Source organism: Myxococcus sp. CA033 (genome assembly GCF_013336625.1).
In the GTDB taxonomy this organism is placed as follows: Bacteria; Myxococcota; Myxococcia; order Myxococcales; family Myxococcaceae; genus Myxococcus; species Myxococcus llanfairpwllgwyngyllgogerychwyrndrobwllllantysiliogogogochensis.
Genome location: NZ_JABUMU010000013.1, coordinates 113,084 through 227,217, shown reverse-complemented (window position 1 = coordinate 227,217; position 114,134 = coordinate 113,084). Strand labels below are relative to the sequence as shown.

The window sequence follows — 114,134 nt, the reverse complement described above, 5'->3', positions numbered from 1 at the left end:
CGGCCTCACGTGAGGCCCTTACCGCCAGCCCCAGCATCTCGTTGAAGAGGTGGTGAAGCGCGTGATGCGTTCCACGTGGAACACGGATGCTCACCAGAACACCTGCACGCGAAGGCGTCACACGCGTCGCCAGGCCGAGCATCACGGCTCACCTCCTTCACGCATCGATGCCGGTGCCCGGGCACGTGGAGCGGTGCTCATGCCCGCATCGGTTCCACGTGGAACACCGCACACGAACCATCAGGCGTCGTCACCACGAAGCGGCTTCTCAGCCACCTCATCAGCAAGGTGAGGAAGACAACGCGGCGCTCATCCGGACCCCTTCTTCGTTCCACGTGGAACACGGCGCACGGCATCGCGGGATGGCAGCGGCTTCATGCGAGTTCGCCAGCACCAACACCGTGAAGAAGCTTCGCGGCGGTCTCTTCAACCAGGTGAGGCCAGCACGCGACGGCCATCTGGACCTCTTCTTCGTTCCACGTGGAACACGGCATCGCCGGTTGGTGGAGGCATCACGCAAGTCGCCGCGCATGGCATCGCGAAGCACCTCCTTCAACCGGGCGCGACCTCAACGAGGCCCTCATCCCGGACCTCATCAGGGTTCCACGTGGAACACGGCATCGCTGATTGGCGGGGCTTCGCACGAGTCGCCGTGCACGGCATCACGAAGCCTCTGCTTCAACCAGGCGCGGCCTCAACGAGGAACTCACCCAAGGCCCCGTCACCGTTCCACGTGGAACACGGCATCGATGGTTGGCGGGGCTTCGCACGAGTCGCCGTTCACGGCATCACGAAGCCACTGGTTCAACCAGGCGCGGCCTCAACGAGCAACTCACCCAAGGCCCCGTCACCGTTCCACGTGGAACACGGCATCGCTGGTTGGCGGGGGCTTCGCACGAGTCGCCGTGCACGGCATCGCGAAGCGACTGCCTGAACCAGTTCAGGACCCGTGCCCCACCCTGGTCCCTTCACCGTTCCACGCGGAGCACGGCATCGCTGGTTGGCAGAGACTTCAGGCGAGTCCGCCGGCACGGCATCGCGAAGCGACTCCTTGAGCTGCTGAGGACGAACTCACCCAAGGCCCCTCCACCGTTCCACGTGGAACACGACATCGCCGGTTGGTGGAGGCACCACGCGCGTCGCCGTACCCGGCATCCCGAAGCACCTGCTCCAACCGGGCGCGGACTCGACGAGGAACTCACCCAAGGCTCCGTCACCGTTCCACGTGGAACGCGGCGCGTGGCAACGCTGGATGACCGGGACCTCACGCACGCCGGTGCGCACGCCTTCGCGAAGCGGCTGCTTCAACCGGGTGAAGAAACCCAGAGGACTCACCCTCGACCCCGTCACCGCTCCACATGGGGCGCGGCGCGTGGAAACCGCTGGCTGGCCGAGCCCTGCCTCACGTGATTCGGCGCGCGGCATCGAGAAGCCACGACTTCAACCGGGTGAAGCCACCAAGAGAACTCGCCCTGCCCCCCGCCACCTTCTGGGTGGAGCACGGCGCATGGCAACCGCTGGCTGACTGAGGCCCGCCTCACGTGATTCGGCGCACCATCGAGAAGCACCGCCATCAACCAGGTGAAGCCCCACCAAGAGAACTCGCCCTGGCTCCCGCCACGTTCCACGATGGAACACGGTGCGCGGCAACGCTGGCAGCGGCTTCACCGCGTCGGCATGCACGACCTCCAGAAGCGGCCCCTTCAACCAGGTGCAGCCAGCACGCGGCGCCCATCCCTCTTCGCCGTTCCACGTGGAACCTGACGCGCGGCAAGGCGTGATGGTTCGGACTTCACGCGAGTCGATAGCCACCGAAACCCTGAAGGGACTTCTCGGCGTCCTCACTAGAAAGAGGACGACCGCGGCACCCAAGCCGTGAACCACGGGGACCCGCACCACGACGCCTCGATGGCTGAGCGACCTCGCCAGCGAGAAGCAACCCGAGCGGGACTGCATGACGTCGCGCACCGATGAACGGGGCACCACGGGTGCGCGACCTCTCAAGAAAGCCAGGGTCTCCCTCACCGCATGGACTCGTCTCCGTTCCCGGGGTGCGCGGCTGAACGAGACCTCTCACGCGTCCTCATGGTCGGGCACCACCGAGACACGGCTTCTCGGGGTGACGGTGCAGGCGGCTCCGCACTCCGCCAACAACTGGCGCCCCCTCCCCCACCCACCAGGCAGCCTCTTCCCTTCACTCGAATCACGCCGTCCGCTGCACGCCGTTGCAGCGAAAGCGGCGCGAGTCGACTCCTCGCTTCGGGTTCCACATGGAACCTCACCGCGCTCCCCTTCTCGTTGAAGCAGGCTCAGCACGGGCCAGTCGCGTGGGTCTTCACTTCACGCCACCAGCAGGACCCTGTGCTCGGCATCCCTCACGGGGCAGCAACTCCGGAGAACGGTCCGACAGCCGAGAGCACTCGCTGACTCCAGAGTTCGCGCCATGTGGTGCAGGGCAGAAGTGACGGACGGCATCCCCTCCCCTCTCCCATCCGCGCCCCGTCTCGAAGGTCCACGAACGAGCACCTCGAAGAACCCTCACTCGTACGGACACCCGATGCGCCCCCACCTGGCTCGCTCGCATCCTCACTGCCGTGCGAGTTCCCTTGTCGCGCCCGTCCTGTCAGAGCCAGCAGTCGCCGCGAAGGGTCGGTCCCACTGCCGCGACGCAAGCACCCCGCCGCCATCACACGCGACACCTCGCCGTGCAGAGGTTCGCGCTTCACAACCAGACCACCACCAACCTGCCCTCACCGATTCGGCTCAAGTGGGTCTGGGGTTCGCGAAGAATCCGGAGGCCCCACCGAAAAGAGTCTGCGTACGGCCCATCACCTGCGCCGGTGCGCATGGCGTCCGAACCGTGGGCACGAACCTCCAGGGATACACACGTCGAACGGCCCTCATGTCCACGCGTCACGAACGATGGAGCTCACCGACGTGTGGTTCGAAGGGCTGGCCTGCATCACCACGGGCTGCAGGAACTTCAGCCACGAGCGGCAAACTCACGCGAGGTCCGTTCGAAGCCATCGCTTCACGATGACGCCTCCGTCCTCACGGTCGGAGCCCGCGCTGACTTGGACCCGACTCACCCTGTTCCACGTGGAACGAGCAGTAGCCGCGGGCTCAGAACCCGCGCAACAGGGCCTGCGGGCACCTGCTTGGACGCTCGCATCAAGTCATGACAACCGTGCAGGGCTGAGCACGCAGGAATGCTCCTCCTCCAACCTCGTGACGCGACTCCATCCGCGGCACCTCGCCTGAGTACGCCATGGGCTCGAACGGAGTCACTCGCGAACAGTCCTGGCGTCACGCGTCCGCTTCGAGAGCAGTCGCCCCGATGCCACACGCGCCGAAAGACTCCCGCGCGATGAGTGGCAGCACAGCCGCGTGCAACGGAGTTCGCGCCGTGGTCCAAAGCTCGCTCACCTCTCGCCTCGCGAGCAGACAAGCCCACCACTAGACCTCTCGCTGGTCGAGTGAACGGCCCATCGAGCGTGTGCTCTCGCACTCAGCTTCACGCCAGACCAGGCAGGCGTGTTCCCCGACTGAAGGAACCGTCCGCTCGCACTCCCCTCCCCTGCCCCGAGCCAGCATCCGCGCGAGTGCCTGGTCACATCCTGAGCTGGCAACCACAGCGCTCGAACCCTTGCGATACTCCGCGAGACACAGGACCCATCGCGGGCATCGTCCGCGGCGACACGCCGACACCTCCACTCGCAAGGCTCACTCCGTGCTCCCGCTTCAACGCTGGTTGTCTCCCGAGGAAGCCGCCGAGGTGCTCCGTCCCTACGCGGCCTTCAAGCAACGAAGCGCCGGCAACGGCATGGACGTGGACGCCCTCGTCCTCTCCGACGGCTTCTTCAGCGGCGCCGGGCTGTTCACAGGCGGGCGCGTCTCATCACTCAGGCTGGAGAACACCCGAGGCTCGACGTTCATCGACGGCGACCTGGTCGTCGATGGCTGGCTCGAAAACCCAGGCGGACTCGTCTTCGTGCGCGGCAACCTCATCGCGCACACCGTCTACACCTCCGAGTACCTCGTCATCCTCGGGGACCTTCGAGTCCGCCGCCTGTTCGGCGAAGACGAACCCCTGGGCACCTGCGTCTTCGGCGATGCCCATGTCGAGAGCGCCATCTTCTCCCACAACCATCAATTCAACGTCTGGGGCACCGCCCACCTGGGCGAAGAAGTCCATGACGAGGTCCACGGACGCGAGGCCTTGCGGAAACGACTCGTCGACTGGGGCCTTCTCTCCGACCCGCGACAGGAAGCACCGCTCGACGTGGTCCGACTCGGGCTGCGCGGACTCGCCGAATCATGGGGTCCGCTCTCCGATGAACTGGCCTCGCTTCGATACACGCCGAAGCCCTCGGACCTCATCGCGGAGCCTCCGGTTCGACCACCCCGTCCCGACATCATCCTCGAGCTGGAGCAATGGTTCGCATCGACACCCCTCCCCCAGCGACAACAACTCGAAGCACTGCGCACGCAGTGGCTCGCTCGACTCAGTGACTCAACGGTCCGCGCGGAGGCGGAGCGCGTGATTCGCAAACACCTCAATTCGAAGAAGCTCATCACGGACCGCGACGCGCTCCTGCGCGACCTGGGGTAACAACGCCCAACGCAAACCCAGGGTTCGCGAGACCTCGCGCCTCGACACAACTCAGCGCGTCCACTCTCCCTGGTAGAGCACGACGCGATATCCATCCGGGTCCTCGAAGGTCTTCCCGTACACGTCCCAGTAAGGGTTGTGTGAGCGCACCGGATGGAAGCCCGCTTGCACCATGCGCCGCACCCGCGCGTCCCACTCCTCGCGCCGCGACACATAGAGAACCAGCAGATGGTCCGGCGAAGGAGCGCGAGGCGCCTCGTGTCCGCGTTCCACCGTGAACTCCAAGTGGTACGGCGTCCCGACCTGGCCGAGCATCACCCCATCGAAGCCCGCATGGTCCTCGAAGCCTCCCACGAGCTCGAAGCCAAGCCCCTCTCGATAGAACCGCACCACCGTCGCCAGGCTCCGCGTCGGTCGAGCGACTCGCAGCTTGCACATCTCCATCCCAGGTCCGTCCTCACCACGAACGAACCCGGTGAAGGTTCGCGCGTCTCACGGTCGTGACGCGTGCGCACTCAATGACGAGCAGTGCGCGGTGCACGATGAAGTCGCGGAAGCATCGCGCCATCTCCGGCGCGCGTGTCCGCACACGGCAAGGCAATGGCAGAAGGCCAACGCGTCAGCGCCGTGGGCCGACGCCTCACGGATTCGGAGGAGACACGGGCTCCACGAAGTACGCCTGTTTGTGCCGAGGCTCGGAGTCGTACGCGGCGGCCAGCTCCCGCGCGCGCCGCTCGGTCCGAAACACGGCCACCTCCGCCCGGTTGCCGTGCTCATCCTGCCGAATCACAGCCCAACCCTGACGCGGACGGGACTGCCTCACGGGCGGTGTTCCACGCTGCTCCACGGCGTACCACTGCTTGTGCGCCCGAGCCTCCATCCGACGCGCCAGGCACTCCGCATGTCCTCGGCTCGTCATCACACAGACATCATGGCGATGACCCGTGTCGTCCTGCCGGTACACCGCCCAGCCATCCGTCAGCGGCGGCGCTCCAGGGTTGGCCCGCCACACCACTTCATCGCGCCACCAGTCGAGATGCGCGAGCGCATGGCTCAGCTCCTCCTCCGAGGTCATGACATGGAAATCGTCCGTGGCCTGCAGATAGAAGACGAAGAACTGGAAGCCGCAGTCCGCGCGCCAACCCCAGTAGTCAGTGGGTCCGAGTCCATCACCTTCCACGTCTCGGAAGTGCGGAGGTCCCCAGCGTTGCTCGAAGTCGGCGCGGGACGCTCGGGCCACCGCGACTTCAGACTCATGGGGCTCGTCGTCACCCCAGACCACCGGTCGGTCCGTCGGAATCGGCTGCATGCGAGGTACCTCCGCTTTGAAGCTAACGCGGCCCCTCCTCGCATGCCTGCCCCCTCACTCCCACGCCACGTCCACAACTGACAATGGATAGCAGTTGTCCGCATGGCGCCACGCGCGCACCTCCACCGTGCACGCGCGGGCCCGCCCTCCCCTGCCCTACTCCTTCGCGAACACCGCGACCTGACGCTCCGCGCCGGAGAACGGCAGCCGGTACGCCCTCGCGGAGACCACTCGCAGGTGTCGCTCCGCGGCGCGCGACGCCAGCTCCGCGTCCGTCTGCGACTTGCCGAGCATCGCCACCACGCGCCCGCCCGGCTCCACATACGCCGGCGCCAACGCCAGCCAGTCCGGCAGGTCCATGAACGCGCGCGCAATCAACAACTCCGCGCGCGGAATCCCTTCCGTCTCCGGCTGTCCCTCGGCGCGCGCGTGCAACCCGCGCACGCCCTGCAACCCGAGGCTCGCCGACGCGGCCTTGATGAACGCGACCTTCTTGCCCACCGTGTCCACCAGCGTCACGCCGAGCGCTGGCAACGCAATCTTCAACGGCAGTCCCGGGAAGCCCGCACCCGCGCCCAAATCCAACAACGACGCCGCGCCCGTCACCTCCGGCAGCACCGCGAGCGAGTCCAGGAAGTGCTTCTCCAGCACCTCCTCCGGCGCCGTAATCGCCGTGAGATTCACCTTCGCGTTCCACTTCAGCAGCTCCGCCATCAGCCGCTGCAACCGGGGGCCCACGTCCTCCCCCACCGACACGCCCAGCGCCTGGCAGCCGGATGCCAGCAGATCTACGAACCTCGTGTTATCCACAGCACCTCCACAGCGCGGAGGGGCATAACCCTCCGGAATCATTCAGGGGATTTCTATCCCCAAAGTTGTCCACACGTTGTCCACACCCCCTGTTCTGATCACTCCAGGGGTGTTTCGCCGCCGCCCGAGGGGCCCGAGACGCGCTTGAGCGCGACCAGGAGCAGCGACACCGCCGTGGGCGTCAGGCCTGGAATCCTCCGCGCCTGTCCCACCGTCGAAGGCCGGTGCGCGCCGAGCTTCTCCGCCGCCTCCTTGCTCAGCCCCCGCACCTCCGTGAAGCGAAAGCCTTCCGGAATCCGCCACCGGTCCGTCGCCTCCGACTCGCGCGCCGCCGCTCGCGCCGCCTGGGCGATGTAGCCCTCGTACTTCACCTCCACCTCCACCTCCTCGGCCACATCCTCCGCCACCACGGGCCAGTCCACCCTCCCCTCCCCCAGCTGCCCGTACGTGACTTCGGGCCGCTTCAGCCGCGCCGCCAGACCCGTGCGCTTGAGCCGCGTCACTTCGTCCGTCACCGCGCGCTGCCGCGCCTCCGCCCGCTCCAACGCCTCGCGCGGCAACAGCCCCACCCGGTGCCCGTGACGCGCCAGCCGCAGGTCCGCGTTGCCCTCGCGCAGCCGGAGCCGGTGCTCGGAGCGACTGGTGAACATGCGGAACGGCTCGTCCACGCCCTTGGTCACCAGGTCATCCACCAGCACCGCGCCATGGGCTTCGTCGCGGCCGAGCAGCAGCGGCGGCTCGCCCTTCACCATGAGGCCCGCGTTGAGCCCGGCCCACAGGCCCTGGAAGGCGGCCTCCTCGTAGCCCGAGGTGCCGTTGAGCTGGCCCGCGAAGAACAGGCCCGCGACGGCCTTCGTCTCCAGCGTGGGCTTGAGCTGCGTGGGCGGCGCGTAGTCGTACTCCACCGCGTAGCCGTAGCGGATGACCTCCACCCGCTCCAGTCCGGGGATGGTGCGCAGGAAGTCGAGCTGCACGTCCGCGGGCAGGCTGGTGGACAGGCCCGCCGGATACACCAGCGGCGAGTCGGGGCCCTCGGGCTCCAGGAACACCTGGTGCCGCTCGCGCTCCGCGAAGCGCACGACCTTGTCCTCCAGCGACGGGCAGTAGCGCGGCCCCCGGCCGACAATCTCCCCCTGGTACAGCGGCGAGCGGTGGAGGTTGTCGCGCAGCACGCGGTGCGTCTGGAGCGTGGTGGCCGTGATGCCGCACGTCACCGAGGGCTGCCGCGGAAACGGCACTCCCGAGGCCGACTCCGCGCGCGTGCGCCAGGAGAGCGGACGCGGCGGGAAGTCGCCGTGCTGCGGCTGCACCGCGTCCCAGTCGATGCTCGCGCGCGCGAGCCGCGCCGGAGTGCCCGTCTTGAAGCGGCCCAGCGTGAAGCCAAGCGCGCGCAGCGAATCGGACAGGCCTCGCGCCGCGTCGTCACCCAATCGTCCGCCGACTTCCTTCTTCTCGCCCACGTGCATCAGCGCCTGGAGGAAGGTGCCCGTGGTGAGCAGCACCGCCGACGCGGACACCTGTGTGCCGTCGCCGAGCAGCACGCCCGTCACCCTCCCCTCCTCGACCACCAGCGTGGAGACCTCGCCCTCGCGCACGGTGAGGTTCGGCTCGTTGAAGAGGACCGACTGCATCAGGGCGGAGTACTGCTCGCGGTCGCACAACACGCGAGTCGCCTGGACGGCGGGGCCCTTGGAGGCGTTGAGCGTCTTGAAGTGCGTGCCGGCGAGGTCCGCCACGCGCCCCATCTGTCCCCCGAGCGCGTCCAGCTCCCGCACCAGGTGTCCCTTGGCGGTGCCACCCACGGCGGGGTTGCAGCTCATCACCGCGGAGCGCTCGCGCTTGAGCGTGATTCCCAGCGTGGCCAGGCCCAGGCGCGCGCAGGCCAGCGCCGCCTCACAGCCCGCATGGCCCAGGCCCACCACGATGACGTCGTACCGGAGTCCCATTGCTCACGAGGGTCGCCGGAGGGTTTCGGGACCTGACGTGGCGCCCGCTCCGTCATGGCACCGAGCACCCTCGCTCCGCGCGCCGCGACCTGTGAGGTCCCCTATGTCTCCGGTGCGCCCCCTTGGCAAGCAAAGGGAAGGTTTACGGGAGCGCGCGAGGCGGGCAGTGGGAGGGGTTGAGGAGCTGCCTGCCTCGCGCGCACCGGCCATCCTCCGGAAGGACAAGTCCCGTGCGACGGGCTTGCCCTCCGGCGTGGATGGCGATTCAAGAATGTCGGGCGAGCCCGAAGGCGTCGCCGGTACCTCATGGGGCCCGCGCTTCCCGAGCGCGGCGCCCCATCCCCCTGCGCGCGAGAGATGGCCCCTGCCTCCTCGCGTGCTTCGTCTTCATGGTGTCGCACACACGGAGGGCGAACCTGGGACCGTGGCGGTGAGGGCGCGACGGTAAACTCGAGCTCGAGACTCCGAAGGGTCCTGCACCCCCGTGTGCGCGACGGGGAAAGGAATAACCGGAGGGTCTGACATGCCGGCCTTCGCCCGGCCGGCCCCTCCGAGGGTGAGTTGGCGTGGAGGTGGGACCCGGCCACTCCCCTCCCCCGCATGCGGCTGCTTCATCCTGAAGACGCGCGGAGGCAGGACTTGTGACGCCCGCCGGGGACAGGCGTGGGGATTGTTCCGTGCGTGGAACACTGCGTGGAACCTCGTGTCGCTGGTCAGCCAGGGTCCGCGCCGCTAATCCAGCGTCGACGATGATGATGAAGCTCCGGAGAACCTCCCAGGGAGTCGCCACCGCGTTGCTCGCGAGCGGCCCGCCGAGAGGTCGCCTGCTCGGCATCCAGAGCCCTGCACGAACTCGCGCGCGCGGCGGTGCGCGCCTCACGCCTGGGATGGCATGAACACCCTCACGAAGAAGTCGCCCCCATCGGGCACCCTGTCGCTGGAGCTGCTGCTGGGAGCGCTCACCGCGTTCGCGCCGCTGTCCATCGACATGTACCTGCCCGCGCTGCCACGCATCGCGCAGGACTTGCAGTCGACCCAGTCCGTCATCCAGCTCACGCTCGCGTCGTGCTTCGCGGGGCTGGCGTTGGGGCAGCTCTTCACCGGGCCACTCATTGACCGGTTCGGACGGACGCGGCCGTTGTACGCGGGGCTGGCGGTGTATGTGCTGGGCTCGCTCGGCTGTGCGCTCGCGCCCACGGCGACGGCGCTGGTGGCGATGCGCTTCTTCCAGGCGCTGGGCGGCGCGGTGGCGTTGGTGGCACCGCGCGCGGTGGTGCGGGACTTGTGGTCCGGCGCGGACGCGGCGAGGACGATGTCGCGCTTGATGCTCGTGGTGGGCGTGGCGCCCGTGCTCGCGCCGTTGCTGGGCGGCTTCGTGCTCCAGCACATGAGCTGGCGGGTCATCTTCGTGTTGCTCGCGGGCATTGGCGCGGTGGCGCTGGTCGCCACGTGGAGGGTGTTGCCGGAGACCGCGCCCGAGCACTCGAAGACGAAGAGCATGCGCGCGCGCTTGGGGGAGCTGCTGCGGGACGCGGACTTCGTCGGCCCGGCGCTCGCGGGTGGCTTCGCGTACGCGGGAATGTTCGCGTACATCGCGGGCGCGCCGTTCGTGTTCATCACGCTGCATGGCGTGAAGGAGCAGGACTTCGGCTGGTTCTTCGGTGCGAACGCGGTGGGGCTGGTGGCGCTGGCTCAGCTCAATCGCAAGCTGCTGCGCCACATCCCGTTGCACCGGCTGCTGCGTCTGGCATTGGCGCTGTATGTGGTGACGGCGGCGGGGGTGATGGCAGTCACGTGGAGTGGGGTAGGGGGCTTCTGGGGGATTGCCGCCGCGCTGTTCCTGTTCGTGCCGACGCTGGGATTGGTGGGACCCAACTCCGCGGCCATCGCGCTGGAGCGACACGCCGCGCACGCGGGGCTCGCGTCCGCGGTGCTGGGCGCGCTCCAGTTCACCGCCGCGGCCTCCGCGTCCTGGGCGGTGAGCGTGCTCAATGACAACACCGCGAAGCCGATGGGCGGCGTGGTGTTGGCGGCGGCCGTGCTGGCGTGGCTGTCTGGCTTCCTGGGCCACCGGGCGCGCTCGCGAACCGCGAGCACGGAGCCCACGATGACCGGGGCGTCACGTGTTGGCGAAACGTGATGTGTGAAATGTGACGTCGAGCCTGTCGCCCGCGGGTGCCCCCCGAGAGAATGCCTCTCATGAAAAGGCTATCTTCTCGTGTGGACCATCGGGTTCCCGCACCGACGTGGGTCTTCTCCTCCATCCGCCTCGCGGGAAGAGGTGCCACCGCATGGACAAGAAGGAACGGTTCGACCGCTCGTGGTTGCCAGAGGGCGTCTCATTCGACCGGAAGGAGGGGCTCTACGCGGAGCTCGGTCCAGACGGACTGGTGGTGCATCTGGGTGTCTACGAGGACGGTGAGCGCAAGCCTGACAGTTGGGCCCTGAATGTGGCGCCGGATGGGAGCTGGGCCCGCCTTGAAAAAACCATGGTCCTCGAATGGCGGGCCGACCTGGTCCGCTCCGAGGACGCGGAGAGAGCACTGGCGTATTGGAGTTCTCTGTGGTTCGACAAGATCGCCGACGCCACGCGGAAATTCGACCCCGGCATCAACGTCCAATGCTCATTCTGCGAGAAGTACCAGCGCGAGGTGAGAAAGCTCATCGCGGGCCCGAACGTCTTCATCTGCGACGAATGCGTCGGCCTGTGCAACGACGTCATCAATGAGGAACGTTCCTCGACCTAGGGCATCGGCGAGGTCCGCTCCCACATCTCTCACGCCCCCGCGCGGGCATGAAAAAGCCCCGAGGCGCCACGCGGGCACCTCGGGGCTGAGCGCTCAACCCCGTGAAGGGTGAGCAGTCACCGCGTCACGGCGCGGCCTGAGCCGGTACGGGGGCCTTCGCCTTCTTCTCCGCGGTGGCGAAGTCACCCGCCTTCACCTGGGTGACCTTCGTCCAGTCCAGGTGTCGCGACATGGCCTGACGCACGTCCGTCGGCTTGAGCTTGGAGAGCTGCTGTTCCACGCCCGCGTCGAAGGTGAGGGTGCGGCCCAGGTACAGGTAGCCGGCGAGCTTGCGCGCCAGGTTGCCGTCCTGCGCACGAGCCGCCTGCCGGTACTCCAGCAGACCCGCGCGAGCCTTCTCCAGCTCCTCCGCCGAGTAGTCCTTCTGCAAGACGTTCGTCACTTCCTCGCGCATCGCCGTTTCGAGCCGGCTCGCGTTCTCCGGCGCGTAGATGGCGTAGGTGATGAACGTGCCCACCGCGTCCAAATCGCCCGGGTCGATGTTGCTCGCGACGCCGTAGGACAGGCCATCCTTCTGGCGGATGCGCGTGGCCAGCCGCGAGTTGAGGAAGCCGCCGCCGAGCACGAAGTTGCCGAGCATCAGCGCCGGCCAGTCCTTGTCGTCCTCGCGCAGCTTGAGCGTCTGCCCCGCGTAGAAGTACGCGTTCGCCTTGTCCGGCGTCTCCAGGGCCACGGCCTTGGGGCCCACGTCGTTGAAGACCTCCGGCACGCGCGCGTAGGGCGCCGGGCTCTTCCAGTCGCCGAACAGCTTGCCAGTCTCGGCCACGAGTTCCTTCGGGTCGAAGTCACCCACCACGGCCAGCTCCGCGTTGGCGCCGCCGTAGAACGCCTTGTGGAAGGCGCGGGCCTGCTCCAGCGTGGTGTCCTTCGCGCCGGCGATGCGCTCGTCGAGCGTGGGCACGTAGTAGGGGTGGCCCTTCGTGTAGTGGCTCGACAGCGTCCGCCAGAAGGCGATGCTGCCCTGCGTCTCCGGCTCGCTGCGCTGCGACTCCAGGTCCGCCAGCCGCGACTGCTTGAGCAGGGTGAACTCCTTCTCGTCGAAGGAGGGCTCGCGAAGAATCTCGGCCACCAGCGCCAGCACCTTGGGCAGGCTCGCGCGCGGGCACTCGATGGACACCGACGCTCCGGCAAGGCCCCCGTCCACGCCAACGCGCGCCTTCAGCTTGTCGAACTCGTCCTGGATTTGCTGCCGCGTGTGCTTCTTGGTGCCGCGCATCAGCATGCGGCCCGCGTACGACGCCGCGTCGGCCTTGCCGCGCAGCGCCGCCTCCGTGCCCCAGTGGAAGGACAGGGACGCGTTCACCATCTCACCGCGCGTCTTCTTGGACAGCACCGCGTACTTCATGCCGCCCGGCAGCTCGCCGCGCTGCACGCGCGCCTCGATGTTGGCGGGGGAGGGGTCGAACGCCTCGCCCTGCGCCACCGCGGCGCGGCCCTTGTAGCCGTCCATCATCTTTGCCATCTCCACCGGCGGCGGCAGCTCCGAGCGCTCCGGCTTCGCCGTGGGGATGAACGCGCCCAGCGTGCGGTTGGAGGCCTTGAGGTAGGTGGCCGCCACGCGCGTGACGTCCACGGGCTTCACCGCCTCGATGCGGTCGCGGTGCAGGAACATCAAGCGCCAGTCGCCGGTGGCGGCCCACTCGGACAGGCCGATGGCGGCGCGCTCGGAGTTGTTCAGCGTCAGCTCCATCATCTTCAAGAGCGTCGTCTTCGCGCGGGAGACCTCCTCCTCGGTGAAGGGCGTGCGCGCCGAGTCCTCCACCGTCTTCAGCAGCGCCTCGCGTGCGGCGGCCAGGGGCTGGTCCTCGCGCATGTCCGCGCTGAACCCGATGATGCCCGGGTCGCGGAACTGGTAGTTGTACGCGGACACGTTCGACGCCTTCTTCGTCTCCACCATGCTCTTGTAGAGACGGCCCGACGGGTGGTCGCCCAGCGCGAGCGTCAGCACGTCGATGGCGGCGAAGTCGGGGTGGGCGCCCTCGGGCACGTGATACACGCTGGCGAGCAGGGTGTTGTCGCCCACGCGGCGCAGCGTCACCTCGCGCTCACCGTCCTGGGTGGGCTCGGCGGTGTACGTGACGGGCAGGGGCGCGGCGGGCTTCTTCAACTTGCCGAAGGAGGACTGGATGAAGCCCAGCGTTTTCGCCTCGTCGAAGCGGCCGGCCACCACCAGCAGCGCGTTATCCGGGCGGTAGTACTTCCGGTAGAAGGCCTGGAGCCGGTCGATGGGCACGTTCTCCAAATCGGAGCGTGCGCCGATGGTCGACTTGCCGTAGCTGTGCCAGATGTACGCGGCGCTGAGGACGCGCTCCTGGAGGATGCTGCCCGGGTCGTTCTCGCCGGACTCGAACTCGTTGCGGACGACGGTCATCTCGCTGTCGAGGTCCTTCTTGGCGATGAAGCTGTTGACCATGCGGTCGGCTTCGAAGGACAGCGCCCAGCGCAGGTTCTCGTCCGAGGCGGGCAGCGTCTCGAAGTAGTTGGTGCGGTCCAGCCACGTCGTGCCATTGGGGCGGGCGCCCCGCTCGGTGAGCGCCTGGGGCACGTTCTTGGTGGTGGGCGTGCCCTTGAACATCAGGTGCTCGAGCAGGTGGGCCATGCCCGTCTCGCCATAGCCCTCGTGCTTGCTGCCCACGAAGTACGTCACGTTCACGGTGACGTTGGGCTTGGTCGGGTCGGGGAAGAGGAGCACGCGCATGCCATTGGCGAGGCGGTACTCGGTGATGCCCTCCACGCTCGTCACCGGAGTGAGCGCGGAGCCCTTGGCCTTCGCGGGAGCGGCCTTCGCGGCGGGGGTAGGGGAGGGGGCAGGGGCCTGGGCCCATACCGGAGTGGTGGCCACCAGCATCAGGGGGGCCAACAGGGAAAGCGGGGTACGACGCCTCATGCGGTCCTCGCGGGTCTTCATAAAGTGCACGGCGCTTCTAACCCGGTACGGGTCATCCGCCATCCCGGAAGCCAGCACTTCCTCCTGACGGGCGTCCACCGTGAGACAGGGGAGGGAGCGCGCGGACCCGCCCCTTGGCCCCTCGACACGCGGGTTCGTCTGGATTTCCCATGACAACCTCATGGGTTGTTTGTCTGATTGCCACCGTGTCAGATTGGTTTGGTAGGGTGTCTTCAACCTTGGAAGCGGCATGGGGCCGCTCGGAGGGAGGCAGGCGGGATGGCGAGATACGACGGTGGGGGAGTGGACGCGGCGCTCAAGGACCTCTCGAAGGTCATGGAGCGCACTCGAGTGCGTCTGGATGCGCTCGACCGGAGCCACATGGAGCTCAAGGAGGCCATCCGGGACGGACGGAGGGCGTCCCAAGAGGCCACGGTTGCAGTCGGGGAGCTGCGACGAGAGGTCACGGAGTTCAGGCAGGACGTCACGGAGGTCAGGCAGGACGTCCGTGAGTTGAAACATGAGGTGAGTGCGCTCAAGCAGAAGGTGGAGGTCCTGGACAGCAAGGTGGATGCCCTGGACAGCAAGGTGGATGCCCTGGACAGCAAGGTGCATACCTTGGACAACAGGGTCCACACGCTGGAAGACAAGTCGAAGGCCTCGGACCATCGGCTCCTGGTCGTCGAGGAGAAGGTCGACGTGTTCTCCCGTGACCTCCAGGTGGTCCGAGCGGGCTTCGAGCAAGCCGTCGAGTCCCTCGCGAAGTTGAGCGACCACGTGGGTGCCTCGACCTCGGAGCTGCGTCGGGGACTGTTCCACGTCAACGGGAAGGTCGCCCGGCTCACCGTCGACCGGGAAGACACCGAGCGGCGGCTGCAAGCCCACGAGAGCATCTTGAACAAGCTGCTCAAGAACTGAGTCACTGACTCCCGAGCGAAGTGCCGCGAGGAAGGCCCTCGTGCCGGTGTAGCGTCCCCTCCAGCCTCGGACTTCCACGCCCGAAGCGAAGGGATTCGTATGAGGCTGGTGCTCATCTCCGACACCCATCGACGGCACGAGGAGCTGGAGGTCCCCGCGTGTGACGTGCTCATCCACGCGGGTGACTTCTCTCGCCGCGGAAAGCAGCCAGAGCTGGAGTCCTTCCTCGCCTGGTTCGCCAGCCGCCCGGCCCGCGAGAAGGTGTTCGTCGCGGGCAATCACGACTTCATCTGCGAGACGCAGCCCGAGCTGACCCGGACCCTGGCGCGAGAAGCGGGCGTGCACTACCTCGAAGACGAGGAGGTGCTCGTTGGAGGACTGCGCCTCTGGGGCTCCCCGGTGACGCCACGCTTCGGAGGCATGGCCTTCAACCGCGAGCGGGGCGCCGACATCCTCACCCACTGGAACCGCATCCCCGAGGGCCTGGATGTGCTCATCACCCACGGTCCCCCCAAGGGCCTCGGGGACCGCACGTTCCTCGGCGCGCACGTGGGCTGCGCGGATTTGCTCGCGCGCGTGCGGCAGGTCCTCCCGCGCCTCCACGTCTTCGGCCACATCCACGAGTCACCGGGCGAGCACGCGCTTCCCGACGTGCCCACCCGCTTCCTCAACGTGGCCAACTGTCACCTCCACCCGTTCGGGATGCGGCCTCCCGTGGTGGTGGAGCTGGACGCGCGCTGAGCCGGGTGGCTCCACCCGCGCCAGGGGGGAACGAGCGCCCCGTCCCCCGGCGAGGGGCCAGGAAGACCCGTGCGTCCAGTCTTCATCCTCCGGAATGTCGCTCGGGCGGCGGGGAGGCGTGGGGAGACGTGCAAGCATCGGCACCCTGGCCCGTTAAGTAGTAAGGACCGCGTGCCGGATTCGTGGCCCGTCTCCCAGGTACCAGGAGCTTCTTCGGATGAAACGATTTCTCATCGGCGCGCTCGCCTTCATTGGCGCGATGTCCGTCCTCTTCATGCTGGGCCTCATCGCCCTCATCGTGATGGCCTCCACGAGCCGCCCGAGCGTGCCGTCCAACCTCGTGCTGGAAATGGACCTGTCGCAGCCGCTGCCGGAGCACGTGTCGGGCGACTCGCTGGCCGGGGCCTTCGGTGAGGACCCGCTCACGGTGCGCGACGTGGTGGATGCGCTGGAGAAGGCCGGAGAGGACTCGCGGGTGAAGTCGCTGGTGGTGCGCGTGGGCACCAGCCCCGGCACTCCCGCGACGACGCAGGAGCTGCGCGACGCGGTGAAGGCGTTCCGGGCCAAGGGCAAGAAGGCCATCGCCTTCACCGACTCCTTCGGCGAGGAGGCCAACGGCACCAGCGCGTACTACTTCGCGTCGGCCTTCGATGAAATCTACATGCAGCCGTCCGGCGCGGTGAACATCATCGGCCTCGCGTTCGAGACGCCGTTCGCTCGGGATGCGCTGGCGAAGCTGGGCGTGAAGCCCCAGTTCGACAAGCGCTACGAGTTCAAGAACGCGGTCAACAGCTACACCGAGCAGGGCTACACCGGGCCGCACCTGGAGGCCACCGAGCGCTTCGCGGGCAGCCTCTTCGGGCAGATGGTGCGTGGCATCGCCGAAGGGCGCGGGCTGACGGAGGACGCGGTGCGCGCGCTCATCGACCGGGCGCCGCTGCTCGCGCCGGAGGCGGTGGACGGCAAGCTGCTGAACGGCCTGCGCTACCGCGACGAGGTCTACGCCGAGCAGAAGAAGGCGGCGGGCGACGGCGCGGAGCTGCTGTACGTGAAGAAGTACCTGGAGCGCGCGGGCCGGCCGCACACCACGGGGGAGACCATTGCCCTCGTGTACGGGGTGGGCGAGGTGGCGCGCGGCAAGAGCGGAGGCAGCCCATTCGGCGAGGGGGCCATGGGCGGTGACACCGTGGCGGCGGCGCTGCGCAAGGCCTCCGACGACTCGCGCGTGAAGGCCATCATCTTCCGCGTGGACAGCCCCGGCGGCAGCTACGTGGCCAGCGACACGGTGCGCCGCGAGGTGCAGCGCGCTCGCGAGGCGGGCAAGCCCGTCATCGCCACCATGGGTTCGTACGCCGCCAGCGGCGGGTACTACTTCGCCATGGAGGCGGACAAGATTGTCGCCCAGCCCGGCACGCTGACGGGCAGCATCGGCGTGTACACCGGCAAGTTCGTCACCAACGGCTTCTGGGAGAAGCTGGGCGTCAACTTCGACACCGTGGCGCTGGGGCGCAACGCCACGCTCGCCAGCTCGGACGCGGACTACACGCCGGAGCAGCAGGCGCGGGTGGACGCGGAGCTGGACCGCATCTACACGGACTTCACCACGCGCGCCGCGAGCAGCCGGAAGATGCCGCTGGAGAAGCTGCAGGGCCTGGCCAAGGGCCGCGTCTGGACGGGTGAGGACGCGCTGGAGAACGGACTGGTGGACGCGCTGGGCGGCTATGCCAAGGCGCTCGAGTTGGCGAAGGAAGCGGCGAAGCTCCCCGCGGATGCCCGGGTGCGCATCGAGGAGTATCCGCGCAAGAAGAGCCCCGCCGAGGTGCTCTCCTCCGTGCTGGGCGAGACCGGGGACAACAGCGAGGACACTTCCGCCACGACGGCGGTCGTCACGCCCTGGGCGCCGCTGGTGGAGGCCACGCGTGTGGTGCATGGCCTGGGGGTGCGGCTGGGTGTCTTCGCACCCGAGCGCGGCTCGCTGTACGCACCCATGCCCCAGACGCGCTGGTAGCGGGGCTTCCGTTTTACGCGGCCCCGCGTGCCTTCCGGACGCAGGGGCGTGATGTCGGAACGCCGTGGATCCAAGGGCTTCGGGGCTCGCTGCACGCCTCGAAGCCCTTTTCGCGCCGTCACAACCCTGGACGCGCTCCGTCTCCCAGAGGAGACGTGACGACGCGGCACGGTGGGTGGGCGCCCCTGGGCCCCTGCCTTGCAGATGTCGTGGACGCGGAACCGTCTGTCGTCGGCGAGGAAGCCGAAACGGCCGGTGCGAGCGTAGAACTGTTTCAATTTTCCGGGACGAGTGCGTTCCCAGGGGTAGTGGCCGCCGTGGGGGGCCGGAGGAGCCGGGTATGAAGAAGCGACTGGGGGACATCTTGCTGGCGCGCGGCGTGATTGATGCGCTGCAGCTCCACTCCGCGCTGGCGTATCAGCGCAAGTGGGGGGTGCCGTTGGGGCAGGTGGTCGTGGATCAACGCTTCTGCTCGGCGGATCAGGTGCTGGAGGCACTGGCGGAGCAGGTGGGAATGCAGACGGTGGACCTGTCGGCGCAGGCGCCCGAGCCCGGCCTGGCGCGGCTGATTCCGGAGCGGGTGGCGGAGGCGCACCGGGTGGTGCCCCTGCGGCTGGAAGGACACGCGCCCAAGGACACGCTCGTGGTGGCCATGGCCGCTCCGGCGAGCCTCGCGTCGCTGGACGCGGTGAAGAGCGTGACGGGGCGGACGCGGGTGGTGGCGAAGCTGGCCACGGATGCGTCCATCCGCCGAGCCATTGGCCGGATGTACCGGGGCGAGACGGACGTCGTCGCCCGGCGGCCCGGCATGGAGGGGTTCTCCCTGCCCGAGGCGGACGAGCAGATGACCATGGTGCTCGGCGCCAGCATGGTGGAGCTGACGAACATGGAGGCGCCGCCCGAGGAGGCGCTGCCGCTCCTGTCCTCGCTGGAGGAAGAGGCGGCGCGGCCCCAGCCCGCGGTGAAGGTGCCCGCGCCGAGGGCGCCCTTGCGCTCGAAGCTGCCCACGCTGACGGCGGCCCGTCCGGAGCCCATGGCCCAGGTGCTGGTGTACGGCTGGGGCGTGGACGCGGCTGCGGGGCTGGTGAAGGTGCTGGCGGGCGCGGGACTCACCTCCCGCGTGGCGAGCACCGAGGAGCTGCTGGCTTCGAGCGAGATGCAGGTGGTGGTGACGCCGCTGCCGTCGCTGGAGGCCCTGGGGTGCAAGGTGCCCGCGCAGGTGGTGGTTGCGGGCAAGACGCCCGAGGTGGACCTGCCTCGCGCGCAGGCGGTGGGGGCCCGAGGCTTCCTGGCCGCCCCGGTGGATCCGGACCTCTTGCTGCGTGCGGTGCGCAGGATGGTGCATCCCGCGGGTGATGCCACGTTTCTCCGCCGCGCCAGCTGAAGGGCGCGACGGGAGTCAGGGCACGGCGGAGAGCAGTGAGGTCTCCCCGCACAGCGAGGACTCGGGGAGCCACAGCGTCTCGAGTTCCACCGGTGCGGAGGTGAAGGGCTCGGCGCGCACCAGCGCGTCGGACTCGTAGCAGCCGGTGAGGAGCCAGCCTCGCTTGACGCGCTGGTACGTCTCCAGCGTGCGCGCGAGGGGGTCCACCAGCCAGACATGGGAGACGCCCTGGCGCGCGTAGACGGGCAGCTTGCGCGTGCGGTCCAGCGCGGCGGTGGAGGGCGCAAGCACTTCGCACACCCAATCCGGGGCCAGCGTGAGGAAGGGCACGTCCGGGTCGATGGGGGAGGCGACGCGGTCTCGACGCCAGCCGGCCACGTCCGGGACGAGCACGTCGTGACCGAGCCGAAGCTCGGGGGCGCGCAGGAAGCACCAGCGGCCACTGCCACCCCGGCGTCGGTCGAGCTGTTCGCCCAGTTCCACCCCCAGCATGAAGGCGGCGCGAGTCTGCGCGGGAGTCAGCCTGGGTGAAGCGACGAACTCCTCGTCGAGGACTTCTCCCACCCAGCCCGAGGGCAGGGCCGAGAGCATCGAGTGGTTCGCCAGGTGGATGATGCCTTCCGTCACAGCGCCTCCGAAGGTGCGGCGGTTGAGGGCGGCATTCTAGGAGGGGGTCTGACACGTCCCCGACTGCTCGGAACGCGTCACTTTCCGATGCAGAATCGCTGGAAGATTGCGTCGATGAGTGCCTCGGAAGCGGAGGTTCCGGACAGTTCGCCGAGCGCCTCCAGGGCGAGGGCCAGCTCACCGGAGACGACTTCCAGGGTGGACAGGCGCGACGCGGACTCCGCGCGAGAAAGTGCCTCGGCGGCGCGACGCAGGGCATCGGCGTGGCGCTCGGACACGAGGGCTACCGCGGAGGGCGTACCGCCACCCCACAGCCGGGAGAGGAGGGACTCGCGCAGGGCGTCAACGCCTTCGCCCGTGAGCCCGCTGACACGCGGGCGGGGTGGGGAAGCCGACGAGGGTGCTTCGACGCCGAGCCTGCTATCGCCCTCGCCGGTCAGCCCGCTGACACGCGGGCGCGGTGGGGAATCCAACGAGGGTGCTTCGACGCCGAGCCCTCCATCGCCTTCACCGGTCAGCCCGCTGATGCGGCGACGCGGCGGGAGTGTCCCTCCCGCCGTCGTCTCAGCATCGGATGCTGCCTCGGCTTCGCTGACACGGGGGAGCGGCGCACCGAGGGTCTCCGGCCCCACGTCGCACTTGCCGTCGATGACCAGCACGTCCGTCGCGCCCGCCTCGGCCCGCCAGCGCTCCGCGTCAGACTCGGAAGTCCCTGGAGGCAGCACGAGCACCGTCAGGTCCACGCCCGCCAGCAGCTCGCGCGTCCGGGCGATACCCAGCGCCTCCACGCGGCCCGGCGTCTCGCGCAGGCCCGCCGTGTCGAACAGCGTGACGCCCAGACCGTTCCACTCGACACGGGCCTCCAGTGCATCGCGCGTCGTCCCAGGCTCGTCGTCCACCAGCGCGCGCGCCTCGCCCACCAGTCGGTTGAACAGCGTGGACTTGCCCGCGTTGACCGGGCCAAACAACGCCACGCGCGCGCCCCGGCGCACCAGTCGACCCTGTCCCGCCTCGGAGAGCAGCACCTCCGCCCGAGCCCGCAGCGCCTGGACTCGCGCCTCCGAATCCTCGTCCGCGCCCTCCGCCTCGTCGGGGAAGTTGAGCACTCCCTCCAGGTCCGCATGCAGCGAGCGCAGCGGCTCCTCCAGCGCACGCACCCGCTCCGTGAGCGCACCCGAGAGCCCCGCCGCGGCGGCACGCACCGCGGACTCCGAGTCGGCCGCCACCAGGTCCGCCACCGCCTCCGCGCGCGTCAGGTCGATGCGGCCATTCAGGAAGGCGCGCCGGGTGAACTCACCGGGCGCCGCGGGACGCGCGAGCCCGTCCTCCAGCGCACGCGCCAGCAACAACTGAAGCAATCGCGGACTGCCGTGCGCCTGGAGCTCCACCACGTCCTCGCCCGTGAAGGAGGAGGGCGCGCGGAAGTAGAGGAAGAGGCCCTCGTCCAGCGCGCGGCCCTGAGCGTCCACGAAGCCCGCGAGGTACGCGTGGCGAGGCGTGGGCTCCACGGGAATGCTCGGCGCCAGGCGGCGACCCACCTCCAGCGCGGCGGGGCCCGACAGCCGGAGGATGCCCACGGCCCCAGCGGTGGGTGCCGTGGCCAGCGCGACGATGGTGGAAGTGGCTGAAGTCATCTCGGCTGGGGAGCGATGCTCCCCTCCGCGCGGGAGAGACTACCGGGGCCCCATGGGGGGCGTGGAACCACGGGCGGCCTTTTCGACGGCCTCGCGATTCTCCTCGATGTACTTCTCGACCGCTCCGTCTTCGATTTCCAGGTCCCGGAGCACTCCCGGGTAGACGAAGCGGAAGGCGGGAGACTCCTCATCCCCGCGCAGGCGGAAGCTCATCTTCAGCACCGCCGCGCCGTACAGCTTGTCCTTGAGACCCTTCGCCTTGCCCATGCACCGCCCTCTCACTCGTCGAAATCGTCCTCGTCATCATCCGGGAGCAAGCTCCGCTTGGGCAGCGGCGCCGGCTTCTCCGGAGTGAACACGACACGGCGGTTGCGACCCTCGCCCTCGGCCGTCACCTTCAACCCCGCCACACCTTCTACCGCCTTCAAGACGCGCGCGCGGTCATCCTGTTTCATCGCGGCGAGCGCGTAGAAGCGCCCCAGGCTGGCGGACTTCTCCGCGAGCCGGCGGACCGCCTCTCGCAGCGCCGCATCCTCTTCCACGGCCACCGAGCGCTCATCCGACTCGCCGCCCGCCCGCGCGGGCGCCGCCGCACTCCGAGGCGCCGCGGCCTGAGCCGCCCCTCGCTGCGCCTGCTTCCCGGGAGCCTGCGACTGAGCCACGGGAGCAGGCGCACGGGGCGCCGCCGCGGGAGCAGGAGCCGGGGCCGCCGCCGCGCCAGCCACGGGGGCGGGCGCCTGCGCGGGGGCCTGCTGCTGCGGCTCGCGACGCTGACGAGGCTCCGGGTGCGCGCCACAGCCCAGCACCACCCAGCGCCGCTCGACGCCGGGACGGTGCAGCATCTTGTTGAGCAGGAACTGGAGCGAATCCAGCACCTGACTGCGGCGACCCTGCTCCACGCCGGGAGGAGGACCCGCCTCGAAGTGCAGCGCGACGGACAGGCTGCCATCCGCCGCGTCCTGCATGTCCAGGCGCGCGGGGAAGCCCATCAGCCCGAGGATGTCCCCGAGGAGCTTCTCCACGCGCGGCCGGAAGTCCGGGGCCGGAGTCCCGCCCGAGGCGGGAGCGCCGCCCACGGGGGCCTGCTGAGGAACCTGCTGCTCGCTCACTTGCGTTTTCCTCCCGCTGTCGCCACCGCGGGCGTTCCGCCCCCTGCCTGGGGCTTGTTCTTCCGGTCCAGCCACTTCCGGAGCCCGTACTGCTGCGCGATGGAGAGGATGTTGTTGGTGAAGATGTAGAGCGACAGGCCCGCCGGGTACTGAAGCAGCGTCAGCGTGAAGATGCCGGGCACGAACCAGGTCATGATCTTCGCCTGGGTCGCATCCATCATCTGCGGCTGCATCTTCTGGGTGATGATCATCGAAATGCCCAGCGCCAGGGGCAGCAGGTACGTGGGGTCCTTGTAGGTCAGGTCCCTCCAGATGGGACCGAAGAAGGGCTCACCGTACAGGTCGAAGCTGTTGCGCAGCGCCGTGAAGAGGGCAATCCAGACCGGCATCTGGATGAGCAGCGGGAGGCAGCCGCCGAGCGGATTGACCTTCGCCTCCTGGTACAGCTTCATGATTTCCACGTTCTGCTGCTCGCGGTTGTCCGCGAACTTCTTGCGAATCTCCTCCATGCGCGGCTGGAGCTTCTTCACCTCTTCCATGCTGACCATGGAGCGGTAGGTGAGTGGCAGCAGCACCAGCTTCACCACAACGGTGAGCAGGATGATGGCCACGCCCCAGTTGCCGGTGAGGCCGTGGAAGAACTTCATGATGCCCAGGAGAATCTTGCAGATGACCGCCCAGATGCCGAAGTCGACGGTGTCCTCGAGCTTCGGGTGGAACACGGCCTCGCCCAGGCCCGCGGCCTGACGCAGCTCCGGACCGGGCACCACGGCCATCAGGTCCGGGTCCTTGGGGCCCAGGTAGCCACCGAGCCGCAGCGTCACCGTCTCGCCCGCGCCCACGCTCAGCGGGAAGGCCGCCGTCACCTGCCGCGCGGTGGGCGTGGCGGTGAGGATGCAGTGACCGGGACGCGGCCCGTCCAGCGGGTAGAGCGCGGACAGGAAGTACTGCTGGTTGATGCCGAAGAAGTGGATCTGCCCCTTGGTGTCCTCGGGCTTGTCGTCGCCCGGGTTCATGTTGTGGAGCTTCTCGTCCACCCAGCACGCGGAGCGGCTCAGGTTGCCCACGCCGCCGAAGAAGGACGGGGCGTGCTCGAAGTTCGGGTCGATGGCGCGGCCGTAGTGCACCTGGAGCTCGCCGTTCTGCGGCTGGCCGGAGGTGTTCTTCACCTGGATGGTGTACGTGAGCTCGAAGCCCTCGTGCGGCCACTGGAGCACCTTCACGACTTCCCACGGGCCCTGGCGGCCGGTGAAGGTGACGGACTCGGCGCCGCCGCCCTTCTTCTCCTCCACCGTGTAGGGCACGTTCTTCGGCAGGGGGCTTGAGCCCTCGATGGTGACGGACAGGGGCAACGGCTCGTTGGGCACCGGCTGCGCCAGGTTCATCTGCGGCGCGGGAGGCACCTCCTTGCCCACCAGCAACTGCCAGCCCTGGGCCAACGTGAGCGAGTGCTGCTCACGCAGCTTCACACCCTGCAACTGGGCCTCCGTCAGGCCCGCCCCCAGCGAGGAGAAGCGGTAGACGGAGTCCTTGCGCATCATCTCCACCTGCCGCGCGGGCGGGGGAGGAGTGGCGTCCGAGGGAGTTCCGGTGGGCGGCGGCGTGCCCTCACCGGACGGAGGAAGGGCGGCCTGGGCCGTGGTGCCCGCGTCCTGCGTCGTGCCGGTGGTCGTCACACCCGCGTCGTCGGCGCCGGGGGCGGCCGGCGGGGGCGGGAAGAGGAACATCCATCCGGCGGTGACGGCGAAGGAGAGCAGCAGGGCGACCAGCAGCCGCTTCTGGGAGTCGTTCGACTGGGGCGAAAGCGGATCGTTCATAGAGGTCCCTCCCCTCGGGGGAGGGTGCGGCAAGGGGTGGAAGCCCCGTCACGGCACCGGGTCGATGCCACCGGGGTGGAAAGGCTGGCAGCGCATCAAGCGCCACAGGGTGAGCCAGGAGCCCTTGAGGCCTCCGTGCTTTTCCAGCGCCTCCATGGCGTAGGTGGAGCAGGAGGGGTGGAAGCGGCACACCTTCGGCAAGAGCGGCCCGAGGAACTTCCGGTAGAACCGGATGGGCAGCGAGATGGCGAAGGCGAGCGGGCTCATCTGGGAGGCTCCTTCGGCTTCGGCTCGGCGGCCGGCGGGAGCCGCTGCAGCTTACGGGTGACACCGTCGAAGGCGCGGGACAGAGCCACGAAGGAGGCTTCCTTCGCGGACGAGCGCGCCACCAACACAACGTCCAGGCCCGGGGGCCATTGCATGCGGCGCTTGCGGAACAACTCCCGCAGCACCCGCCTCAGGCGCGCCCGTACCACCGCGTTTCCCACCTTGCTCGACACGGTGAGGCCAACACGGGAGTACGTCCGGCCATTGCGCTTGTAGAGAGCGAGGAGACAGTCGGAGGGGAGCTTCTGCCCACCGTCCTGCACCTCGAGGAACTCACGCCTGCTGAGCAGGCGAAGGGCCTTGGGGAAGCGCTGGTCTGCCGGGCCCTGCTGCCCCGGCGTCGCACCCTCGGCCCTCACACGCGGACTCGCTTACTTCTTCGCAGCCGACACGACCAGCCGCTTGCGGCCCTTCGCGCGGCGGCGCTTGAGGACATCCCGGCCGGACTTGGTGGCGTTGCGCTTGCGGAACCCGTGGGTGCGGTTGCGGCGCAGCTTCGACGGCTGGTACGTGCGCTTGGACACGGCTCGAACTCCTTGATGATGAAGGCGGCGCCTCCTGCTGCTCCGGCGCGACCTGAACTAGGGAAAGGGCCGGGGGCATACCCCATTTCCAGGGTAAGTCAACGGAGGATCACCTCCACCCGCCCCATTTTCCCGATCCTGGGAACGAAACCGTCGCCCCCTGCCCACAGAGGGGGCGCCTGCCTGCCTACATGGGTCCGGAAACGGAAGTCCAGGCCGCCCGGCCGATCACCCCGGGGCTCGGAACTTCCGCCAGGCCCTGCAATGCGCTCAAACGACCTTTCGCGCCGCGTTAGAGTCGGGTGATGCCCCAGGTGCATGTCGCCCAGGAACATGAGTGCTTGAATGACATCGCGGCTCGCTACGGCCTGCTCCCCGAGGCCATCTGGAATGACCCGGGTAACGCTGAACTCCGTGAGCTGCGCCAGGACCCCAATGTGCTCCTGGCCGGCGATGTCCTGACGATTCCCGCCCTCCAGCAGGTCCGCCACGCCGCCCAGACGGGCAGGCGCTACCGCTTCCGCCGCAAGGGCGTGCCCGTGCAGGTCCAGGTGCGGCTCCTGAGCGGCTCGGAGCCCCGAAAGGACGCCCGGTACCTCCTGGAGGTCGACGGTGAGGCCCTCTCCGGCACCACCGGGCCCGACGGGGACGTCACGTTCTGGGTCATGCCGGGCAGCCAGCAGGCCACGCTCGAGCTGGAAGGGGAGGAGCGCTACGAGTTGAAGCTGAGCCGGTTGGACCCGGCCACGGAGGCCAGCGGCGTGCGCCAGCGGCTCATCAACCTGGGCTACCTGGACGTCGAAGGGGACGAGGACGAGCTCGCCGTCGCCGTCATCGCCTTCAAGCGCGAGCACTGCGGCCTGGAGCTGACACCGGAGGACCTGCTCGCGTGTGACGACGACGCGTACGAGCGCGTCACCACCGTCGACGACCGCACGCGCACCCAGCTCATCGCCATCCACGGCTCCTGACCTTCACCGTCCAACATCGCGCCCGCGAAAGCCCTCATGGCCCACGAGTGGATTCTCTACATCGACAGTGACGCAACCGTTCTGCGCGCCACGCGGAACCTCCTGAGCCGCTACGACCTCTTCCAGCTGCGTGAAGACACCGGATGGATGACGGACACCCTCATCGACCACGGCGTCACCGGCTACGACGACGGGCTGGGGGCGCTGAACGCCCACCAGGTGATGTGGATTTCCCCCTCCGTGGTCAAGGCGGGCAAGGACGGGGATGACGAGGCCTTCGGCAACTCCCTGGGCGCGGAGCTGGGTGCCGCGCGGCACCTGGACCTGGCGACCACCCAGCTGCCGAAGGACGCGCCGGTGCTCCTCTTTCCCGTCAACACCGAGGAGACCCACTGGAGCCTGCTCGTCTTCTCCGCGGCGACCCGCGCCTTCGTGCACTACGACTCCCTGGGGGAGAGCAACGCGGGCGCGGCCCGGGCCCTCATCCAGAAGCTCCACGCGAAGGGCTATCTCTCCCGGGCGCTCGACTTCACGACCTCCGCGGACGTCGAGCGGCAGGAGGATGGCTACAACTGCGGCCTCTACGTCATCCAGTTCGCCCGGGCCCTGATGCGCGCGGGGCAGACGCTCTCCGCGAACCAGCTCGGCCTCATCACCAGCGCGAGCTGCGACCTGCTGCGAGGACAGATGTTGAGGGCGCTCGAGCCCCTCTTTCCGCCCGCGCCCCTGGCCCAGCCACCGCCTCCGCTCGGGGGCGAGTCGTCTGCCCGGAAGGAGCGCAAGCCTCCCGAGCCCACGAAGAAGAGCGACTCGGACGTCATCCTCAAGAAGTCGCTGATGAGCACGAAGAGCAGCCGGAAGAAGAAGCTCAAGACGGCCCTGCTGCTCGCGACGAACAACGACCGGGACTTCACCAAGTGCTTCATCCACACCAGCCCGAGCGCGCTGACGGTCATCAACGGCGAGCGCGCCGAGAGCCTGATGACCCTGGTGGACGAAGGACGGACCCTCTGGGAGGTGCTCGGTGAGTCGTCGAGCGTTCCCTCACCCCGGAAGCCCAAGGGGGGCGGGTTCGTCTCCAAGTACTCCACCTATGTGGAGAAGGGCGGCTTCACGCTGGAGCCCCGACTCCATCCGGACACCTCCGAGGCCATCCAGACGGACCGGACGCAGAGCCTCCTCAAGCGCGTGCCCGCGGAGGGCTTCCAGCCCACCTTCTTCCAGTTCCAGCGCCAGGACATGAACACGCTCCTGGCGCACTACGAGCAGAACGTTCCCGACTTCCACCACAACCACCAGCACATCGCGCGCAGCCTGATACTCGGCATGGCCATGGCGAACTTCTACCTGCGCCATGGCCAGCCGCGCTTCCTGCCCGGGGACACGCGACCGGAGAGCTTGCGCACCAAACCAGCCAATGACGACGGGCAACGCGACGAAGCCCTCGCGCGGATGCCCGAGCCCGAGCTGGATGAGGTGGACATCTCCGCCATCGCCTACGGCATCGGCATGCATGACTGCGCCCGCGCCAGCTCAGGCAAGGACGTCTGGGAGCACGAGAGCGCGCGCAACTGCTTCTACTACCTGCGCGAGTCCGGCTACGGGAACGAGTACGCCGCCTACGTCGCGAGGATGATCGTCAAGAACGAGCAGAACGACGACGAGCGAAAGGAGAAGCCGAAGCCCCCGGAGGAGAAGGGCGTCTCCGTCGCGAAGGTCCTCACCGTGAGCAAGGTGGACAGCCGCTCCGCGAAGAAGGGCGACGCGAAGAACACCGCGCGCACGGATGAGCCCAAGCCTCCGAGGCTGGGGGACCTCAACGAGCAGATTGTCCACGACGCGGACACGCTCGAAATCCACCGCGTCCTCAACAACAAGAAGTTCCTGCCAGAGCGACTGCTGTTCCTGACCGATGAGCGGCTGGACAGGGTGAAGCTGGCGGAGGGACGCAAGCAGGAGTTCCGCGAGCAGCTCATCGCGGACGCGGCCTGGTTCGTCCACATCACCGAGAAGATCGCCGTGCCGCCCGAAGACGGAGACGACGGCAAGCCCGGAGGGCCAGGGAGGGTCCACTTCGAGGAAGGGCTCAAGTCCTTCCGGGGCGTGACGAAGCAGTTCTGCGGCTACTTCGAGGCCCACGAGTCGGTGCTCATCGAGGCCATCGTCCAGAAGCCTCGGTCCTTCCCCTTCTTCTACCAGTACTACTTCCACGCCTGCTTCGACCCGAAGGACGCCCAGTTCCTGAAGCTCACGCCCGAGGAGCGCCTGGTGCTGGTCCGCGCGCGCATCAACACCATCGAGCGCGTGACGCGCGACCACGCCCTCGCCACCGAGGCCCTGACGGCCTTCAACACCACGGGCTCCACGGACTACACCGTCGAGAACTTCGGCCGGGATTTGGTGCAGTTCCAGCTCACGGCGAACCTCAACTGCGATGACCTGGAGAAGGTCATCGACGCGGTGGACCGGGGCACGAAGCTGCCGGCACACCTGGCCCAGTACTGGGAGATCTTCTTCAAGACGGGCAAGCAGCGCGTGGGCGCGAGCACGGACTCGGTGCCTCGCGACAACGCCGAGCGCTTCAAGGTCCAGTACCAGACCCCCTGCGAGTCCCCTGGCTTCGACCGCGCGCGCCGGCCCAAGTACGCCGCCATCAACCTGGCGCAGACGACGTCCGGCGCGTGCCCCAAGTACGGCGACGCGGCCTACATCCTCAAGCCCCACCTCTGGCGGCGCATCACCCTCACGCACAACGACACCTTCAGCGTGGGCGTGTTCCCCGACGACCTCTGCACGCCCACCCACCCGTTCACCCTCTTGAAGCAGATCAGCGGCCTGCGCTTCCAGGAGGACCACCTGAAGCTCTACGCCGCCGGGCGGGGACAGAACGACGGCCTGCGCAGGGCGGCCCAGAAGAAGGCCGCCATCCCCTACATCGAGGCCCACATCCACGGGCTCGTCGAGTGGGCCCACGACGTGGAGGAGATTCGCATCAGCGTGAACCCAGCGAGCCGCGACGCGTACAAGAGCGAGGAGAAGGTCTGGGACTGGGGCGCCTTCGACGCGAAGCTGCTCGCCTTCGCTCAACTGTGGGCCACCGACGAGCGCCCCGGCGGCATCCCCGTGCGCTACGTGAGCGACGACAGCTTCGAGGTCTTCTCCACCCGGGAGGACGCGATGAAACAGCAGAACCCCCTCGGCGCGCGGACCGTCACCGGAAAGCTCTCCGGCGCGCAGCACCACAAGGCGCCTCCAAAGCCGAAGCTCCCCGTGTCCGACTCGAAGCCTCCCGACTCGAAGTTCCCCAGCTCCGAAGCGGAGTCCACGCTCTAACGGATGCCCTCGCCCATGCTGACCATTCGAGAGAACCAGCTGAGCGCGCTCGGCGCCGTCTCGGAGCAGCGCTTCGAAGCGGACTTGCGCGAGCACTTGCGGCGCCACTTCCCCGAGGAACTGCGAGCCTTGGACGACGCGGCGCTCGCGGCGCACGTGAGAGAGGGCATGAGTCAGGCGAAGGCGCGCTCGCTCACGTCCAGGCAGGGCCTCACCTGGTACCTGGAGGTGACGGCGCTGCACGGGCTCGACTTCGAGTCACGTCCCGAGCTGCGCTGGGCCCGGCAGATGCTCGATGACGCGGACGTCACCGAGCCGCACGAGCGGATGCGCCGCCTGCACCTGGAGGCGACACGCAGGAAGCAGCGCGAAGCACGCAACGCCCAGACACGACAGCGCTTCAGGAACGGAGGGACCTAGGACATGGGCCTCGAAGACAACAGTGCCGCGGTGCAGGCGTGCCCCCTGGAAGAGGGCTGGGTGGAGCTCGAACTGGTGGGGGAGAACGACATGCCCATCGCCAACGAGCGCTTCATCGTCATCCTCGCGGACGGCACCCAGCGAAAGGGACGCACGGATGCGCGGGGCTTCGCGCGCGTCGGCGGACTGCCCCAGGGGCCGTGTCACCTCTGCTTCCCGGAGCTGGATGCCCAGAGCCACGAAGCGCTGGGCGTGGTGCCCTCCAGCGGATCCACCGGGAGCCCCTGAGGGCGCGCACGCGCGAAACCGCGCCCTTTTGCATTCCGTACCCACAGTCAAGTCGGGACAGGGGAACCCCAGCGGTTGGGGGGCGTCGGGCGGATCTCCACAATCGCGCCGGGGCGGCATGGCCGTTGCCGATCATCCGGACCCGGAAAAGATCCTTCAACGGCGCCGCTTTGGGTCGGTAGCTTGATCCACCCGGAAGCGTCTGTTAGCACCGCCAGACGCTCGCAACTCCCTCCGCTTTGCACGGTTGAGACACACTTGAACGCCCTCGCTCAGGCCGCACCCTCCATTCCAAGTGCTGGAATTCTCTGGAACAAGATGCTGGAGGCCATCCGTCAGGAAGGCCGTCAGTACGCGCTCCAGTGGTTGGACCGGGTTCGCGCGCTGGAGGTCCGTGACGGGGCGCTCGTCCTCGGTGTTCCGGATCGCTTCTTCCGCGACTGGGTGGATGACCACTACCGCGGATTGCTCGAAGGACACCTGGCCCGGTTGGGTGACGGACTCGTCTCCGTCGCCTACGAAGTGGTGGAGGGACTTGTCCCGGAGGGCTTCTTCCCGCCCACACCCACCGTGAAGGTGAGCATTGGCCGTCCTTCGAGGCTGAACAGCCGCTTCACGTTCAACACCTTCGTGGTGGCGGACAGCAACCAGCTCCCCGCCGCGGCGGCGCAGGCCGTGTCCGACAAGCCGGGCCACCACTACAACCCGCTCTACATCTACGGCGGCACCGGCCTGGGGAAGACGCACCTGCTGCAGGCGGTGGGCAATCACATCTGGGAGAAGGACCCCACGCAGCGGGTGGTGTTCCTGTCGAGCGAGCAGTTCACCAACGAGTACGTGGAGAGCGTTCGCGAGCACCGCATGACGGACTTCCGGCGGAAGTTCCGGGAAGAGTGCGACGTGCTGCTCATCGACGACATCCAGTTCCTGGGCAAGCGCGAGGAGACGCAGAAGGAGTTCTTCTACACCTTCAACACGCTCTACGAGCTGGGCAAGGCCATCATCCTCACCAGCGACACGGTGCCCGCGGAGATTCCGGGCCTGGAGGAGCGGCTGCGCAGTCGCTTCACCATGGGGTTGATGACAGACATCCGCGAGCCCACGTACGAGACGCGGGTGGCCATCCTCCAGAAGAAGGCCCTGACGGAGAACCTGGACCTGCCGGACTCGGTGGCGCACTTCATCGCCAAGCACATCCAGAAGAACGTGCGTGAGCTCGAAGGCGCGCTGGTGAAGCTGTCCGCGGTGCACAGTCTGACGCGCCAGCCGGTGACGGAGGAGTTCGCCGCGGAGGTGCTGCGCGACATCCTCCCCGCGCAGAACGTGGTGGACGTGGAAGCCATCCAGCGCGAGGTGGCTCGCTTCTACAAAGTCACGGTGGAGTCGTTGAAGGAAGACCGCCGTCACAAGGCCCTGGCGCATGCGCGGCAGGTGGCCATGTACCTGAGCCGCAAGCTGACCAAGAGCTCCTACCCGGAGATTGCGTCCCGCTTCAGCAAGGACCACTCCACCGTCATCTCCGCCGTGCGCAAGGTGGAGGGGCTGCGGGAGTCGGACCCCACCGTGAAGCGGGAGCTGGCGGAGCTGGAGCTGCGGCTCGGCGGTCAGTGAGCGTTCGGTCTTCCTCCTCCCCGGGTTGAGGCACCGCGTCACGCCGGGCCGACGACCAGGAATGGGGGGTGGCTCCGTATCCCAGGTGCCGTGTCCCCTCGCCTGAAGAGCCTGGTGCCCCTCATCGTCTTGCTGGCGGTGATGGCCCTGTGGAGCTTCGAGGCGCAGCGAGGCTGGAAGCCGTCCGCGCCCACCCAGGTCATCTCGGTGAGCCACCCCGCACCGCGCTCCGACGAGCCCCTTCCCACCGCTGTCCCAAAGACAGTCCCACCCGGGAAGCGAGGCCGACAACGCGTGCTGACGCCCGGCCTGGAACACCGATACTCGTTCGACCTGGATGCGCGTTCGGCCGAGCAGCTCCCCGGCGCGGAGACGGGACGCACCTGGCGGCACACCGGCTGGAGCGGAGTGCTGGAGCTGACGTATCTGGGCGAGGAGGGAGGGCAGCACTTCTTCTCCGCTCGGGTGGAGCCCTCGCGGGTGGAGGTGGAGGAGCCACTCGGCGAAGACGAACTGCGCGCCTTTCGTTCGCGCTTCGAGCGGCCCGTGTACGTGGCCCAGGACCCCCGTGGACGCGTGCTCTCGGTGCACTTCGACGGAGAGCTGGCCGAGAGGGAGAGGCGGTTCGTGCGCTTGCTGCTGGCGGCCACCCAGTTCGTGGCGGAGGACGGGCGGAGCTGGAGCACGGAGGAGACGGACACCACCGGGGACTACGAGTCGGAGTACCGCGCGGGGGGCAGCGCGAACACGTACGTGAAGACGAAGCGGCGCTACCTGCGGACGGCGCTGCCGTTGTGGGCGCCGACGGGGCCTCGGGGTCCGGGCCTGGTGGTGCCTCGGCTGCGGGGGCACCTGGACTTCATGCTCGACGAGGACGGGCTCTTGCGAGAGGTGACGGGCTCGGACGTGGTGGAGCTGGGAGGCGGCGCGACGGGACTGCCCCAGACGCGCGCGGAGACCCGGGTGGCGCTGACTCGACTGGAGACGCCGCGTCGGACATCGCTGTCGATGCGAGTGTTTCGAGAGTCCCGGAGCCGGCTGCACGCGGAACCCCTGTCGGCGATGGAGTCCGCGCGCATGGGGGCGGCGACGGTGGAGGGGGACCGTCGGCTGGTGGGGGATGCGACGCTGGAGGTCCTGCTCGGCGTGCTGGAGACGGAGACGCGGGAGCAGGAGTTGCTTCAGGCCCGGGAGCGACTGGCGGCGCTGTTCCGACTGCTGCCCACGAAGGCGGTGTTGGCGGCGCGGCGCGTGCGGCGGGTGGCGGCGGCGCAAGACGGCGGGGTGGCTCAGGTGTTGGACGCGCTGGGGAGCGCGGGGACTCCGGAGGCACAGCGGGAGCTGGCCCGGCTGCTGGGGGAATCACGGCTGAGGGTGACGACACGGGCGTTGGTGGCCACGGCGGCGGGGAAGGTGGCGCGGCCGTCGGCGGAGTTGACGCAAGCGTTGGCTCGGGCCGTGGGAGCGACGAAGGAAGGCGAGCTGAAGCGCGCGGTGGTGCTCGCGCTCGGTTCGGTGGCGAAGGGGTTGGAGCGCTCGGAGCCCGGACGTGCGCTCGGGGTGCTCGATGGGTTGATGGGGCGCTGCGAGGCGAAGCGGCTGGATGTGGAGACGTGCTTGCGGGCGCTGGCGCGGACGGGCTCGGCGCGGGGGTTGGAGTATGCGCGCGCGGCGCTGGCTCACCGCTCGGCGGAGGTGCGCGTGGTGGCCACGGAGGCGCTGGGGGCGATGGCGGGCGCGGATGTGGATGTGTTGTTGGACACGGTGCTGCTGGAGGACCCGGAGGCACGGGTGCGCGTGCAGGCGGCGGTGATGATTTCGCGGCGCGTGGCCGGTCCGCACCTGCGCGCGGTGGCGCAGGTGTTGCGTGCGGAGCCCGAGCCCCAGGTCCGCGCCGAGGTGGTGCGGATGCTGGGGACACTGCTCACCGTGGAGCACCTGGCCGGTGAGCTCTTGCGCGACGTGGTCGCCCGCGATGACTCCGAGGACGTGAGACGTCTGGCTTCATCACTCCTCGCGGAGTAGGGCGTCCCTCGAGGAAGTGACGTGAAAGGTTGTTTGTGATATGAGGACCTGGCGCATCAGTAGTGTCGCAACCTGGTCGGACTTTCACTCACCCGTTCACGGCACGGCAACCGCCCGCTCACGGGAGGACCCGGCCTAGACTGGCTTCATGATTCGGTCCATCACGCTCCAGAACTTCAAGAGCTTCGGCACTCTGCAGAGGGTTCCCCTGGAGCCCATCACCGTGCTGGTCGGTCCCAACAACTCGGGCAAGTCGAGCTTCATGACCGTGGGCCGGTTCGTGTCCAATCTGGTCGTCGGTCAGGGACAAGATGCCGTGATGCAGGAAGGAGACTCTCACTTCCTCTTCCATCGCCCATACATCCACGCTCCCAAGCACGGCGAAAACCTTGCCCTGGGCTGGGAGACGGATCTCGGGAGCACTTACATCCTTGAGCTATCACGATCATCCCGCGTCGGAGCCATTCCCTCCTTTGAGGAAATCAGCGCATCGGAAGCTGACCTGAACATTCGGTTCCGGTACCCCAACGACTTCATCGTCCGAGGAGTCCAGACCCAAAACTCCACTGGGGACCTCGCACCGGCTCTCAGATTCGTTGTCGCTGGCGAAGACAGAAGGATGCTGGGTTTCTGGCAGCCCCTCGCTCACTCACGCATGGTCAAGCTGTCGCTCCGGTCTCTGCGCGCGGACTCCGAGGTAGTCCCCGAGCCAAAACTCACTCCCGAGGGAGCAGGACTCGCGGCGGTGCTCGGACTGTGGCGTGGCTCCCGCCCAGAGAAGGTCGAGGAGCTGGAGTCCTTTCTCCAGAAGTGCCTCCCTGAAGTCCGCAATGCGCTCGTGCGCCCAGCGCCTACGCCCGGACACCAGCGCCTCTGGCTGCGTCAACGCGACGGAGAGGAGTTCGACGCCGAGCACCTCTCCGACGGTGTGCTCTGCTTCACCGCGCTCACCATGCACGCCATCGAGGCAGGCCCCGGACAAATCATCTTCATCGAGGAACCCGAGCACTCCATCCACCCACGTCGCCTGCGCGAGCTGGTGGACCTGCTCAAGGAACTCACCCTCGCGAAAAAGTGCCAGTTCGTCATCGCGACCCACTCCCCCGTGCTGCTCAATGCCTTCCGTGACGAGCCAGAGGCCATCGTCCTCTTCCGCCGCTCGGAAACAGGGACACGTGTGAACCGCCTTCAGGACATCCCCCTCCTGCGTGAAGCCCTGACAAGTGCGCCTCCAGGCGAACTGCTGGAGAGCGGTTTCTTCAACCAGGACTTCTAGGCCACCACGACATGCTCACTGTCGCCATCGCTAGCGAGAACGATGAGATGGACGCGGAGGTCTATCGCGTCCTTCTCGCCCGAATGCTCAGTGTCGAAGTCCAGCGCTGGTCCACCCAGATCAGCTTCCACGGCGGCGGATTCCGGCGGGTCCGCAAACTCTCGGAGGCATTCCTGGAAACCGCTGCCTCGAACGGTGTCAATCGCGCACTCGTGGCCGTCGACAACGACGGTGGGAGCAAAAAGTGCCCGGAGCATGAGCACTCCCACACGCCCGAACAGCACGGTGCCAAGGAGGACGACTGTCGGGTCTGCTGGCTCTCCCAGGCCGTCCCGGCATCCTGGAAGGGAACGTCTCACCGAGCGTGCATCGTGGTGCCCATCCAGACGCTCGAAACCTGGTTGCTCCAGCTCCGAGGTGACGATTTCGGGGGACGACCTCCCGAGACGCGCTACCACCGGTCTCAGCTCAAGAAGCAGTTCTACGGACATCCTCTCCCGCCCAATGCCCGCTGCACCCAACTGGCACTGGAGCAACTGGCGCGTCCCGACGCACTCGACCGCCTCCGCGAGCGCAAGAGCTTCCAGCACTTCGCCGCACAGCTTCAGGGCTGGTGAGACGAGGGCACGCTTACGAAGCGCTCCAGCACCGCGTCAAGGGTCCCCGCAACCTGCGCCTCGTCGTACTTGAGCCCGGTACCCAGATCCTTCACGAGCGTGGTGATGACCCCTTCCACCGTGCGCATCGCCTGAAGGCGAGCCCGCCCCTCGGACAGGCTGTGTACCTGACGACCGGAGAGGCTCGCTTGAGCCTTCGGTGGTCCCAGCTCCCGCACAACCTCGACGAGCACTCCCTGAAGAGAGCTCCGTCCCAGCTCCGCCTCCACCACCTGGAGCCGCTCTCGCAACAGCAGGGTGAACCGAGCCACCTCGTCCTCGAGCGTGGCCATGCGCACCCCGGCCTCCAGTGACCAGCGGGTGAAGCTCTCGGAATGAGGAACCCGCAGCTCCGAGAGCTGCCGGTCCAGGGACAACACGACCCGATAGCTGGGACCTGGTCCCGAGTCCTCGAAGTGAACCCGGACGACCTGTCCCCCCGAGCGCAGCCGCTCGCGGAGCATCCGCACGTGCGGGTCGTCGGCCACACCCTCCAGCGCTTGATGGATGAAGTGCCGCCAGCCCTGTCTCACGGAGCCACCCTGCCGCGCGTTCAGTTCCAGGTCAACGATGCCACCCCTGAATCCTCGGACACCCGAGCCTCAGCGTCGAGTGTCCGACCGGGTCCCTGTTCCATCACCGACGGTAGCTCCCACCCCTCACGCCTCCGGAACCCACAGCGCGCGCAGGTCCGCGGGGAGCTGGCCAATCACATCCTCGGCCTCTCCCTCGGAAATATGCGCTCGCACCGTGGCGAACACTGCGCGCGTGAGGCGCTCCGCTTCGTTCGGCGTCGTGTCCAGGTCGTCGGAGACCATCTGGAGGAACTCCAGCATCTTGAACTTGCGGGGAGGCAGGCCCTCGTGTCGCGGGCAGCGCTGCAACAAGTCCCTCACCTTCTGCGGCAACTGCGCCTCCAGGTGCTCCACCTCCTGGCCCATCAACCGCTGCTCCAGCGTGCAGAGCACCGACTCCGCGGCCCGCTCCGCGAGCGGACGGTCGACTCCCGCCTTCGCCTCCAGGTCCCTCAAGAAGAGCGTGTACGTCCGCGACGTCCTCGACTCGCGCCGCTTCGCTCGCAGCTCCTCCGTCGACGTGCTCGGGCGCTCGCCTGCCTCTGGTCGTCCCTCGTTTTCATTCGCCATGTCGTGGCCCTCCCCCTGTCCGGGTGTGGTGGCTGACTCCCACCCACTCACCGTGGACACCTCCCTCCCGGAAGGCACCACGCCCCCGCCGCGCGCCGGGGCGGCGGGCCGGCACTCAGGCGGGAAGCCGCTCCAGGAAGCCCTTCATGAGCGGCCCGAAGAGCAGCAACCACAGCACCGTGCCCCCGACCCCCAGCAGGATGCCCGCCACCGCCTGCCACCCCTTACCGATGGGAGGCCGCGCTCGCGAATCCACCTTCCGCAAGGCGATGAGGCCGAAGACCACCGCCACGGGCCCCAGCACCGGAAAGATGAACGTCGTGAACCCCAACGACAGCGCATGTCTCGCCATCGGGTTGTTGACTCGCAAATCCCACAAACGTCGCAGCTCCTTCTCCGACACGTCCACGCGGAAGAAGAGCCGGTTCCTCGTGTCGAGGAAGATTTGCAACGCGGTGACGAAAAGCAGGAACCCGCCCACGAGCAGCGCGGGGCCGAACATCGCCGCGCCCGCCACGCCCGCGACCACCGGCGTGAAGACCAGGGCCGTCCTCGCCCAGTGCTGTCCCAGGTAGAACGCCCCACCCACGACCGCGGCGCCGAGCAGCACCAGCGCCATGGGCCAGACGCCTTGCAACAAGGCCGTCAGCACGCCCGCGAGCACCGCCAGCGTCCCGACTCCCACCAGCCACGCATTCGTGTCGCGCCGCCCCCAGAGCTTCAGCCGGAAGGTCTCCAGGTAGTTCACTTCCGGGCGGAGGGAGCAGGCCGCGCAATACAGCACGCCCATCACCCACGTGGAGCACTCCTCACAGACGAAGCCGCCGCAGCGCTGACACGTCCCCCCCGCCTCCACCTCCGGGTGGAGAGCGCAGCGAGGCGTGACACCGACCAAGGAAACCATGCGCTCCAGTGTCTCATGGAGCGCCGCGCGCTTGGGACGCGAGTCAACGGACACCTCATCCCGCTCGGAGCCGGCCCTCAACAGTTGCCACCCGCCGCCCATTCCGCTTGTCATTCCTTGCCCACCCGGCGAGGGACGCGTGCTAAGCGCGAGAGGTGAGTCCCTGGCACGGAAGCCCCGGAGGAACCTTGTCCCGAATGAAGGCCCTCGTCGCCGCAGCCCTCGTCGTCTTCGGGCTCCCGGCACTCGCCCTCTCAGCACAAGAGGCGAAGCCGCTGGAGCCCGGTCGCGAAGCGGTCGCCATCCCCTACGAGAAGTACACGCTGCCCAACGGCTTGGAGGTCATCCTCTCCGTCGACCGCAAGCTGCCCGTCGTCTCCGTCAACGTCTGGTACCACGTCGGCGCCTACCACGAGCAGCCCGGCCGCACCGGCTTCGCCCACCTCTTCGAGCACATGATGTTCCAGGGCTCGCGCAACGTGGCCGATGACGTGCACATCTCCATGCTCGAACAGTTGGGCGCCACCGACCTCAACGGCACCACCAGCTTCGACCGCACCAACTACTTCGAGACGGTGCCCACCCACCACCTGGAGACCGCCCTCTGGCTGGAGAGCGACCGCATGGGCTTCCTGCTCGACGCGCTCTCCCCGGAGAAGCTCGCCACCCAGCGCGAGGTGGTGAAGAACGAGCGCCGCCAGGGCACCGAGACGGCCCCCTATGGCCTCGCCCGCGAGGCGTCCTGGCACGCGCTGTTCCCCCTGCCGCACCCGTACCACGGTGACGTCATCGGCTCGATGAAGGACCTGGACGCGGCCACGCCGGAGGACGTGAAGGACTTCTTCCGCAAGTGGTACGCGCCGTCCAACGCCACGCTCGCCGTCGTCGGTGACTTCGACGTGGCGAAGACGAAGGCCCTCATCGAGAAGTACTTCGGCTCGCTGCCCAGCCACCCCAAGCCGACGAAGCCCGAGGTCGCCTCGGTGAAGCTCGCGCAGCCCGTGGTCATCCGCCACGAGGAGCGCGTGGCCACGCTGCCCCTATTGTCCATCCAGTGGCTGTCGCCCGGGTACTTCGAGGACGGGGACGCCACCGCGGACGTGCTGGCCACGGCGCTCGGGACCGGCAAGGCCAGCCGCCTCTACCGCCGGCTGGTGTTGGACAAGCAGCTTGCCCAGAGCGTCAACGTCACCCAGCAGAGCCAGGGCGCGCAGTCGGTCTTCACGCTCGACGTGGTGGCCCGGCCCGGCGTCTCCACGGACGCGCTGCTCAAGGAAGTGGACGCGGTGCTGGAAGACATCCGTCGCAACGGCATCACCCCGGAGGAAATCCAGCGCGCCCGCACCCGCTATGACACGCGCACGCTGGCGGGCCTCCAGTCCATCGGCGGCTTCGGTGGCAAGGCGGACGTGCTGCAGAACTACAACCACTTCGTCGGTGAGCCCAGCTACGTGGCGCAGGACCTGGCGCGCTACGAGACGGTGACGCCCGAGTCCGTGAAGCTGTTCGCTCGCGACACGCTGCGCCCCGATGCCCGCGTCATCCTCCACGCCGTGCCTCCCGCCCGGAAGCAGGCACCCGTCGAACCGAAGGAGCGCCACTGATGCGCCGCCTCATCACCGCCCTCGTCGCCGTCTCGCTCGCGGGCTGCGCCAGCCAGCAGAAGCCCGCCTCCAGCGAGCCCCAGGGCACCACCGCCCCCCAGTCCCCGAACCCCGCGGCGCCCGCCGACGCGGAGGCCTTCCGCGCGACGCCGCCCCAGCCCGGCAAGCCTCCGGAGTTGGTGCTGCCCACCTTCCAGAAGGCGATGCTCGACAACGGACTGACCGTGCTGGTGAGCACCCGGCGTGAGCTGCCGCTCGTCTTCGCGGGCGTCACCTTCGCCGCGGGCAGCGCGCAGGACCCGGTGGGCAAGAAGGGCCTCGCCGACCTGACGTACCGCATGCTGCTGGAGGGCGCGGGCACCCGCGACACGGTGGCGTTGGACAATGCCTTCTCGGACCTGGGCGTGTCCGCCTTCCAGGAGGTGTCTCCGGATGGCGCGCAGGTGGGCGTGCGCGTGCTGACGCGCAACGTGGATGCCGCGCTGGCCCTGCTGGCGGACGTCACCCTGCGGCCCACCTTCGCTCCCAAGGCCTTCGAGCGGCGCAAGAAGCAGCAGCTCGCGGACCTGGTGCGCCGGCTGGGTCAGCCCAGCGCGCTGGGGCAGATTGTCTTCCTGTCCTCCGTCTTCGGGAGCACGCACCCGTACGGGCACACGTCCGCGGGCATGCCCGACACCGTGCAGGCGCTTTCGCTGGAGGACATCCAGGGCTTCTACAAGAAGCACGTGGGTCCGGCCGCCGCGGCGCTCGTGCTGACGGGTGACATCTCGCTGGACGAGGCCGTGGCCTTCGCGAAGCAGCACTTCGGTGCATGGAAGGCGCCCGCGACCCCGCCCGCCGCGCCGCCCGCGCCGTCTACTCCCGCGCGCCAGATGGTGTACGTGGTGCCCAAGCCCGGCCTGGACCAGACGGTGATGATGCTGGGCCGTCCCGCCATCGCCGCGGGCAATCCGGACGAGTACTCGCTGGAGCTGGCCACCACCGTGTTCGGCGGCTTCTTCGGCAGCCGGCTCAACATGAACCTGCGCGAGGCCAAGGGCTACAGCTACGGCGCGGGGGCGAGCACGGATGCGCGCCTGGGCGTCGGTCCGCTCACGGCCTATACGTCGGTGCGCGCGGACGTGACGGGCCCCGCGCTCAACGAGACGATGGGCGAGTTGAATGGCCTGAAGTCGAAGCCCATCACCGAGAAGGAGCTGGCGGCCGCGCGCGAGGGCCTCATCCGCGCCTTCCCCGGCGCCTTCGAGTCGGTGGAGGGCCTGGGCTCCAGCGCGTCGCAGCTGTATCGCAAGCGCCGGCCGTTGGATGAGTTCAACCGCACCGTGGAGGGGCTGCGCACCGCCACGGCGGCCGACGTGCAGCGCGCGGCCGAGAAGTACCTGGACCCGGCCACGCTGCAAATCATCCTCGTGGGAGACCCGCTGCTCATCCAGGAGCAGGTGTCTCCGCTCAACCTGGGCAAGCTGATGGCGGTGGAGCCGGACACGCAGCCGGGCAGCGCGAGCGCGCGCCCGTAGTCGTCAGTCCAGCAACGAGCCCGGCGCGTCGACGAAGGACGCGTCGGGCCTCTTCAGCGAGGGCGTCAGTCCTCCTCCTCGACCTGACGCTCCAGGGCCCGTTCGCGTCCCTGCCGCTCGCGCTCCAACTCGTCCGCCTCATCGATGGGGCTGCGGATGTCAGGCACGTCGCCGCCGACGGGGCCGTCGCTGTCGAGCGCGAACTTCTGCTCCCGCGTGCTGCGGATGGAGTCCGCGGCGTAGAGGGGCAGGGTGTCATCCGCCTCCAGACCTCGCTCCACGCGGTCCTTCGCGAAGGTCGGCTTGTGGTGGCCCCCGGCCCCGCCACCCTTCGAGGGGTCGTTCTTCTTGTTGCCCGTGCCCATGTCGCGCTCCTCGTCGAAGGGCGCGGAGTGCATCCCCACGCCGACTCCACACAGGGCTCAATGTCGGAGCGACGACAGCGGGCACCAAGCTCCGTGCGACGACAGCGGGGCCCGCCCGCCTGGGTGGTGGGCGAGGTGCCCCGGGTCGCTAGGTCTGCGTCGAGACGAGCGGCGGCGGCTCCACCACCACCTGCATGGAGAGCGAGGTGTGCTCGGCCTCCCAGCGCAGCCACAGCTTCGGACGCGAGACTTTCGAGCGCGCGGGCTCCACCTTCAATGACAACCAATTGCGCTCGCGCAGATAGCGGCTCTTGCCCACCGGGAGCATCTCCGTCTGCATGTACGACGGCAGGTCATCCACCGACTCCTCCGACAACAGCCGCATGCCCATGAACTGGAGAATGTTGGGCGGCGGGTGGACGATGCCCGAGGACGTCACCTGCTCAATCGCGGCCTCCGCGAGCCCCGCCGGGATGTGCTCCGGATTGCGCGAGCGGATGAGCCCCCGCGCCCCCACGTGCACATCCCCGGACACCACCGTCACCGCGCAGTGCGACACCTTCGCCAGTTGGAGCAGGTCCACCATCAACCGGATGCGCTCGCCTCGATGCGCGACGGACTCCCACTGGTCCAGCATGTCGTCGTGCAGCGCCGTATCGCCGCCCAGCGTCTCCACCGAGGGACCGAAGCGCAGGTGCACCAACGGAATGGAAGACAGCACGATGACGTGCCTCGACTTCTTCCGCGCGTCCCTCCCGTGCTCCTGTCGCCATGCATCCAGCGTGTCCCATTGCCCGGCGCTCATCACCTCGTGCGCCATCTTCCCGTTGACCTGCTTGCGGTACGTGCGCCCGCTGCGCAGGTCCAACGCCACCACATCCACGTCGCACTCCTCGCCCACGAAATGCAGTGTCTGGAGGTAGTGCGCGTCACAGGGCCTGCGCTTCGCGGGCTTCTTCTCCGCCGTCTTCAGCTCGCCCAGTTGGAAGGCCTCGAAGGCGACCGCGGCGGCGCTGTAGATGGACTCGAACCACTCGCAGGACTGCAGCGACTCGTGCGAGCCCCAGCCGTCGAAGATGTCGTGGTCATCCCAGGTGAACAGGCCCGGCACCCGCGCGAGCATGGGCGCGATTCCCGCCGAGCCGCTCCACCGCTCGCAGTACAACTCCACGTAGCGCGCCACCATCTCCTCGTGGAACCCCGGAGGCGGACCGAAGTCCCGGTTGAGCTTCTGCTCCAGCTCCCGCTTGCGGAACTCCACCAGCGGCTCATGGTCCAGGAGCGAGTCCGCGTACACCTGGTCTCCACCGCCGAGCAGCAGCTCGAAGCCGCCCTCACTAGGCTCCTCGTGCTGGGCCAGCATGTCCGCCCAGCAGCCGAAGGGACGCTTCATCCGCATCACCGAGCCCCACGTCTTCGCGTCGCTCGCGCCGTTGCAGGAGAAGAAGGCCGCGCGAGGCAGGGCGCCCTTCGCGGGCACCACCACCGTCTTCACGTCCTCCTCCCCCCAGGGCTTCACCGCATGCCCCCGCGAGGAGAAGTCCACCTGCTCCAGCGCGGCACAGCCTTCCCCGGGCTCGAAGCGGTACGTCACCCGCCGGGGCGTGGCCTCGCGAGTGAGCGTCACCTCCCACCGCCACAACACACCGGCGGCCGGGCTGTTCAACGAGGAGAAGTCCGCGACCGACGTCGGCGGAGTGGAGACAGCACCCGCCACCTCCACGCCGTCGAGACCCTGGAAGCGAAGCCGCAACGGAGGCGGCCTCGCCGGGTCCGAGTCAGAGAGGTACAGGTTCACGAAGAACGACCACGTGTCCTCGGATGGCTGATTCCTCGCGTACAGCATCGGCCCGAGCAGCTTCTTCATGTGCTCCCCCCGGTCTGCACCAGGGCCGTAAGCCCCGGATTCACGGACTCTAGTCCGGAACCCGGTAGCCGGGAGCCCATGCGGGGAGTGTGTCCTGCGTCCCCAAGTTGCCCACAGGCTCGGAGGAGGGGCGAGGCGGGCCTACTTCGCGAGGAAGTCGAGCACGGCGGCGTGGAACTTCTCGGGGGCCTCGAAGTGGGGGATGTGGCCCACGGCGGGCAGCTCCACCAGGGTGGCCTGGGGAATGGCCTGGGCGGTCTTCTTCCCCAACTGGGGAAACTGGCCGAGCGTCGCGGCGACGTCGGCGGGCACCTTGCCCCGGCCAATGAAGGTGCGGTCCTCCTGGCCGATGACGACGAGCGTGCGCGGCTTCACGAGCGGGAACTCGTGGGACACGGGCTGCTCGTAAATCATCTGCGACGTCTCGGCGGCCACTCGGGCCAGGCGGGGATAGTCGCCGCTGAGCGTCTGGCGATAGAGCACCTGGACCCAGACGTCATACTCGGGCTTCCACTTCACGTAGTACGTCTGGTGGTACTTGCGCGTGGACGCCTCCGTCACGGCGAGCTGCTCGCGGTAGTACGCCTCCGTCGGCTGCCAGGGGACCTTCTCGCGGTAGTCCTCCAGGCCGATGGGGTTCTCGAGGATGAGCCGCTCGGTGGTCTCCGGGTACATGAGGGCGAAGCGCGTGGCCAGCATGCCGCCCATGGAGTGGCCCAGGATGACGGCCTGCTTCACGCCCAACGTGTCGAGCAACTGCTTCGTCAGCGAGGCGAGCGTGTGGAAGCTGTAGTGGATGTCCGGCTTGGACGAGCGGCCGAAGCCGAGCTGGTCCGGCGCGACGACGCGATAGCCCGCGGCGGTGAGGGCGCGGATGGTGGCCTCCCAGTACGCGCCGAAGAAGTTCTTGCCGTGCAGCAGCACCACGGTGCGCCCGTTGGCGCGCGCGGTGGGCTTCACGTCGAGGTAGGCCATGCGCACGTCCTGGCCCTCCACCGTCAGGGGCAGCTGCTGCACGGGGAAGGCGGAGGGCAGGCCCTCCAGCGCGGTGCCGAGCGGCTCGACGGCGCCCTTCGTCTGGGCGAGGGCGGGCGGAGCCGACAGCAGCAGGGCGGTCAGGGCCAGGAGGGAGGGACGGACGGACATGAAGCGGGCTCCTCGCAAGGGGTCGGTGTCTCGCGGCGACAGCGTCCGTGTGTAGCGCGTGGGGCGCGAGGACGCAGGGCCTTCGACACCTGAACCGGCCTTCATGTCCGGAGGTGGACCGGGGCACGCCCTCATCGTGGAGGGCGTGGGCACCCCGGGTGCGGGAGGTCAGTTGGGGGAGCGCTCGAAGCTGCGCGGGCTGAGCAGCCGCAGCGTCAGCACCATGGCGAAGAACAGGACGCTGGCGCTGATGGTGACGAAGCGCACGCCCACGCGGTCCGCGAGCGCGCCCAGGGCCCAGACACCCACCGCGTACCCGCCGCCGAGCACCATGCTGTACAGGCTGCTCACGCGCGCCTGGAGTTCACGGGGGACGCGCGAGGTGGCGAAGGCGTGCAGGCCGCTCATCAGCGTGAGGTAGTTGGCGCCGAGCACGAAGATGGCCGCGGCGGCCACCGTCAGCGTGGGCGACATCCAGTAGAGCGCGGACACCACGCCAATGGACATGGCGGCGAAGCCCAGGAGCTTGCGATGACCGAGCGCGTCCGCGAGCGTGCCCACGACGACGGCGGCCACCACCGCGCCCGCGCCCTGACAGGCGACGAGCAGCGACGTGGCGGCGGCGCCCTGACCGAAGACGTTGATGGCGAAGACGGGCACCAGGCCGATGAAGGGCGCCACCAGCGCGGCGACGAACAGCGTGCCCCACAGCACCAGGGAGATGTCCTCGTCCCCGCGCGCCACGGAGACGCCTCGGGTGATGCCGGCCCAGAGGCTCTCCTTCGTGCGAGCGGCTTCCCGCGTGGGCATGCGCACGCGCGACAGCGCCACGAGCACCGCGACGAAGGACAGCGTGTTGACGAACAGCGCCCACGGCGCGCCGCCCATCTGGAGCACCAGCGCCGCGAGCAGCGGGCCCATGATGCGACCCAGGTTGAACTGCGCCGAGTTGAGGCTCATGGCGCTGTGCAAGTCACGGGGCGGAACGAGCTCCGCGAGCATCGCGGAGAAGGCCGGGTTGGTGAGCGTGCTCGCGCAGCCGTTGAGCAGCGTGACGACACCGACGATGGGCACGCTGAGGTGGCCGGTGAAGGCGAGCACCGTGAGCACCGCGGCCAGCGCGAGCTGCACGCCGGTGCCCAGCGCCACGTAGGCGCGGCGGTCGAAGCGGTCCGCGAGCGCGCCGCCCAGGGGCGACAGCACGACGGAGGGAAGGAAGGCGAGGGCGACGATGCCGCCGGTCCACTCGGCGCGGCCCGTCTCCTGCGTGACGTACACGCCCATCGCCACCGTCTCCATCCAGGTGCCGATGTTGGAGATGAGTGCGCCCAGCCAGACAGCGAGATAGCCAGGGTGTTCGAAAGCGCGAAGCGAGGAGAGATGGGGCAGTCGAAGTGCGCGCACGGCGAAATCCTTGTACCGCACGCGTCTGCGATGCGCTTCCACGAGACGCGTCATGCTTGGTGCCGCAATCACGAGAGGCGCAGTGGGCCCAGCAGTCAGCCTTCAGCGTGCGATGGATGACGACGACACGGACGATTCGCTCGACAGGGCTGTGACACAGCTCACGCGCGCGGCGTACGGCACAGTCGCTCAGGCATGTCCTGATACGACGCATTTCATGAAAGCCCTGCGAGGAATTGCGTGGGCGCGGGTGTGTGATTGTCGGGGCATCGGTGCGCGCGTGCGGATTCCAGCGCGCGCCCGGGTGACGTCAGCGTGAGGAGACGGGGCCCTTGCCGGCGGGGCGGAGGGTGCCGTCGTCGGAGATGCGGGCGCCGGAGTCGGGGAAGTCCACGGCGGTGAGGTCCTTCAGCAGTTGGATGACGGCGCCCTTCTCGTCGGGGACGGCGATGCCCTTGTCCACCTGCTTCGTGGCGAGGACGCGGCCGGAGGTGAAGTCACCTGTGTTGTTCAGCTCCACCTCCAGCACCATGCCGAGCCCCTGCGGACCCTTGAGGTTGAAGCGGCCGTAGGTGGCGAAGTTGCCCAGCGAGTACGCGATGAGGCGGCCCTTGTAGAACTCCAGGCCGCGCACGACGTGGGGCCCATGGCCGATGACGACGTGGGCGCCGGCGTCCACCACCGCGTGGGTGAAGGCGCGCAAGTCACCGCGGTCCTCGCCGAAGAACATCTCCCGGCCGTTGGGGACGTGGAGCGCCTTGCCGCCCTCGGCGCCGCCGTGGAAGGAGACGAGGACGATGTCGTGTTCGGCCGCCGCCGCGCGCACCAGCGCCGTGGCCGTGGCCAGGTTGTTGAGGTGGTTGCACGAGGGGGACGTGTGGAAGGCCACCATGCCGATGCGCAGGCCGTTGCGGTCCACGGTCGCCACGGAGCCCGGAGGTCCGCTCCAGGCGATGCCGAGCGCATCGAGCGTGGCCTCCGTCTCGCGACGGCACAGCTCACCGAAGTCACCCGAGTGGTTGTTGGCGGTGGAAGCCAGGTCCACGCCCGCGTCCTTGAAGAACTGGCCGTAGGCGGTGGGCGAGCGGAACGCGTAGCAGTTGCCGGACGAGCGGCACTTGGTGGTCTTCCCGTTGTCGCAGAGGGGGCCCTCGACGTTCGCGAAGGTGATGTCCGCGTCCTGCATCAAGGGGAGCACACCCGCAATCACGCTACCGCCGCCATCGGGTGGCAGGTTGTCTTCGGGGATGGTGGTGCCGAGCATCATGTCGCCCACGGCGCGGATGCGCACCTTGGCGTCGGCGGGCGGGGGCGGGCGGGTGCTGGCCAGGGGGGACTGGGAGAGCCGGGCCTGGAGGGCGGCCTGGCCTCGGGCCTGGGCGAGCGCGGTTTCCAGGTCGGGGTGCTCGGGCGCGAGCTTCTGGACCTCGGTCCACTGCGTGAGCGAGTCCGCCCAGCGGCCTTCGACGGAGTAGGCCCAGCCCAGTTCCCAGCGGCAGTCCACGCGGGAGGGAAGGCCCTTCACGCAGGAGGAGAGTTCGGTGATGGCGGTGGCGGTGTCCTTCGACTTGAGGGCTTCGAGGCCTCGGGCGTAGTGGGCCTCGGCTTCGGCGGGGGAGGGGATGGCCGAGGAGCCCGAGCCCAGGGCGAAGGCCGCGGCACGGAGGGCGCCAGCGCCGGCTCGGGCCGCCGCGCTGCCCAGGTCGGTGACGGTGCCCTGCGCGGGAGCGGGTTGCACGGTGGGCGGGGTGTCCGACGAAGAAGCCAGGGCTGGCTGCACCGTGGCTACGGGAGTGTTCCGGACCAGCGCGGTGCTGACGGCCTGAGTCCCCGTGCGGAGCGCGGCGGAGGCCACGCTGGATGGGGACTGGCTCGCGACGGCGCTCACGGACCCCGAGCCCGTGCTCAGCATGGCGGTGGCCACGCTCGACGGAGACTGGCTCGCGACGGAGCGCACGGAACCCAAGCCCGCGCTCAGCATGGCGGTGGCCACGCTCGAGTGGGCCGTGCCCATCACGGCTTGCACGGAACCCACTCCAGCGCTCATCGCGGCGGAGGCCACGCCCGAGGCGGCCTGGTTCGTCGCCGGCCTCGTGGAGCCCTCGCCTGTGCTCACCGCAGGGGAGGCCATGCCCGAATGGGCGACCACCACCACGCTCGCCGCGCCATCTTCCGTGTTCATGGCGAAGGCCACGCTCGGATGATCCGCGCTCATCACCGCTCGCGCGGATCCATCTCCCACGCGTTTCGCGACCGCATCCACGGATGCCTCCGCACCCAGCGCGGCGCGCACGGACCGTGAGCCCGCCGAGGACAGCAGCTCGGCGCTCTCGGTGACGGACGCTGTGGAGAACTTGTGGGCGGGGGCGGGCTCGTGCGCCGGGGAGGTACCCGGTGAGGTGGCGAGCGCCAGCAGGACGAAGGCGGACGGAAGCATGGGCCCGCGCATCTTACGAGGCTCCGGGCCCTCCAGGGACAGCCCACATGTGCCCGGCCCATCAGCAGCCGGACAGGCGACACACGCCCCCCACCCCCGGCGCTGGCATGTGCGTCACCGGGCACCCTCACTCCCCCCACGGGCCCCCTAGCCGAGCAGGTCCAGGAGCCAGGACCGACGGCGCTGGCGAGGCAGCAGCCTCAGCCGACGCAGCTCCTTGCGCTTCACCCGCCCCTCCACGGCGCTGTGCACCGACAGTTGCCCCGGTCCACGCAGCAACAACCCGAGGGCGATGGCACACAGCGCGACGTTGAACTCGTACCCGCCCTTGGTGTTGTCGAAGCCCTTGGAGCCATGCACCTTGGCAATGGCGAAAGCCTGGGTGACGAGCACGGCCAACGCGGCGGGCCGGGTGGCGAAGCCCAGGATGGCGCTCACACCCGCGAGCACCTCCGTCACACCGGTGGCCAGCACCAGGGGCCGGGCGGGAGTGAGCCCGAGCTGCTCGAAGAAGCCCGCGTGCTGCTCGGTGCCTTCCTTGCGCAGCTTGGCCAGCCCATGGACCACCATCGTCGAGCCAAGTGACAGGCGCGGAGGCAGCAAGGCCGCCGCCTTGAGGATGTCGGGTTGCTCGGTCAGCATCACCGCGTTCATGCCCTGTTCTCCTTGCTGGAGGGCCATGCATGGGCCCATCCGGGAAACCTGGGTACGTTGGGAACGAACCGCGCGCGTCGCACGGGTGGCCACCTTCCCCTCCCTCGGAGGGCAGGCGGACCCACGGCCGCTCCGCTCCGCCCTTCACGGCCACCAATCAAGGCGGCTCGACCCGGAGCACGGCCGGCGCCAGACTGGCGAGTCCATGGCCCCCCGCGACGTGTTCCTGTCCCTGGCGTTGTCGCTGTCCGCTCCGGCCCTCGCGCAAGAAGGCGTCACCGTGAGCGTGCGCTGCACGGAGACGTGCACGGTGGTCTTCGACGGGAAGCGAGGGCGTCGAGTGAACGAGGCCCTCTGGGAGTTCCAGGGCATCGCCCCGGGAGCACGGCGCGTGGAGGCCACGGGTGTGCTGGGCCGGCCCCTGGCGAGCGGCTTCGCGGACATCCCCGACACGGCCCTGGCGACCGTCTATCTCGTCAGCAACCAGCGCATCGTCGTGCGGAAGGAGAGCACCTCCTCACCCGGCACGCCTGAGTGGGTAGAGGGGAGCTCGCGAGTCTCACCTGTCTCCGAACACACCCCGAGCCCGCCACCGCCTCCACCTTCCACAGCGAAGAGCGTGGCCATCGTGCGCTGTCTGGAAGACTGCGCGGTGATGCTCGACGGGCGCAGGGGAACGCGCCGAGACGAACGGACCTGGGAGTTCCGGAACGTGGAGCCCGGCAAGCGCCGCGTGGAGGGCACGGCCGAGTTGCTCCAGCGGAAGCTCTTCGCCAGCTACATCGACGTGCCCGCGGGCACGGAGGCCAGGTATCAGGGTGACTCCAAGGGCCGGGTCATCCTCACGGAGCACAGGGCGCTCGCGGATGTCGAAGAGGCCCGTGAGAAGGCGGGACTCGCGGACGCCTCGCGTCTCCATGTCCGCTGTCTCAAGTCCTGTGAGGTGTCGCTCGACGGCGCTCGCAAGGGTGACGAAGGAGGCTCGGGTGGAGTCATCCAGGACGTGAAACCAGGGCGGCGCGAATTGAAGGTGACGTTCACCCTGGGCAAGCAGCAGCGCCGCCTGACACTCGACGTGCCGGCGAGGAGCGAGGTGTTCATCACCGCGTCGGAGGGTGGCGGCCTCCAGGTGACGAACACGAAGCCCCTGGGTGCCGAATAGCCAAGTCACCTGTCCGAGCACCCAGGCACGCCTCCCCCGCCTGACACGGGAGTTTCGATTGCCGACATGACGATATTCGAATATTATCATGTCATCATGCCAGTCACAGCCTCGACTCTCGAAGTCCGTCCACTGAGTCGGACCCTCAAGGCGCTGGGGGACGAGACGCGCCTGCGCATCATCGCGCTCCTGTCGCATTCGGAGCTGTGCGTCTGTCACCTCGAGCGCGCGCTCGACCTCCCGCAGTCCAACACCTCTCGGCAGCTCGCCGTCCTCAAGGCCGCGGGCCTCGTCGAGTCACGACGGGAAGGAAGCTGGGTGTACTACCGGCTCTCGCCTCAACTGGATGCGCTGTGCGACTCCCAGGTGAAGGCGCTCGTCGCGGCCTTCGCTTCCCGGGATGCGATTCGCCGTGAAGTGGCGCGACTCCTGAAAGCGTGTGGCCCCGATGCATGCACCTGAGGCTCCCATGAGTTCGCCGTCAGTCCCCGTGGGTATCGCCAGGAAGCTCTCCCTCCTCGACCGGCTGCTGCCCGTGTGGATTGTCGCGGCCATGGTCCTGGGCATCGGCCTGGGCCGAGCATTCCCGGACCTGGGCACGCGGCTCGACACGGTGAAGCTGGACACCGTCTCACTGCCCATCGCCCTGGGGCTGCTGTGGATGATGTACCCGGTGCTGGCGAAGGTGCGCTACGGCGAGCTCGGGCAACTGAAGACGCGGGGCAAGCTCTTCGCCACCTCGCTGGTGCTCAACTGGGTCGTGGGCCCGGTGCTGATGTTCGCCCTGGCGTGGTTGTTCCTCCCGGACCTGCCCCACTATCGCAACGGCCTCATCCTCATCGGACTGGCTCGCTGCATCGCCATGGTCCTCATCTGGAACATGCTCGCCTGTGGAAGCAACGAGGTGGCCGCCGTCCTGGTGGCGCTCAACTCGGTGTTCCAGATTCTCTTCTACTCGGTGCTCGGCTGGCTCTTCCTCACCGTCATCCCGGGGTGGTTCGGCCAGACGGGAGCGGTGTTCGACGTGTCGATGTGGAGCATCGCCCGGAGCGTGCTCATCTTCCTCGGGGTGCCACTCATGGCGGGCGCGCTGACTCGCGGGGTGCTCACGAAGTGGAAGGGCGAGGCGTGGTACGAGCAGCGCTTCCTCCCGCGACTGGGGCCCACGGCGCTGCTGGGGCTGCTGTACACCATCGTCCTCATGTTCGCGATGCAGGGTGAGAAGATGACGCGCCTTCCCCTGGACGTCGTTCGCATCTCCCTGCCGCTGCTCGTCTACTTCGCCGTCATGTTCACGAGCGCCTTCTTCGTCTCGCGAAAGCTGGGCTTCAACTACGAGGAGACGACCTCGCTCTCCTTCACCGCGGCGGGCAACAACTTCGAGCTGGCCATCGCCGTCGCGGTGGGTGTCTTCGGCATGGCCTCGGGCGAAGCGCTCGCGGGCGTGGTGGGGCCCTTGATTGAAGTGCCCGCGCTCATCTCCCTCGTCTATCTGTCGCTGTGGCTCCGGCGCGAATTCTTTCCAGAGGCCTCGACATGAACCTCGTCATCTTCGCCTGTGTCCACAACGCGGGGCGCTCGCAGATGGCGGCGGCCTTCTTCAACGCGATGGCGGACCCCACCAAGGCACGGGCCCTCTCGGCGGGAACGAACCCGGGAACGCAGGTCCATCCCGAGGTGCTCGCCGCCATGGCGGAGGTGGGCATTGACTTGTCGACGGCTCGGCCCCAGCTCCTCACGGACGCGCTGGCGCAAGACGCCCAGTGGCTCGTCACCATGGGGTGTGGCGATGCGTGTCCTGTCGTCCCGGGGTTGAAGCGAGGCGACTGGCCGCTGGAAGACCCCAAGGGCAAGCCCGTCGAGCGGGTGCGCGAGATTCGAGACGAAGTCCGTGCCCGTGTGGTCGACTTCCTGTCCCGAGAGGAGTGGTCACGATGACTGTCACGCTGCGGCCTGCCCGACCCGAGGACCTGGGCCCTGTCGAAGCCCTGTTGACCTCGGCGGGACTTCCGCTCCAGGGAGTCGCACGCCACCTGCCCGCGTTCCTTGTCGCCGAACACGAGGGAGCCATCGTCGGGGCCGCCGGTCTCGAGGTGTACGCCACCGGCGCCTTGCTCCGCTCCGTCGTCATCGCCCCCGCGCGGAAGGGACAGGGGCTGGGCGCAAAGCTGATTCACCGGCTGGTCCAGAAGGCGGAGGCAGAGGGAATCGGCACGGTGTTCCTGCTCACCACGACGGCGGAGGACTACTTCCCGCGCTTCGGGTTCACTCGCATCGAGCGAGCCAACCTCCCTCCCGAGTTCCAGGCCTCCGAAGAGCTTCGAGGCGCGTGTCCCGCCAGCGCCGTGGTGATGCGCCGCACCGCACCTCCGGTCGGGTAGCCGCTCAGTCGCTCTCGTTCGGAGGCGGTGCCTGCTCCGCGAGGGGCGGGTCCATCAGCGCGGCGACCTCGGGGGCGTAGCCTCCGGGTCCTTCACCGTGGACGACGAGCGGTGGGCGCACGGTGAGGCCCCTGTCCCTGTCACGCACGGCCTGCACGAGAAACCGCGTCGCGGGGGCATCCACGCGCGAGTGGACGAAGCGCAGGACGCGAGGATGCAGCTTCGCCTGGGCCAGCCACCCCAGGACCTCTGCCGCGCGCGCCGCGGGATACACCAGGCTCACCAGTCCCCCGGGAGTGAGCGCGAAACGCGCCGCCGTGATGACGGCCTGGGCATCACAGGCCACCTCGGACTTGGAGATGGCGCGCTCGTCATCCGGGCTGCGGACTCCCGCGTCGGCGACTCGGAAGGGAGGGTTCGACACGACATGGCCGTAGGCGCCGCTGGTGACGAACTCCCGGATGCGACACAGGTCCCCGAGCACCGGCCGCACCCGGGCCTCACAGGCATTGAGCGCCACCGCGCGCGTGAGCCGAGCGAACACGGCGGGCTGGAGTTCAAGGGCATCCACGGGCCCCAGGCCGAATTGTTTCACCAGGAGCAATGACACCACGCCGCTGCCCGCGCCCAGTTCGAGGACAGGACTCGCGGGGCTCGGGGTAGACTCGGTGGCCGCGAAGTGCGCGAGCAACACGGCATCCAGCGTGAAGCGGTAGCCATTGCGTCGTTGAAACACGCGCACGCCCGCCGTACCGATGGAGTCGAGCGTCTCGTCCGGGCCGGGCTGAAGGTGGGAGGGTGTCACGGGGTGAGTCCCGCAAGCTTGCATCCGCGTCGCACACGCGTCCACTGGGGTGGCACGGGTGTCCTGTCACGGGCTCACGAGGACTGATAGAGATGAAACATGGGGCACCCGTCCACCGAGAATCGCACCCCCTTCATCTTCGAGCCCCTGTTCCTCACCGATGAGGTGTTGCGGCCCCTGTTCGTGCCCGTGGTGAAGGCCACGTTCGACTTGAAGCCTCGCGGTGCGCCGGTGCTCGCGGAGGAGCAGGCGCCCTTGATGGTCGCGGGTGAGCGCTGGGACGGAGCAGAGACCTCCAGCCCGCGCCTGGAGCCCGAGAGCGCGTTCACCAAGGTCGGCACGGACGTGGTGCTGCTGGGACACGCGCATGCGCCCAAGGTGGGGACGCGCGAGTTGCTCGCGGAGTTGCATGTCGGGCCCATCCACAAGCAGGTGCGCGTGGTGGGAGACAGGACGTGGTTCAAGAGCCTGGGTGGCATCGGCATCACCCAGCCGCTGGCGTTCGAGCGCATCCCCCTGCGCTACGAGCGGTCCTTCGGGGGTTGGGACAAGAGCGCGCAGGACGCCGCGAAACACACGTTCGAGCCTCGCAATCCCCTGGGCACGGGCTTTCGAGCCAAGGGGAGTCGGTTCGAGGAAGGGCTCCGGCTTCCGAATCTGGAGTCGCCCACGGAGGTGTTGAAGATGTGGGGCCAGTGCCCGACGCCCACGGGGTTCGGCTTCATCGAGCCGCACTGGCAACCGCGCGCGTCCTATGCGGGGACGTATGACGATGCATGGCGCAAGTCGCGCAGCCCGCTGTTGCCGAAGGACTTCGACCGGCGATTCTTGAATGGGGCGCCCAAGGACCAGCTCGTCACGGAGTACCTGCGGGGCGGTGAGTCCGTGTTGCTCGCGCACGTAGCGCCCGGAGGGGTGATGGGCTTCAAGCTGCCCGCGCTGTCACCGCCACGGGTGCTGGCACCGCGAGCGCGGGGACTGGATGACGCGGACCTGGAGTTGAAGTTGGACACGGTCGTCATCGACACGGATGCGATGAAGCTGTTCCTCGTGTGGCGAGGGACGTTCACCTTGCAGCGCGAGCCGACAGAGCTGCGTTCCATCCAGGTGACGTGTGACGGCGCGGAGGGGCTCGTCCCCGGGAAAACCGTCGGGACGGGGTGACGTCCAGCGGCGCGGAGGAGCTCGTTTCCGGGCAATCCGTCGGGACGGGGTGACGTCCAGCGGCGCGGAGGGGTCGTTCCCGGGCAACCCGTCGGACTGGGTGACGCGCGACGGCGCGGCAGAGATCCCTTGCAGGCAATCTGTTGGGCTGGGGTGACGTGCGACGGCGCGGCGGGGTTCGTTCCCGCCATCACGCCTGCCCGGGTGACAACCGAGGGCGGGGCGTCGCCGGGCAGCCCATCGCCCGAGGTGACGCGGGCTACTCCGTCGGAGTCGTCTGAAGGGCCCAATCGCCTGTGTAGGTCACCGTCATGGGGACGCGGGCGAGGGGAGGGCAATAGCGGAAGCTGGTGTCCACGGGAGCGATGCCAGCGCGCTCGGCCAGTCTCAGCAGGGCGAGTCCTTCCAGCCAGATGAACCGATGTGGCGCGAAGGACGTCACGGGCGTCGACAGTGAGCGGGCACGCTTCTCGGTGGAGAGGCCGTACTCGAGACACGCGGTGGCGAAGGCCTCGGCGAAGGCGGTCCGGTCCGTGGAGGCCAGGGCCCGAGCGACGGCGACGCGGCTGACGTAGGGCTCCTTGCCCACCTTCTCCAGGGGAACGAGCACGCGCTCCAAGGCGACGGGCGAGGCGGGTGGGGTGCGCGCGAGGAGTTGGAGGGTGGAGGCCCAGAGAAACTCGTCCTCGTACTCGGCGCCCTGTTGCCACTGGGTGCTGGAGGTGGCGGCGACGGCCTCCGCGAGGGGGAAGTGGCCGGCGGCGAGGGCACCCAGGAGGGGGGTATTGCGCCGGGCGGGGGGAGGAGGGAGTCCGCGAGCCTCGAGGAGGAGGTGGAGGCGGCGAGCGTTCTCGGCCATTCGGCAGAGGTTGAGGAAGAACCCCTGGGGGTTGCCGTCGACGAGCAGGGTGGCGACGGCGATGAGGTGCAGGTCGAGGGAGATACCGTCAAGCCGGGTGAGGAGACTGGGGCGGTCGGCACCGGGGTCGAACCGGCTCAGTTTTTCACCCAGTGAGTCAGCCGCGTCAGCGCGAAGGGAAATCAGGCGAGCCATGGGAGAAGTGCGGGTGAGCGTAGCCTGGAAACGAGCCTTCGGGCAGCATTGACGACAAGAGGTGGCGACCTTGCGCCATCCTCGCTCCAGGTGGGTGTGCGCATGAGCAACCTCAGTGCGAACGAGATGAACACGGCGCTGTCGCAGCGACTCTTGTCCATCTTCGAGCGAAGCCGGGACCGGAAGTACGCGGCGGCCAAGGAAGCGAAGAAGAAGAAGCCGAAGCCAGCGGAGGAGTCCGCGGACGACGCCGACCACGTGGACAGCAACGCGCAGCCGCGTGGGGTGCTCGGCAAGGATGGTTACTATGCGCAGAACGGCTCGGACTACATCGCGTCACTGGACGGGCGCGGCGTGTACCGGGTCTTCGACCATTCGTACCTGGATGAAATCCGGGACCTGGTGCGCCAGACAGCGGAGTTCCCGGGAGGACCTCCGGAGAACTTCAATCCGAGGGCGAAAGACAAGGAGAAGAAGCCCGCGCTCCAGAAGTACCCGTACGCATGGGAGGCCCACCACATCCTCCCAGGCTCGGCGTTCTATTACGAGCTGAAGGACGGGCCCGCCTTTACGTACAAGCAGCTCCGGCTGATTCTTCAGTCCGAGTACAATCTGAATCACGGCCACAACATCATCATGCTGCCGGACCAGGCCTGGGCGGTGCCGGTCCACGCGCTCCTGCAACACCCGGGCGACCATCCCATCTATACGCAGCAGGTGATTCGGGACATGAAGGTCATCGCCAAGGATATCCAGGAGAAGATCAATTCAAATCAAGACCACAAGGCGCTCGTGATGGACATCTTCACCCAATTGAAGGACTTGGAGGAAGATTACTGGGACCTTCTCGTGGACTTGAGTCGGGCTGTCGTTGCATCGGTTACCGCTGGCAAAGAGTACAAGCACGACCTTGTGCGGTATACCCCCAAAGGCAAGCAAGCCAAGAGTCGCTACGAATGGGGCTCTCTCTACTGAAGGAAGGCAGAATCTCATGAAATATTTCGTTCTTAAAGTCAGAGGCGCCGACGCGGGATTCGTCGACGCATACCCACGTGGCAGCCCGGAAGACTGGAGATTCGACAAAGGCATCAGCCTCTCCAAAGAGTTTCCCATGGGCGGCGAAGTCTCTTTCTCCGACAACTACCCAGACGCTCGTGACGCGCAGGATTTCCAGCCCAATCTGATGAGCGACCTCCTGGTCTCAGGACGGGCTCGTAAGCTCATCGAGTCGCTGGAGGTCACTAACGCCGAGTGGCTCCCCGTCGTCCTCAAAGACCACAAAGGCAACGTTGTTGGTCCTGACTACGCATTCCTCAACCTGCAAGGGGCCGAGGATGCCATCGATCTGGAGCGGTCGGTCTTCCGAATGAACGCCATTGCCAAGGACCAGATCAGTCGCGTCAAGAAGCTGGTACTCAAGCATGACGCCATCAGCCCCCAGGCCAAGATGTTCCGCTGCACCATGCACCGACGCCTCATCCTCATCCGAGAGGATGTGCATGTGGCCTTCGAACAGGCGGGGCTGACTGGTTTCAAGGTCTACAACGCAGAAGGATGGAACGGCCTGGAACTCTGAGCTTTGAAGACAATAGGCCATCCCTCATGACCTACTTCGTCTTCAAGATCACGGCAGAAGAAGCGGGCTATATCGAAGAGCATCCCAAAGGGAGCCCCACCGATTGGAAGTTCGATGAAGGCATCAGCCTTGCCAAGGTTTACCCCATGGGTGGAGAGGTCTCCTTCTCCGACAACTACCCCGACAACCGGAATCTGTATGATTTTCAGCCCAATATGATGAGAAACCTGCTCGTCTCGGGGCGGGCACGAAAGGTCATCGAGTCGTTGGAAGTCGGCAATGCCGAGTGGCTCACCGTCGTGGTCAAGGACCACAAAGGCAACGTCGTAGGTCCCGACTATGCCTTTCTCAATCTGCTCGGAGCAGAAGATGCCATCGATATGGAGCGCTCGACCTACGAGATGGACTCTTTTGAGAAGACCCAAATCGGCTTCATTGAAGAACTGGCAATAAAGCCCAATTCCATTCGTCCAGAAGCCAAGATGTTCCGCTGCGCCAAGGATCGACGCCTCATCCTCATTCGAGAGGACGTACATGCCGCTTTCGTTCAGGCGGGCCTGACTGGATTCAAGGTCTATGAGGCTGAAGGCTGGAACGGCATGGACCTCTGAGACTGCCAAGCCAGCTACATCTCTATGAAATACTTCGTCTTCAAAGTCATGGCGGTAGAAGCGGGGTTCATCGACGAGTATCCCAAAGGGAGCCCCACCGACTGGAAGTTCGATGAGGGCATCAGCCTCGCCAAGGAGTTTCCCGTGGGTGGCGAGGTGTCCTTCTCCAAGAACTACCCCGATGACCGGAACCTCTACGACTTCCAGCCCAACCTGATGAGCGACCTCCTGGTTTCAGGGCGAGGACGCAAACTCATCGAGTCGCTGGAAATCACCAATGCCGAGTGGCTGCCCGTTGTCGTCAAGGACCACAAGGGCAATGTCGTTGGCCCCGACTACGCTTTCCTCAATTTGCAGGGCGCCGAGCCTGCTATCGACATGGAGCGCTCGGTCTACAGAATGGATTCCCTGGAGAAAGACCAAATCGGCCGCGTCAAAAATCTAGTGCTCCAGTACGACGCCATCAGCCCTCAGGCCAAGATGTTCCGCTGCACCATGGAGCGCCGCCTCATCCTCATCCGCGAGGACGTCCACACCGCCTTCGTCGAGGCGGGACTGACTGGTTTCAAGGTCTACAACGCTGAAGGCTGGAACGGCCTGGAGCTCTGAATCTCTATGTTCGAAGCCAACTGCATCGAAGAACAGCCCGCTGACATCGTCGCTCGGGTCCTCGAGGAACAGGTGCCGTGCTTCGTCACTGCGCGCGAGGGAGTCCGTGGGGTTCTGCTTCCTCTGGACGAGGTCTACACCGAGGTCCTGGAACTGCATTCTCGCGTCATCGACGCGAGAATGAAGGACCTGGTCCGACCCGGCAAGGACATGGCCATGTACTGCATCCAGGTCAGCCTGTCGGACGAACAGGACGCCATCCGCTTCAGTGATGAAGAGGGGGAACCCGTCCTCGCACTGGTGGGCGCCATGCGCTTCTTGCGCTGGATGGAAGAGTCCGAAGAGGAATCATGAAGCGCGCTCGAGCACAGGACCGGCTGTGAAATACTTCGTCTTCAAGGTCATGGCCGTGGAAGCGGGATTCGTCGACGAGTACCCTCGTGGCAGCCCGACGGATTGGAAGTTCGACAAGGGCATCAGCCTCGCCAGGGAGTTCCCAATGGGTGGCGAGGTTTCCTTCTCACGAAACTACCCCGACGACCGGAACCTCTATGACTTCCAGCCCAATCTAATGAGCGATCTGCTCGTCTCCGGACGGGCGCGCAAGGTCATCGAGTCGATGGAACTCACCAATGCTGAGTGGCTGACCGTCGTGGTCAAGGACCAGCAGGGCAGTGTAGTCGGTCCGGACTATGCCTTCCTCAACTTGCAGGGCGCCGAAGACGTCATCGACACGGAGCGCTCTGACTACAGGATGGATGCCATTGCGAAGGACCAGATTGATCGCATCAACAATTTCGTCCTCAAGTACGACGCCATCAGCTCCCAGGCCAAGATGTTCCGCTGCAAAGGGTTTCTCCGCCTCATCCTCATTCGCGAAGACGTCCTCGCCGCTTTCGAACAGGCGGGCCTGACGGGCTTCAGGACTTATGAGGCCGAAGGCTGGGACGGAATGGACCTCTGAGCCCTGGCCCTGCTGCGCGGCCTACGTGCCCCGCTTGCGCCCCGCCGTCAGGTGGATGACGGCTCGCTCCCCCGCATCCGCCGAGGAGAGCACCAGCACCACGGGCGCCTGCGCGTAGCCCCGCTCCAGTGCCCGAAACGTCAGCGCCGTCGCCACGGCCCCTGATGCCACTCCCGTGTGTCCGAAGCTCTTGGCCGGCATCCACACCGCGCTTCGCTCGAAGCGGGCATCCGTGTCCCTCAGGCGCACCTGGAGCATCCCCCACTCGAACGCCCTCGCGTATTGGCCATCATGGTCCGACACGAGCAACGGCGCGGACACCTCCGCCCCCCATGGCCCCAGCGCCGCGAGCACCTGCCGCGTCAGCTCCTGACCGTCCGGCGGCTGCTCCCCATCCAGCGTCGCCGCATCACGCCCCTGCGCCACCCTCACGACGGCCAGGCTCGGCTCCACCGGCGCCTCACGCACCAGCAACAGCGCCACCGCGGCCTCTCCCGCCATCAGCCCCGTGGCCATCCCCGGCGTCTTGAGCCGCTCCCGCTGGTGCAACAACGTCAGCGTCTCCGGCGAGACGAAGCTGTCCACCGCGCACAAGAGCGCACGCTCCACCTTCGAACCTCGCAGGTCCTCTCCCGCCGCCGCCAACGCCTGCGCGAAGGCCACGTTCCCCGCGTGGAACGCCTTCACGGAGCCCCTCCACGCCGGCAGGCCCAACGCCTGCCATGTCCCCTTCACCAGCCGGTCCACCAGCAACGCGATGCGCTCCGATGCCTCGTCCGGGTCCTCCTCGAACGGGTCCTTCTGGGTCGTGAAACCCCGAGCCTCCGGATCCGGCAACACCAGGTAGAGCCCCACGTGCGGCCCCAGCGCCCGGAGGTCCTCCCGCGCTCCCAGGTCCACCAGCGCCTCCGCCAGCAACGCCACCAGTCGCCCCACTCCGGAGAAACCCAGGGTGGCATCTCCCGCCGCGTGCACCGTGACGGGGCTCGGCTCCTCGTCACCCTTCAGGAAGACCTCGAAGTCGGGCGCCGCCGATGGCCAGGCCATCCCCGCTCGAAACGCCGCCGAGGCGGGCACCAGCCCCCCCAACGACGACGACATTCCCATCACCTGGACCCATCCCACCATGCGCGCCTCGGCCTCCGTCGCCTGAAAACAGAGTCTTCCACGAGGCGTCACCACGAACCACCACCCCCGCTCGTACCAGCGCTCCGGGAGCGATACACTCGGCTTGAGACACACGAGGCCCCGGCCTCGTCAGGAGTCACCCGTCATGAGCGCGACCGTCGGTGTCAACAAGCTGTCCGTCGTCCACAAGGATACCAACGGGAACACCATCGCCTTCCCGGACGTGTGCAAGACGCCCAGCCCCGCCGGCCCCGTCCCCATCCCGTACCCCAACATCGCCATGTCCTCCGACACCGCGAAGGGCACGAAGAAGGTCTCCGTGGACGGCAAGCCCGTCTGCGTCGAGGACTCCAACTTCAGCACCAGCAGCGGTGACGAGGCTGGCTCCGCAGGCGGCGGCGTCGCCTCCAGCAAGACCAAGGGCAAGGCCGAGTTCGTCAACTACTCCTTCGACGTGAAGTTCGAAGGCAAGAGCGTGGCCCGGACCTTCGACCTCATGCTCCACAACGACAAGAACACCCCGCCCGCGCCGCTGCTCCAGGGGCCTGTCGTCGCGCTCGGCCAGGACGAGATGAAGGCCAAGTGCCTGGTCTGCGAAAAGGAGCTGTGAAGATTCGCCGGCCCACCGTTCGCTGGGAGCTGCTCGAACATCACCTCGAAGAGGCCGAGTTCCTCTGGACGCAGTGGGAACAGGCCCTTTGGAGTCCGGAGTTCACCCTCTCGGAAGTCTCGGACGGAGACGAGGGGCGCCTGCTCGCCCATCTGGATGCGCTCGTCCTGGGCGGTCCTCCCGCGGCCCGACGCTTCCTCGTGCCCGCCCTCGCCTCCGAGGAGCCCGCTCGCCTCGCCGTGGCCACCTGGGTGCTGCTCTCCTCCGAAGACCCGAGCGGGCACGGCGCTGTCTTCAAGTCCCTCGAAGCCACTCCCGATGAAGCGGGTCCAGGCATCCTTCGCGCGCTGGAGCTGCTCGCGCGTGATGACCTCCACGCGGCCTTCCTGAAGCGACTGCCGGGACTTCCCCCCGAGGTCCAGGCGGGAATCGTCCGAGCGAGACGACTCCAGCGGCTCGCCTTGCCCGACACGTTGAACGGGGATGACGCCCTTCAGGCCGAGGTCCTCCGCGCCCTGCCTTACGTGCCTCGGACCGCCCTGGGCGACACCCAGGTGAAGCGCGCGCTAGGCCACGACAGCGCCCTGGTGCGAGACGCCGCGCTGGAGGTGGGCCTGCTGTTCGGTTCACGTGACGCCTGGACCGTGGCTCGTGAGCGGGCCGCGTCCCAGGAGCCCACTCCGCGCGCGGGGCTGCTCTCGCTGGCCGTGGCGGGAGACTCGAAGGACCTCGCGGACCTCGTGGGTCGGCTCGCGGATGAGCAGGTCCGCGAGGAGGTCATCTGGGCACTGGGCTTCAGCGGCAAGCCCGCCGCGGCGGAGGCCTTGCTCCCCCTGCTTCATGACGAAGACTGGGGACTGCTCGCCGCCTCGTCGTTCGCGGCCATCACCGGCCTTCCGCTCGCACCGCCCTTCATCCTGGAAGAACTCTCCGAGGAAGACGCGTCCGAGGAGGAAGAGGACGCCGAGGCTCCCGCGCCAGATGACCTGCGCGAGACGCTGCCCGGGCCCCGAGTCCTCCCTGGGCGCGTGGATGCGCACGCCGTGGAGCACTGGTGGGCGGGGCGACGTGCGAGCCTGATTCAGACGGAGCGCTACCTGCGGGGTACTCGTCTCACGGCGGAGGGACTGGCCACGGCCCTGGAGACAGAGCCGATGCGACGCCGTCCCGCGCTCGCCTGGGAGGTCGCCCTGCGCAGCGGCGGTGCGCTGTTCATCGAGCCCCGACTGTGGAGCCTCTCGCAGCGACAGCAGGCGCGGACGCTGGTGGCACAGCTCACACGCGGCTGGAACCGGCTGCAGAGCCGCTGAATCCACGGCGGAAGAGGGGACAGTGGGCACACCACCGTCCCCTCCGTTTCACGCTACGGCGTGTACACGACGGTGAGCACGGCGTTCGTCGAGTCCTTCACGAACAGGTACTGCGTCGCCGTCTGCTCCAGGCTGAAGCGCAGCCGAAGCTGCGTCCTCCCCGTCCGGTTGATGGAGGCCAGGCCCGCGCCGCTGAAGTCCGCCGAGGCCTTCGCCCCACTCGCGAACTTGTCGATGCTCGCCACTGCGGTCGCATCGGCCGCCGCCGCCCAGTCCGTGACTTCCGTGGACGCGGCGTTGAACGTCCCCGCCTTCACGTCGATGACCACCGTGTTCCCCGCCGGCGTCGACCACGCGTCGCCCGAGCCCGACGAGTAGCTCACCGTGAGATACGCCCGCGTCACCGTCGCCCCATCCGGCAGGCTCGACGTGTCGAATGAGACGAAGGAGCGGTTGTACTTCCCATCCGTCCCACGCCCCAGCGCCAGGTTCGTCAGCGTCCCCAGCACCGCCGCGCTGCCGTCCGCGTTCGCCTTCAGGTAGCCATCCTCCGCCGCGATGCTCGTGAAGCTCGCCGTCGTGGGCGTCGGCGTCCCCGTGTTGTTCACCGTGACGCTGGTATCGCTGTCCGTCGCCTGGTTCCCCGCGGCGTCATACGCCCGAGCCCCCAGCGTGTGCGCCCCGTTCCCCACGCCCTGGCTGTTCCATGTGAATTCGTACGGCGCCGCCGAGGCCGTCGCCACCGGGCTGCCATCCACCAGCAGCTCCACCCGCGCGACACCCACCGCGTCCGAGGCACTCACCACCACCTTCACCGCGCCGCTCACCGTCGTCCCACTCGCCGGAGACGTCACGTTCACCGTGGGCGGCGTGGTGTCACCGCTCGGCTCGCCACCGCCTCCGGTGAGGCCGAAGAACTTCGCCTGGTGATACACGGCGCAGATGTTCGCGTCCGTCACGTACGCGCCCGTGGAGCCACACGCCGTGGTGCTCCCGGGGAAGTTGTACTGCGCGTCGAACGCCACCGCGTGACCCATGCCGGTGATTTCCCACGTCTCGACGAGCGCCCGGCCCGCGCCGTCGCGGTAGACCTTGTGCGGGAAGCCAGACACCGTCTCCGTCGTGTCCGGCGTCTGGTCGATGCCGTGAACGTTGGTCCACTGCTCCATCGCCTCCGTGCCGTTCATCGGCCGGACGGTGAAGTCGCTCGTCCCGTACCAGATGGACACCGGCGGACGCGGCCCCGTGTAGCCCGCGTAGCCACTCCGCGCCAAATCCCCCCACGCCGCGGGCGTCTTGTCCGTGCCCGGGCTCATGCACGAGAACGCCGCGTTCATCGACGTGGCGCACTTGTACGGCCCTCCCGCGTTGATGGCCCCCGCGGAGAAGACGTCCGGATACACGGAGAGCAGCGCCGGAGCCATGTACCCACCGGCCGAGAAGCCGACGACGTACACCCGCGACGCGTCGATGGAGTACGCCGCCTTCATCGCGTCCACCATCTGCTTGATGGACAGCGCCTCGCCCGAGCCACGCGCGATGTCACCCGGCTCGAACCAGTTGAAACAACTGGTCGCGTTGTTGCCGCTCGCCTGCTGCGGATACACCACGTAGAACTTGTAGACGTTGGCCGCCGCCGTCCAACCACTCAGCTCCATGCCCGTCGCGTTCTGCGTGCAGCCGTGGAGCACCACCACCAGCGGCGCGTTCGCCGCCACACCCGTCGGCACGTGGCGATACATCGCCAGGTTGCCCGGGTTGCTGCCAAAGCCCGTCACCTGCGTCAGCCCCAGCTCGGACTGTCCCAGCTCCGGCTCGGCCAGCACGGAGGGCTCGGCGTCGAGCCCACCACAGCCCACGGCTCCCGCGAACAACCACGCGGCGAGGGTGAATCGAGAACACGTCGAAGTGAATCGGGGACGCTGCGAGGACATGGTGCCTCCCGGGCCGCCGGGGGGAAAAGACGGCCACGGGCCGCAACGTGACTCCCCCGCATCTCCCGGGTTCAAGGCGCGCCGCGTCGCCTCGACGGTGAAATATGAACCAGGATTCATTTTATGCACTGCGTCGAATTTCCATGAAACATGAACCATTCTTCAGTTCACGTTCCGCTCGGGAATCCGACCCTGGCTGCCGTCACCCGCGAAACACCGAGACAACGTCCTCCGTCAGGCTCACGGCAGCCGACCTCCACCAGGACGACTCCGGGGCCTCTCGGCGCGCCACCCGGTGACAGGACCGCCTTTCCCCAGCCGAGCGCGGACCTCTGGGGTCCACGGACCGGCGGGGCAGGGCACCTCATGCCCTGTGCTCTTCGTCAGAGCACCAGGCGCCGAGCACCGAGCTCGGACTCAGGACGCGGGGCGCTCGGCGGCGAGGCGTTCGGCCACGTCGATGACTCGGGCCTCCACGCACACGCCATCCAGGTGGTTGGCTTCCACCAGGCCCGTGGGGCTCGTCACGTTCACCTCGGTGAGGTAGTCGCCGAGCACGTCGATGCCCACGAGCAGGAGGCCGCGCTTGCGCAGCTCGGGCTTGAGCCGCTCGCAGATTTCCAAGTCGCGCGCCGTGAGCACCGCCTTGTGAGGCGTCCCACCGGCGGCCATGTTCCCGCGGTGGTCATCTCCGGACGGCACTCGCAAGACGCCGCCCACCGGCTCGCCATCCACCAGGAGGATGCGCTTGTCGCCCAGGCGGCTCTCCGGGATGTACGCCTGCGCGACGACGGCCTCGCGGCCTCCCTGGGTGAGCAGCTCCACGGCCGAACGCGCGTTCCTGTCACCCCGCGACAGGAAGAGGATGCCCTTGCCGCCAAAGCCGTCGATGGGCTTGAGGATGGTGCCCGTCTCGTTGCGCGCGATGAAGTCCAGCAGCACCGGCAGCTCGCGGGTGATGCGGGTGTCCGGCATCAGGTCCGGATAGCGCAGGGCGAAGAGCTTCTCATTCGCATCCCGGATGCCCGCCGGGTCGTTGATGTAGACGGGCTTGCGGCCCTGACATAGCTCCACCAGCTGTGTCGCATGGAGAAATTCAGAGTCGACGGGCGGGTCCTTGCGCAGGAAGAGCACGTCCAGGTTCGACAGCGGATGCGTCGCCTCGTCGAGCACGTCGAAGTGCCGGCCCAGCTCCCGGCGCACGGTGACATGGCGCATGCGCGCCTCCGCGCAGCGCCCGTTGAACCGCAGCCAGCCCTGCTCGAAGTAGAGCACCCGGTGGCCGCGCTTCTGGGCCTCCAGCATCAGCGCGAAGGTGGAGTCATGGTCCACTCGCACGGTCTCGAGCGGGTCCATCAGGAAGCCAATGGTGAGCGCGGCCATAGTCTCGTCGAAGGTGATTGAAAGGGTGCGCGAAGATAACAGGACCGCGTGTCACATCCCCAGCTTCATGGGGGGCGCGAGCGAGCCCGCGTCGCCCTACGGCAAATCCTGCCAGCTATCGAATCTGCGGGTCGTCGCTTCTCCCGCGACGATGTCCACCCTGAGGGTGCGCCACTTCCCCTGAGGGTCGCGAACCTTCAGGGTGCGCGTGCCCGCCGGCAGGGACAGACCCAACACGGGGATTTCTCCCGCATCCTTGCCGTCCACCTTGAGGGGCGCCTTGTCGCCATGCACGCTGAACGTCAGCTTGCCCATCCCCCGCGAGGACTTCACGACGGCGGGCTCCGGCTTCCTGTCCTCGTCTTCGTCCTCACGCGATGAGGTCGTCCGGACCTTCTCCGGCTTCTTCACCGGCTCCGGCTTCTTCACCGGCTCCGGCGCCTTCGCCAGCGCGCCCCCGTCTCCCGGCTCCGGAAAGATGGGCAGCCCCGAGTTGTACGGCTTCAGCTCCACGACGGGCTCCATCGTCGCGTCCAGCGCGCTGCTCAAGCGCAGGGCGCCGTAGCCACCGCCCCCGAGGATGCCGAGCAGCACCAGGCCCCACAGGATGTTCGAGCCCCGGCGCTGCCCAGGCGTGAGGTCCGTGTCCGCCGGGGGCTGACCTGCCCGGGGCTTCACCGTCGACACCTTGCGAGAGACCTTCTTGGCACCCGGCACGGAGGGGTTGCCCGTCTTCGGCGTGGCCTGGTTCTCGCGCACCGGCAGGTACGGCCCGTCGTCCCCACGCAGGGCGCGCTTGGCGGCCTCCAGCATGAGGCTGTTGGCGGTACCGTCCGCGCTCTCCAGCAGGGCGCGCGTGGCCGCCATCCGCTCCGTGAACAGCTCCTTCATCAGCGAGCCGCGGTGGTCCGCGTCCTGAATCAGCGAGCCCGCCGCCGCTTCAATCGCCCGCGCCATGTCCCGGCCGTTGGCGAAGCGCTTCTCACGGCTGCGCTCCAGGGACTGCATCACCACCTTGGAGACCTGCTCGGACACGTGCGGCGTGACGTGCGAGGGCCAGGGGATGGGCGCCTCGAGAATCTTCATCATCTCGTCGCGCTCCGTCTTGCCCGCGAACAGGCGCGCGCCGGTGAGCATCTCGTGCATCATCACGCCCACCGAGAACAGGTCGCTGCGGCCATCCAGCTTGTCGCCGCGCACCTGCTCCGGGGACATGTACCCGGTGGTGCCCTTCACCGTGCCCGCGTGCGTGCGCTCCAGGCTGCCCTTCGCCTTGGCGATGCCGAAGTCGAGCAGCTTCACCATGCCGTCGTACGTCACCATGATGTTCTTCTGGGCGACGTCGCGGTGGATGACGGGGCTGGGCTCGCCCGAGGGCGCGGTGAAGGTGTGCGCGTAGTGCAGCGCCATGCAGACGTCGCGCGCCACCGACAGCGTGAAGCCCAGCGGCACCGGCTGCTGGCTGCGCAGACACGCGCTCGTAATCTGGTTCAGGTTCTGCCCGGCGATGAACTCCATCGCCAGGTAGAGGCCGTCCTCCTCCTGCCCCAGGTCGAACACCTGCGCGATGTTCGGGTGGTTGAAGGCCGCGGTGATGCGCGCCTCGTCCAGGAACATCCGCTCGAACTGCTCGTTGTCCCGAGCGTCCGGCAGGATGCGCTTGACGACGACGTATTTACGGAAGCCACCCGGACCCGAGGTGAAGCCGAGGAACAGCTCGGCCATGCCACCCACGGACAGTTGTGTGACGACCTCGTACTTCCCGATGCGCTCGCCCCGATAGAAATCGATGGGTGCAACCTCCACGACAGCGCCCCGACACCGGAGCAGCACCGCAACGGAGGATAACAGGCTTGTAGGGCGCGGACGTGCGGTGAGAATGCACCGTCACGCACGGTCGCCCCCTCATCCACCAGCGACCTGTGGATGGCCTGTGGATAGCGGGGGGTGGGTTGTGGAGAAACGGTGGCGTGGATCAGCGCCTGTGGGAAGCCGGGGGAAACCGTCAGTTTACCCACATGTAGCATCGGCCGAATTCGTCAGTCATCCCGCGAGCTTGCTGACTTATCCCCAAATCCGAGCCCTCTACTGCTTCCACTATTTGATCAATACCTACATAAAGCTTTTCTAGAAGCAGCAGGCCGCTGGGGACAACACCTGTGGACGGGTGCAACACGGTTGTAGACTGATGGGCCGTGCGCGCGTGGACCTTCATGTTCTGGCTGTTCGCCTCCCAGGCCTGGGGCGCGGAGCCGCCGCTGGTGCGCGCCGAACAACAATTCGACGCCCTGGAGTTCGATGCCGCGGCCACGTCCTTCCTGGAGGCCCTGGAGGGCCCTGGGACGCGCGTGGAGCGTCTGCGGGCATGGCGGGGGCTGGCCATGGCTCGCGCCTTCATGGGACAGCGCCAGGAGGCTCAGGCGGCCTTCGAGTCCTTGCTCGTCCTGGAGCCCTCCGCCCAGGTGAAGGACTCGCTGGGGCCCAAGGTCCAGGTGCCGTTCCTCGCGGCGCGGGCGGCGGTGGAGGGCCAGCGGCCCACACTCACGGTGACGCGGCTGGCGGATGGCCGGGTGGTGGCCGTGCTGGAGCAGCCCCGGAAGGTGGCCACGGAGGTGATGGTGGCGGTGCGCCTGCCGGGCGCGGCGGGCTTCTCCGCGGCGGTGGGCCCGCCTTCGGGGCCCGTGGCGGTGAAGGCGCCCGCGGCGCGGGCCGTGGAGGCCTATGCGCTGGCTCGGGATGCCGGAGGCTTCGTCCTCTTCGAGCAGGGCAGTCCGCGCGCGCCGCTGCGGCTGGAGGCCACCGAGCACCTGCCACCGGCGGTGGCCTCGGCGCGTGACGCGGCGACGTCCCCCGCGGCCGAGCCGTCGCTGGAGGAGGCTCCCCGGCGCGCGTTCTGGCCCTATGTCGTGGGGGGCGTGGGGCTGGCGGCGGCCGGGGTGGTGCTGGGCGTGGTGCTGACGCGGCCGGAGTCCCTGGCGCTGCCGGCGGCGGACCGCACGGAGCGTTTGCCATGAGCCTGGGGACGTCGCGGTGGGGGCTTCTCCTCGTGGCGCTGGGCGCGCTCGTCATGCCAAGCGGCTGCGAGCAGAGCACCCCACTGGTGCCGCCCGAGTTGTGCGCGAGCGTGGTGTGCCCGGACAGCCAGGCCTGCGTGGAGGGCCGGTGTCTGGCCACCACATGTCAGGGCGTGGCCTGTGGCGCGGGGCGCGTGTGCGAGCGCGGCGCGTGCGTGGATCCGTCGTGTCTGGGGACGAGCTGCGCGGCGGGCGAGGTGTGTCGCGAGGGCACGTGCCGGCGCGTGAGCTGCGGTGGCACCGCGACGTGTTTCCCCACGGAGCGCTGTGTGGGCTCGGAGTGCGTGAGGGACGGATGTCTCGGCGTCGCCTGTCCCCAGGGCACGGTGTGCCGGTCCGGAGGACAGTGCCGGAGTGTCACGTGCTCGGCGGACTTCGCCTGCGCGTCCGATGAGCGCTGTGGCGCGGAAGGCCGCTGTGTGTCGAGCGCGGGTTGCGCCGCGGTGAGTTGCCCCGCGCAGCGCGTGTGTCGCGAGGGTGCGTGCCTGGCGCTGTCCTGCACCACCGGGGAGCAGTGCGGCCCGGGCGAGGTGTGCCGCGCCGGTGGATGCCTGTCCGCCACGGAGGCCTGCGCGGCGGTGGGCCCGTGTGCCTCCGGACAGGTGTGCCGCGCGGGCGTGTGTCAGGCGGTGGTGTGTGGCGCGGGCAAGCCGTGTCAGGGGCTGGAGGGTTGTCGCGCGGGGGTCTGCGAGGGACCGGTGCGCGCCGAGCTGGGAAACCTGGTGCCCGCGGGAGGCGTGCTTCCTCCCGGGCCTGGCTCGGTGGGCATGGGCCTGGGGGGCACTCCCGCGCGGGGGCCCACGCACACGCTCTATCCAGGGGCCACGCCGTAGGGCGGACGGCTCAGGCGTGCGCTTCACGCAGGCGTTCGAGGAGTGCTGGCAGTCCCGCGAGCAGCTCGCGGTCCGTGCGCTCCAGCGCGTTGCGGAGGATTTCGAGGTCCTCCGCGTCACGATCCGCGTTCACCATGCGCTGAAGTCCCCGCAGACGCTGGTTGCGCAGGACGAGCCGGGCCAGGGTGTCCTCCAGCTCCTCCGCGAGCGCCTCATCCAGTTGGAGGTCGCGACTGATGAGCTCGCGCAACTGCTCCACCAGGTAGGTGAGGTCCCAGGATTCTTCGTAGCCGGCCCGTCGAGACATCGCTTTTCACGTATCGCCGGGCTCAGCCCAGCGCTCGAGCGCGCGTGAGCCCCGAGAGGGTCAGCCGCGAGCGGGATGGATCCATCTCCACGACGACGTGGCATCCATCCAGGTCCAGGTTCAACGCATAGGGCTCCGACATGGGCAGCAGGCCGCGCTCCTGATGCGCCAGCGAGGCCATGCGAAACAGCTCCGAGAGCAGGGCCTGCCGTGTCTCCGGAGACAGTCCATCCACGCTGCCCTGCAGGCTGCGTGGGATGAGCACGGTGAAGGCCTGTGACGATGGTGAGCCCGCGGTGGAGACGGAGGTCATGCCGTTTCCGACTGCTAGAACCGTACCCTTCTCGGATCCAACCATTCCGCGCGGTTGCAGTGGGTCCGAAGAGACCATCTGAAAAAAACACAGGGTTTTGCCACCCGACGCCTGAAGTGTCTGCGGAGAAGCGAGAGCTTCCTGTGCTCGCTCGGCTCCAATCCCGAGCGGATGGGGATTCCGTTCGACGTTCAGCTCTCTGACGAGACTGCGATTTCGCGCGGGTGGATGAGGTCAAACGCGCCGTCGTGTTCGACGTGCTGACGCTCGGCTTGTCATCAGGGGATGCGACAGCAGATGGCGTAGGCGGTGGGGGCGGTGCTGCTGGTGAGGTGGCCTCGGCAGCGATAGCCGGGCACGCCCGGGGTCTGCGTGAGGCCGTTCTCGAAAGTGACGCCCGCGGGCTGGAAGGCGACGCTCACGGGCGCGGGTCCGTCCTCGAGTCCACTGCAGCCGCCGCCCATCAGCGTCTCCCCCATGCCGCACCACGCGGTGGCGGCGCGAGGGTCGAGCGTATCGTTGCCCGTGGCACTCTTGTAACTACATGTCAGCGGGGGCCTGGCGTGGGTGTGGTCGGAGCGGGCCGCGATGCGCGCCGAGCCATTGGTGCCGCCCGCCGTCGGGAAGCTGACGCGCACGGCGAGGGGGGTTCCGGAGGCGATGAGCCCGTCTCCATACGTGGGCGCGGGCGCGTCCAGCTTCACCTTGTCGGCCGCGGACATGAAGCCGGGGGCCGTGGTGGTGGCGCTCGTATGAGTGTGGCTCGTGGGCGCGAAGGTGGAGGCGGCGCGGCCCTCCAGTCGGATGCTGTCGCTGGCGCGCAGGGCGAAGGGCACCGAGGCCAGGCGGAAGCGCGGCGTCAGCTCCGACTGGCTGGCGAGCGCGACGCCCAGGTGCATCTCCGAGCGTCGCACCAGGTCGTCCCCCAGCGGCGCCGAGGAGCCCAGCACCACCGCGTAGTACCCATTCGTCACCGGCACGGCCAGGTGGTTCTCCTGCCACAGCGGGGAGCCGCCGGTGGGCGTGGCGTAGAGGGCGAAGGCGAGGTCCTGGGGAGAGTTCTCGGGCGTGCCGTCCGCGCGCACCAGGCGCCCCTGGAAGGTCATCGTGCGCGGCACGTCCTGCGCGGCGGCGGGAAGGGCCCACTGCGCGAGCACGGCCAGGACGAGCACGAAGGTGGGACGCGGGGACATGGAGGACTCCAGTGGAGAACGGACGCCGGGAGTCTACAGGCGCGAGCGTTCAGCAGCCGAAACGCAAGCATTCCCGGAGGGTCTTGGGAGGGAGGGTGGCCGACAGCGCGGCGAGGCGCACCCCTCGCATCCTCCGGGCGCGAGGACTATACGCCAGGGCTGGAGCACGGGAGGCACCCATGGCACGCGCGACGAGAGCAGGCGGGGTGGGGTGGGCATTCATCCTGTGGGCGACGGTGCTCGGCGCCTGTCTGACGGCGTGCCGCGAGGACCCTCCCCTGGTGGGTGCCGAGGGCCGACTGAGGTTGTCGCTGTCGCGGCTGGATTTCCCCCCGGCCTTCCCGGGCGGTGTCCGCGAGGCGGAGGTGCGGGTGCTCAACGCGGGGCGCGCTCCGCTGGATGTCACCTGGACCTCGGTGGAAGCGCCCTTCTCGCTGGTGGATGCGTTGCCCTCGCGCGTGGGCGCGGGCGAGGTGCCGGTGCGGCTGCGCTTCAGCCCCCAGGCCATGGGTACGTACGAGGCCCGCCTCGTCGGCACCGCGTCGGATGGAGGTCGCGCGGAGCTGGTGCTCGCGGGCGAGGCGCGACAGACGCCGGAGTGTCAGGCGGTGACGTGCTCCACCGCGGTGTTCGACCCCGTGTCCGAGCGCTGTGTGGAGACGGTGCTCCCGGATGGCACCGGGTGTGACCCAGGCAATGCCTGTCTCACCACGGCCATGTGTCAGCAGGGACGGTGCAAGGGACTGGAGCGTCCCTGTGACGACGCCAACGCCTGCACCACGGACGTGTGCCATGCGCTGGACGGCTGTCGCGCCGTGCCCGCGCCGCCGTGTCCCGGAGCGGGCGCCTGTCAGGTGGGCACGTGCGACGCGAAGCTCGGCTGCGGCCTGGCGGATGCGCCTGATGGCACCTTCTGTGGAACGGAGCGCGGCTGTGATGCCGCCGACGTGTGCGTGGAAGGCGCGTGCGCGCGGCGCAACCTGCCGGATGGCTTCGTCTGCGCGGCGGCCAGCCCGTGTCAGGCGGAGGGACGCTGCAAGGGGCCCGTGTGCGAGCGGCCCGATGCGGTGTCGCTCGCGCCGGACTGGGTGCTGGACGCGCGGGTGCGGAGCATGAACCTGCATGACCTGCTGGTGGGGCCGGAAGGTGACGTGACGCTGGCGGGCTTCTACGAGTCAGCGCTGCTGGACGCCGCGGCGCCCGTGCCCATGCTCAGCGGTGACGCGGCCCGGCGGTGCATGCTGTGGAACGACAGGCTGCTGTGCATGGACCTGCCGGATGACGGCACGGTGTCCCTGGTGGAGCGCTACACGGGCGCGCCCCGGTGGACCTTCACCCTGGCGAGCGCGCGGCCGGATATCGCGCAGCGCACGTCCAGCCTCTTCCTAGCGCGGCTGGCGGTGATGGCTCCGGACCGACTGGCGGCCCTCTTCGAGGCCTACCCCGTGGCGCTGAACCGCGAGACGTTGTGTCGCATGTATTTCCTGGTGGTGCTGGATGCGTATGGACAGATGGTGTCCGCGCAGGAGCTCACGGACCCCCTGCTGTCCGAGTGCAACCACCCGCACCCCTTCGGAGTCGTCTCCGACGCGGTGGGGGATTTGTATGTCTCCTTCTCGCAGACGTTGAACGTGGGGGCTCCACTCCAGGCGGGGGCCCCTTCGCTGCTGATGGCCTTCTCGTCGGACGGCGTGCCGCGCTGGCGCAAGTCACAGGCGCAGCGCGCCGGTGAGCTGGCGGTGGTGAACGGGCTTTTGTTCCCGGAGCGGGGCACGCAGGCGCTGAGCACGGCGGACGGCTCGGTGGCTGGGACTCTTTCCCAGCAGTTCGGCCGCGCGGTGGCCACGCGCGAGCGGCTGGTGCCCAGCGCACCGGGGACCACGGTGAACGTGAACGAGGGCGGAGTGCTGCCCGTGGCCACGGAGCTGAAGGGCTACGGCCTGCCCGCGCTGAGTCCCGCGTGGACGTACTCCCTGCGCTCGGGACAGCTCCTCACCTCGAAGGAGCTGCGGCTCGCGTCCTGGCCGGATGCGCCCGGGTTTCCTCCCCGGACGCTGGTGCTCACGACGGCCACGGACGGCGACGACAGGCAGTTGCTGGTGGGCGTGCGCATGACCGACGGCGGCGAGGCGTTCCAGTGCGAGCTCGACTACGCGCCCCGCTCGATTCCGCAGTTGCTGGAGCTGGCACCCGGGGCCCTGCTGCTGATGGACGGGGCCACCACCTGTGGCGAGTGTGACCCACCGTTTGCCTACAGCCAGTCGCGCTTCCAGCGCTTCCCCATGCCGGGCCTGTTGCCCGCGAAGGAGCCGTGGCCGGGGACTTTCGGCGGGCCGGGCCATGACCACCACGAGGGGGCCGACCACTGAGGTTGGGACGGGGAGCGCCCTTTTCTTGAAGAAAACACGGGGGGCGTGTCGAAGTGCCGGGCGCGGTTCCGACGTAGGGCAAGGCCGGCGCCATCCAGGTGTCGCACCCACCAAGGACTTCCCCATGCAGAAAATCACCCCGTTCCTGATGTTCAACAACCAGGCGGAAGAGGCGGCGAAGCTCTACACGTCGGTGTTCAAGAACTCGAAAATCACCTCGGTTGCGCGGGGCCCTGACGGCGCGGCCATGTCCGTCACCTTCGAACTGGAAGGTCAGCCGTTCATGGCGTTCAACGGCGGGCCGCGGTTCAAGTTCACCGAGGCGATTTCGCTGTTCGTCAGTTGTGAGACGCAGCCGGAGGTGGACTCGCTCTGGGAACAGCTCACGGCGGGGGGCGGAAAGGACAGCAAGTGCGGCTGGCTGGAGGACCGGTTCGGGGTGTCCTGGCAGATCATCCCCACCACGTTGATGCGACTGATGGGAGACAAGGACCCGGCGAAGGCGGGACGCGTGGTGCAGGCGATGCTCGGGATGCAGAAGATTGACATCGCCGCCCTGGAGCGCGCCTACCAGGGAAGCTGAGCGGTCCTCAATCCGTCGTCACCGGAGGCACGGCGTCGCTGTGCCTCCAGGCCTCGTAGTGGATGCGGCCCAGGGGGGCTCCAGCCGTGGGTCCTCCGCCAAACGTGCCGATGATGTCCACGCGCTCGGTGGCATCCGAGACGGGATGGATGCGGAACTCCACGCCTCGGCCGAACGGTGGCAGCACCAGGCCGTGCCAGCGCAGCGTCCCACCTCGCAAGCGGATGCCGCCGTCCTCGAGGACGGACACGTCCAGCTCCAGGTCCAGGCCGTGCTCGACGAAGACCTCGTGGAGTCGGCCGTCGCGCAGGATGAAGTCCGAGTCGAACCTGCGCAGCACGCCGTCGCAGTACAGCTCCCGGACGAAGTGCATGGAGCCATCCGCGCGGCGGAAGGTGAGGAAGCGTCCGGGGAAGGTGCGTGCCCCGTGCTCGGAGAGGCCCTGGCCGGACAGGCACGTGGCCATCCAGGCCAGCAGCCGGGCCGTGCGCGAGGCGAAGGTGACGGAGGCTCGGGCGCTCCATGCACCGGGGTTCGCGTAGAAGCGCATGACGCGCGGGTCCACGCGGGACATGTCCGGGCCCAGCACGGTGGCGAGCAGGGGCCAGACATCCGAGGGCCTCGCGCGCTGGCCCCGGTGCACGGCCTTCACACCGCGACGGTAGACACTGGCCGCCGTCCACGCGGTGATGAAGCTCGTGAGCAGCAGCCACGCCGTGCGCCGCTCATCGACGAGGCCGGTGTCGTGGCGCCAGCGCGGCAGGCACAGCGCGCGCACGGTGGCGAAGGCGTAGTGGCGCAGCAGGCTCCAACTGGCGCTCAGCATGCGTGACAGGGACAGCGCCAGGCCGTGGGCGATGGCCGTCTCACCCGGCACGGCGCCCGCGAGGGCGGGCTGGTCGAAGAGGCGCGCGCCGAGCGTCATCTCCACGTGCTGCACCAGCAGGCGCCACAGCGGCTCGTTCCCGTGGACGCGGGCCTCTTCGAGAAAGGCGGCCTCGTACCCGACGTCACGGGCCCGGGCCACGTCTCGCATGTGGGCTTCAATCCAGCGCTCGTCGCGGACTTCGAGCGGGAGCTGGTCCTCGCAGGCGCGCGCGTAGGACGCCCACTCCCGGGTGCGGGGAAATCCACGCTCATCCACGGGCATCACCGCGGCGCCCAGTCGCGCGAAGGGCTCCGACACCCCCCAGAAGCGGCCGAGTGTCACCGCGCTCGCGGCCAGCAGGTGCACCTTCGCCATGCGGCACGGATGCGCGCGGTAGAAGTCCGCGAGCAGGCCCAGGGAGAGTCGGCAGGCGCGGTGACGGATGGCGAAGTCCCGCAGTTCCCCGAGCGGCGCATCAGGCAGGGCCGTCCGCGCTTCGTCGAGCTCCTCCGGGTGGAGCCGGGCCTCCCGCTTCGCGTCCCTCGGGAGCAGGGCCTCCAATTGGGAGTCTCCCGGGTGCAGCTCTCCCGACCGCAGCAGGGCCTCCAACTGCGCGTCCGCCAGCGGGGAGCCTTCCGAACGGAGCAAGGCCTCCAGTCGCGCATCCTGGTGCGGTGATGCCATCGAGTTCAGTTGGGACACGGTGTTCTCCACTCGCGTCTCGAAGCGGGTCCGCGGCGGCTTCCGTCGCGGATGCGTCTCCACGGCTTCGGCGCTCATGAAGAGACCTCCACAAGTTCTCCACAGGGATACGCCGTGGTGGACTCGCGGTCCTCGACGCCTCGGCCAAGCCAGCTCCTCGCCGCACCCGGCGCCGGCGTCCGTCCGAGCACCCGCGCGAGGATGAACAGCCCGAAGCGCCACCGTGAGCGCCCTCGCGTCGGAGCGTGTTCATCCCCGGCGCACCACTGGCGCAGCGTCTCGAAGCCCCACTCCGTGCCCAACCGCATGACGGGACGGAACAGCACCGCGTCGAGCACCTCCCCCACCACTCCGTACCGCGCGCGGTAGTCGAACACCGTCTTGAAGAACGTCCCTCCGGGCCGCTGCTCGTAGAGCCATACGCCGCGACCGCGCAGGATGATGCTCCGCCAGTCCTCCGAGCCGAACTCGAACGTCGAGCGCAGGTGCGGCGTGTTCGCCAGGTAGCGACCCCAGCCGATGATTTCGAGCCCGAAGCCCAGGTGCGTCCGGTAGTCCATCAGGTGGAACCCCCGGGCATCGGCCTCCGGCAGGTAGCGGATGGACGTGAAGCGCACGTCCCACGCCGTGTGCAGCGCTGGGTCCTGCGTGCGCTCCCACACCACCTCGACGGGCGCGGGGATGAACACCTCCGCGACAATCCTTTGGAGCCGGGGTTGTCGGAATGGAGTGGCCACCGGCCGCCGCCGGAACGCGAACCACCGCGCCAGGTCCTTCGCGAAGACGATGAGCGCCGTCACGCCCATCACCGTCATCAGCGCGCGCAAGGCCACGGGCACCAAGGGCGGGTCCACGCGAAGCCCCGTGGGCAGCAGCCTGTCCGCCCACACCGCGTGGAAGGTCGCCATGAGGTAGAGCCCCACCAGCACGCTCAGCACCACATGCATGAAGTACTCACCCCGGGGAACACCGCCCTGGGACGCTCGGCTGTCGCGCTCCTCCCAGACATCCGCGAGGGCGACGAAGACATCCGCGGCGTACAACACCCCGAGCAACCCCAGCGCCCACCCCTGGAAGCGCACGTGCGGCACCCAGAGGAACTGGAGCGCGTAGATGAGGTGGCGCGCGGTGTGCCAGAGCACCTCGCGCTGACACTCGGGGCGCTCGTGGAGCCGGCCGCGCCAGAGGTGGAAGTAGAGGACGTCGAAGGCCCCCAGGAGGCCGATGGCGAGCAACAGGTAGAAGGCGACGTGCATGGCCGGGCCTCAGTGCAACGGCACGGCCAGCGCCTCCCGGGGATGCAAGCCTTTGGAACGCCAGGGATTCAGCGGATTCGACGCGAGCCTCCCGTCAACTCCGTGGACAGCGCCGACAACCCGGGTTGTCGTCCCCAACTTCTCCACAGGGCTTCTGCGTGCGGGTGGGTTTCACCGGGCCTCTGAGTCGGCGGCCTCGGTGCGTCATGAATCACGCGTCAGGTGTCATGACGGGTGTCGCGCACGGGCCGAAAACGGCGCTCGGGCGCGCTGTCAATCGGTCGTCCTCGAATTTTCCTGAAAGATTTCCAGGACGGGTGGTGAACGGGACCCGCCCTGGAACCTGGAGAAACCCGGCCTGACACGGCACACCCCGCGTCACCGACCCTGCGGGTGGACATGCCCCGCGTACCCGATATTCTTCGGCCATCGTTGCGTTGAAAGACGTAGACGTGTTCCACATTGCCCACGCGAGGCCTGCCCGGGATGCACCCCTTGGTCCCGGCGCTTGTGTGGAAGGAGTGCGGTTGCCCGGACGACCTTGGAGGTCCGGCGTGCGGCGGCTCCGTTGCATCGTGGGGGGCCCGCTCGGGCCCCGGGGAGATGCGCGTTCCCTGGGGCCCGAGTCACCTCGTCACTGACTAGGGCCCCATCCGGGCCGCGCCCGCGGGCGCCTTCGCCCCGAAGGATTGCAGGTAGCGCAGCTCGTCCCGGGTGCTCTCCTCCAGCAGCTCCTCCGTGAGCGAGTTCAGCGGCCACCGCTCCATCGCCGTCTGCTGGAACACGGCGATGGCCTGCTCCAGCTCCTTGATTTGATTCATCGCCAGCGTCCGGCCCGCGTCGTCCTCCAGGTCCTGCGAGCCGCCACGCACCAACTGCAGGCCCGTCATCAGCTCCACCACGGTGGTCTGCTGGACCAGGCTGGCGCCGATGTCCCGGGTGATGCGACCCAGGCGCTGACGTCCCTCCGGAGAGAGCGCGCCGCGCGTGGCCACGTTGCGCGTGCGCAGAATCCACGTCCCCCGCTCGTTGATGCCTCGCAGGGACACCGCCATCGCCAGCGCGCTGGCGTCCGGCACGCCTGCTTCCTTCAAGAGCCGGCGAGTCTCCCGGTAGCCATCGTGAAACGAGGTCTCTCGCCACGCGGGCAACGTGGCCACGCGCTCCAGCGCGTCGATTTCCGCGGCCGTCAGCTCCGTACCGGACTCGGTGTCACCCAGTAGCAGGAGCAACTGGAGCTGCATCGAGCGCGGGTGCGCCGCGGCCAGCGACTCCAGCTTCTGGCGGAACGTCTTGCGCGCCCGCTCGTGCTCGGACTCCGGCAGGGACTCGCCCCTCAGCGCGTCCCGCACCGCGAGGTAGAGGTCCGGGTTCTCCAGTCGGGGCACCTGCGCCAGCAGGAAGAGGGACTTGTCCGCGTCCAGCTTGCGAGAGGCGAGCGCGAGCCTCAGCTTGACGTCGTCCGAGGGCGCCCGCTCCCACGCGAGCTTCTCCCAGTCGGAGGCGGTGGGGTCCGGCGGCAGGGGCGTGGCGCCTGGAAGCAGCTCGCTCTTGCCGAGGTTGGGGCGGCCCAGCGTCACCCACGCGTCTCGGAAGGCCTGCTGCCAGGAGACACCCGGCGCGCGCCGCAGCTCGCGCAGCGTCTCCAGCAACTTCAGCTCCGGACTCCCCGGCGCCACGGCCTCGAGCTGGCCCAGCACGGTGGCGGCCTCCGCGTCGTTGCCTTCCTCGAGCGCCAGACAGGCGTGCACGAGCAGGGCGGGCGCGTGCCTGGGCGCCAGCATCAGCGCCTCGCCGAGCGACTCGCGGGCCTTCTTCAAATCCCCCGTGGCGGCGGCGCGCGCGGCGCGGTCCGTGTGGCGCAGCACCTCCGGGGACACGGTGGGCTTCGCGGCGCCCTGTTTCTTGGGGGAGTGCTCGCCGTGGTCATGCGCGTCATGGCCTGGAGGCGACTGCCTGCCCCGGAAGAACAGGGCACCTCCGGCGACCAGGGCCACCACCAGTCCCACGCCACTCCACAGTGCTGCCTTGCGTCCCGATGAGCCCTGCGTGGAAGGAGGAGGAATCGGGTCCGTCATGGTGTGGCGTCTCCGGCGGGTGGGGGAGCCGCATTCCAATCGTCCGCGACGACTGGAGCAAGGTGGCCCGCGCCCTGGGGGACAGTGTCCGTCCCTACCCAGGGGGGCCCCCACCCGCGTCCGGGACGTGCCCGGACGCCTGGAGCGCCGCGCTCAGTCCTTCAGGTAGACGACGCGGGTGCCACCGCGCGCCTTCACCTCGGTGCGGGGAGGACGGGAGACGCACTGGACGGTGGTGCCGCCCGTCGCGTTGACGGAGAGGCTCTCCGAGGGGTCCGCTTCCACGTGGACTCCGCCGCTGGCTTCGACCTCCAGGGACTTCACGCCCTTGAGGTCCATGGCCTTGATGACGGCGCCGCCGCTGGCCTCGATGTCCAGCTCCTGGGCCCGCCCCGCCAGGTTGACGGCGGCCCCGCCGCTGGCCTCGACCTCCACCTTCTTCGTGTCCACGCCCCGGACCGTGAGGGCCGCGCCGCCGCTGGCCTCGGCGGAGAATTCGTCTCCGGAGGGGGAGACCTCCGCCTCGACATTCCCGCCTCCGCTGACGTCCACGCCGTCCAGGTGGGGGTTGGAGACGTACAGGCGCACCTTGCCGCCCTGGAATTGGCTGAAGAGGCCGTCGCGCTCCACCTGGGTGGTGAGCTGTCCGTCCTTCACCACGAGTCGCAGGCGGGACAGCAGCTCCGAGGGCCCCTCGACGCGGACCGACTTGGGGCCCACCTTCACCTGGGCCTTGATGCCGTGGCCCACCGCGAGGCTCTCGAAGTCGGGGACATCTCGCGCCTCACCCTTCTGGGCGCCCTCCGCGAAGGAGGTTCCCGCGAACATCAACAGCGGGACGAGCAGGGACATCCGGGCGGTCTTCATGGCGCGCTCCCAAGGCATGGGACCCGGCAGGGGCCCCGTCATGGCGGCTACGCGCGGCGCTCCGAGCGATTGCCACCCCTGGGGCAACTACTGGCGGGAGAGCATCTCCAGCGGGACTCGCACGGCGGTGGTGTCGCCGGGCTTGATGTCGACCGACAGCTTGAGTGCCTTCCCGTCGCCGTCCACGAGCTTCAGCGTGTGCTTGCCGGAGGGCAGGCTCACCTTGAAGAGCGGGGTATCACCCAGGGACTGTCCGCCCAGATACACCTTGGCGTAGGGCTCGGTGACCAGGGTGAGGAAGCCCGGCTCTCCGGTGGGAGTGGCCGCACTGTCCTCACCCGAGTCGAACGTCGCGCGCTTGCCGTTCCGGGTCGTCGACTCCTTGGTGGTCCGCTTGCCCGTGGAGCGACCCGGCTTGCGCGCGGGCTTGTCCTCCACCTCGTCCAGGGTGGGAGGGGCGTTGGAGGGCTCCGGGTCGGGGTCGACGGTCTCCGCCAGCACTTCGGGTGGGGGCGGGACCTTCTCCACGACGACGGGTGGGACGATGACGGGTGGGGCCTTCGTCTGCTCCCGAGGGAGCGGGACGCGTTGCCTGTCCGTGTCTCCGAGAGGCGCCGGCGGCGGCGGCTTCTGCTCGAGCCCCAGCAGGGGAGCGGCCCAGGCGGACACCACGCCTCCATCGAGCCCCAGTCCCACCACCGCGGCGGCCACCGCGACGAGGACGAGCACGCCGGCGAGGACCTTGCGCCCGCCTCGGGATTCGGAGCCCACGGCGGGGACTCCGCGCAGGGTGTGGACGTGGGAGTCCTCGTCGTCGGGGACCTCGTCGTCGGGTTTGCGGCGGTTCTCCTGGAAGCCGCGCGAGGGTCGGGTGGTGACCTCGGCGTCGGGGAAGGCGGCGGGAAGCTGGGGCTGGGGCCGGCGACGGGCGGCTCCGGCGGCGCGTCGGGAGGGAACACCCGCGTGGCTGCCGGGCTCCGCGGAGAGCGAGGGCACGCGGACCATCGCCGTCTCCTCGTTGCGCTCGGGAGGCTGCGGGGGAGGGGCCACGGCGCGCAGCGTGTCCACGGTGCGGCCGGTGCGAGGGCGTGCCTCGCTCCGGGGCACGGGCTCCTCCGGCACGGGCACGGCGCGCGGGGCCGGCGCGGGAGCGCGGACGGTGTGCCCCGAAGGAGGAAGCGCGGGCCGCCCCGGCAGGGTGCGGGCCAGGTGCGGCGCTTCCTGCGGCGGCGGCGGGGGCAGGGCGTCCGGTGGGGGCGGCGGTGGTGGACGCGCGGACTCCGAGGGGGCGCCGCGTCCCGCCAGTCGCTTGTGGGGCGGCGCCTGGAGCACGGCCTTGCGCGGCTGCGGGTCGGGGGGCGGCGGCGGCGTCGTCGCCGGTTGCATGCTGGTGGCGCGCCGAGGCGTCGCCGCCGGAGCGGGCTGCTTCGCCGCCGTCGCCACGGCGGAGCGACGGGATGGCGGGGAGTCCGGGGGGCCGGAGTTGGTGTTGACGGTGGGCGGCTCGGGGGCCTCGGGGACGCTGTTGGAGCCGCCCATGGCCAGCATCGCCGCCACGCTCGTCTCGCCCGTGGTGTCACCCGTGGGGCCCGCGATGAGCAGCTGGCGCGTCTGCTCGCGCCGGTCGGCGAAGAGGCGGCGCATCACCTCGCTGCTCTGCTCGGGGTGCCAGATGAGCGGGCCCACCGCGCGCTCCAGGGCGCGGGCGAACTCCAGCGTGGAGGCGTAGCGGTCCTCACGGCGCTTCGACAGCGCGCGCAGGACGATGGCGTCCAGCTCCGGCGGTATCTGCTTGTTGGCGCGTGAAGGCGGCGTCACCTCGCACTTCAGCACCGCGTTCATCATCGCCTCGGCCTGCTTCGCGTAGAACAACCGCATGCCGGTGAGCAGCTCGTGCAGCACCACGCCCAGGCTGAACAAGTCGCTGCGGGCATCCAGGGGCTCGCCCATGATCTGCTCGGGCGACATGTAGCCGCTGGTGCCCTTCACCATGCCCACCGCGGTGCGGCTGGCGCGCGCCAGGCTCTTGGCGATGCCGAAGTCCAACAGCTTGGTGACGCCCTCGTACGTCACCATGATGTTCTTCTCGGCCACGTCCCGGTGGATGACGGGCGAGGGGTGGCCGAGCGGGTCCGTGAAGGTGTGCGCGTAGTGCAGCGCCACGGCCGTGTCCCGCACCGCCATCAGGCTGAAGCCCACGGGGATGGGGTGGCTGGCCTGCCGACACGCGCGCGCCACCTCCACCAACGTGGCTCCCGGCACGAACTCCATGGCCAGGAACAGCTCGCCCTCGGCGATGTCCAGGTCGAACACCTGGGCGATGTGCGGGTGGTTGAACGCGGCCGTCACCTTGGCCTCGTCCAGGAACATCCGGATGAACTCTTCCTCGCCTCGGATGTCCGGCAGAATCTGCTTGAGCACCACCAACTTGCGGAAGCCGGCGAGTCCCCGCTGCGACGCTAGGAAGATCTCCGCCATCCCGCCCGTGGATAGGCGGCTGAGAACCTCATACTTACCCAGCGACCGGCCCTTGGAGGCATCCGGCGCGAGCGGCAGCGTCGTCCCACTCATCGGAAGGTGCCCAATCTACACTGGCACCCGGACGGACGCGAAAGTCAGGGTCGAAGAAAAGTCCACGAATATCGACATCTCTGACTTTTCTGTGAATTCGCGATGTCACTCCTCGGGTGGGGAGCGGCGGCGTGCGGGGGAGGCGGGGAGGGTGACGGCGAGGGCGTTGAGGAGGCGCAAGTCGGAGCGGGACAGGCCGCGGAGGTTCTTGCGGAGGTCGACCAGGGCGGTGGGCTCGGTGCGGGCGGGTTGGGGTGGGCGCTTGCGGCCGGGGGGCGTTTCGATGGTGGCGTCCAGGGCGAGCAGCGCGTGGGGTGGGACGTGGAGCACGGTGCACAGGCCGCGCAGGGTGTGGATGCTCGGGAGCATGTGGCCGCGCTCCAGGCGGGCGTACACCTCACGGGCCACACCGAGGCGCTCGGCGACGGCGGCCTGGGTCAGTCCCAGGTTCCTTCGGGCCATCCGCGCGGACAGGCCCAGGTGGACTCCAAGCTCGGTCTTCATTCGTCGCCCGTCGGGAAGGACGCGGGGCTCGCTCGCCACCGCAAAAGGGCACCCTACTCCGCGCTCCTCGCGGGACGCACCCTCCGTGAAGACTCTGTCGCGGCGCCATGTGTGACGGAGGTGTACCCGTGAGGCCGTGGACGAGGGCCGGGGCTCGTGGTCCGAGGCCTGGGTGGCACCTCGGAGAACACCTGTGTGAGAACGGACCGACGGCCGCTGGAGGGAGTGGCCCGGGAAGAGGGCTCGGCGATGGGTGTGAAGACGGTGCGGTTCGACTTCGAGAACACGCGGGACACGTCGGTCGACGTCTGGTTCGAGCCCTCGGGGATGCCGTTCAAAATCCCGCCGGGAGGCCGCCTCGACGTCATCTGCGAGGGACCGGAGGAGGGAGAGCTCGAGGTGGAGCGTCACCCCGAGGGCCACGTCACCCTGTACGCCTGGTGGGGCGCGTGGTTCCGGGTCGTCGAGGAGGGACGCGTGGTCTACACGGAGGAGGGGATGCGCGCCCCGCCCCTTCCTCGGGGTGTCTCCATGAAGCAGATGGTGGAGACGCTGTTCGGCCCGCTCGAGAATCGACAGGCGATGCTCGACAAGCCCAAGGAGTAGGGGCGTCAGGAGAGACGGTGGCCGCGCGTCCTGGCCGGCGTTCATCTCAGGTTTCCGCGCTCCGGCGAGCACAGGCTCCTTACGAGAGTCGGCCCCGGAGCTGCCCCCCCTTTCACTTCACACTCCGCGCGTCCCTCCTGCCCGTCCCTCGGTGGACCTGGGCTAAGACGCGCTCCCAAGGTTCCATGGATACTTCTGTTTCTCCCCGCGCTGTCACCGGCCGTATCGACGTTCACCCCCGGGGCTTCGGCTTCCTCACCGTGCAGGCGCCCGGCACGCAAGAGGTGCTGTCCGCCTTCATTCCTCCCCCCGACCTCAACCCGCTGCTGGCCGGCGACATCGTCACCGGCACCGTGACGGCGGGCGCGGACGGGCGCTGGACGGCGAGCGGGCTGACGCTGGTGGAGCGGCCTCGCACCCGCGTCTACGGTGAAGTCGTCGCCCGCAAGGGAGCGTTCTTCCTGCGCATCGACCGCGAGGTGGGCAACGCGGACTGGGTGCTCGACCCGGGCACCACCCGCGTCCAGCACGGCGACGCGGTGGTGGCGAGCATCACCGACGGCAAGCTCTCGCTGCTCTACCGCATCGAGCCCGGAGAGGACCGCTCGCTGGAGCGCATCATCGCCCGGCACGCGCTGAGCAAGGACTTCTCCCCCGAGTCGCTGGAGGACGCGCGAGTCGCCCGCGAGGTGCCGCACGAGGTGGGCGCGCGCCGTGACTTGCGCGACGTGCCGACGGTGACGGTGGATGCGCCGTCCACGCGAGACATCGACGACGCGATTTCCGTGCTGCCCGCGGGGCCGGATGGAGCGCTGCGGTTGCTGGTGTCCATCGCGGACGTGAGCGAGCTCGTGAAGGAAGGCACCGCGCTGGATTCGCAGGCGCGCGAGCGGGCCACCAGTGTGTACATGGCGGGGCGCGTGCTGCCGATGTTGCCGGAGTCGCTGTCCTCGGACTGGCTGAGCCTGGTGCCGGGCAAGGAGCGACGCTGCCTCACGGTGGAGCTGCGCATCGACCCGCAGGGCCGGGTGACGGCGGCGGACGTGTACGAGAGCGTCATCCGCTCCTGGGCGCGGCTGAACTACGAAGAGGTCGCTGCCTTCCTGGACCGGGGCGAGGTGTCCGCGCCCATGGAGCCGGTGCGGGACGTCATGCCGTGGTTCCGGCTGGCGGCGGCGCGACTGGCCGTGGCGCGCGGCGCTCGCGGCGGCATGGAGTTCGCGCGAGATGAAGCGCGGTTCACCTTCGACGCGGCGACGGGCGAACTCTCCGGACTGGTGAACGAGCAGCCCACGTCCGCGCACGGGATGATTGAGCGCTTCATGGTGGCGGCGAACGAGGCCATCGCCATGTGGATGCTGGTGCGCGGCCTGCCGGGCGTGTTCCGCGTGCATGAGCAGCCGGACCCGCTGCGCGTGGCGGACCTGAATGCGTTCGCGGAACACTCGGGCTTCGCGGCGGGCTTCGGACGCGAGCTGACGCCGCTGGCGCTGACGGCGTTCGACCGGCAAATCGCGGGTGCGGCGGCGGAGCCCGCGCTGCGCTCGGTGTTGCGGCGCTCGCTGGGCCCGTCTCGCTACACGGTGAAGCCGGGGCCGCACTTCGGACTGGCGGCGCCGCTGTACCTGCACTTCACGTCGCCCATCCGTCGGTACGCGGACCTCGCGGTGCATCGCACGCTGAAGGGCTACCTGCACGGCCGCCGCGACTACCTGGACGAGGACCCGGAGATGGAGGCGCTGGCGGTGCACATCAACGCGCGCGCCCGCGCCGCGAATCGCGCCGAGGCGGACCGGCACCACGTGCTGGAAGCGCGGTGGTTGGCGGGGCACGTGGGCAGGGAGTTCTCCGCGCGCCTCGTCCGGGTGCGGCCCTTCGGGCTGGTGGCGCAGTTGGACGGCATGTTGGTGGAGGGGATGTTGCCGGCGGAAGGACTGCCGGGCGGCCCCTTCCGTCCGGATGCGCGCGAGCTGTCCCTCGTCGGCAAGACGCGGACCTTCACCGTGGGCATGCCGGTGAAGGTGAAGGTGGCCGCCACCGACGAGCAGCTTGGCCGCGTGGAGCTGTCCCTGGTCGAGTAGGCGGACGCACGGCGGGCTTCCCGCTCGCCCCCCAAGGGAAGGTCGCCGCCCTTCGAGCGGGGGGCGATAGACTCCCGCCCTCTTCATGAGCGAACCCTCCCCTCCCGTCGTCGAGGACGCGCGCGCCCGCTTGCGGCGCCGGGCCGTGCTGCTGCCGTTGCTGCTGGTGGTGCTCGCGTACGGCAACGCGGTGCGAGGCGGCTTCGTCTGGGACGACCACTCGCTCATCGAGGAGCAGGAGGTGGTGCGCGAGCTGGCGCCGCTGCCGGACTACTTCACGCGGATGTTCTGGAGCGACCCGATGGGCGTCTCTCGCGGCTACTACCGGCCGCTGGTGACGCTCGGCTACGCGGTGGAGTACGCGCTCTTTGGAGGCGCGCCCGAGGGCTTCCACCTGATGAACCTGCTCTTCCACCTGGTGGTGGTGGCGTGGGTGTTCCTGCTGTGCCGACGAGCGGGTGCCTCGCCCTGGGGCGCGACGGTGGGCGCCGCGGCGTTTGGTGTCTTCCCCCGCCTGACGGAGTCGGTGGCGTGGATTGCCGGACGCACGGATGTGCTGGCGGCGGTCTTCACGTTGGGGGCGCTGCTCGTGTACCGCGCGGACACGGCCTCGCGGCGCTGGGGCGCGGCGGCGCTGGTGCTGACGGGCCTGCTCTGCAAGGAGGTGGCGGTGGCCGGCGTGGTGGGGCTCGTCGTGCTGGAGCTCACCGCCGTGCGCGCGCGGGAGCGCCGCTTCGGACAGGCCGTGCGAAACCTGCTGCCCATGGGCGTGGCGCTCGTGCTGTATGGCGGCCTGCGGCTGAACGCGCTGCGCTCGGACGTGCGGGAGCTGGATGCGGGGGCCTCGTCGGGGCTGGCCCTGCTCGAGCGCGCCGAGGCCGGGCTCGCCGCGCTGGGGCACTACGCGGTGATGCTCGTGGATGCGTTGCGCCCGCGTCTCCAGCAGGGAGTCCTGGGTGAGCATCCCCTCGCCTGGGTCCTCTTGGGCGCGGGGGTCCTCGTCGCGTTGGGGCTGTCCCTGTGGAAGTGGGGAGGCCGGCTCTCGCCGCTGGAGAAGGCCGCGCTGGCGACGGCCGCGTGCGCGTTGGCGCTGGTGCTCCATGCCATTCCCCTGGGCCTGCACACGTTGGCCTCGGACCGCTTCCTCTACGTGCCCGTGGCGATGGGCGTGGTGGCGCTAGCGGCACCGCTCGAGCGAGCCGCCCGGTTGCGTCCGAGGGCGGGGCTGGCCGTGGCCGTCGTGACGCTCACGGCCTTCGCCGGGGCGACGCACCTGCGCAACCGCGATTGGATGGACGAGCTTCGGCTGTGGCGGGTGGCGGAGCAGGTGTCTGGCCCCGATGACGCCTTCGTCCAGCAGCAACTGGGCGGGCTCTACATGGAAGCGCACCGATACGAGGAGGCGCTCGGACACCTGCGCCAGTCGGTGCGCCAGAAGAGTCGCTTCACGGGCATCAAGGGCTACAACAACCTGGCGCTGTGCCTGACGAAGCTGGGTCAGCACTCGGAGGCCATCACTCTTTTTGAAGACATGGTGCGACAGCAGCCCGGTTACCGGAGAGGGCATCTCAATCTGGCCATGGCCTTCGCGCGCGCGGGGCGCTTCGACTCCGCGCTCACGCAGCTTCAGCGCCTGGAGTCGATGTCGCCGGGTGACACCGTCATCCCGGAGCTGCGCGCGTTGTTCGAGCGCTCGCGTGACACCCTGGCCCGGCTTCCGCGCGGGACGCCGGGTGGGGTGGAGGCCGCGTCGGTGGCGGAGACACGGGCGAAGTTGTTCCAGGAGCTGGGCGCGCCCCATGAGGCGGCGCTGAGCTGGGAGGCGGTGCTGGGCGCGAAGGATGCGACGGCCGAGCAGCGCTTGCAGGCGACGGGCTTCCTCGTGTTCGAGGGAGACCTGGGCCGGGCGAAGCGCGCGCTGGAGTGGCTGCGTCAGGCAAGGCCCGAGGATGAGCGCCTGCCCTTGCTGGAAGAAGCCCTGCTCGCGCGCGCGTCGCTCGACGCGTCACGGTGAGCGGGACTACCCGGCGACCGTCAGTCCCTCGGTCTTCGCCAGCAGCGTGTCGTGGCTCACCCAACCGAGCAGCCCGGTGGAGGACTTCACGAGGTAGACGAACGACGTGGAGCGTCCGCCCTGCACGGAGACGGGCGCGGCGGCGAGCACGAGAATCTTCGATGCCGCCGCGAGGGTGGCCACGGGCTTCTTGTCGGTGCGCGAGTGGGTGATGGGGAAGCCCTCTCGCACGGTGGCTTCCTGGCCGACGTAGTACAGCTCCTGCGGCACCAGGGAGAGCTTGCCGGCCTTGGCATCCAGGGCGAACTTGTCGCGCCGGTTCCAGAACTGCTCCCAGCTGTCGGAGAGGATGATGCCGTTGCCCTTCACCTCGGTGAGGGCGTGGACGCTGCCCAGCGCCTTGAGGCTCTTGTCATCGAAGGCGTAGACGGTGGTGAGCCTGTCGTTGTCCGTCATGCCCGTGTGCACGGCGACTTCCTTGCGCTTGTCTCCGCTGTCCACGTCGATGATGGAGAGGCCGAGGACCTCCGAGTCCGTCTTGCCACGGAGCGTGGCGGTGCCGGCGGTGAGGACGAACTCCTCGTCGCCCTCCTTCCACTTCACGGCGATGGCCTCCGGCTTGCCGTCGCCATTCAGGTCGGCGGACGCGGACTGCGTGGGGAGCTCGTCACCGGCCTGGGCCAGCGGCGCGCCGAGCAGCGCGAAGGTCGTCACGGCGAGGGCGGGAAGCTGCGTTTTCATGAAAGGGACCTCGTGAGGGCGCGGGTGCCGCATGCATGCGAGCGCGTGACAGTCCCGGGCGCGGAAGCGGATGCGCATCGTATCCACGCGGGCCCACCAGGCACCTGGATTCCCACCGATGTCAGCCGCGACGGCCGAAGCGTCCGCGGAAGTGCTTGTCGAGGTAGTACTCGGCGCTCGCGTAGGCGTCCTGGGCCTTGGAGGACAGGGGTTGCTCGGGGTGGGCCTTGGCGGCGCGGCGGGCTCGCTGCATCACCGAGCGAGGCTCGCCTTCGGTGGCGGGAGGCAGCTCTCGTGCGATGGCGTCCACCCATGCGTGTGCCTGGTCGACGATGCCGAGCGCCTCGTCGAGCGTGACTTCCTTCTCCGACAGCGCGGCGAAGAGCTGGCAGTGGTAGCGGCGGCAGCTCCCCGGGCGGTCCGCGTAGACGGTGCACGTGCGCCCATCCAGCGCGGAGCAGTGCTGCGCGAGCGCGGGAACTCCGTCCTCGCGGCGGTCGAGGGGTACTCCGCGCCGCTCCAGGGCCTGGGCTTCCTCTGGTTGGAGCGAGACGTGGGTGAAGAGGGTTCCGTCGCAGCACATGCCGCAGCGCAGGCAGAGGGTGGACAGGGGCATGGGGCCTCGGAACGGGAAGGAATCCCTCCACTAACCCGTCGCGCGACGACGTTCCATCGCGGCGAGGCGGGGAAGGCACGCACGCTCCCTCGTCCGCGAGGCGCCCGCACGTCAGATGAGTCGTACCGGCCGCAAGGCGGCACTCTCGCTGGGGCCGGTCCGGTCCTGGCTTGAGGAGGCAGATGCTTTGTCGAGAGGAGCAGTGCCAGACCGCAAGGCGGCACTCTCGCGGGGGCCAGCTACCGAACCGAGGAGGCAGATACTCTTGTGAGAGAGCCTGTGTTGTCCCGAGGGGCACAACCCTCTCGCGAGGGGGGCCCTCGCTCGCGCGCCGGGCTGCACTACAGTGGGGCAAATGCGTGCCGCGTTCCGAGTCCTGACGCTCGCTCTGCTGTCGACACTGCTCGCGTGCGAGAAGACGCCCGGTGGCGTCCATGTGGTGGTCGACGGTCCGCTGACGCCTGTCGTGGACTTCGACCGTCTGTCCGTCATCGCCTCCCTTCCAGATGGCACGCCCCTCGCCGTGGCCACGCTGGAGGGCGCCGCACTCCGCCTCCCCGCCACCTTCAACTTCGAGTCCGGCCCCGCCACGCCCGAAGGCACCCGCGTCTTCGTGCGCGCCACCGCCGAGCGCTCCGGCATCATCCAGTCCACCGCCTCTGGCGAAGCCGCGCTCACTCCCGGCTCCGGCGCCAGGCTGTCGCTCACCCTGCCCGCCGTCCCCGAGCCGCCAGACGCCGGTCCTCCCGTGGAGTCCTGCGACAACGGCGTGGATGACGACGGTGACGGACTCGGTGACTGCGCGGACCCCGACTGTGTCGGCGCCAGCTGTCAGCCCGGAGGACTCGTCTGCGCGAACAGCGTGTGCGCCTGTCCCGGTGGCGTCACGGGCGTCATCACCGAACGCCCGGGCTTCGCGCGTCGCTCGGACCCCCTGGTCGTCGCGCCCTCCACGGGCCCCCATGCTGGAGCGCTGGTGATGCTGGGAGGCCGCGATGGCGCGGGCAAGCCCGTCTCCACCGTGGAGATCTTCTTCCCCGAAACCGGCCGCTTCATCGCGAGCGACCTCGCCGTGGGCCGCGCGGAGGCCGCCGCGCTGGTGCTGGATGACGGCGCCGTGGTGGTGCTCGGCGGCGTGCGAGAGGGAGACGTGCTCGAGCCGAGCGCCGAGTGGCTCGACACCGATGGCGGCACCACCCTCATCCCCTTCTCCCCACCCCTGGGCTTTCGCCGCGTGCTCGCGGGCCGGCTCGGAGCGGATGGGGTGATCGCCGGAGGAGAGCTCACCGCGGGGCTCGGCAGGCCCACGACGGACTCGGCGATCCGCATGACGCTGCGCGGCGAGAACGCGGGGGCCTGGGAGAGTCTGGGCAGGCTCTCCCTGAAATGCCCCACGGGAGGCGCGGTGCTGGGAGACGCCTTCGTGCTCGCGGGAGGCTGTACCAGCCTCACCCCCTCCGAGCGGACGGATGTCGTGGCACCCCCAGGACTGCTCGGCGCCGGGCCGCTCCTGCCCACCTCGCTGATGTCGCCCGCGGTGGTGGAGCTGAAGTCGGGACGGGCGCTCATCCTCGGCGGACGCGAAGGCGGCATCGTCCCGTCCTCGCGCGCATTCCTCCTGGAGCGGAATGCCGGGGTGGTGAGGGCGCGGGAGCTGTCCTCCATGGACGCACCTCGCGCCGCGCCGCGTGCGGTTCTCGCGGGCAACGGTTGGGTGTACGTCGAGGACAGGGAAGGGGCTTCTGCCGCATGGTTCGACCCCGCGTCGGAGCGCTTTACTCCTGCTGCGTCAATGTCGACGCCCCGTCTGGGCCATACCCTCGTGGGAGGCGCCGACGGACGCGTTTATGCCGTGGGTGGAAGCAGACCCGACGCCGGTCCGGACGGTCTGTCCTCGTTCATCGAGCCGCGCTGTCCTTGAATCCCAGGGGTGGCCCGCACCCAATGTGGTTCCGCCACGCCTGTACCGAGGAACAAGTTTCCAGCCTGTTGAGAATGGTCAGGCTATATGAACCCCGGTTCACCCTGGTGGTACCCATACCGGGGGACTGCTTCCTTTCGCCCGAAGTCGTACACTCGTCTCCATTCACACAACGGAGCTGGCATGCAGGCGGACACACGGGACGGGACGCGCGGCCGGGAGTCGGTGCTCGGCTACCGGGTGGGGACGGAGCTGACCGCGGTGGCTTCGTTCGGCAACAGCGACACGCCGGGCCGGCTGATTCAGCTCTCGCTGGAGCACCTGACGCTGCACCTGGACTCGAACGCGCTGCCGCGTCCGGGGCAGGCCGCGTCGGTGGTGCTGGGCCAGGGTGAGCGCTGGGCGACGTCGCTGGACGCGGAGGTGATGGAGGTGCGCGGCACAAGGCCGGAGGTCAGCCTTCGCTTCGTGTCGCCGCCGCTGGACGCGGGCCGGCGCATCGTCACGGTGCTGGAGGCGCTGCGCGACAACGGCCTCTTGTTGCCGCCGGAGACGCGGCCGGTGTGGAAGGAGCGCATCGACCGCAAGGAGCGCGTCGCGCGCATCTGCGAGGCGCTCGCGGGTCGTCAGGCGCGCGGCATGGCGCGCACCGCGGACGGGCAGAAGGTCTCCGTCACGGCGGTCTTCTTCGACGCGCTCAACAACCGCATGGGCTGGCGCTTCGATGGCCCCATGCTCCAGGGCCCCTTCGTGCTGGAGGCGTTCGGCTACAGCAGCGTGGTGCACCTGGACGTGAGCGAGGCGCGCGAGGAGGACGGCTGGGTGGTGATGCCGGTGCCCTCGGAGCTGGTGCGCTACCGCCACCGCTGGCTGCGTCGCGCGCCGCCGAGCAGCCCGTGCACGCTGTCCTTCAACCACCCCATGTGGCCGCAAGTGCATGTGAAGCGGCCCGTGCTCGACTTGTCCTACGAGGGCCTGGCCTTCATGACGGAGCCGGGCGAGGACCTGCTGTACCCGGGCCTGCGTCAGCCGGTGCTCGAGGTGGCCATGGAGGGCCTGGCGCCGGTGCGGCTTCGCGCGGAGGTGCGCAACATCTCCGGCACCGCGGCGGGACGTCGGTGCGGCATGTCCGTGCGGCCGCTGGACGCGGAGGGCGCTCGGGCGTGGCGCGCGCTGGTGGAGGCGCAGATGCACCCGTCCACCCGCGTGGAGGGCGACTGGGGCGACGCGACGTGGAAGCTCTTCCAGGGCTCCGGCTACTTCGGCCTGCCGGGCAAGTCGCCCGAGGACTTCGTGGAGGAGCGTCCCTGGTTCGACGCCACGCAGGAGCGGCTCGAAGGCCGCACCAAGCTGGGCTACCGGGTGGTGCGCCCGTCGGGTGACTCGCTGGAGGCCACGCTGTCGGTGGTGAAGCCGTACGAGGGGACGTGGATGGCGCATCAGCTCGCGCGCCAGGCCGTGCCCGGTCAGCGCTCCTCGGCGCGCGAGGCGCTGCGCGACATCTACCTGCGCGGCTACGAGCCCACGCAGGTGGACCCGGACGTGAAGTGGTTCATCGCCTTCTGCGAGGCGAACGTGCGCTGGGTGCGCTTCACCAAGTTCGACTTCGCCCACTGGTACGAGCACACCGGCCAGGCGTCCCTCACGCCCTTCCGGCTGATGGAGGCGGAGGTGGAGCGCCAGTGGGAGGTGCCCGCGGACGTCGACGTCGGAGTGCCCACCGACGCCGAGCGCGCGCGCTTCTTCCAGGAAGTGGAGCGCACCCGTCCGGTGGCCTACCGCGAGGCGCTCGATTTGGTGGAGGAGCGCTTCGACCTGTCGCGCGCGCGGACGAAGTGGGGCGAGGCGGGCCTGGGCCGTGAGCGCGAGCTGCGCGTGGCCCGTGTCGACGGCCGCGCGGTGGCGCTGGCGGTGCTGGAGTCCGCGCAGCCGGGCCTCAACCTCTTCAACGTGCTGGACGGCGTGCGCCTGTTCCCGCTGGTGGATGACGCGCTGCCGGAGGCGCAGCGGGCCATGCTGGCGCTCCTGGCGCACGCGGCGGAGTGGTACCGGCCGCGCGGCCGCCGCGTGTTCGTCCACTACGTGGAGTCCACGTGCGTGGAGTACGTCGAGCGCGCCGCCCTGGCCGACCTGGGCGAGGGCAAGCTGTGGATCATCTCCTCCGCCCTGCTGCCCGAGTTCCTGGAGCACCTGTGCGAGGCGACCACGCCCCGCGCCGCGTCCTGAGCGGGCCGACGGAACGCTGACCGCGGGCCTGGGTCGGCGGACATGAAAAGGCCGGGTGGCCCGAACGGCTCCACCCGGCCTCATTCATTTCAAGAGGCTGGCGAGGCGCCTACTGCTTCGCCACGCGCAGGTAGTACGTCACGCCGCCGATATCGCGGGTCTTCCCCTCGGCCGCCGGGTCTTCCAGCACCGCCGCGAAGTCGAACTGCTCGAAGTCCTCCGTCTGCTTGCCGGTGAACTCGTTGTCCTTGAACTCCAGGCCGACGTTGAACTCCTGCAGCGGCTGCAGGGGAATCTGGAACACCGCGCGGGTCGGGTCGGCGACGCGGAACTGCGTCTCACCCACGCGCTCGATGCCCTCGGCCTTGCCGCCGTTCTTCTCCCACAGCGCCGTCAGCTCCTGGCCCAGGTCCACGACGATGGTGCCGCGCCCGATGAACGGCCGCTTCACGTCCACGTTCAGCTCACGGAAGCGCACGTTGAACTGGCGCGCCTCGCGCAGCGTGTTGCGCAGGATGAACGTGGCGTTGGAGAAGCCGAACGGCACCATGTTCACCACGTTGGTGTTGCGCCAGATGATGTTGTTGTTCTGGCGGGTGTTGTAGTCCGGGTTGCCAATCTCCACGGTCGTCATCGGGTCCGCCGGCGTCACCAGCCGCGCCAGCAGGCAGTAGTGGCCCTGGACGGCCGGGTTCCACTCGACGACGACTTCGTCATCCGCGCCGCCCGGCAGGTACACCACCGTCGCCTGGCCCAGCTCCGTCCAACCGGCCGGCCACGAGGTGCTGGTGGCCGCGTTGGTGCCGTACACCTTCACCACCACGTTGTGCGCGGCCACCGTGCTGCGGTTGCGCACCTTCACGTGGACGTAGTTCGTCTGACCGAACTCCGGGTTCTCGTGCGGACCGTTGGTGGTCGAGTTGCGGACCCAGATGTCCTCGCTCTCCCACATGCCGTTGGACGCGGTGGCGGCGTCCGGCTCGTTGCCCGTGTCCCACGGCTTGTCCTTGCCCCACACGTCCGTCTCGCAGGCGGCGGGCACGGCGAAGCCGTTGGTGGGCGAGGTGCTGTTGGCGGTGCCCGACACCGCGTTCGAGCCGAGTCCGAAGCCAGCGAAGGCAGTCCACAGCCGGCACACGTCCTCGCCGCCGTGCAGCGTCGTCGCCGCGGCGATGATGCCGTCGCGCACCTGGGTGAAGGTGGGGCTGCAGGGCGTGTTCTTCAGGCCCTCGGTCAGGTACAGCATCATGCGCTGGTTACCGGCGCTGCCCGTCGCGTTGTAGAGGTTGCTGTTGAAGCCCCAGCGGTCCACCAGGGCCCAGTACGCCTCCCACGCCGCCTGGGCGAAGACGGAGCCCACGCCGTGCGGAACGGCCATGCCGCTGATGCTCGCGTACGTCCAGTTGTTCACCGTCTGGTTCGTGCTGTAGCGCTTCGCGCGGATGCCCAGGCCGGTGGTGGGCTGGCCCAGCGCGTAGGTGCCCATGCCGCGCCCCTGGGGGCCCGTGTGCGTGGGGCGCGCGGTGTAGACGAGCGCGAGGAAGTCGCTGATGCCCTCGCCCGGCGCCTGGTTGTTGTTGAGGCAGGACACGTTGCTGGGGCCGCCGACGAGGCGGTTGGAGATGCCGTGGCCGGCCTCGTGGACGATGATGCCGCTGTCCAAATCACCATCCCGACCCGGGGAGGTGGTGGTCCACGTGTACATCTGCATGCGCGGACGCTGGCCATCCGGCGGGGTGTAGAAGTTGGCGTTGTTGACGTCCTCGCCGTCCTGCGCCTCGGCGCGCACGTAGTCGTTGCCCAGGCCGGGGTTGCCGTAGTTGTTGACCTGGAAGTTGCCGCCCGCCTCGTCGAAGCCGTACTGGTACTGGATGTCGTGGATGATGTTGTTCCAGTAGAACAGGTTGGTGACGGCTGCCGACGTGTACGCGCTCGGGCCGAGGCTCAAGTCCAACAGGAAGCTGCAGGTGAGCGCCGTCCCGCAGTCGGGCTCCACGGCGGGCGGCAGGTTGTTGTCGTCGATGTCGTCGTAGGCATGGACGTTGTTGCCGCGGTGGAGGGTGTACTCGGCGCCGACGACGCCGTCGGTGTCATGCCAGCCGAACGGCGACGCCGTGGTGTTGGCGGGATTGAGGAGGCTGAGCCGCGCGTCCATGGGCGGCAGCGGCGTGGTGTGGATGGGGCTCTCCACGGGGCGCGGATAGACGGAGTAGGCGTCCGAGGCAATCCAGTCGAAGCGCGTCCACACCTCGCCCGTGGTGGCGTCCACCGTGAGGTCGTAGACGTGCCGCCGGTCGGGCGTGTGTACCTGGAAGTTCCACACCAGCCGGGCGTCGCCCTGGTTGACGGGCAGCAGCGCCAACTGCGCTTCGATGGGCTCGGTGGACACACCGGACTGCTCCACGCGGGTGCGCTGGCGCGGGCCTGTGTCCTTCTCCAGCGCGCGAGGCGCCGTCAGCGGCTTCAGACCCAGGTGACGCGCGGCCCCGGAGACAGCGGCGGCGGCGTCCAGGCGGGGCTGGGTGCTCGGCACGGCGCGGGCCAGCGAGGGCAGGAAGTCGCTGTGCACGCTGACCACGCGGCCTTCGCCGTCCACGTTGATTTGCAACTGGCCGTTGTAGAGCGGCAGGCCCTGGTGCGTCTGGCGCAGGTACAGGTGGGTGACACCGCTCTGCCGCGAGTAGACGCGGTCGGTGACCTCCAGGTTCGCCAGGTCCGTCAGCTCCAGGCCCAGGAGCTCCCGCTGCGACTGGACGAAGGAGAGGCCGATGGCGAGCGCGTCACCGCTGCTGCGGCCGGACAGCGCACCCACCGGGTTGACGAGCGAGCGGACCAGGCCCGTGGAGGCGTCATGCTCCACTCGCAGCTCGGGCACGTCGCGGCGCAGCGAGGCTTCCCGGTCCTTCTGCAGCGCGCTCACGGCCTTCTTCACGCCGACGTTGTGGGCGATGCGGGCGTCGTGGTTGCGAGCGCCGTGAGAGTCCTGCACGACGGCGAAGGCGGAGGGAGCGCTCAGCGCTCCCATCAGCACCAACGCCTGGGTGAGGCGGCGGCGGAAATAACCCTGTGACATGTGTACTCCTGCTCTGGGGATGAAGCCGGCGGGGGGACAGAGAACCGGCTACCCCGCACAGAGCAGTGGACGTGCCAATGAAGTCTTCCGAGCAAGACTCGGAAGCGCTGTAGCGTCCGCCGTTACAACGGCGGGGCGCTTGTAGCGTCGCGTGTTACAGACGACGTCAGGAACGTCGCCGTAACTTCTTGGATTTCTTCAGCTCCTTGAAGAGCTCCTCGGAGACCTCAATCAGCCGCCGCTGGGTGAGCACGGGACAGTGCCAGTCCTGGGCCCGCATGTGCTCCAGCAGGTCCTGGGGCAGCGCGGGCCCGACCTTTGCCCTGGGCTCACGCCTCCCCGAGGTTCAACTCAGGGGAGGCGGAGCGGGAGCGACGAAGCAGCGACGACTAGAGCCCGTCGTCCTCTTCGGGGTCCGGGTACGACTCGAGCTCGTCTTCCTCCTCGGTGCGGCCCCGGCCGTGCTTCTTGCCCTTGCCTTCGCTCTTGGCCTCGCTGCCGCCGGCGAGGTCCGCGTCCGGACCGACGACGTACCACTGGCGGCCCTGCTGGATGCGGCGCAGCACGCCTTCCGTCTCCAGCGCGGCGAGCAGCTTGGCGAACGTGGGGAAGCCGTGCTCGCGCTCGTCGAAGTCCGGCTCCTTGCGGACGATGGTCTCCTTGATGAGCGAGGGATTGACCGGGCCGGTGGCGCGGGCAATCAGGTTCTGCACCACCTCGCGGGCAATCTCCGGGACCTCCGTCTTGGAGTGGCCCTTGCCACCCGAGGGCGCGGCCTTCTCCACCTCGGCCTTGCCGGCCTTGCCCGTCGCGTCGCGGCCATGGCGGCCCCGCTTGCCATGCCCCGCTTCCTCGGCCGCCGCGCCATGACGGCCCTTGTCGCCCTTCTCCGAGCGCTGGCGCGTGGTGCGCAGGTAGATGAACTCGTCGCACGCGTTGACGAAGAGGGGGGAGGTGGACTCCTTCACCGCCAACCCGATGACGGTGCGCCCGTTCTCACGCAGCTTGTAGGCGAGCGGGCAGAAGTCGCTGTCGCCGGAGGCGATGACGAACGTGTCGATGCTCTCGCGCGCGTAGCACAGCTCCAGCGCGTCGATGACCAGGCGCATGTCCGCGCCGTTCTTCCCCGCGCGGGTGGAGGGGGGCACGTCGATGAGCTCCACGCCGAACCGGTGCAGGCCCATCTTCGCTTCGTTGAAGCGGGACCAGTCGCAGTAGGCGCGACGGAAGACCACCTTCCCCTTCTCCAGCAGCCGGTCGAGCGAGGGCTGGAGGTCGAAGTTGGAAGCGCTGATACCGGTGTTGGTGACGAGGTTCTCGAAGTCGAGAAAAAGGGCGATGCGGTGCTCGTTGGTGCGACCGTTCACGTGCGGCCTCTGCGATAGGCGCCGGTGTACGGCGCGATAGGGCGCCGATGTGCGGCGCGGATGGAGCCCCGGCGCTTCCTCCGTCAGGAGGGCGCCCGCCGGGCCCTGCGGGTGCACCCTAGCCTGTTCCCGGCCCCCTGGGGCGGTGGCGTTCGACGGCTGAACACTCGGCGGGAGCGGTGGCCCGCCTCGCTGGGAGGTGGCCGGGGCACGGTCCAGGCGTGAGCGTCACGTCGTGGCCTACCTTCGGGGGAGACGGGTCCAAGGACCCCCAGCCGGAGTACGAGTCATGACGCGAAAAACGATGTCCAGTCGGTGGAAGCGCATCGCCCTGGCCGCCCCGGTGTTGGCGGCACTGGCGGCGCCCACCGCGGGTCTGGCGAGGGACCCCCAGCAGAACACGGCGGAACAGGAGCAGTTGGAGATAGATTTGGACCGCACGGGCAACCTCGCCGGCAACGTCCCCCCGCTCAACGTGGGCGGCATGATTGGCGCCGACGTCACGCCCACCCAGGGCATGACCCGCATCGTCCAGGGGCCCGACGTGGACCTGACGCCAGACCCCAAGCGCACCCGTCAGATTGAGGGCGACGTCGTGGCGCTGGAGGGCAGCGTCCTCTACGTCCAACCCGACGAGGGCGCGGTGGTGCCCCTGAGCCTGGAGGCACTCAGGCTGAAGCAGACTCCCGAGGAGGGCCGGCGTGTGATTGCCGACTACCAGGTGGAGAACGAGACGCAGAACATGGCGACGGCGCTCGCGGGCGAGAAGAAGTGAGCCACGGTCGCCTCATGAAGCAGTTCGGGGGAGCCGCCACGGCAGGCGGTCCTCCCCCGAAGCTCCCGACGCGTTGAACTACTTCTTCTGGGCGCCGACGACGGTGTCGGGCCGCGCGTTCTCGCCGAACTTGCCGGCCGTGTAGTCGCGCGCCATCTGCTCCAGCGTGACGTGCGGCACCTTCTTCGCGTGGCCGGCCTGACCGAACTGCTTCATCCGCTCCTCGCAGATGGCCTGCATGGCCGCGCGCGCGGGCGTCAGGTAGTAGCGCGGGTCGAACTCCTCCGGCTTGGCGAAGAAGGCCTTGCGGATGGCGCCGGTGATGGCGAGCCGGTTGTCGGTGTCGACGTTGATTTTGCGCACGCCCGCGCGGATGCCGCGCTGAATCTCCTCCACCGGCACGCCGTAGGTCTCCTTGATGCGACCGCCGTTGGCGTTGATGATGTCGCACAGCTCCTTGGGCACGGAGCTGGAGCCGTGCATCACCAGGTGGCAGTTGGGGATCTTCTTGTGGATCTCCTCGATGCGGCTCATGGCGAGCACATCACCACTGGGCTTGCGGGAGAACTTGTAGGCGCCGTGGCTGGTGCCCATGGCGACGGCGAGCGCGTCGATGCCCGTGCGGTTGACGAAGTCCACCGCCTGGTCCGGGTCCGTGAGGAGCTGGTCCAGCGTGAGCTTGCCCTCGGCGCCGTGGCCGTCCTCCTTCTCGCCCATGCCGCTCTCGAGCGAGCCCAGCACGCCCAGCTCACCTTCCACCGACACGCCGAAGCGGTGGGCCACGTTGACGACTTCGCGCGTGACGGCGACGTTGTACTCGTAGCTGGAGGGCGACTTGCCGTCCTCTTCCAGCGAGCCGTCCATCATCACGCTGGTGAAGCCCATGCGGATGGCGCTGATGCAGGTCTCCGGCGAGTTGCCGTGGTCCTGGTGCATGACCACCGGAATCTCCGGGTAGAGCTCCACCGCGGCCTGCATCAGGTTCCGGAGGAACAAGTCATTGGTGTACTTCCGCGCCCCGCGCGACGCCTGGATGATGGCCGGGCTCTGGGTGGCGCGAGCGGCCTCCATGATGGCCTGGATCTGCTCCATGTTGTTGACGTTGAGCGCGGCGACCCCGAAGTTGTTGGCGGCGGCGTAGTCGAGCAGGGGACGCAGGGCGATGAGCGGCATGACTGTGTCTCTCCGTGGCGGTTGTTTCGAGTAAGTGCGGCGCCTGAGTTAGCACGGACGCGCCCGAGGGCGCCGCCAAAAGCTCGCCGGACGCGTTCCCCAGCCGACGCTGTCAGCGGGCGGTCACTGGGTGCAATTGGACCAGCGGGGGCAGGCGGTCCGCGCGCTCCAGCAGGCGGGGCTTGGGACGCACCGCGACAGGCACCCGGGACTCGGTGAGCAGCTCCAAATCGAACACGTTGTCCCCGAAGGCGGCATACAAGGGCCGCTCGGTGCGCGCTCTCAGACACGTCACCTTCCCGGGGCCGTAGGGGATGGGGGCGATGACGTCCGGCAGCACCGTGCCACCCGAGGACTGGGGGGTGCTGGCGATGACGTGCTCGGAGGGGATGCCCACCACGCGCGCGGCGGCCTCCACGACGGCGAGTGGCGAGGCGCTCACCACGTAACAGGGGATGTCGTTCTCACGGGCCCAGTCCACCACGCGACGCACCTCCGGGTGGACGCGCTCGGCCACGCTGTGTGACTCCACCACGCCGCGAGCAAAGGCGCGCAGCTCCTCCACCTCCCAGCCGGCGAACAGCCACGTCGCCATCTCGCAGATGTCGTGCTCGGCGATGCGGCCGGCCTGGAAGGCGGTGAACAGCCTGCGGGCCAGCGTGCTGTTGCTGCCCTCCAGCTCCAGGCCGTGCGCGGCGGCCACCTGCTCCATCCGGGGGCGGGCCGCGTCGCGCACGGCGTCGCGCCCCGTCACGGCCATGAACAAGTCGTCCCCGACGTCACCGCTCCACAGCGTGCCGTCTCCGTCGAACGCCAGGAGGCCCCCCGGCGTGGCCCGCGCCTCGCGAGCGATGCGCTCCAGCGTCTGCTCCACGTGCTCCATCTTCATGGCGTGACATCCTGGCCGGACGCCTTCGCGTGGCCAACCCCCGTTGATTCACCGAAGGATTTTTCGAGGCTCCGTTCACTCTCCAGCAGCGCGGGGAATTGAAACGTCCAAGGGGGGACGTTTCACGCCGTTGGGGGAACACGCTTGTCCAATCTCAACCTGAAGGTCCTTTCTGGGGAAGGGCCGGATGTACGAGAGGGTGCGTCCGAAGTCGCGTCAGGAGGGGCTCGCTCGGGGGAGGAGTTCGTCCGGGGGCGGGGCATCCGGTTGATCCGCGAGGATGGCACGGCCTTCCTCGACGCGGCCTCCGGCACCTTCAACGTGCCTCTGGGGTACGACCATCCGGAGGTGACGAACGCCGTGATGGAGCAACTGCGGCGCATGGCGCACGCCAGCTCCTCGTTGATGGCGGGGCAGGCGAAGCAGGTGCTCTCGGAGCTGCTCGCGCATGCGCCCGCGCACCTGACGGCCGGGTGGATGCGAGACATCACCGGCTCCACCGCCAACGAGTGCGCGGTGCAGGTGGCGCAGAAGGCCACGGGGAAGACGGACATCCTCAGCCTCTTTCTCTCCCACCATGGACAGACGCAGTTCACCACGGCGATTTCGGGCAACGCGTTTCGTCGCAAGGGCTTCCCGGAGTCGGTGTCACCGCACTCGGTGAAGGTGCCGGCGCCGTACTGTTATCGCTGCTTCTACAAGGCGAAGTACCCCGGCTGCGGGATGCTGTGCGTGGAGCGCATCAGCGACTTCGTCGAGTACGCGAGCAGCGGCTCGGTGGCGTGCATGCTGGTGGAGCCCGTGCTGGGCAACGGCGGCAACGTGGTGCCTCCCCCCGGCTACTTCCAGGCGCTCAACAAGCTCTGTGAAGAGAAGGGCATCCTCCTCATCGCGGATGAGGTGCAGACGGGGATGGGGCGCACCGGGCACCTGTTCGCTTCGGAGGCGCTCGGCTTCAAGCCGAACATCGTCACCCTGGCCAAGGGCCTGGGCGGCATCGGCATCCCCGTGGCGGCGGTGCTCTTCGAGGGCGCGCTGGATGTGATGGAGAGCCACGAGCACTCCTTCACCTCGGGGTGCAATCCGCTGGCGCTCACCGCGGCGTCCGCGACGTTGAAGGCGATGACGTCCGGCCACCTGCTGGCCAACGTGCGGCGCAACGGAATCGTGTTGGGAGAGCTGCTGGGGCAGCTCGCCACGCGCTACCCGTGCATCGGCGACGTGCGGGGCCTCGGGTACATGTGGGGCCTGGAAATCGTGCGCGCGGATGGCTCGCCGGACGTGGAGAAGACGCTGGCGCTAATTCGCGTGGCGGGTGAGCGACACCAACTGGTGCTGCGCGGCTCCCGCTACAGCTTCGGCAACGTGGTGAAGGTGCGGCCTCCGCTCATCGCGACGCAGGACGACCTGGAAGAAATCGTCGCGCGGCTGTCACGCGCGCTCGCGGACGTGGGCTGAGTCGGGACTCGAGGGGGAGCACATGAGGGCAGTGGTGTACACGACAGCCTGGGAGCTGGAGCTGCGCGAGCGTGCCGAGCCGTCCGCGCCCGTGCATGACGAGGTGATGGTGCGCGTTCGCGCCACCGGCATCTGCGGCACGGACCTGGGCATCATTGGCGGCGAGTACGCGGCGAAGCCCGGTGTGGTGCTGGGCCACGAGTCCGCGGGCGAAGTCGTCGCCGTGGGCCCCTCCGTGCGCCACGTCCAGGTGGGGGACCGCGTCGTCATCGACCCGACCTTCCACTGCGGCCAGTGCCGGCTGTGCCGCACCGGACGGCAGAACCACTGCCAGCGCAAGGGTGAGACGGAGACGGGCGTCAGCGCCGACGGCACCATGGCGCCGCTGCACAAGACGACGGAGCGCTTCCTCTACACGCTGCCCGCGCACGTGGGCTTCGAGGAGGCCAGCCTCACCGAGCCGCTGAGCTGCGCCGTCACGGGCGCCAACCAGCTGCGCCTGCGTCCGTCGCTGCGCACGGTGGTGCTCGGCGGTGGGCCCATGGGCGTGTTGTACGCGTGGGTGCTGGCGGGCCTGGGGTTGACGGGCACGTTGGTGGAGCGCTCGGCCGCGCGGCGGGAGCTGTGCCGCGAAGTGGTGGACCGGCGCTGGACGGTGGCGGAGTCACTGGATGAGGTCTGCGCGCGCCACGCCTCGGATGCGACGCCGCTGGACGTGGTGGTGGACACCACGGGGCGACTGGCGGGTGAGGCGCTGACGAAGCTGTCTCGCGGCGGGCAGTTGTTGCTGGTGGGCCTCAAGCGACACGAGGTAGCGCTGGACGTGGGCGGCATCGCGGACCGCAGCCTGTCCGTGCAGGGCTCCATCGATTCGCTGGATGGCAGCTTCGCCACCGCGTTGCACCTCATCGCCTCGGGCGTGGTGCCCGCGCGTCGGCTGGTGTCGCACCGCCTGCCATTGGCGTCGTTCCGCGAGGGGCTGGCGCTGGTGGGCTGTGACGTGGGCGCCCGGCGTCAGGGCCCTCCCGCCGGCGCGCTGAAGGTCGTCCTCCAACCCTGAAGCCCGAGCGAGGCGCACATGATTCACGGACTGCTGATTGAAGGCACGGACTACGCGGGCAAGACGACGGTGTGCAAGCTGTTGGGCGCGCGCCTGTCGGCGGCGGGACTGCCGGCGCGGCTGGGGCATTGCTACGTGTTCGACATGCCCATCCTCGACCACTTCCTGGCCGAGGCGAAGCGCACGCCGGACCTGCTTGAGATTGACTGGTTCTACTCGGCGAACATCCTGCTCGACCTGGCGCGCTGTCACCGCGGGTTGCCGTCGGGCTTCCTCGTCCAGGACAGACACTGGCTCAGCCAGGTGGGGCGCAACCGCTTCTTCCACCCGGATGTGTCGGGGCTGCCCAGCCAGCTCATCTGGGATGAGCACCTGCCGTTCGCGTTCAACTACTACCTGACGTCCACGCCGAAGGCGAAGCGGGAGCGGGCGCTGCTGCGTCCCTCCAAGTCGGTGCGTGACACGTACCTGCGCGACAACCCGGAGCGGCACCAGGCCTACGACGAGTACCTCGTGTCGCTGCTGCCCGCCGAGGAGCGCTGGACGGTGGTGGACACCAGCGAGCTGCGGCCGGAGCAGGTGGCGGAGCGCATCGCGACGGACGTGCTGCGCCGACTGCATGCGGAGGCCCCGGCGCAGGTGCGGCCGGTGGTGGCTCGCTAGGTGGCCAGGGCGGGGGAGCGGCGCAGCGCCAGGAAAGGGCAGGCAATGCAGGCACGGGAAGGCACCATGGAAGTGCTCGTCATCGGCAACAACACGGTGGACATCGTCTTCTCCACGCGCGACGCGCTGGTGACGGACGGCAAGGTGCAGGCGGACGGGCTGCGCTTCTTCGGAGGCGGGCAGGGCGCCAACGTCGCGGCGATGCTGGGCGCGCTGGGCGTGCGCACGCGCTACTTCGGCGTCTTCGGGGGCGGGGACTTCGGGCGGCTGGCGCGCGGCTCGCTGGTGGAGTCCGGCGTGGTGGTGGAGGGCAGCCTCACGGTGGCGGACTGTCCGCAGCACTCGGCCGCCATCATCGTGGACACCACGCACGGCACGCGCTCGCTGGTGATGCACAAGGACGCGCGGCTGCGCATGGACGGCATCCCCGCGGACGCCGCGCCGCTGGAGCAGTGCGGGCTGGTGTACCTGGACGGGCACGAGCCCGCCTTCTCGCGGGCGCTGGCGAAGCGCGCGCGGGCCCAGGGGCTGCCGGTGCTGGCGGACGCGGAGGTGGCGGAGGAGGCACGGCCGCTCTTGCCGTACCTCACGAGCCTGGTCGCGCCGGGCAAGGTGCTGCGCGAGCTGACGGGGGAGCGCGAGCTGTCCGCCGCCGCGCGCACGCTGCTGGCCGGGGGACTGCGCGTGGTGGTGGGGACGCTGGGCGCGGAGGGCTGCGAGGGGTGGACGGCGCAGGGTGAGCACCACCGCGTCGCGGCGGAGCGCTGCGAGGTGGTGGACACGACGGGAGCGGGGGACGCGTTCCACGCGGGCTACATCGCGGCGGTGCAGGCGGGGCATGGCTTTGGTGAGGCGCTGCGCTTCGCGACGAAGGTGGCGGCGGTGAAGTGCGGAGTCCCGGGGCCGCGCGCGGGAGTGGACCGGCTGGCGCTGCTGGGCGTGGGACTGGGCACGAGCGGGGGCGCGTCTCTGTCGCTGCTCTAGCGGCGGCGGGGACACGGGGGGGCTGGCCATGAAGGTCATCGTCACGGGGGCGAGCGGATTTCTGGGGCGCAGGGTGATGCGCGCGCTGTTGATGGAGGGCGTCCAGGCCCAGGGGACCTGGAGCACGACGCCGCGCCAGGGGCTCATGCGCCTGGACATCACCGACGCACGCGCCGTGGACGCGGCCTTCGTGGAGGGCGGCTTCGACGTGTGCATCCACGCGGCGGCGCGCTGCAACCTGGACGACTGCGAGCGTCACCGGTCCGCCGCGACGAGCATCAACGTGGGAGGCACGGGCCACGTGGTGGAGGCGTGCCGACGCACGCGCACGCGGCTGCTCTACGTGTCCACCGACCATGTCTTCGATGGTGCCCCCGCCCGCACGTACGTGGAGACGGACGCACCCCGGCCGCTCCAGCACTACGGCGTCACCAAGCGCGAGGGGGAATTGCTGGCGCTGACGCTGGAGGACGCGCTGGTGCTGCGCGTGCCGTTGCTCTACGGCCTCACCGGCCCGGACGAGAAGTCCACCTTCGTCACGTCCACGCTGGAGCACTTGTCCACGGGCCTGCCCGTGTACGTGGACGGCGAGCAGGTGCGCTACCCGGTGCTGGTGGACGAGGTGGCGGGACTGCTGGCGCGGCTCGCGGGCGGCGGCGTGCGCGGCGTGCTGCACTTCAGTGGCGCCGAGGCCACCACCAAGTACGCGTGGGCGCGGCGGCTGGCCCATGCCTTCAACCTGGATGTGTCGCTGGTGCGCGCGCGCAAGGAGTCGTCGCTCGCGGTGCGGCCGCGGGACAACCGCCTGGTGTCCACGCGGCTGACGGCGCTGGGACTGAAGACGCCGTTCTCTCTCTCCGAGGGACTGGATGTCCTCCGGCACCAGCGGGAGGCGGGCCTGTGAGCGGCGCGCGAGCAGAGGGCGACTGGCGCGGAGTGGTGCGCGACGTGCGCGTGTCGGGCAGTCGCGTCACCAAGCGCGCCACGCACGGGCGCGACAAGCTGCTGCGTGAGGTGGCGTGGCTTCGCGAGCTGCCTCCGCGCGCGGCGGAGCGCTTCCCTCGCGTGCTGGAGGTGCGCACCGGCGCGGACTGGGCCGAGTACGACATGGACTTCTGTCCGTGGCCGGAGCTGTCGCGCGTGCTGGTGGACGGCACGCTGACGGTGGGCGAGGCCGTGAGCGGCACGCGGAGCATCGTGTCCTTCGCCTTCGACACGCTCTATGCGGACCACCACCGTCCCGCACCCGAGGGCTTCTTCCACGCCAACTACGTGGACAAGTACTGGCGTCGCGCGAGCGCGGGCCGGGGGCTGTCCGCCCGCTTCGACCGGCTGTGCGCCGCGGGGAGCCTGGACCTCAACGGCCGGCTTCACCGGAGCGCGGCCGAGCTGGTGCGTGAGCTGGAGCGAGACACGGCGCTGCTCGCGCGATTGCATCCTCCCCGGGTGGGACGGTTCCACGGCGACTTCAAGTTCGACAACGTCCTGCTGGAGCCGGCCACGGGTCGCTTCCTGTTGTTGGACCCGAGGGGCTCGACCGCCACGGGGGACTCCGACAGCGACTACCTGGAGGACCTGGCCAAGCTGCGCACGTGCACGAGCGGCCTCTACGATTTGGCGCGCGCTGGCGCGGCCCGGGTGTCCGAGGAGGAAGGGCGCCTGTCGTGGGAGTGGGCCTTGTGGGCGCGTCCCGCCCTGGAGCGCTTCGCCGCGCTGGATGTGTGGCTGGGTGAAGAGCTGCCCGCGCGGGCACTGGCGCGAGGGGACACGGATTGGCGCGTGCGGTGGGACTTCGTCACGCCGCTGCTGCTTTTGGCCAACGCGCCGTTCCAACTGGCGCCGGTGACTCCTCGCACCGAGGACATCGCGCTGGTGCTGCATGCCACGGGCGTGCGGCTGCTCGCGGAGGCGCTGGAGCGTCACGGCACCCGGGGTGCGGAGGTGTCGCGATGACGCGCGTCGCGAAGAAGCGCTCAGTCCTGCGAGGCCGCGTGGAGGAAGCCGGGCAGCACCGCCCGCAGGCCCGCGATGACGGCGGCGGCCACGAAGGCGTGCCCCACGGAGACGAGCGTGGGGCGCACGGCGCGAATCAGCGGAGACAGGTGGCGGCGGTCCAGGTCATGCGCCGCATTGACGTCCAGGCCGTGCTCGCGTGCGCGGTCCGCGGCGCGCGACAGGGCCTCCAGCGCGCGCTCCTGCGTGGGCGTGCCGAAGCCCTCCACATAGTCGCGACAGTTCAGTTCCACGGCGGCGACGCCGGCACGCGCGACCAGGTCCACGGCCTCTGGCTCCGGGTCCACGAACACGGAGATGCGCGTGCGGCCTCGCAGCGTCTGGGCCCAGTGCGCCAGCCGGGGCTGGTCGTCCTCGGGGCGCCAGCCGCGCTGGGTGGTGAGGTGTTGGGCCTCGAAGGGTGTCACCACCCAGCAGCCGACGCCGGGGGTGCGCTCCAGCAGCGCGCCGAGGTCCTCGCGCAGGTCTCCGCCGACATGCAGCGTGGCGTGGCCTTCGCGCACGGCGTCCAGGGCGGCGAGCGCGGTGATGTCGTGGGGCTTCACGTGCCGGTGGTCGGACCACTGGTGGACCATCAGCGCGCGGCAGCCGCCTTCGATGAGCGTGCGCGCGGCCTCCGTCAAATCAGGCACGGCGCCGCCGCGCGACGAGCGCAGCAGGGCGACCTTGTTGAGACCCACGCGCAGCAGGGGTGTCGGCACAGGGGCACGCATCGACGGACCTCCGGGTTCCAGGGGCCCATCCTCGCATGGCCGCCGTGTCGTGTGTCTCCCACGTCTCTTCCGATTCAAGCGGCCCGAGTCCTGGCCGCGCCAGGTGCAGCACGCAGCACGTAGTGAAACGCAGACACCTCAAGGAGCAACACCATGAACAAGCCCCGTAGCGTTGCCATCAAGCTGTCCGCCGACACCATGAAGTGCGTCGTCGGTGGTTCCATCTCCACCATCCCGGGTCCCGTCGTCACGCTGCCCGGCCCCATCGTCACGCTGCCCGGTCCCATCGTCATCGGGCCGGGCCGCGTCTTCCCGGTGCTGTGATTGCCGGGTGAAGGCTGACCGCGTGAGCCGTTGAGGCTCATGCAGGGGAGGCGCGGGCCACTGAACCCGGCTCGCGCCTTCCTTCCTCTTCTCGCTTCTGGTGTCGCCGCCCTCATGACTCAGCCCTCGCGTGACGAACTGATGAACCTGCTTGGCGTGGACCTTGGCCACCTGCTGGCGCTGGAGTCGCTGACGCCCGCAATCGAGGCCGCCGTGTTCCTGTCCGGCTCCCTGGTGGAGGGCATGGGCAATGCCTTCTCCGACATCGACGTGTTCGTCGTCGGCGGGGGCGAGCCGACGGGCACCAGCCTGCACAAGGCCGGGGACGCGCTCTTCTCCGTGCACATGCTCGGCAAGCGCCGCGTGGACTTCGAGTACTGGAGCGAGGCGTCGGTGGAGGTGCTCGCCGCGAAGCTCGCCGCGTTGGACCTGAAAGAAGGCGGGCGGGACAACGTGATGATGGAGCGGCGGATGACGGAGGACGAAATCGTCTTCCTGCACCGCGTGCGCACGGGGGTGGCGCTGATGCATGACGGCCGGCTGGACAGGCTGCGCTCGCGCTTCGACTTCCGTCGCCTGTCGCGGTGGCTCTTGGAGGTGAAGATTCGCGAGGTCGACGACGCGCTCGAGGACCTCTACGGGATGATGGAGCAGCCGGACGTGGCGCTGATGCGCGCGCGGGAGTTGCTCAACTCCACCTGCGACGCCTTCTGTCACTACCGGGGCAGCACGAACATCCGGCGCAAGTGGCGCACGCGCATCCTGGGGCAGCTCGTCGCGAGTGGGGACGAGGAGGCGCGCAAGTTCGAGCAGCGCTTCTGGGAGCTCCAGTTCCCGGATGGCGCGCGGCTGCGTCAGCGTCCGGAGGATTTGAAAACCTATCTGGAGACATGCATCCGGCTGTGCAACCAGCTCACGGATGTCATCGAGGAATGAGCGCCATGGATTTGGACACGCTTGTTCCCGTCACACACCTGCGTGTGCGGCGCCGTCGAGCCGAGGGGCAGGTGCACCTCATCCTCGACAACTACTACTTCGATTTGGACGAAGGCACCGACGCCGTCTGGCGCGCCTGTGACGGCGTGAGGACGGTGGCCCAGGTGGCGGAGGCGCTGCACAGCGAGCGGGGCTGGGCGCTGGAGCTGGCCCGGTCCATCACCCGCGACACGCTGAGTGCCTTCGCCGAGCAGGAGCTCGTCTCGCTCGTCGCCCACCCTTCCACAAGCAACCCATCCGCAGGCGGTGAAACCCATGAGTGACAACAACGGCCACCTTCCCATCATCGGACGTGCCTGGCATCCCTCCACCCGTGAGCCGGGGCCGCTCTTGCCGGCGACTCGACTTGCCCTGGCGAACTGGGTGCGCCCGGAGGGACTGGCGCGGCGTGAGCTGGTGCTCGGCGCGGCGGAGGGTGAGCCCTGGGAGGTGATGACCATCGACAGCGAGAGCGCCGACCAGGCGTGGCGCGTGATTCAGTTGTTGGATGGCAAGCGGACCCTGGCGGACATCGCGAAGGAGACGCGGCTGGGGCTGGAGCTGGTGTCGTCGGTGGCGCAGGACCTGTATCACCGCGCGGTGCTGGTGCAGACGAGCGGGCTGGAGGTGGATGCGCTGACGTACTACGAGCACCTGCGCTCGCTGGCGGGCATCGCGCAGCAGCGCTGGGGGCCGTCGTCGATGCTGCGTCGGTTCTGGACGGGGCCGGTGTCGCGGCGTCTGGCGGTGGGCTACCTGCTGGAGAACTACCACTTCGCGGCGGCGGCCTCGTCGCATCAGAGCGCGGCGGTGGCGTCGCAGCCGACGGAGCGGCTGAAGACCATCCTGAGCGAGCACCTGTCGTTCGAGTACTGGCACCACGCGTGGTTGAAGCGCGGGTTGCTCGCGGCGGGGTTGACGGAGGCGGACCTGGAGCGCGCGTCGCCGCTCATCGCGATGCAGGCGCTCATCAACCACCTGCGCTGGCTGGGGATGGCGGACCCGCTGTCGTATTCGGCCTGCATCGGCGTGGGAGAGGGAGACCCGACGGCGCTGGCCACGGTGGGGAAGTTCTGGGAGCGCTTCACGGAGCACGCGGTGTTGCCGGTGGAGGCGTTCGGGCCATTCCGGGACCACGACGTGGGGGATTGCAGCGACGACCATGACCAGTTCGGTCGCGAGCCCTTCGCGGACGCGGGCCCGCTCACCGCGGCGGACCAGGCGCGCATCCGGCGACGGCTCATCACCTTCTGCCGGCTGACGATGGCCTACCACCGCGAGCTGCTCGACTTCTACGGCCCGGAGGAAGGGCCGACGGTTTTCACCGTGGAGGACTGAGTCCACCCGAGATGAGTGTGCTAGCGGACTCCGTTGAGGTCTCCCCGCTGGACGCGCGCCGCGTGTCCGGCGTGCTGCGCATTCTGCCGGATGAGGTGCGCCGACACTTGATGAAGACGGGACGCGTGCGCGAGTACGTGTCGCAGGAACTCGTCGCGAATCGGGGTCAGCCTTGCGACACGGTGCGCCTGGTCCTTGAGGGCATGTTGGTGATGGGGCACCTGGGTGCCAATCACGGGGCCTTCCTCCGGGTGACGCATGTGGCGGCGGGCGAGCTGTATGGCGCACATGCGCGTGAAGACGGAGCGACGCACGGCTTCGACGTCGTGACGGGTGGAGGGACGCGCGTGCTGGAGGTGTCCGGCGCGGACTTCCGGGAGGCGTTGGCGCTGGACGAGACGGGTGGGCTGACGGCGCTGCTGTGTCCCGCGTTGCGCCGGGCGCTGCTCGACTTGTTCGGGGACGATGTGGAGCCGGAGGGTGTGTTGCGGCTCGCGGCGTGCTTCCGGGAGGGCACGGTGCCGGAGGGCACGGTGTTGATGCCGGCGGGAGCGACGGCGGCGGAGTGGTGGGTGTTGAGGCAGGGCTCGGTGCGCTATGGCGAGCGGGCCCTGGGGCCGGGCGAGGACTTCGCGTTGGATGCGCTGCTGCTGGACGCACCCGTCTTCGCGGCGGCGACAGCGCTGGAGACCAGCACCCTGCTGTCCGCTCCCAGAGGCGCCGCGGCGGAGGTGTTGCTGCGCTTCCCGGGCGTGCGACGCGCGCTGGGTCGACGTGTGGCGAGGAGCAGCGCGCAGTTCAATCGCTGGCCGCACGTGGTCCTCACGGACGTGAATGCTCCACCCGAGGCACCTCCCGAAGAGGAGTCCTCGATGGAGCTGCCGGAGCGCCCCACGGCCGCGTCGCCGTGGAAACAGGTGCCGTTCTATCGGCAGCAGGAGCACATGGACTGTGGTGCCGCGTGCCTGCGGATGGTGGCGCGGTACTACGGGCACGAGCTGGACTACCCGTCGCTGATGAAGCTCGCGGGTGTGAGCCGGTATGGCACCAGCCTGTTGGACTTGTCGCGCACGGGTGAGCAGCTCGGGTTCATCACCACGGGCGTCCAGGCGGACTGGGAGCTGTTGCGCTCGGTGGACCTGCCGGCCATCGCGCATCTTCAAGACCGGCACCACTTCGTCGTCGTGTGGCGAGTCACCCGGAAGGGTGTCGTCGTGGGTGACCCGTCGTTCTCCACGCGCTTCATTCCGAGGGAGGAGTTCCTGCGCTCCTGGCGTGGGGTGCTGTTGTTGCTCAAGCCGTCGGACCGGATGGCGACGGCGGTGGCGGCGCTTCCGCCGAAGCAGCAGGAGAAGTCCGCGCTGGCGCGCTTCTCCGTGTTGCTGCGACCGTACCGAGGGGTCATCGCGGAGTTGGTGGGTCTGTCGTTGTTGTTGCAGGTGCTGGCGTTGGCGTTTCCGCTGGGAAGTCAGGTGGTCATCGACCGGGTGTTGATGCGGGCGGATGCGCAGCTGCTCGATGTGTTGTTGGCGGGGTTGGTGGGCACGGCGCTGTTGTCGGGAGTGCTGGCCTTCGCGCGGAGCTATCTGGTGCTGGAGGTGTCCACGCGAATCGAACGCGACGTGGTGGAGACGCTCTATCGACGGGTGCTGGATGGGGCGTCGGGGTTGTTCCAGCGCTTCACGACGAGCGACATCCTGAACCGGTTCATGGAGGTGGGGCTGATTCGAGGCTTCATCGTGGACAACGCCATCGCCATCACCATCGATGTGGCGCTGGTGTTGAGCACGGCGGGGGTGTTGATGATGTACTCGCCCACGCTGGCGGTGCTCGCGCTGGGGTTGATGCCGCTGCACCTCTTGGTGTCGGCCGTGGTGGGCCGCTGGGTGCGGAACCACACGGTGGCGTACCTGTCACAGCATGACCTGTACCAGACGCACCTGATGGACTCGTTCAAGGGCTTCGAGTCGCTCAAGGCGCATGCGCTGGAGTTGCCGTTCCTGCGCACGATGCAGCGCTTGCTGGCGCCGTCGCTGCAGCATGGCTTCAAGGCCTCGATGCACGGGGCGATTGGCGCGAGTGTGTCGCAGACGTTGGACCTGGTGGGCAGTGCGTTGGTGTTGTGGGTGGGCTCGCGCGCGGTGTTGCGGGGGGAGCTGACGGTGGGAGCGCTCATCGCGGCGACCTTGTTCGCACGGCAGATGAGTGGACCGGTGGTGCGACTGGCGACGCAGTGGCGGGACTACCAGCGGGTGCAGGCGCATCTGGAGCGAGTGGGTGCGGTGCAGGACGTGGCGGGGGAGGGGGACAAGCGGGCGTCGGCGGTGCTGGAGCTGCCGCAGGTGAAGGGGCACATCCGCTTCCGGGGGGTGAGCTTCCGCTATGGGCTTGGCCGCGAGTCCAACACATTGGAGCGGCTGGACCTGGAGTTCGCGCCTGGGGAGGTGGTGGCGCTGGTGGGGCCATCGGGGTGTGGAAAGAGCACGCTGGTGCGGCTGCTGCTGAGGTTGCATGACCCGAGCGAGGGGACGGTCTCGATTGATGGGTACAACCTGCGGGACGTGACGCCGGAGTCGGTGCGTGGGCAGATAGGGATGGTGACGCAGGAGACGCAGCTGTTCTCCGGGACGGTGTTCGACAACATCGCCTGTGGGCGTCCGGTGACGGAGGAAGCGGTGGTGCGGGCGGCAAGGCTCGCGGGGGCGTATGACTTCGTCACGGAGTTGCCGTATGGGTTCCAGACGCTGGTGGGGGAGCGTGGGTTGACGTTGTCGGGGGGGCAGCGCCAGCGGGTCATCATCGCTCGAGCGTTGGTGACGGACCCGCGCATCCTCATCTTCGACGAGGCGACGGCGGCGCTGGACCCGCTGGCGGAGCAGGCGATTCATGACCGGCTGCGCGACATCGTCCGGGGGCGGACCACGCTCATCATCAGTCACCGGCTCCAGACGTTGCAGCACGCGGACCGCATCGTGGTGATGAACGAGGGACATATCTCCCAGATGGGGACGCACGAATCGCTCATGTCCGCCCAGGGCAAGTTGTACAGCGCGCTCGCGCAGGCGACACCGAACTGGAAGCGCCATGGAGCGGAGGGTGCTCATGGCGGTGATTGAGAATGGGGCAGGGACGCGCCATGGAGCGGAGGGTGCTCATGGTTCTGACTGAGAACGCGGCGGGGAAGCGGCGCGGGGAAGCTCCATGGAGCGGAGGATGGTCATGGCGGTGATTGAGGACACCTATCGGGAGCTGTTGCCGGTCCTCGACTTTCCTCGGACGCGCCGCGTGCTGCGTGGGCTGTATGCGGTGTGCGCGGGGCTGGCGCTGCTGGGTTTCGGTGCGCTGTTCTTCGTCGAGATGGATGTGGTGGTCCGGGGCCAGGCCGTGGTGGCTCCCGTGGGGGAGACGGCGCGAGTGCAGGCGCCGCGCTCCGGTGTGGTGTTGGACATCGCGGTGCGCGAGGGACAGCAGGTGGAGCAGGGCGCTGTCCTGTTGCGCCTGGATGACGCGCAGGTGCGCTCGCGGGTGAGGTTGCTGGAGCAGCAGGTGGTGGAAGTGCGCTCGCGGGTGGTGATGCTGGAGGCGCTGGTGGCGTCGCGGACGGAGTCGTTCGGGATGCAGGTTCGCGTGCGCAAGGCGACGGCGTTGGAGACAGCGGCTCGACTGGAGGCGGCGCGAGCGCTCATCCACGCGAAGGAGCGTGAGGCGGAGGCGCGCTCAAGGGACGCTCGGAACGCTGAACATCTGCGCGAGAAGGAATTCGTCGCCTCGGTGGAAGCGGAGAACGCGTCCGTGCAAGCGGAGGTGGCGCGCTCGCAGGTGGTGGCGGCGC

General features: G+C 68.8%; 96 protein-coding genes and 1 pseudogene (1 of these 97 cut by a window edge). 53 read left to right on the top strand and 44 right to left on the bottom strand.

Features of this window, described 5'->3' with window-relative positions:
• The first annotated feature begins 3,730 nt into the window (after positions 1-3,730).
• Positions 3,731-4,612 carry a hypothetical protein gene (locus tag HUA78_RS27575; RefSeq protein ID WP_174460378.1) on the top strand — a complete coding sequence of 294 codons (882 nt, stop codon included), beginning with the start codon at positions 3,731-3,733 and terminating at the stop codon, positions 4,610-4,612.
• A gap of 51 nt (positions 4,613-4,663) precedes the next feature.
• Here HUA78_RS27575 and HUA78_RS27570 read toward each other — a convergent pair whose 3' ends face one another.
• The 4 genes from HUA78_RS27570 to mnmG all read right to left on the bottom strand — a co-directional run bounded on the left by HUA78_RS27570 (position 4,664) and on the right by mnmG (position 8,677).
• Positions 4,664-5,056, bottom strand: coding sequence for a VOC family protein (locus HUA78_RS27570; protein WP_141642454.1), 393 nt, complete (start codon positions 5,054-5,056; stop codon positions 4,664-4,666).
• Positions 5,057-5,252: 196 nt separating this feature from the next.
• Entirely contained in the window at positions 5,253-5,921 is a 669-nt protein-coding gene (locus HUA78_RS27565) for a hypothetical protein (RefSeq protein WP_174456117.1), read from the bottom strand.
• Between the two features lie 156 nt (positions 5,922-6,077).
• The gene (gene rsmG / locus HUA78_RS27560; protein ID WP_174456116.1) at positions 6,078-6,731 is read right to left on the bottom strand and encodes a 16S rRNA (guanine(527)-N(7))-methyltransferase RsmG; all 654 of its coding nucleotides are present in this window, start codon (positions 6,729-6,731) and stop codon (positions 6,078-6,080) included.
• 98 nt (positions 6,732-6,829) lie between these two features.
• Positions 6,830-8,677 (bottom strand): tRNA uridine-5-carboxymethylaminomethyl(34) synthesis enzyme MnmG, encoded by a 1,848-nt coding sequence (gene mnmG, locus HUA78_RS27555; protein WP_174456115.1) that lies wholly within the window; start codon positions 8,675-8,677, stop codon positions 6,830-6,832.
• Between the two features lie 892 nt (positions 8,678-9,569).
• Here mnmG and HUA78_RS27550 point away from each other — a divergent pair.
• Together HUA78_RS27550 and HUA78_RS27545 are read left to right on the top strand one after the other, a co-directional pair.
• Complete coding sequence (locus tag HUA78_RS27550) at positions 9,570-10,817, top strand: multidrug effflux MFS transporter (protein ID WP_174477490.1); 1,248 nt, start codon at positions 9,570-9,572, stop codon at positions 10,815-10,817.
• A gap of 436 nt (positions 10,818-11,253) precedes the next feature.
• Positions 11,254-11,409, top strand: a pseudogene (locus tag HUA78_RS27545) (ClpX C4-type zinc finger protein); the annotation flags it as partial.
• Positions 11,410-11,548: 139 nt separating this feature from the next.
• Here HUA78_RS27545 and HUA78_RS27540 read toward each other — a convergent pair.
• Positions 11,549-14,371, bottom strand: a complete 2,823-nt coding sequence (locus tag HUA78_RS27540) for a pitrilysin family protein (RefSeq protein ID WP_174477489.1) — start codon at positions 14,369-14,371, stop codon at positions 11,549-11,551.
• A gap of 279 nt (positions 14,372-14,650) precedes the next feature.
• Between HUA78_RS27540 and HUA78_RS27535 the strand changes: the two genes are divergently transcribed.
• From HUA78_RS27535 to HUA78_RS27520, 4 genes are all read left to right on the top strand, one after another.
• On the top strand, positions 14,651-15,289 hold the full coding sequence (locus HUA78_RS27535; RefSeq protein WP_174456112.1) for a hypothetical protein: 639 nt from the start codon (positions 14,651-14,653) through the stop codon (positions 15,287-15,289).
• 99 nt (positions 15,290-15,388) lie between these two features.
• Entirely contained in the window at positions 15,389-16,030 is a 642-nt protein-coding gene (locus tag HUA78_RS27530; protein WP_174456111.1) for a metallophosphatase domain-containing protein, read from the top strand.
• Between the two features lie 217 nt (positions 16,031-16,247).
• Positions 16,248-18,038, top strand: coding sequence for a signal peptide peptidase SppA (gene sppA, locus HUA78_RS27525; protein ID WP_174477488.1), 1,791 nt, complete (start codon positions 16,248-16,250; stop codon positions 18,036-18,038).
• Positions 18,039-18,378: 340 nt separating this feature from the next.
• The gene (locus tag HUA78_RS27520) at positions 18,379-19,422 is read left to right on the top strand and encodes a general secretion pathway protein GspE (RefSeq protein ID WP_141648815.1); all 1,044 of its coding nucleotides are present in this window, start codon (positions 18,379-18,381) and stop codon (positions 19,420-19,422) included.
• A gap of 15 nt (positions 19,423-19,437) precedes the next feature.
• Here HUA78_RS27520 and HUA78_RS27515 read toward each other — a convergent pair whose 3' ends face one another.
• The 8 genes from HUA78_RS27515 to rpmH form a co-directional block, all read right to left on the bottom strand.
• On the bottom strand, positions 19,438-20,049 hold the full coding sequence (locus tag HUA78_RS27515; RefSeq protein WP_174456108.1) for a Uma2 family endonuclease: 612 nt from the start codon (positions 20,047-20,049) through the stop codon (positions 19,438-19,440).
• Between the two features lie 77 nt (positions 20,050-20,126).
• Positions 20,127-21,683, bottom strand: coding sequence for a tRNA modification GTPase (locus HUA78_RS27510; protein WP_174477487.1), 1,557 nt, complete (start codon positions 21,681-21,683; stop codon positions 20,127-20,129).
• A gap of 39 nt (positions 21,684-21,722) precedes the next feature.
• Entirely contained in the window at positions 21,723-21,950 is a 228-nt protein-coding gene (locus HUA78_RS27505; protein ID WP_141648817.1) for a hypothetical protein, read from the bottom strand.
• A gap of 11 nt (positions 21,951-21,961) precedes the next feature.
• Positions 21,962-22,792, bottom strand: a complete 831-nt coding sequence (locus HUA78_RS27500) for a hypothetical protein (RefSeq protein WP_371745672.1) — start codon at positions 22,790-22,792, stop codon at positions 21,962-21,964.
• A complete protein-coding gene (gene yidC, locus HUA78_RS27495) occupies positions 22,789-24,609 on the bottom strand; it encodes a membrane protein insertase YidC (protein ID WP_174456106.1) in 1,821 nt (606 codons plus the stop codon). Before yidC ends, HUA78_RS27500 begins: the two co-directional genes overlap by 4 nt.
• 48 nt (positions 24,610-24,657) lie before the next feature.
• Positions 24,658-24,876 carry a membrane protein insertion efficiency factor YidD gene (gene yidD, locus HUA78_RS27490; RefSeq protein ID WP_141648954.1) on the bottom strand — a complete coding sequence of 73 codons (219 nt, stop codon included), beginning with the start codon at positions 24,874-24,876 and terminating at the stop codon, positions 24,658-24,660.
• A complete protein-coding gene (gene rnpA / locus HUA78_RS27485; RefSeq protein ID WP_141648953.1) occupies positions 24,873-25,295 on the bottom strand; it encodes a ribonuclease P protein component in 423 nt (140 codons plus the stop codon). Before rnpA ends, yidD begins: the two co-directional genes overlap by 4 nt.
• Positions 25,296-25,307: 12 nt before the next feature.
• Positions 25,308-25,460, bottom strand: coding sequence for a 50S ribosomal protein L34 (gene rpmH, locus HUA78_RS27480; protein WP_141648952.1), 153 nt, complete (start codon positions 25,458-25,460; stop codon positions 25,308-25,310).
• Between the two features lie 305 nt (positions 25,461-25,765).
• Here rpmH and HUA78_RS27475 point away from each other — a divergent pair, with 305 nt between their 5' ends.
• The 8 genes from HUA78_RS27475 (at position 25,766) to HUA78_RS27440 (ending at position 36,001) form a co-directional block, all read left to right on the top strand.
• A complete protein-coding gene (locus HUA78_RS27475) occupies positions 25,766-26,431 on the top strand; it encodes a LysM domain-containing protein (protein ID WP_217442613.1) in 666 nt (221 codons plus the stop codon).
• Positions 26,432-26,467: 36 nt separating this feature from the next.
• Positions 26,468-29,764, top strand: a complete 3,297-nt coding sequence (locus HUA78_RS27470; protein WP_174477485.1) for a DUF3626 domain-containing protein — start codon at positions 26,468-26,470, stop codon at positions 29,762-29,764.
• Positions 29,765-29,779: 15 nt separating this feature from the next.
• Positions 29,780-30,184 carry a hypothetical protein gene (locus HUA78_RS27465; protein WP_174477484.1) on the top strand — a complete coding sequence of 135 codons (405 nt, stop codon included), beginning with the start codon at positions 29,780-29,782 and terminating at the stop codon, positions 30,182-30,184.
• A 3-nt stretch (positions 30,185-30,187) separates the two neighbouring features.
• A complete protein-coding gene (locus HUA78_RS27460) occupies positions 30,188-30,472 on the top strand; it encodes a hypothetical protein (protein WP_141648948.1) in 285 nt (94 codons plus the stop codon).
• A 258-nt stretch (positions 30,473-30,730) separates the two neighbouring features.
• The gene (gene dnaA, locus HUA78_RS27455) at positions 30,731-32,083 is read left to right on the top strand and encodes a chromosomal replication initiator protein DnaA (protein WP_141648947.1); all 1,353 of its coding nucleotides are present in this window, start codon (positions 30,731-30,733) and stop codon (positions 32,081-32,083) included.
• A gap of 90 nt (positions 32,084-32,173) precedes the next feature.
• A complete protein-coding gene (locus HUA78_RS27450; protein WP_371745671.1) occupies positions 32,174-34,108 on the top strand; it encodes a HEAT repeat domain-containing protein in 1,935 nt (644 codons plus the stop codon).
• Between the two features lie 148 nt (positions 34,109-34,256).
• Positions 34,257-35,384 carry an AAA family ATPase gene (locus HUA78_RS46690; RefSeq protein WP_174477503.1) on the top strand — a complete coding sequence of 376 codons (1,128 nt, stop codon included), beginning with the start codon at positions 34,257-34,259 and terminating at the stop codon, positions 35,382-35,384.
• Positions 35,385-35,431: 47 nt separating this feature from the next.
• Positions 35,432-36,001, top strand: a complete 570-nt coding sequence (locus HUA78_RS27440) for a hypothetical protein (protein ID WP_174477483.1) — start codon at positions 35,432-35,434, stop codon at positions 35,999-36,001.
• Here HUA78_RS27440 and HUA78_RS27435 read toward each other — a convergent pair.
• From HUA78_RS27435 to HUA78_RS27425, 3 genes are all read right to left on the bottom strand, one after another.
• The gene (locus tag HUA78_RS27435; protein WP_174477482.1) at positions 35,989-36,573 is read right to left on the bottom strand and encodes a hypothetical protein; all 585 of its coding nucleotides are present in this window, start codon (positions 36,571-36,573) and stop codon (positions 35,989-35,991) included. The two genes, HUA78_RS27440 and HUA78_RS27435, sit on opposite strands and share 13 nt — an antisense overlap.
• A 126-nt stretch (positions 36,574-36,699) precedes the next feature.
• Positions 36,700-37,185 carry a DUF2267 domain-containing protein gene (locus HUA78_RS27430; protein ID WP_141648609.1) on the bottom strand — a complete coding sequence of 162 codons (486 nt, stop codon included), beginning with the start codon at positions 37,183-37,185 and terminating at the stop codon, positions 36,700-36,702.
• A gap of 115 nt (positions 37,186-37,300) precedes the next feature.
• Entirely contained in the window at positions 37,301-38,089 is a 789-nt protein-coding gene (locus tag HUA78_RS27425; protein ID WP_174468584.1) for a DUF4190 domain-containing protein, read from the bottom strand.
• Between the two features lie 197 nt (positions 38,090-38,286).
• Between HUA78_RS27425 and HUA78_RS27420 the strand changes: the two genes are divergently transcribed.
• Both HUA78_RS27420 and HUA78_RS27415 read left to right on the top strand, forming a co-directional pair.
• Positions 38,287-39,693, top strand: a complete 1,407-nt coding sequence (locus HUA78_RS27420) for a pitrilysin family protein (protein WP_174456100.1) — start codon at positions 38,287-38,289, stop codon at positions 39,691-39,693.
• A complete protein-coding gene (locus tag HUA78_RS27415) occupies positions 39,693-41,210 on the top strand; it encodes an insulinase family protein (RefSeq protein ID WP_174477481.1) in 1,518 nt (505 codons plus the stop codon). The genes HUA78_RS27420 and HUA78_RS27415 overlap by 1 nt, the downstream gene beginning before the upstream one ends.
• Positions 41,211-41,275: 65 nt before the next feature.
• Here the strand turns inward: HUA78_RS27415 and HUA78_RS27410 are convergent, their stop codons facing one another.
• The 6 genes from HUA78_RS27410 to HUA78_RS27385 all read right to left on the bottom strand — a co-directional run bounded on the left by HUA78_RS27410 (position 41,276) and on the right by HUA78_RS27385 (position 49,083).
• Entirely contained in the window at positions 41,276-41,575 is a 300-nt protein-coding gene (locus tag HUA78_RS27410) for a hypothetical protein (RefSeq protein ID WP_141648617.1), read from the bottom strand.
• Positions 41,576-41,723: 148 nt separating this feature from the next.
• Positions 41,724-43,442 carry an alkaline phosphatase D family protein gene (locus HUA78_RS27405; protein WP_174477480.1) on the bottom strand — a complete coding sequence of 573 codons (1,719 nt, stop codon included), beginning with the start codon at positions 43,440-43,442 and terminating at the stop codon, positions 41,724-41,726.
• Positions 43,443-43,583: 141 nt separating this feature from the next.
• A complete protein-coding gene (locus HUA78_RS27400) occupies positions 43,584-44,588 on the bottom strand; it encodes an alpha/beta fold hydrolase (RefSeq protein WP_174456097.1) in 1,005 nt (334 codons plus the stop codon).
• A gap of 168 nt (positions 44,589-44,756) precedes the next feature.
• Positions 44,757-45,992, bottom strand: a complete 1,236-nt coding sequence (locus HUA78_RS27395; RefSeq protein WP_141648614.1) for an MFS transporter — start codon at positions 45,990-45,992, stop codon at positions 44,757-44,759.
• A 310-nt stretch (positions 45,993-46,302) separates the two neighbouring features.
• The gene (locus HUA78_RS27390) at positions 46,303-48,429 is read right to left on the bottom strand and encodes a CapA family protein (protein WP_174477479.1); all 2,127 of its coding nucleotides are present in this window, start codon (positions 48,427-48,429) and stop codon (positions 46,303-46,305) included.
• Positions 48,430-48,576: 147 nt separating this feature from the next.
• Positions 48,577-49,083: a DoxX family protein gene (locus HUA78_RS27385; protein ID WP_141648268.1), complete on the bottom strand. Its 507-nt coding sequence runs from the start codon at positions 49,081-49,083 to the stop codon at positions 48,577-48,579.
• A 205-nt stretch (positions 49,084-49,288) separates the two neighbouring features.
• Here HUA78_RS27385 and HUA78_RS27380 point away from each other — a divergent pair, with 205 nt between their 5' ends.
• From HUA78_RS27380 to arsN2, 5 genes are all read left to right on the top strand, one after another.
• Positions 49,289-50,245 (top strand): hypothetical protein, encoded by a 957-nt coding sequence (locus HUA78_RS27380; protein ID WP_174477478.1) that lies wholly within the window; start codon positions 49,289-49,291, stop codon positions 50,243-50,245.
• Positions 50,246-50,341: 96 nt separating this feature from the next.
• The gene (locus HUA78_RS27375) at positions 50,342-50,707 is read left to right on the top strand and encodes a metalloregulator ArsR/SmtB family transcription factor (RefSeq protein ID WP_174477477.1); all 366 of its coding nucleotides are present in this window, start codon (positions 50,342-50,344) and stop codon (positions 50,705-50,707) included.
• 7 nt (positions 50,708-50,714) lie between these two features.
• A complete protein-coding gene (gene arsB / locus HUA78_RS27370; RefSeq protein ID WP_217442612.1) occupies positions 50,715-51,785 on the top strand; it encodes an ACR3 family arsenite efflux transporter in 1,071 nt (356 codons plus the stop codon).
• Positions 51,782-52,183, top strand: a complete 402-nt coding sequence (locus tag HUA78_RS27365; RefSeq protein ID WP_174477475.1) for an arsenate reductase ArsC — start codon at positions 51,782-51,784, stop codon at positions 52,181-52,183. The genes arsB and HUA78_RS27365 overlap by 4 nt, the downstream gene beginning before the upstream one ends.
• Positions 52,180-52,626 carry an arsenic resistance N-acetyltransferase ArsN2 gene (gene arsN2 / locus HUA78_RS27360; protein WP_174460355.1) on the top strand — a complete coding sequence of 149 codons (447 nt, stop codon included), beginning with the start codon at positions 52,180-52,182 and terminating at the stop codon, positions 52,624-52,626. Before HUA78_RS27365 ends, arsN2 begins: the two co-directional genes overlap by 4 nt.
• Positions 52,627-52,630: 4 nt before the next feature.
• Here arsN2 and HUA78_RS27355 read toward each other — a convergent pair whose 3' ends face one another.
• Positions 52,631-53,455 (bottom strand): tRNA1(Val) (adenine(37)-N6)-methyltransferase, encoded by an 825-nt coding sequence (locus HUA78_RS27355; RefSeq protein WP_174477474.1) that lies wholly within the window; start codon positions 53,453-53,455, stop codon positions 52,631-52,633.
• Positions 53,456-53,530: 75 nt separating this feature from the next.
• Here HUA78_RS27355 and HUA78_RS27350 point away from each other — a divergent pair, with 75 nt between their 5' ends.
• Positions 53,531-54,595 carry a DUF2169 domain-containing protein gene (locus HUA78_RS27350; protein ID WP_174477473.1) on the top strand — a complete coding sequence of 355 codons (1,065 nt, stop codon included), beginning with the start codon at positions 53,531-53,533 and terminating at the stop codon, positions 54,593-54,595.
• 259 nt (positions 54,596-54,854) lie between these two features.
• On the opposite strand, the gene HUA78_RS47305 is transcribed toward HUA78_RS27350, so the two are convergent.
• On the bottom strand, positions 54,855-55,649 hold the full coding sequence (locus HUA78_RS47305; protein ID WP_174477472.1) for a hypothetical protein: 795 nt from the start codon (positions 55,647-55,649) through the stop codon (positions 54,855-54,857).
• A 102-nt stretch (positions 55,650-55,751) separates the two neighbouring features.
• On the opposite strand from HUA78_RS47305, the gene HUA78_RS27340 reads away from it, so the two are divergent.
• From HUA78_RS27340 to HUA78_RS27315, 6 genes are read left to right on the top strand one after another with little or no spacing between them, the layout of a single operon-like run.
• The gene (locus HUA78_RS27340) at positions 55,752-56,624 is read left to right on the top strand and encodes an AHH domain-containing protein (RefSeq protein ID WP_174477471.1); all 873 of its coding nucleotides are present in this window, start codon (positions 55,752-55,754) and stop codon (positions 56,622-56,624) included.
• Positions 56,625-56,640: 16 nt separating this feature from the next.
• Complete coding sequence (locus HUA78_RS27335; RefSeq protein ID WP_174477470.1) at positions 56,641-57,225, top strand: imm11 family protein; 585 nt, start codon at positions 56,641-56,643, stop codon at positions 57,223-57,225.
• 26 nt (positions 57,226-57,251) lie between these two features.
• A complete protein-coding gene (locus tag HUA78_RS27330; protein ID WP_174477469.1) occupies positions 57,252-57,836 on the top strand; it encodes an imm11 family protein in 585 nt (194 codons plus the stop codon).
• Between the two features lie 24 nt (positions 57,837-57,860).
• A complete protein-coding gene (locus HUA78_RS27325) occupies positions 57,861-58,445 on the top strand; it encodes an imm11 family protein (protein ID WP_174477468.1) in 585 nt (194 codons plus the stop codon).
• Positions 58,446-58,451: 6 nt separating this feature from the next.
• Entirely contained in the window at positions 58,452-58,799 is a 348-nt protein-coding gene (locus HUA78_RS27320; protein ID WP_174477467.1) for a hypothetical protein, read from the top strand.
• 25 nt (positions 58,800-58,824) lie between these two features.
• Positions 58,825-59,409 carry an imm11 family protein gene (locus tag HUA78_RS27315; RefSeq protein ID WP_174477466.1) on the top strand — a complete coding sequence of 195 codons (585 nt, stop codon included), beginning with the start codon at positions 58,825-58,827 and terminating at the stop codon, positions 59,407-59,409.
• A gap of 21 nt (positions 59,410-59,430) precedes the next feature.
• Here HUA78_RS27315 and HUA78_RS27310 read toward each other — a convergent pair whose 3' ends face one another.
• Positions 59,431-60,537, bottom strand: coding sequence for a hypothetical protein (locus tag HUA78_RS27310; RefSeq protein ID WP_174477465.1), 1,107 nt, complete (start codon positions 60,535-60,537; stop codon positions 59,431-59,433).
• A gap of 145 nt (positions 60,538-60,682) precedes the next feature.
• Here HUA78_RS27310 and HUA78_RS27305 point away from each other — a divergent pair, with 145 nt between their 5' ends.
• The gene (locus HUA78_RS27305) at positions 60,683-61,147 is read left to right on the top strand and encodes a DUF4150 domain-containing protein (RefSeq protein WP_174456084.1); all 465 of its coding nucleotides are present in this window, start codon (positions 60,683-60,685) and stop codon (positions 61,145-61,147) included.
• Positions 61,144-62,457 (top strand): TIGR02270 family protein, encoded by a 1,314-nt coding sequence (locus HUA78_RS27300; RefSeq protein ID WP_174477464.1) that lies wholly within the window; start codon positions 61,144-61,146, stop codon positions 62,455-62,457. The genes HUA78_RS27305 and HUA78_RS27300 overlap by 4 nt, the downstream gene beginning before the upstream one ends.
• Before the next feature lie 53 nt (positions 62,458-62,510).
• Here the strand turns inward: HUA78_RS27300 and HUA78_RS27295 are convergent, their stop codons facing one another.
• From HUA78_RS27295 to HUA78_RS27285, 3 genes are all read right to left on the bottom strand, one after another.
• Positions 62,511-64,391, bottom strand: a complete 1,881-nt coding sequence (locus tag HUA78_RS27295) for a PHB depolymerase family esterase (protein WP_174466285.1) — start codon at positions 64,389-64,391, stop codon at positions 62,511-62,513.
• Between the two features lie 417 nt (positions 64,392-64,808).
• The gene (gene gshB / locus HUA78_RS27290; protein WP_141647156.1) at positions 64,809-65,774 is read right to left on the bottom strand and encodes a glutathione synthase; all 966 of its coding nucleotides are present in this window, start codon (positions 65,772-65,774) and stop codon (positions 64,809-64,811) included.
• Positions 65,775-65,870: 96 nt separating this feature from the next.
• Positions 65,871-67,607: a serine/threonine-protein kinase gene (locus HUA78_RS27285; protein WP_220137928.1), complete on the bottom strand. Its 1,737-nt coding sequence runs from the start codon at positions 67,605-67,607 to the stop codon at positions 65,871-65,873.
• Positions 67,608-67,969: 362 nt separating this feature from the next.
• On the opposite strand from HUA78_RS27285, the gene HUA78_RS27280 reads away from it, so the two are divergent.
• Together HUA78_RS27280 and HUA78_RS27275 are read left to right on the top strand one after the other, a co-directional pair.
• Positions 67,970-68,788 (top strand): hypothetical protein, encoded by an 819-nt coding sequence (locus tag HUA78_RS27280; RefSeq protein ID WP_174460343.1) that lies wholly within the window; start codon positions 67,970-67,972, stop codon positions 68,786-68,788.
• A complete protein-coding gene (locus tag HUA78_RS27275) occupies positions 68,785-69,681 on the top strand; it encodes a hypothetical protein (protein ID WP_174477463.1) in 897 nt (298 codons plus the stop codon). Before HUA78_RS27280 ends, HUA78_RS27275 begins: the two co-directional genes overlap by 4 nt.
• 10 nt (positions 69,682-69,691) lie before the next feature.
• On the opposite strand, the gene HUA78_RS27270 is transcribed toward HUA78_RS27275, so the two are convergent.
• From HUA78_RS27270 to HUA78_RS27260, 3 genes are all read right to left on the bottom strand, one after another.
• Positions 69,692-69,988 (bottom strand): hypothetical protein, encoded by a 297-nt coding sequence (locus HUA78_RS27270; protein ID WP_174477462.1) that lies wholly within the window; start codon positions 69,986-69,988, stop codon positions 69,692-69,694.
• A gap of 22 nt (positions 69,989-70,010) precedes the next feature.
• Positions 70,011-70,301, bottom strand: coding sequence for a hypothetical protein (locus HUA78_RS27265; RefSeq protein ID WP_141647153.1), 291 nt, complete (start codon positions 70,299-70,301; stop codon positions 70,011-70,013).
• 278 nt (positions 70,302-70,579) lie between these two features.
• A complete protein-coding gene (locus HUA78_RS27260; RefSeq protein WP_174477461.1) occupies positions 70,580-71,494 on the bottom strand; it encodes a hypothetical protein in 915 nt (304 codons plus the stop codon).
• Positions 71,495-71,673: 179 nt separating this feature from the next.
• Between HUA78_RS27260 and HUA78_RS27255 the strand changes: the two genes are divergently transcribed.
• Both HUA78_RS27255 and HUA78_RS27250 read left to right on the top strand, forming a co-directional pair.
• A complete protein-coding gene (locus HUA78_RS27255; protein ID WP_174477460.1) occupies positions 71,674-73,863 on the top strand; it encodes a tenascin-X in 2,190 nt (729 codons plus the stop codon).
• A gap of 124 nt (positions 73,864-73,987) precedes the next feature.
• Complete coding sequence (locus HUA78_RS27250; RefSeq protein ID WP_141647150.1) at positions 73,988-74,446, top strand: VOC family protein; 459 nt, start codon at positions 73,988-73,990, stop codon at positions 74,444-74,446.
• A gap of 7 nt (positions 74,447-74,453) precedes the next feature.
• Here the strand turns inward: HUA78_RS27250 and HUA78_RS27245 are convergent, their stop codons facing one another.
• The 6 genes from HUA78_RS27245 to HUA78_RS27220 form a co-directional block, all read right to left on the bottom strand.
• Complete coding sequence (locus tag HUA78_RS27245) at positions 74,454-76,094, bottom strand: DUF4166 domain-containing protein (RefSeq protein ID WP_174477459.1); 1,641 nt, start codon at positions 76,092-76,094, stop codon at positions 74,454-74,456.
• Positions 76,091-77,272, bottom strand: a complete 1,182-nt coding sequence (locus HUA78_RS27240) for an SRPBCC family protein (protein ID WP_174477458.1) — start codon at positions 77,270-77,272, stop codon at positions 76,091-76,093. The genes HUA78_RS27245 and HUA78_RS27240 overlap by 4 nt, the downstream gene beginning before the upstream one ends.
• Before the next feature lie 641 nt (positions 77,273-77,913).
• Positions 77,914-79,350, bottom strand: a complete 1,437-nt coding sequence (locus tag HUA78_RS27235) for a lipopolysaccharide assembly protein LapB (protein WP_174477457.1) — start codon at positions 79,348-79,350, stop codon at positions 77,914-77,916.
• Positions 79,351-79,503: 153 nt separating this feature from the next.
• Complete coding sequence (locus tag HUA78_RS27230) at positions 79,504-80,217, bottom strand: head GIN domain-containing protein (protein WP_141647146.1); 714 nt, start codon at positions 80,215-80,217, stop codon at positions 79,504-79,506.
• 87 nt (positions 80,218-80,304) lie between these two features.
• On the bottom strand, positions 80,305-82,695 hold the full coding sequence (locus HUA78_RS27225) for a protein kinase (RefSeq protein ID WP_254623922.1): 2,391 nt from the start codon (positions 82,693-82,695) through the stop codon (positions 80,305-80,307).
• Positions 82,696-82,893: 198 nt separating this feature from the next.
• A complete protein-coding gene (locus tag HUA78_RS27220; protein WP_174456071.1) occupies positions 82,894-83,292 on the bottom strand; it encodes a helix-turn-helix transcriptional regulator in 399 nt (132 codons plus the stop codon).
• A 195-nt stretch (positions 83,293-83,487) separates the two neighbouring features.
• Between HUA78_RS27220 and HUA78_RS27215 the strand changes: the two genes are divergently transcribed.
• The 3 genes from HUA78_RS27215 to HUA78_RS27205 all read left to right on the top strand — a co-directional run bounded on the left by HUA78_RS27215 (position 83,488) and on the right by HUA78_RS27205 (position 87,993).
• A complete protein-coding gene (locus HUA78_RS27215; protein ID WP_174456070.1) occupies positions 83,488-83,898 on the top strand; it encodes a hypothetical protein in 411 nt (136 codons plus the stop codon).
• Between the two features lie 185 nt (positions 83,899-84,083).
• The gene (locus HUA78_RS27210; protein ID WP_174456069.1) at positions 84,084-85,979 is read left to right on the top strand and encodes a ribonuclease R family protein; all 1,896 of its coding nucleotides are present in this window, start codon (positions 84,084-84,086) and stop codon (positions 85,977-85,979) included.
• A gap of 85 nt (positions 85,980-86,064) precedes the next feature.
• Positions 86,065-87,993 (top strand): tetratricopeptide repeat protein, encoded by a 1,929-nt coding sequence (locus HUA78_RS27205; RefSeq protein ID WP_174477455.1) that lies wholly within the window; start codon positions 86,065-86,067, stop codon positions 87,991-87,993.
• A 6-nt stretch (positions 87,994-87,999) separates the two neighbouring features.
• Here HUA78_RS27205 and HUA78_RS27200 read toward each other — a convergent pair whose 3' ends face one another.
• Together HUA78_RS27200 and HUA78_RS27195 are read right to left on the bottom strand one after the other, a co-directional pair.
• Positions 88,000-88,734: a hypothetical protein gene (locus tag HUA78_RS27200; protein ID WP_174456067.1), complete on the bottom strand. Its 735-nt coding sequence runs from the start codon at positions 88,732-88,734 to the stop codon at positions 88,000-88,002.
• 121 nt (positions 88,735-88,855) lie between these two features.
• The gene (locus tag HUA78_RS27195; protein ID WP_141641849.1) at positions 88,856-89,350 is read right to left on the bottom strand and encodes a YkgJ family cysteine cluster protein; all 495 of its coding nucleotides are present in this window, start codon (positions 89,348-89,350) and stop codon (positions 88,856-88,858) included.
• 355 nt (positions 89,351-89,705) lie between these two features.
• On the opposite strand from HUA78_RS27195, the gene HUA78_RS27190 reads away from it, so the two are divergent.
• The gene (locus HUA78_RS27190; protein ID WP_174460334.1) at positions 89,706-91,271 is read left to right on the top strand and encodes a hypothetical protein; all 1,566 of its coding nucleotides are present in this window, start codon (positions 89,706-89,708) and stop codon (positions 91,269-91,271) included.
• A 183-nt stretch (positions 91,272-91,454) separates the two neighbouring features.
• On the top strand, positions 91,455-93,497 hold the full coding sequence (locus HUA78_RS27185; RefSeq protein ID WP_141641851.1) for a PilZ domain-containing protein: 2,043 nt from the start codon (positions 91,455-91,457) through the stop codon (positions 93,495-93,497).
• A gap of 109 nt (positions 93,498-93,606) precedes the next feature.
• Here the strand turns inward: HUA78_RS27185 and HUA78_RS27180 are convergent, their stop codons facing one another.
• Both HUA78_RS27180 and HUA78_RS27175 read right to left on the bottom strand, forming a co-directional pair.
• Positions 93,607-96,570 (bottom strand): M36 family metallopeptidase, encoded by a 2,964-nt coding sequence (locus HUA78_RS27180; RefSeq protein ID WP_254623921.1) that lies wholly within the window; start codon positions 96,568-96,570, stop codon positions 93,607-93,609.
• A 389-nt stretch (positions 96,571-96,959) separates the two neighbouring features.
• Positions 96,960-97,937, bottom strand: coding sequence for an NYN domain-containing protein (locus tag HUA78_RS27175; protein ID WP_174460333.1), 978 nt, complete (start codon positions 97,935-97,937; stop codon positions 96,960-96,962).
• Positions 97,938-98,226: 289 nt separating this feature from the next.
• Between HUA78_RS27175 and HUA78_RS27170 the strand changes: the two genes are divergently transcribed.
• Positions 98,227-98,712: a hypothetical protein gene (locus tag HUA78_RS27170; RefSeq protein ID WP_174456065.1), complete on the top strand. Its 486-nt coding sequence runs from the start codon at positions 98,227-98,229 to the stop codon at positions 98,710-98,712.
• Between the two features lie 78 nt (positions 98,713-98,790).
• On the opposite strand, the gene fba is transcribed toward HUA78_RS27170, so the two are convergent.
• A complete protein-coding gene (fba, locus tag HUA78_RS27165) occupies positions 98,791-99,885 on the bottom strand; it encodes a class II fructose-bisphosphate aldolase (RefSeq protein ID WP_174477454.1) in 1,095 nt (364 codons plus the stop codon).
• Between the two features lie 112 nt (positions 99,886-99,997).
• Entirely contained in the window at positions 99,998-100,774 is a 777-nt protein-coding gene (locus HUA78_RS27160) for an HAD family phosphatase (RefSeq protein WP_174477453.1), read from the bottom strand.
• Between the two features lie 144 nt (positions 100,775-100,918).
• Here HUA78_RS27160 and HUA78_RS27155 point away from each other — a divergent pair, with 144 nt between their 5' ends.
• Genes HUA78_RS27155 through HUA78_RS27130 form a run of 6 tightly spaced genes read left to right on the top strand, consistent with a single transcriptional unit; the run spans position 100,919 to position 106,892 of the window.
• Positions 100,919-102,232: an aspartate aminotransferase family protein gene (locus HUA78_RS27155; RefSeq protein ID WP_217439248.1), complete on the top strand. Its 1,314-nt coding sequence runs from the start codon at positions 100,919-100,921 to the stop codon at positions 102,230-102,232.
• Positions 102,233-102,254: 22 nt separating this feature from the next.
• On the top strand, positions 102,255-103,292 hold the full coding sequence (locus HUA78_RS27150) for a zinc-binding dehydrogenase (RefSeq protein WP_141641857.1): 1,038 nt from the start codon (positions 102,255-102,257) through the stop codon (positions 103,290-103,292).
• An 18-nt stretch (positions 103,293-103,310) separates the two neighbouring features.
• Positions 103,311-103,955, top strand: a complete 645-nt coding sequence (locus HUA78_RS27145; protein ID WP_174460331.1) for a hypothetical protein — start codon at positions 103,311-103,313, stop codon at positions 103,953-103,955.
• A 45-nt stretch (positions 103,956-104,000) separates the two neighbouring features.
• The gene (locus HUA78_RS27140; RefSeq protein ID WP_174488260.1) at positions 104,001-104,939 is read left to right on the top strand and encodes a carbohydrate kinase family protein; all 939 of its coding nucleotides are present in this window, start codon (positions 104,001-104,003) and stop codon (positions 104,937-104,939) included.
• Between the two features lie 28 nt (positions 104,940-104,967).
• Positions 104,968-105,843: an SDR family oxidoreductase gene (locus HUA78_RS27135; protein ID WP_174456060.1), complete on the top strand. Its 876-nt coding sequence runs from the start codon at positions 104,968-104,970 to the stop codon at positions 105,841-105,843.
• Positions 105,840-106,892, top strand: a complete 1,053-nt coding sequence (locus HUA78_RS27130; RefSeq protein WP_174477451.1) for a phosphotransferase — start codon at positions 105,840-105,842, stop codon at positions 106,890-106,892. The genes HUA78_RS27135 and HUA78_RS27130 overlap by 4 nt, the downstream gene beginning before the upstream one ends.
• Before the next feature lie 20 nt (positions 106,893-106,912).
• Here HUA78_RS27130 and HUA78_RS27125 read toward each other — a convergent pair whose 3' ends face one another.
• Positions 106,913-107,665 carry a pyridoxine 5'-phosphate synthase gene (locus HUA78_RS27125; protein ID WP_174460329.1) on the bottom strand — a complete coding sequence of 251 codons (753 nt, stop codon included), beginning with the start codon at positions 107,663-107,665 and terminating at the stop codon, positions 106,913-106,915.
• A gap of 153 nt (positions 107,666-107,818) precedes the next feature.
• Between HUA78_RS27125 and HUA78_RS27120 the strand changes: the two genes are divergently transcribed.
• The 6 genes from HUA78_RS27120 to HUA78_RS27095 all read left to right on the top strand — a co-directional run.
• Positions 107,819-107,989 (top strand): hypothetical protein, encoded by a 171-nt coding sequence (locus HUA78_RS27120; protein WP_174456057.1) that lies wholly within the window; start codon positions 107,819-107,821, stop codon positions 107,987-107,989.
• 114 nt (positions 107,990-108,103) lie between these two features.
• Complete coding sequence (locus tag HUA78_RS27115) at positions 108,104-108,925, top strand: hypothetical protein (protein ID WP_174465247.1); 822 nt, start codon at positions 108,104-108,106, stop codon at positions 108,923-108,925.
• 5 nt (positions 108,926-108,930) lie between these two features.
• Positions 108,931-109,248 (top strand): hypothetical protein, encoded by a 318-nt coding sequence (locus HUA78_RS27110; RefSeq protein WP_174456055.1) that lies wholly within the window; start codon positions 108,931-108,933, stop codon positions 109,246-109,248.
• Positions 109,241-110,302: a hypothetical protein gene (locus HUA78_RS27105; RefSeq protein WP_141641865.1), complete on the top strand. Its 1,062-nt coding sequence runs from the start codon at positions 109,241-109,243 to the stop codon at positions 110,300-110,302. Before HUA78_RS27110 ends, HUA78_RS27105 begins: the two co-directional genes overlap by 8 nt.
• 11 nt (positions 110,303-110,313) lie before the next feature.
• Positions 110,314-113,418 (top strand): ABC transporter transmembrane domain-containing protein, encoded by a 3,105-nt coding sequence (locus HUA78_RS27100; protein WP_174477450.1) that lies wholly within the window; start codon positions 110,314-110,316, stop codon positions 113,416-113,418.
• Positions 113,419-113,521: 103 nt separating this feature from the next.
• Positions 113,522-114,134: the 5' end (the start) of an HlyD family efflux transporter periplasmic adaptor subunit gene (locus HUA78_RS27095; RefSeq protein ID WP_174477449.1), read on the top strand. The gene runs 632 nt beyond the window's last position; 613 of the gene's 1,245 nt are visible here — the first part of the coding sequence; it begins with the start codon at positions 113,522-113,524; the stop codon falls past the right edge of the window.

What these genes read in the sequence shown, in the direction of transcription:
- HUA78_RS27570 (WP_141642454.1), bottom strand. Translation starts at nt 5,056, where the DNA reads ATGGAGATGTGCAAGCTGCGAGTCGCTCGACCGACGCGGAGCCTGGCG.
- HUA78_RS27565 (WP_174456117.1), bottom strand. Translation starts at nt 5,921, where the DNA reads ATGCAGCCGATTCCGACGGACCGACCGGTGGTCTGGGGTGACGACGAG.
- mnmG (WP_174456115.1), bottom strand. Translation starts at nt 8,677, where the DNA reads ATGGGACTCCGGTACGACGTCATCGTGGTGGGCCTGGGCCATGCGGGC.
- HUA78_RS27550 (WP_174477490.1), top strand. Translation starts at nt 9,570, where the DNA reads ATGAACACCCTCACGAAGAAGTCGCCCCCATCGGGCACCCTGTCGCTG.
- HUA78_RS27540 (WP_174477489.1), bottom strand. Translation starts at nt 14,371, where the DNA reads ATGAGGCGTCGTACCCCGCTTTCCCTGTTGGCCCCCCTGATGCTGGTG.
- HUA78_RS27535 (WP_174456112.1), top strand. Translation starts at nt 14,651, where the DNA reads ATGGCGAGATACGACGGTGGGGGAGTGGACGCGGCGCTCAAGGACCTC.
- HUA78_RS27530 (WP_174456111.1), top strand. Translation starts at nt 15,389, where the DNA reads ATGAGGCTGGTGCTCATCTCCGACACCCATCGACGGCACGAGGAGCTG.
- sppA (WP_174477488.1), top strand. Translation starts at nt 16,248, where the DNA reads ATGAAACGATTTCTCATCGGCGCGCTCGCCTTCATTGGCGCGATGTCC.
- HUA78_RS27520 (WP_141648815.1), top strand. Translation starts at nt 18,379, where the DNA reads ATGAAGAAGCGACTGGGGGACATCTTGCTGGCGCGCGGCGTGATTGAT.
- HUA78_RS27510 (WP_174477487.1), bottom strand. Translation starts at nt 21,683, where the DNA reads ATGACTTCAGCCACTTCCACCATCGTCGCGCTGGCCACGGCACCCACC.
- HUA78_RS27505 (WP_141648817.1), bottom strand. Translation starts at nt 21,950, where the DNA reads ATGGGCAAGGCGAAGGGTCTCAAGGACAAGCTGTACGGCGCGGCGGTG.
- yidC (WP_174456106.1), bottom strand. Translation starts at nt 24,609, where the DNA reads ATGAACGATCCGCTTTCGCCCCAGTCGAACGACTCCCAGAAGCGGCTG.
- yidD (WP_141648954.1), bottom strand. Translation starts at nt 24,876, where the DNA reads ATGAGCCCGCTCGCCTTCGCCATCTCGCTGCCCATCCGGTTCTACCGG.
- HUA78_RS27475 (WP_217442613.1), top strand. Translation starts at nt 25,766, where the DNA reads ATGCCCCAGGTGCATGTCGCCCAGGAACATGAGTGCTTGAATGACATC.
- HUA78_RS27470 (WP_174477485.1), top strand. Translation starts at nt 26,468, where the DNA reads ATGGCCCACGAGTGGATTCTCTACATCGACAGTGACGCAACCGTTCTG.
- HUA78_RS27465 (WP_174477484.1), top strand. Translation starts at nt 29,780, where the DNA reads ATGCTGACCATTCGAGAGAACCAGCTGAGCGCGCTCGGCGCCGTCTCG.
- HUA78_RS27460 (WP_141648948.1), top strand. Translation starts at nt 30,188, where the DNA reads ATGGGCCTCGAAGACAACAGTGCCGCGGTGCAGGCGTGCCCCCTGGAA.
- HUA78_RS46690 (WP_174477503.1), top strand. Translation starts at nt 34,257, where the DNA reads ATGATTCGGTCCATCACGCTCCAGAACTTCAAGAGCTTCGGCACTCTG.
- HUA78_RS27440 (WP_174477483.1), top strand. Translation starts at nt 35,432, where the DNA reads ATGGACGCGGAGGTCTATCGCGTCCTTCTCGCCCGAATGCTCAGTGTC.
- HUA78_RS27430 (WP_141648609.1), bottom strand. Translation starts at nt 37,185, where the DNA reads ATGGCGAATGAAAACGAGGGACGACCAGAGGCAGGCGAGCGCCCGAGC.
- HUA78_RS27425 (WP_174468584.1), bottom strand. Translation starts at nt 38,089, where the DNA reads ATGGTTTCCTTGGTCGGTGTCACGCCTCGCTGCGCTCTCCACCCGGAG.
- HUA78_RS27420 (WP_174456100.1), top strand. Translation starts at nt 38,287, where the DNA reads ATGAAGGCCCTCGTCGCCGCAGCCCTCGTCGTCTTCGGGCTCCCGGCA.
- HUA78_RS27415 (WP_174477481.1), top strand. Translation starts at nt 39,693, where the DNA reads ATGCGCCGCCTCATCACCGCCCTCGTCGCCGTCTCGCTCGCGGGCTGC.
- HUA78_RS27410 (WP_141648617.1), bottom strand. Translation starts at nt 41,575, where the DNA reads ATGGGCACGGGCAACAAGAAGAACGACCCCTCGAAGGGTGGCGGGGCC.
- HUA78_RS27405 (WP_174477480.1), bottom strand. Translation starts at nt 43,442, where the DNA reads ATGAAGAAGCTGCTCGGGCCGATGCTGTACGCGAGGAATCAGCCATCC.
- HUA78_RS27400 (WP_174456097.1), bottom strand. Translation starts at nt 44,588, where the DNA reads ATGTCCGTCCGTCCCTCCCTCCTGGCCCTGACCGCCCTGCTGCTGTCG.
- HUA78_RS27390 (WP_174477479.1), bottom strand. Translation starts at nt 48,429, where the DNA reads ATGCTTCCGTCCGCCTTCGTCCTGCTGGCGCTCGCCACCTCACCGGGT.
- HUA78_RS27385 (WP_141648268.1), bottom strand. Translation starts at nt 49,083, where the DNA reads ATGAACGCGGTGATGCTGACCGAGCAACCCGACATCCTCAAGGCGGCG.
- HUA78_RS27380 (WP_174477478.1), top strand. Translation starts at nt 49,289, where the DNA reads ATGGCCCCCCGCGACGTGTTCCTGTCCCTGGCGTTGTCGCTGTCCGCT.
- HUA78_RS27375 (WP_174477477.1), top strand. Translation starts at nt 50,342, where the DNA reads ATGCCAGTCACAGCCTCGACTCTCGAAGTCCGTCCACTGAGTCGGACC.
- arsB (WP_217442612.1), top strand. Translation starts at nt 50,715, where the DNA reads ATGAGTTCGCCGTCAGTCCCCGTGGGTATCGCCAGGAAGCTCTCCCTC.
- HUA78_RS27365 (WP_174477475.1), top strand. Translation starts at nt 51,782, where the DNA reads ATGAACCTCGTCATCTTCGCCTGTGTCCACAACGCGGGGCGCTCGCAG.
- arsN2 (WP_174460355.1), top strand. Translation starts at nt 52,180, where the DNA reads ATGACTGTCACGCTGCGGCCTGCCCGACCCGAGGACCTGGGCCCTGTC.
- HUA78_RS27355 (WP_174477474.1), bottom strand. Translation starts at nt 53,455, where the DNA reads ATGCAAGCTTGCGGGACTCACCCCGTGACACCCTCCCACCTTCAGCCC.
- HUA78_RS27350 (WP_174477473.1), top strand. Translation starts at nt 53,531, where the DNA reads ATGGGGCACCCGTCCACCGAGAATCGCACCCCCTTCATCTTCGAGCCC.
- HUA78_RS47305 (WP_174477472.1), bottom strand. Translation starts at nt 55,649, where the DNA reads ATGGCTCGCCTGATTTCCCTTCGCGCTGACGCGGCTGACTCACTGGGT.
- HUA78_RS27340 (WP_174477471.1), top strand. Translation starts at nt 55,752, where the DNA reads ATGAGCAACCTCAGTGCGAACGAGATGAACACGGCGCTGTCGCAGCGA.
- HUA78_RS27335 (WP_174477470.1), top strand. Translation starts at nt 56,641, where the DNA reads ATGAAATATTTCGTTCTTAAAGTCAGAGGCGCCGACGCGGGATTCGTC.
- HUA78_RS27330 (WP_174477469.1), top strand. Translation starts at nt 57,252, where the DNA reads ATGACCTACTTCGTCTTCAAGATCACGGCAGAAGAAGCGGGCTATATC.
- HUA78_RS27325 (WP_174477468.1), top strand. Translation starts at nt 57,861, where the DNA reads ATGAAATACTTCGTCTTCAAAGTCATGGCGGTAGAAGCGGGGTTCATC.
- HUA78_RS27320 (WP_174477467.1), top strand. Translation starts at nt 58,452, where the DNA reads ATGTTCGAAGCCAACTGCATCGAAGAACAGCCCGCTGACATCGTCGCT.
- HUA78_RS27310 (WP_174477465.1), bottom strand. Translation starts at nt 60,537, where the DNA reads ATGGTGGGATGGGTCCAGGTGATGGGAATGTCGTCGTCGTTGGGGGGG.
- HUA78_RS27305 (WP_174456084.1), top strand. Translation starts at nt 60,683, where the DNA reads ATGAGCGCGACCGTCGGTGTCAACAAGCTGTCCGTCGTCCACAAGGAT.
- HUA78_RS27295 (WP_174466285.1), bottom strand. Translation starts at nt 64,391, where the DNA reads ATGTCCTCGCAGCGTCCCCGATTCACTTCGACGTGTTCTCGATTCACC.
- gshB (WP_141647156.1), bottom strand. Translation starts at nt 65,774, where the DNA reads ATGGCCGCGCTCACCATTGGCTTCCTGATGGACCCGCTCGAGACCGTG.
- HUA78_RS27275 (WP_174477463.1), top strand. Translation starts at nt 68,785, where the DNA reads ATGAGCCTGGGGACGTCGCGGTGGGGGCTTCTCCTCGTGGCGCTGGGC.
- HUA78_RS27270 (WP_174477462.1), bottom strand. Translation starts at nt 69,988, where the DNA reads ATGTCTCGACGGGCCGGCTACGAAGAATCCTGGGACCTCACCTACCTG.
- HUA78_RS27265 (WP_141647153.1), bottom strand. Translation starts at nt 70,301, where the DNA reads ATGACCTCCGTCTCCACCGCGGGCTCACCATCGTCACAGGCCTTCACC.
- HUA78_RS27260 (WP_174477461.1), bottom strand. Translation starts at nt 71,494, where the DNA reads ATGTCCCCGCGTCCCACCTTCGTGCTCGTCCTGGCCGTGCTCGCGCAG.
- HUA78_RS27255 (WP_174477460.1), top strand. Translation starts at nt 71,674, where the DNA reads ATGGCACGCGCGACGAGAGCAGGCGGGGTGGGGTGGGCATTCATCCTG.
- HUA78_RS27250 (WP_141647150.1), top strand. Translation starts at nt 73,988, where the DNA reads ATGCAGAAAATCACCCCGTTCCTGATGTTCAACAACCAGGCGGAAGAG.
- HUA78_RS27245 (WP_174477459.1), bottom strand. Translation starts at nt 76,094, where the DNA reads ATGAGCGCCGAAGCCGTGGAGACGCATCCGCGACGGAAGCCGCCGCGG.
- HUA78_RS27240 (WP_174477458.1), bottom strand. Translation starts at nt 77,272, where the DNA reads ATGCACGTCGCCTTCTACCTGTTGCTCGCCATCGGCCTCCTGGGGGCC.
- HUA78_RS27235 (WP_174477457.1), bottom strand. Translation starts at nt 79,350, where the DNA reads ATGACGGACCCGATTCCTCCTCCTTCCACGCAGGGCTCATCGGGACGC.
- HUA78_RS27230 (WP_141647146.1), bottom strand. Translation starts at nt 80,217, where the DNA reads ATGAAGACCGCCCGGATGTCCCTGCTCGTCCCGCTGTTGATGTTCGCG.
- HUA78_RS27225 (WP_254623922.1), bottom strand. Translation starts at nt 82,695, where the DNA reads ATGGCGGAGATCTTCCTAGCGTCGCAGCGGGGACTCGCCGGCTTCCGC.
- HUA78_RS27220 (WP_174456071.1), bottom strand. Translation starts at nt 83,292, where the DNA reads ATGAAGACCGAGCTTGGAGTCCACCTGGGCCTGTCCGCGCGGATGGCC.
- HUA78_RS27210 (WP_174456069.1), top strand. Translation starts at nt 84,084, where the DNA reads ATGGATACTTCTGTTTCTCCCCGCGCTGTCACCGGCCGTATCGACGTT.
- HUA78_RS27205 (WP_174477455.1), top strand. Translation starts at nt 86,065, where the DNA reads ATGAGCGAACCCTCCCCTCCCGTCGTCGAGGACGCGCGCGCCCGCTTG.
- HUA78_RS27200 (WP_174456067.1), bottom strand. Translation starts at nt 88,734, where the DNA reads ATGAAAACGCAGCTTCCCGCCCTCGCCGTGACGACCTTCGCGCTGCTC.
- HUA78_RS27195 (WP_141641849.1), bottom strand. Translation starts at nt 89,350, where the DNA reads ATGCCCCTGTCCACCCTCTGCCTGCGCTGCGGCATGTGCTGCGACGGA.
- HUA78_RS27190 (WP_174460334.1), top strand. Translation starts at nt 89,706, where the DNA reads ATGCGTGCCGCGTTCCGAGTCCTGACGCTCGCTCTGCTGTCGACACTG.
- HUA78_RS27185 (WP_141641851.1), top strand. Translation starts at nt 91,455, where the DNA reads ATGCAGGCGGACACACGGGACGGGACGCGCGGCCGGGAGTCGGTGCTC.
- HUA78_RS27180 (WP_254623921.1), bottom strand. Translation starts at nt 96,570, where the DNA reads ATGTCACAGGGTTATTTCCGCCGCCGCCTCACCCAGGCGTTGGTGCTG.
- HUA78_RS27170 (WP_174456065.1), top strand. Translation starts at nt 98,227, where the DNA reads ATGACGCGAAAAACGATGTCCAGTCGGTGGAAGCGCATCGCCCTGGCC.
- fba (WP_174477454.1), bottom strand. Translation starts at nt 99,885, where the DNA reads ATGCCGCTCATCGCCCTGCGTCCCCTGCTCGACTACGCCGCCGCCAAC.
- HUA78_RS27160 (WP_174477453.1), bottom strand. Translation starts at nt 100,774, where the DNA reads ATGAAGATGGAGCACGTGGAGCAGACGCTGGAGCGCATCGCTCGCGAG.
- HUA78_RS27150 (WP_141641857.1), top strand. Translation starts at nt 102,255, where the DNA reads ATGAGGGCAGTGGTGTACACGACAGCCTGGGAGCTGGAGCTGCGCGAG.
- HUA78_RS27145 (WP_174460331.1), top strand. Translation starts at nt 103,311, where the DNA reads ATGATTCACGGACTGCTGATTGAAGGCACGGACTACGCGGGCAAGACG.
- HUA78_RS27140 (WP_174488260.1), top strand. Translation starts at nt 104,001, where the DNA reads ATGCAGGCACGGGAAGGCACCATGGAAGTGCTCGTCATCGGCAACAAC.
- HUA78_RS27135 (WP_174456060.1), top strand. Translation starts at nt 104,968, where the DNA reads ATGAAGGTCATCGTCACGGGGGCGAGCGGATTTCTGGGGCGCAGGGTG.
- HUA78_RS27125 (WP_174460329.1), bottom strand. Translation starts at nt 107,665, where the DNA reads ATGCGTGCCCCTGTGCCGACACCCCTGCTGCGCGTGGGTCTCAACAAG.
- HUA78_RS27120 (WP_174456057.1), top strand. Translation starts at nt 107,819, where the DNA reads ATGAACAAGCCCCGTAGCGTTGCCATCAAGCTGTCCGCCGACACCATG.
- HUA78_RS27115 (WP_174465247.1), top strand. Translation starts at nt 108,104, where the DNA reads ATGACTCAGCCCTCGCGTGACGAACTGATGAACCTGCTTGGCGTGGAC.
- HUA78_RS27110 (WP_174456055.1), top strand. Translation starts at nt 108,931, where the DNA reads ATGGATTTGGACACGCTTGTTCCCGTCACACACCTGCGTGTGCGGCGC.
- HUA78_RS27105 (WP_141641865.1), top strand. Translation starts at nt 109,241, where the DNA reads ATGAGTGACAACAACGGCCACCTTCCCATCATCGGACGTGCCTGGCAT.
- HUA78_RS27100 (WP_174477450.1), top strand. Translation starts at nt 110,314, where the DNA reads ATGAGTGTGCTAGCGGACTCCGTTGAGGTCTCCCCGCTGGACGCGCGC.